Genomic DNA, 115,343 nt, shown 5'->3' on the forward strand with positions numbered 1-115,343 from the left:
TAGTGCTTATTTATAAAATAGAGGGGGACCATAGCTCCATGATCTAAGCTTACTGATTGATCATATTTATTAAGCAAAGAATTTGTAGCCATTACGACAGGTATTCCCTCATTATAAGCTAGCTCATAAATTTTCTTTGTGATATTTTTGTCTATTTTAAGCTTCATGGAAACATTAGGGACTCTAAAATTCTTTAGGTCACCATATATCTCATCCTCATAGCTAATTGCTATGGCATCTTGAAACATAACCCCATGGGGAGTCACCAGTATTATAGTATCTGGAGCATTTTTAGCAATATCTTCTCCTATAAAATGAAAACTTTCTCCAGTTGCACTTATCTTTTGCTCTTCACCTTTTCCTACTTCTGGTAAGGCTATTGGTGGATGAGGCAGCAAATAAAAACCTTTTAAACTCATAGCAATCACCTCTATCATAAATATAAAGATGTACCCCTTCTAAAAACAATTAATTTCTATAGTTACAGGTATAAAAAATATTGTTTATGAATTAGTACATCTCTATATAGTCTTACCAACAAATATTATATTACTCTTCCCAAAATAGGTCGTTTAGAGTTTTATTCAACGCCTTACATATTGATACGCACAAATTAAGAGTTGGATTATATTTACCAGACTCAATTAAACCAATAGTCTGTCTCGTAACTCCTACAGCTTCAGCCAACTGCTCCTGTGACAAATCGCATTCTATTCTGGCTATTTTCATCTTTTTATTCTTCATATATTAATCACCTATTTTACACTTCATTTTCATCGTTATATGAAGCACCACTAATTTGCTCCTCTGCATATTCTTCCGATATATATATATCATGCTTAGCTTTAAAGTAACACACACCTGAATATATAAAGAAAACTATAGCAATACCAATTAACGTATGTTTATCTAATATAGTTCCTTTATATATTTCCATTATTATGTTATACCCTACAAAACATAGTCCTCCTATTAAAGCATTTATCTTTAGATTTCTAAGACTTTTTTCTTCTCGCTTTTTACCTCCAAAGGTAAATAATCCATTTTTAATAGCAGCCTTAGCATAAATATAAGATGGTAAGATATAAATAGCTAAGTAATAGAAGCTCCAGAAATTTACCATGTCAAGAAAAAAAACAGATACAAACACTGCCGCTAAATACACATGAGTACAAATATAGAAACAATGTGCTCTATATTTACTTTGCAACTGTTTTAAGTACTCATCATTAGTCTTAAAAAATGGAATCCCTGATATCAATGATCTTAACATCAAATATCCTATTGAACTTAACAAAGCTAACATGTCAAATGCATAATACTTTATTGTTTTCTCTAAAAATACTAGCTTCAATATCAATAGTATCCCTATCATAACTAGTGTAAGAAGATACATAAGCGCTAAGATTTCATTTTCTTTTTTCTTTATTCTTTCATCTTTAAAAAGACACTTCATCACTATCAATCTCCATTATCTTACTTTTAATACATAATATAAATATAATATATACTATATATAATGTCAAATATATATTGCATTTAGTTTTTTATAATGGCTATGTTTTAGAATAGTGTTGATAATATATAAATTTTTAAGGGGAGTCATTTCACTCCCCTTAATTATAATAATATTTCTGTATTACTACATGGCTATCTTATATTGGACTAATTCTATTATTATTTATATTTTTTATATATTTTTTTAAATGCATTTTGCTCATTTTCAATTTTCATTTTATTTTTAATAATTCTTGCACATTCTTCTGTTGAATTTTCATATGTATTTACCTCTAAATCATAAATAGCATTAAAATCCATATTGCTTAATTGGGCTTTCGCCTGTCCAATGTTCCTATCTCCACGTTCTAATTCTCTTCTTTCAAGTTCATACAAAGGACAATTTACCTTTACAAATGTAACTGGCATATCGTGTAATAATTCTACACATTCTCTTAACCAATTTTCATGATGATTTTCAATAACTGTATCAACTATCACATTTTGCCCACTTTTACATAAAAACACAATAAAATTATGCATTATAGAGGCAACTGAATTTTCAGTATTTACAAAGTCATTATCAAAAAATTTTTCATGTAACATATCACAAAATGTATCAATTTGAACATGATAGAATTTCTCTTCTGAAATTTCCTGTATTTTTATTGCTAATGAACTTTTTCCAGAACTTGATGTGCCATTTAAAAATATAATTTTCCCTTTCCCCATTTTACCCCTCTACTTTCTTATATTAACATATGTTAATTGTAATATTAATGTCAATACAATGTACACAACAAAATGAATATTGGCTCTCTTTCTCTAAAGTTTTTTATCTTTGTATAAGCGTGGGCTACATTACATTGAACCATAACGTTCTTGATTTTTACTACTTCCTTATCATTTTCAAATAATTGTAGCCATTTAAACCAGTACATATAATTACTGATATATTTGGTTGCAACTCCATTAAACCTATTCATCCACTTTTTCAATTTGCTGTGTACAGCATTAATGTGTTGAATATGGTAAATTCCTTCTTTATGTTTACCTCTTTTGCGAGATTTTCTTATCATCTTAGATGGCTTTGTACCTTTATACTTTACTTATATCATATAATAGATGAATTAAATCATTATATGAATTACCATTTAATATCATAATGGTGATTTAACAAAGCCTAAATAAAAAAAGTGCAATAAAGTGAAAACCTTATTGCACCTTCATAATCTATCTAAAAGAAGTCTTCAGAGCTTCCTTTAAAACTTTAGGTTTTTTGTTGTAAGGAGTTACAGGACATATTTTCTTATCCTTAACATTAAATAATGTATATACTGCTATTCTTGCTGCACGAACTGAATATTCTTCAGTGAATACCATATCTTCTGGTATTTCAACAAATTGACTTATCATTGCAAAGTTTGTGGAGCCCTTAGGTACCACCTCAGGGCGGTCTGTTTTCTTACGTGGCTGGAACTGTGCATCTATATATGGCATCATACATGGTATTACATTTACCACATCTTCCATTAACTCTTCAAGGTTATCCTCCATATGAAGATGATGTAAGAGTTCTATCAATAGTTCTTCTCCTGTACACTCTCTCATTGGCTTCTTTACATAATCGCCAACTCTATCTGTATACAATCCATAGCCCCAGAATATTGTAGTATCCAAAGGCTGATTTCTAAAGTGTGGTTGCGCTGCAACAACTATACTCATAAGCCAATTTGAATCCTTAAACGTCATAAGTGCTCCACTACCAGGTACATTAGAAGAAAATCTTTCAATCATCTTAAGAAGCTTATTTCCCTTACAAGTTACAGTAAAACTCTCCCAATTAGTCTCTTCTGGATGATCAAAGAATGACTCAGGATTGCCAAGCCCCCACTTCTTTTTAGCAATCTTACTCCAAAGCTCTCCTGACATAGGCTTTTCAGTTTTATATTCTGGCGCTTTGTGCATATCGCCTAAGGTAGCATTATCAGTCATACATCCATTTATCATGATGCAAACATCTTCATCCTTAAGCTCAATTACCTTTTCACCTTCAACATCTTTAACGTGTATTGCTGTAACTGTAATTTCTTCACCAGGTCTAAAATCTAGATCAGTCACCGTTGCATTTATACTAAAGTCTACTCCATATTTATCTAAATAATTCTTAATTGGTAATATAACTGAATCATATTGATTGTATGGTGTTCTAGTAACCCCTTCAAGAGTCTCAATACGAGAAAATTCAAATATCATCCTATCCATATATCTTTTAAATTCGAATAGACTTGACCATTTCTGAAAAGCAAAAGTAGTTTGCCACATATACCAGAAATTAGTTTCAAAAAAATGTGGAGTATGTTTAAACCATTGCTCTATGGTCATATCATCAAGCTTTTCTTCTGGAGTAGTCAAAAGTTTACCAAGCGCCATTCGATCTGCATTATTAAAGCCCATACTCTTAACATCTTGTATCTTACCATTTCTATCCACTAATCTTGCCTTAGCGTGAGTAGGATGTGAATGATCAAAGTTTAGTATTTCTTCAGTGACACTCATTCCCGGCATATCTATTGAAGGTATAGTTGAAAAAAGTTCCCAAAAGTTCTCATAGGTTTCTTCATTTAGCATTCTTCCGCCTCTACATATAAAACCAGTTTCGGCATCTCCTGCACCATCGTTGCTTCCTCCAAGTACTTTAAGACCTTCAATTATATGAATGTTTTCTCCTTTAAAGTTACAATCTCTTATAAGATAAGCTGCACCGGCTAAGGATGCTAGTCCTCCTCCAATAAAATAAACTTGCCTCTCTTCATCATTTATCTTAGGCAAAGTATTAATTTCTTCCTTTTTACCTCTATCCTTTAACTTCTTAGCACCTATTGCCGCTACAGTTGCTGCCCCAGCAATAGCACCCAGTGCAATCCAAAGATTAGTTTTGTCCTTTTTAGAATTCTTTCCCATACCTTTCCCTCCACGTAACAAATAAAATATTAAGTAAGTTTAAATCCTTTATTTATTTTAATTATAATGCAGTAAGAAAACATTGTAATTATACAGATTATGTCTTTTGTATAGAATGCTCTACATGTATTCATTTTATAAGCTAATCCTTTATAAAGGTATATACATTTTTCATAAAAATATATTATAATATTGATATATTAATATTATTTATAACAACGCTTAATTGACAACTTATGTACATGTTTTATTCCTGAGGTAAATTATCTAGTTAAATAAGAGGTGATTATCAATGAAAGAAAATACAAGCTTAAAAGTACAACCACTATACAATATTGAAAATTTAAAAGTACATGGCAGAACAACAAATTCTCTTTCTCCACTAGTGCTGTTTTGGACAGGTAGTGGTATTGAATTAAATGCCAAAGGTTCTGAGCTTTGGATAGAAGTTGAGGTCGATTACGACATATACGAGCCATGGATCAGTATACTTATAAATTCTGTTCCTGTAAGCAGACAGATGCTAACTGCAGGGAGGTATTGGGTTTGTATATTTAGAGGTATGAATGAAAATGTTATCAAAAACCTTCGTGTAATAAGAGATGTTCAGGCTATGAATGGTGACTCTAGCTGTTCTTTACAAATACATGCATTAAAGTTTGACGGTGAACTTTATCCTGTTGAAGATAAACCTTACAAGCTTGAGTTTATTGGAGATAGCATTACCTCAGGTGAAGGTGCCATAGGCGCTAAAGCTGAAGAGGATTGGATTTCTATGTGGTTTAGTGCAATTAGAAATTATACTTCAATAACAGCAGAAGCCTTGAATGCTGAATATAGAGTTATTTCTCAAAGTGGATGGGGAGTTCTTTCAAGTTGGGATAATAACCCTCATGCTAATATTCCTGAATACTATGAAAAAGTTTGTGGTGTCCTTACTGGAGAAAAAAATCTAGCTTTAGGTGCCTTTAAAGAGAACGATTTTGATTCCTGGCAGCCAGACATCGTAGTGGTTAACTTAGGTACAAATGATGGCGGTGCCTTTAACTCTCCTGAATGGAAGGATATTGTTACAGGAGAAACTTTTAAGCAGAGACTAAATGAAGATGGCTCTTACAATGAAGAAGATCTTAAAGCTTTCGAGAATGCTGTTGAAAGCTTTCTTATAAAGATCAGAAAATATAATAAAACCGCTCATATAGTCTGGGCATATGGAATGCTAGGTTTATCTATGATGCATTCTATAAATAGAGCTGTAGATACTTGTATTAAGAAAACAGGTGATAAAAAAGTTTCTGTTTTCCAGCTTCCAAATACAACAAATGAAACCGTAGGTGCAAGAAGCCATCCTGGTGAATTATCTCATAAAAAGGCAGCTGAAGAATTGGCTGAGTATATACGTCAATTCTTAACTAGCAAGTAAGAAATTTCATTAATATCAATATCATAAATATAGACATACTACTTCAAAACTTGAACTTAAACTAATTCTCCAAGAAGCCTTAGTTTAAAAGATCTTACTAAGAAGTAGTATGTCTATAATTTTATTCCTAATCTTAAGATTTCCTTAAAATCATTAAAATTACATCTTGTGTATTTACTTCCTGTGACTGGTGTACTATCATAATAATACACTAACATAACAATTTCTATTGATTCCTTAGGAGGTGTGATATATTTTGAACTTTAAAGAGAGATCACCTATATACATTCAAATTATTGAAATAATAAAAGCTGATATAGTATCTGGAAAAATTAAGAGTGGTGAAAAACTTCCTTCCGTTAGAGAGTTCTCTGAGAGTTTTCAAGTGAATCCTAATACAGTCCAAAGAGTCTTTCAAGAGCTTGAAAAAGAGAATATAGCCTACTCTCAGCGTGGTATAGGTACCTTCATTGTGGACGGTGCTGATCTGGTTAATAAACTTAAAAACGCCCAGGCTCAGAAATATACCAAAAGGTTTATTAATGAAATGTCATCTCTTGGCATGAATAAAGATGAAATAAACAAATATCTATTAAAAATCTTGGAGGCAAATAATAATGAATATTCTTGAAGCTAATTCTGTAAGTAAAAATTATCTTTCAAAAAGAGCACTGATAGATGTAAATTTGACATTAGAGAAAGGAAAAATATTGGGTCTTCTTGGGCCAAATGGAAGTGGTAAAACAACATTTCTAAAATTGCTTGCAGGATTAATACACCCTTCTAAAGGGAGTATACAAATCTGTGGTACTGAAGTTGGCTATCTTACAAAAGAGATGGTTTCTTACTTACCAGACAGTGATTTCTTATATCCTTGGATGAAAATCTCTAAAGTAAAAAATATATATGCTACATTTTTTAAAGACTTCAACATGGAAAAATTCGATGAACTTCTTACTTTTATGAAGCTTGATCCTAATTCTACTGTGAAATCACTTTCAAAAGGTATGAAAGAAAAGCTGGCTTTAGCTTTAACATTATCTAGGGAAGCTAAGCTTATAGTATTAGATGAACCTCTAAATGGTGTGGATCCTGTTGCTAGAGAAGAAATACTAACAGCCATTATGAAAGGCTTTAATTATGAGAGCTCAATGATAATAACAAGCCACTTAATTAATGAAGTAGAGAGCCTTTTGGATGAGGTATGCTTCTTAAAGCAAGGAAAAGTAATACTAAAAGCTGGGGCTGACCAGCTTAGAGAAGAAAGAAATATGAATCTTGACGAAATCTATAGGGAGGTATTTTCATGTTAATGAATTTAATAAAATATGACTATATGAAAAAATGGAGACATACAAGATTTTTTCTTATAGCGTATATAGTCATAGAAATCTTACTATTGTTATATATAAATACACTTCCCTTGGGTAAGATTGCTAGTAGTGCTTTCTCAGTATCAAATAGCGGAGATACTTCTTTTTCCATAAATCCAGGTAACATTAATTATGGCTATGTTATGGCGTCAGGTTTATTCTTTTTAGTTGCCGGAATTTTCACGCTTTATTCTATTGTTGAGGGCATAATTGTATACAACTGGGATCTATCAGGTAAGCAATCTCCCCTTGAGTTAATGTTACCTTATCCTGGCTGGCAAAAGGTACTTTCCAAGTTAATATCAACAGGTTTTAATATATTAGTCTTCGGTATATTATCTACTATATTTACTTTACTTTTCGTACATCAACTCGGAGATAAGACAGCAATATTCGATCCTTCAGTTAACCTACTTAAGCTTTTATACGAAAAAAGTCCTTCTCCTTTAGGATCTAGCTTTATTTCATTATTGCTAACCCTAATAAACTCTAGTTTGACTTTCCTATTTATTTGCTTTTGCATAACTGTTTCAAGAGCTATAAATAATAAGAATAAAGCTTCTGTGCTAATATCAGTACTTATTTTCATAGTCGGCCTTATAGTAAAACACTATTTAAACTTATTTACAGCGATGTTCCCTATTTATCAATTTGATATATTAGGGAAAATAAATACTCTTTCATACCTATTGCTAAATATAGTATCATTAATAGTTGTTTTCTTCTCATCCTCATGGCTTATCGACAACAAAATAGAAAGCTAATATAAGAAATCGCTAAAGCATACTTTAGCGATTTCTTTGTTTACCTGTATTTCTTTAATATTTAAGTAGACAAATTTCATTTAACTATGTAAAAATATAGTTATGCTTAAAATACACTTGTGTGTTTTAAGATGAATTTATATTGTTAATTACAATTTAATTAAGTAAAATATGTACATAAGTAAAGGTGAAAATAATATGGAAAAGAAAAATACTATAAAAATTGTTAAACCCAAGCTATCAAACAACTTAAACACTTTTGATCTTACAGAGAATAATATACTAGACTACGACACGATAACCGAAGCTCATATAAGTGATTGCTACTTAAGCGGATGTGAAGCAGACAGAATATCCTTTAATGAAGTAGTGTTTGAAAATGGAACTATAAATGGCGCTTCTCTTCAAAAAGCTGATTTGATTGATGTTAGATTTGAAAACTGTGATCTATGCAATATTGATTTTTCTGAAGCTTCTCTTCTTAGAGTAGAATTTATTAACTGCAAAATCGTTGGTATTAACTTTAGTGAAGCTGTTCTAAAAGATGTATTGTTCAATAATTGTAATGGTCAATATGCCTTATTTAGATTTTCAGATTTAAAACAAGTATTATTTCTTGAAAGTCAGCTACGCTTCTCTGACTATCAAGAAAGCAAATTCACAAAAGTGGAATTTAAAAACACCGACCTCACTCAAGCACAATTTTTTAATACCAGGTTAAAGGACATGGATTTTAGGAGCTGTGAAATAGATGGCATTTCAGCAAGAGTTGAAGATGTTGAGGGAATGATCGTTTCCACTGCACAAACTATAACACTTGTGAGTTTGATGGGAATAGTAGTTAGGTAAGTAACATAAATCAAGGCATTATCTTAGCAGTACATCATGAAGACAGTTTAGATATATGAGCCAAGGTAATGCCTCTTAATTCTTAATTTAACTCTATTACTATAGACCTATCACTAAACCTGTACTTCTACATTTTCTACCAGTGTCTTTAAAGTCATAACTCTATCTTCTCCCAAAATTGAGGTTGCTGCATTAAATAAGTACTTATCGTTTGTAGCTAGCACAAGATTTTTATCTGAATAACAGGTATATAAAAGTGATAAATCGTTATGGGATAGTTTATTTTTTTCATCAACATAGGTATTTCCATTCTTAGAATGCTTTATATTAAGCTTAGAATAAAACTCTTTAATTTCTTTTCTATCTGTATCTATGATTAAGAATAGCAATTTACAAAACCTCTCTGATAATACTTCTTGACCTTTATATATACGTCTTTCCTTTACAACAAGCTCTTCACTTACTTCCCTTGATATCTTTATTTTATTATCTTCAATAAGCTTATCAATGACAAAAGGATACTGATTCCAAAGTCCTATAACCACATTTGTATCTAGTAAATATTCAACCATAGTAATTACTCCTTAATATTGATATGTATTTAAACATTGACTATATTTAAGCACTGTGTGTAAATTAAGTAGCCAATCATCCCATCTTTAAAACATATCCTAAAGATAAAAACAGTCCTTATACTCAACCTTTATATAACTTATTATTTATATAATTATAATATTGATACTATTTTTATAAAATTCCTATATTTCTAAATAGAGAAACATCAATTCCTACAATAAAAAAATCACTGAAGCAATCTTCAGTGACTCTTTTGCCCATATGCTTTTCCCAATGTATGTGAAGAAAAGCTAGTAGACTAATATGTTTTTATTTTTACTAATTTTAGTTTTACAGTTCTTAACTATTAGTACTTATAATCATTCCATTGAACCGGAGTGCTTGTACCTTTTTTCCAATCCTCTTTTATAAATCCATAACCTATAGAATCATACTTTCTTCCATCACTACAAACCCATCCTTTTCTATGATGAGCCTCTTTAACGAAGCCACATTTATGAAATACACTTCTCATAGGATAGTTATCTTGTCTAGTATAGCCTTCAATACTTGTCTTATCCGGAAAATTATCAAATATATAATCTACCATCCAATTAACAGCAATTGTTCCAATACCTTTACCTTTATATTTACTGGAAAGCCTTATATCAAAGACTGGTATATCATCTTCCAGGTCATAAATTCTTATAAAGCCAGCTTTAATTGATGAATCTATAATAATCCAAAAAGTCTTACAGTAATCGCTACTATACCCCCCATTCTTATATGCTTCCCTAATATTCTCCGATTTTGGATTCGGCGTGCCGAAAAACTCCCAAGTGTTTGATGTTAAAAAACTTACTAGATCATCTACCTCATCTTTAAATTCTTGAAAAAATACTTTCATACCTACCAACACTTCCCTTTGCTTATTTTATTTTCATTCTTTTCCTTTTAGCTATATCAAATAAAAATGCTAAAATGCCTAAGATAAATGCCAATGCAAATACTCCAGAGATAAACATACTTGTATTCCCATAATGGAGTGCAAGATATGCTGTAATTAATATTTCTACTGTAGCAGCCTTCTTTTGACTTTATATTGTTTAACCCTCCCTATATTTTAAATGCTTATCTTAGAAACTAAATAATTTGTAAAAATAATACCATATATTCAATATAATTTCATCATTCTCAATTTATCCATAATAACTAAGCTGCAAATAATGTCAATATATAGTTACAACATATAGTATAAAATCAGAATTATTGATGCTATACTTTTTATATAAAGATCTAAGTTCTATAATCTAAAAAAGTACTAGAAAGGATTTTAACTATTACCAGCACCTTAATTGATTCATATATTTTACTTTCAACTTGTATATCGACCTAGGGGTTCCGTTGTGAAAACTTAATTTATGCCTGTTGAAAAATTCTGCACCTACTAACTTTAGGCATCCATAACTTAACAATTGAAGTTGGATACCTAAATAATTAAAATTTCACTTAAATGACATGGTTAATTAGGCAATGTAAATATTATAAAAAGGGGCGAGATAATTGAAAAAAAATAATTGGGGAATTTATTTTTTCTATGGAATCGTATTGGTAGGCTACGCAGTATTGAGTAATAAAGTATTAGTATTGGCAAATAAACAGAGAGAAGAAACCTTTCAAATCCTTCCATCAATGTTGTGGGTTACTTTAGTATTTATTGGACTTGGTGTGTTATTGGGACTGGAGAAAATTATATCTGAGAGTAAAAAGAACGGCATCTGGAAAATTAATCTACCAAAGCTTATATTCCTAGGTGTACCATCATTGTATTTCTCTTTAGGTTTATTCCTTTACTACTCTTCAAGCTCATTTATCAGAGAAACCATAGCTTACCCATTAAATTATTTCTTAGATAATAATATTAATGTCTTATCACTATTTCAAGTGATTTTAGGTTATGTTATTATCTCAAGCTTTATCAAGAGTAATGATAATTAAATAATAGTATAAAGTTAAAAGTAAAACACCTTCTTCTATATAAAAAAGGTGTTTTGCTTTCTTACTAACCTAGATAAGGATATATAGATTTACTATTTTCTATATCTAAACTAATTTTCTTTAATACCAACTATCAGATATATCGATTGAATATAGCTCATCTGTATCTGAGTAGAACATTACCTCTACCTTTCTTTTTCTTTCTAACTGAACAGCCATAATTATCATTGGTCTTAACCCTACATAACAACTGCCTTCCAAATATATATTTTTAAAGCTATTAATATTAGAATTAAGTATCTTTTTTTCAAGTATTACGTCTTTAGTTAGCTTAACATAATGCTTTAATTGTTCTTCATCTAGGGTTTCAGTTCTTTTAGATTGTATGGCTCCATATTCAGCCTTGCTTAAACCGTTATAATCCACTCTTACAAACTTATTGCACTGTCCTGTCAGTGCATTTAATATGCACCAGTAAGCTTTTTTATCTTTATCACTCTCTGTATAAAAACTCCATTCATATCCTGAACTAGCTCTCATAAGAGATAACTTCTTTTCAGATATATCCAAGTTTACACCAAATATCTTATAGATTTCTTTAGCAAATATTTTTTTTGCATCCTCTTTTTTTATATTTATCTTAGACTTGACTTCTTGATAAAGTTCTTCTTGCACATTAATATCTATAGGCTCACCTAAAGGACATCTTTCTAAATATTCCTTTGTAGGCGCATCTATTTCTAAATTGTTATCACTTTTTTGTTGGTTATTATTCTGTTTAGTATTTAATTCTAACTTTTTTAGGTTCTTATCACCATAGTTTACCGTAAAACCGCTGGTCGTAGGTTTTTCATCATTCACTTTAGTTTCTAGACTAAATACCTTACCATCTTCACTTTTACTGGCAATGGATATCCCCCTGTCCAGTAGTACCGTGCAAGAAACAACCATAACAGCTGTACCTGCTACTAGTCTTAGTACATTCTTTTTCACCTTATACATTCATAACACCCTCACTTTATATTTTATGAATATATGAGATTTATATTGAAAATCTTTCTTTTCTCTCATATATTCATAATAATTATATAAAAACACTATTATAGACTTATTTTAAAGCTATTACGGAGTTGTAAAAGTTACACTTACTGTTGTTCCCTTACTTAATTCAGAGTGTACTTGTAGCTGGCCATAATGCATGTCCATGATTTGCTTACATAAGGCAAGTCCTAAGCCTGCTCCACCTTCTCCTCTCGCTCTCGCTTTATCAACTCTATAAAAAGCTTCTGTTAAGTGTGTTATATGAGTCTTATCTATTCCTTTTCCATGATCAATTACCTTTATTAAAGCTTTTCCGTTTAAATTTTCTCCAACTAACTCTATGGTCTGCTTATTCTCCGAAGCTTTTATAGCATTATCTAATAAGTTTATTAAAAGACTTTCAATTAGATCCTTATCACCTAAAATATTCTTAATCTGATTTTTTATCGTTATAGATATAGACTTCTTCTTGGCCGCTAAAGCTATGTTTTTTAAAACCGCTTCAAATAATTCATCCATATTAACTTCTTTTATATCAATATCAATATTTTTTTTTATGGTCATATCCAGCAATCTGTTAGCCATATTTTGTAAACGTCTACTTTCTTGCATTATGAAAGCTGTTGCTTCATACTTGTCAACTTCTGATATTGCTGCCTTTTGTATATACTCAGCATATCCATATATAGATGTTAGAGGGGTTCTTAACTCATGAGAAAGATTATCTATAAACTGCTGTTTCATTTCCATATCATTACTTAACTGCTCCATAGTATTACTTATTTTAGCTGACATTTCATTAAACTCTTTTGCAAGTAATGTGAATTCATCGCTACCCTGAATTTCTACTTTGCTACTATAGTCTCCATCCTTTATTCTAACTACGAAGTCGGTAAGCTTCTTTAAAGGCTTGGAACTGCTATTTAGCATAATAGCTAGGACTATAGCTAATAAAGTTGAAATTGAAAAACTAAAATAAATAAAGTTTGTTTTTAGTTTGCTCCATGTCCCCATCATCCTATCTATTCTATAACAATACACTAGACTGAAATTCTTCGAAGACTTATCAAAAGCACTGGATACTAATATGTATTTATCTCTGTTCTCAGATAACAGAGCAACTTTTTCATTACTTTTTACATTTAGTATACTGTCAGGTAAAGTTTTCATATTGTATTGTAGGTTAGAAAATATAATTTTATTATCTTGTAAAAATAGAAAAGAAGTATTTTCTCCACTATAATGACTACTATAGTAATTTATTAAATTCTCTATTGTTAAACTGGAGAGTTTGCCATTACTATCTAGTGTATCTATGTCATTTATCAAGGATTGATTTATAAATGAATACTCGCTTAAAGCTTTTTCTTTTTCGCTTCCAACCATAGCTTCATAGGTAGTATATAGTATATAGCAGATACTACTATTAAAAACTAACAAAAATAGAAGCAGTACACTGAAATAAGTTTTAGTCCAAAACTTCATAGTATCATGCCTCCAACCTATAGCCTAATTTATATACAGTTTTAATCTCGTTCTCTAATCTTAATTTTTTTCTAAGCTTTTGAATATGAACATCTACAGTTCTCGTATCACCTTCATAATCAAAGCCCCAGCCTATCTCTAATAATTTTTCTCTAGACATTGCAATGTTTCGATTCATTATTAAAACTTCAAGTAAGGCATATTCCTGAGGAGTCATCTCCACCTCTTTATTGCTTAAACTCACCTTGCGGCATTTAAAATCCACTTTTATTTCACCTAAAGTAAAATCATCATTTTTATTAGTTCTTCTCAAGATTATATTAACTCTCGCAATTAGTTCTAGTATTTCAAAGGGTTTCACTAGATAATCTTCTGCTCCTGAAGTTAAGCCTTTCAGCTTGTCTTCTAACGAATCCTTCGCTGTAACAAAAATCACTGGAATATCCTTTTTTTCCTTAATAATATCGAATCCTGAATACTTGGGAAGCATAATATCTAATATAATTAAATCAAGCCCTCCTCTAGAAATTCTTCTTAGAGCCTCTTCTCCATCAAATACAGCTTCACAATTGTGACCTATCAACTTCAGGTTTCTCTTTATCAATTCGTTTATGCTTACATCATCCTCAACAATTAAAATATTAGCCATAGCATCACCTCATTTTATTAACATAAAGTTACCATATAGTTGTTATGAAGTTGTAAAAATAAAGCAAATTTCTTTATTAATTTTTCTATAAATCTAACTTAATCATCCTAAATTCAAAAGCTATTTAAAACTCTCTAAACTATTTATCTAAGACTATATGTCTAGAATATGACTATATACTAGCTTTAAAACTACAGCATATGCTGAAAATACTTCCATCTATATTTGCTGTAATATTTCCATCCATTTTTTCTACTAAGCCTCTAGCTATAGCTAAGCCTAAGCCAGTACCTTTTCCTGAACGACTTTTATCTGCCATATAAAATCTATCAAATATATTAGCTATATCCTTTTCACCTAGATTGGTAAAGGTATTGCTTATTGTTATTAATATTTTTTCTTGTTTTTGCTGTAAGGATATATCTATACTATCCTTTGCATACTTAATTGCATTTGTAAGAACATTTTCTATAACTCTATCTATAGACTTTTTCTCAGCAATTATATAATAGTTTTTATCAGGTATATTAATATTAGGAGAAATCTCTCTTTCCATAAAGTCTGAATATCTATCTAACACTATCTGTTGAAGAATTTTACTTATATTTAACCTCTCCATATTCAATTGGTAATCTAGAGACTCAATAAGTGATAATTCATAAAAGTCATTTAATAAAGTTTCCAAAGATTTTGCTCTATGCTCTGCTATATCTAGGAAATCCTTTTTCTCATCTTCATCAATACCATCTACCTTCAAAAGTTGTAAGTAACCGATTATTGCAGTTAAGGGCGTTCTTAAATCATGAGACATGTTAGCTATAGTTTGTCTCAAATCATTTTCCACCTTTATTCTATTAGCTTCACTTTGCTTTCTTATATCAATGTTTTCATTTATTACCTCTGCTAATCGCTCAAGTCTGTTATTAGATAGACCTAAAGTCACCTTTTTATTACCTTTTTCCTTATTAATTTCTAAAAGCTGCTTTATCAAACTTTTTATTTGCTTTTCAACATAAAACATACGATAACTGATAATAATCACTACTATGAAAAGAATAAAAATCAAATATAACATTTAACTCCTGCCCTTCAATTAATTTTCACTAAATATCTGACTTTTCAAAGAAATAATTAGTTATGGAGAAAAATATAGCTATAGTGATTATTCCTATAGCAAATACATGTAGATATTGACTAATAGTAACATTATCTTGAGATATTACTCCAAACTGAGATAGTATAAAATTATCATAGATATTTCTAAAACTTGGAATATGTATGACAACTATGTTCATGGCTCTAAAAATAAAATCAACTCCAATTAAAACTCCTATATTAATATTAGGACTTTTGCTTAAAAATATTACCAATAAACTTATGCTGCAAATGGCTATCTGTGTTATAATACTTGCCAATATTATTGCTAAAAGATTTATAAATTCCCAAAATGTAAAGTTAGAACAATAACCATTCTTCATAGTATTTATCAATGCAAAAATAACTGGACAAGTAAAATTTATGATTATGGAGCCAAAGAAGTAAACTATGGACTTTGCAATTAAAATATCTCTCCTCCTATGACCATAACAAATTAGGTTTTTTATATAACCAGAAATAAACTCGTTACCTATAAAATCTGCTGATAATATTCCAACAAAAATATTACCTCCTAAAGAAGATTGAATATAAAACATATAGGCTAAAGTTTCTTTTCCGCTATGCTGACTCAACTTATCATAAAAAATCCCAACAACCAAACTTTGAGCTACTGATAAAAGTATAAGTATGTAAAATGCCTTAGATTTCTTTAGCTTATAGAATTCTATTTCTAATAAATTAAACATCTTCTTCTCTCCCGATTACCTTTGCAAAATAACTTTCCAAATCCTCTGACTTAGGCATAATCTGTTCCACTATAATTCCGTTTTTAACTAAGGCTTCATTTACTCTTCCAGTGTCATCCACGTAATCGTAAAGATTTATAATATTATCTGGTAAAATATCATAATTTGATGTATTTAGAGCTTTGCTAAGCACCACTGATGCCTTAGCAGAATTATCAACCTTAATATGAACTAATCTTTTACATTTCTCATTTAACTCCTCTATGGTCAATTGCTCTACTAATCTTCCTTTATATAAAATCCCATAATAATTTGCTAGCTGATACAGCTCTCCAAGTATATGGCTAGAAATTAGTATTGTAGTTCCATATTCTCTATTCAGTTTCTTAAATAGTTCTCTAATTTCTATTACTTTCATTGGGTCTAAGCCGTTAATAGGCTCATCTAGTATTAAAAACTCTGGATCTCCAAGCAGTGCCATAGCTATTGCTACCCTTTGCTTGCCACCTATTGATAGTGTTTTTACCTTTTTGTGTTTCAATTCAATTAAGTCTAGAGTAGTGAGTATTCTATTTATTGAACCTTCCCCTGGTATACCTTTCTGGATTCTATTAATATGCATATTTTCATATACAGATTTATTTTCATAAAGTGCTGGCTTTTCTATAATAGCTCCTATTCTTCTTCTTTCTTTCTCAATCTCAGACTTCTCACTTTTTCCAAAAAGCTCAAGTTCTCCGCTATCTTTAATGGATATACCTGTTATAAGCTTTAACAATGTAGTTTTCCCTGCTCCATTAAGTCCTATAAGCCCATAGATTTGTCCTCTTTTTATAGTCATACTTACATCATTAAGCACTTTAATATCTTTATAACTTTTTCTTACATGATTTAACCTTAGTATGATCTCATTCATAATATATTCCTTTTATATAGCTTTTTTATTAATTATAACACAACTTATGACAAAAAATAACAATGACCACATAATCATTACTAAGCCCTGATGTAAACTGTAGTTTCCTCTAATAAAGCCAGTACTAGCTATATAGAAAGGCAGTTCCAGTACTATTTTTCTAATAATCTCATTATTAGTGGATTCCAAAGCATTAGAGAAAAGAGCAAGTATCAAATCAAAATATAATACATAACCAATTACTCCAGTAACGATAAAATTAGAGGTCATAGCTGATATCATAAGAGTAAAGGAGCTTATACCAAAGGAATAAATTATGAAGGTCAATAAGTGTGGTATTATAAGCTTAACCTCAAAGCTACCTGTTATTATTTCAAGAACTTCATAAAAAATGAAGCTTACCAATGAAGTAAAAATTAAGCTTAAAAGCTTGGAAAGTAATACTTCATTTCTGGTAAACACGCCTGTGAAAATCACCTTATCTGTGTGATTTGAAAATTCTTGATTTAAAGAATAGCTGCTTAGCACTAAAATAAGATATGGGATAAGCATAAGGAAATTTCGTGGTATATCCCGTGAGTCTCCAGTCTTTGCTAAATTAACCGTAATAAAATACATTAAGAATGCAAATACTGTAAAGCCAATCATTGAAAAAAATAGATCTCTCATAAACTTCTTTTTCTTTATCTCAAGTATGCTATAATTTAAAACTCTTTCCATAATCTCTTTTATTCTCCTCTACTTAATCTCTCTCTTACTAACAACAATTATAGAAACTAATACGAATCCAATAGCCCATAGTAAATTAATATATATTGACTTAATGTTAAAGTCACCTTGATTTAATAAAACTAAATTATAAAAAGGTGTAATCATATATCCCCATAACTTTTCTTTTAAGGCTGGCTGTCTCTCAATAAGCATTGTCACACCTGCTGTATAGAAGTTGATCATTGCTATAAATACTATATAAAATAGCACAGACTTACTGTCACTAAAACTAAATGCTGCTATCAAAAGCATAAGGCTTCCCATTGTAACAGTAGTAATCACATAAGTTATTAATAACTGCCAGTGAGCATATGCTATAAATCCATTTATCCCAATTCTTGAATATAAAAACAAGGATGCTAATACATTATTTATTTCAGCTACTACATAAAACACTATTCCAAGCATAAATAGAGATATTGCTTTAGAAAACATGATTTCTACTCTGTTAAATATTCCTGTAAAAACTGTCTTCGTAGTATTAAACCTAATATCATCTCTTAAAAGTGAAACAGTCATATATAAAATTATTAAAAAAAACACTCTTCCAAATTCGAAGCTATAGCCAGAAAGATCATATTTAGGAGGATGAACTACAAGAACCCAAAGCATAGAATAGGCAAAGGCTGCAAATAATCCTATAATGAATTCCTTTGACTTGCAAATATTTTTAGTATTTAATAAAGATATCTTAAGCATCCTTTCCATATTACTCACCTCTCATTGTATCTAAATATCTTTGTTCTAGGCTTTCTCTCACTTCATTTACGCTTCTAAGTGGTATATCAGCTTTACTTATTTTTAGAACTAAGTCTTCGATACTAGCTTTGTCCAATTCAACTTGAAGCTCACTATCTGATATTGCTAAATAGCTCATATTTATTTCTTTAAAGAAATTTTCCAACTTATCTATTTTGCTAGTTGTAAAAGCTACCTTGGCTCTCATGCTGTCTTCATTATTCATGCTTTCAAGCCTAATTATCCTTCCATTTTGAATAAAAGCAACCTTGTCACACATAAGCTCTATTTCTGAAAGTATATGACTAGATATAAGAACTGCGGTATTTTTTTCCTTTGCAATTTGCTTTATAAACCTTCTAAACTCAGGAACTATTGCTGGATCTAAGCCGTTAGTAGGCTCATCCAATATCAGCACTGGTGGGTAGGACAACACTGCTTGTGCAACTCCAAGTCTCTGTTTCATACCTAAAGAGTATTGCTTTACTTTTTTATGAATATAACTGTCAATACCTATATTTCTAACTATCTCATCTATGTCCTTCTTATCCCTCATACCAGATATTTCAGCAAAGAATAGTAGGTTTTCATAACCTGTCAAGTTAGGATAAAAGCCAGGAGTTTCAATAACACATCCTACCTTCTTACTATTGCTTGCCTTAGAATTTTTTATATTTTCATCTTTTATGAACACTTCTCCATCATATTTTCTTATAAGCCCAGTAATGATTTTCATAAGTGTAGTTTTTCCAGCTCCATTAGGTCCTACAAGCCCTAATATCTCACCTGGCTCTAAAGATAGATTTACATTCTCCAAAACCTTTTGCTTTCCATAACATTTACTTACTTTTTCCACTTTTAAAATTTCATTCATTATTGATTCCTCCAAGTTTTTATTAATGATGTACCACTTCTATCGAAAATCTATTTTTAAAACTCCTATGTTTTCTGAGAGGAGAATTTGAAAATATAAGTTTATTACAAAGTGGTACTTATAGGTCCATTTCTGCTTTTTTTATTTAGATCAGATTTATAAACCTCTTTATAAGCGGTAAACTCTTAATAGATCTTATGATATTATTGTAAAAAGCAAAATATAAAAAAACTTAAAGGAATCCTTAAGAAAATCTTAAGTTACTCCTTTAAGTTTATATCCCATTCCCCATATTGTCTCAATATATTCCTCACTTGGATTGGCCTTCTGTAATTTATTTCTTAAATTACTCATATGTACATTTATAGTGTTATCATCACATAAATACTCATCTTCCCAAACACTTTCAAAGATATTAGCTTTACTAAACACCTTCTTAGGATGAGTTAAAAGCAATTCTAATATATTAAACTCTCTGGCAGTCAGTATAATATTCTTACCATTAACCTCTACCTCTTTTGTGTCTCTATCTAAAAATATATCCTTAAACACAAGCCTATCATTAGATTCTTCACTGGCACTAAAACTAATATATCGTCTAAGGTTTGCCTCAACTCTTACCGACAGTTCCTCTACATCAAAAGGTTTAGTGATGTAATCATCCGCTCCAAGTTTAAATAACTTAAGCTTAGATTCCTTGTCTATCTTAGCTGAAACTATAATTATAGGCATGGTCTCATTTTTTCTTATTTTTTTTATCAGCTCTTCTCCACTTAGTCCAGGTAGCATCAGATCTAGTATAATCATATGAAACTTTTCTCTATCAATATATAGCAAAGCCTCTGTGCCAGAATAAGCTTGTACCACAGTATAATCGTTTTTCCTCATTACTTTTGAAATAAGATTATTTATACTGTTATCATCTTCTACTATTAAAATTTTTATATCTTTTTTCATCTTTACTCCTTAATTTTTTAGTTTCAAAAATGTAGCTGTAGAGCTATTGTTTTATTATATATCGCACTATAATTATACTATAAATATAAAAACTGGTATAGTTTTACTTAAATTGTATTCTGAAGTAATAAGAAATCTATTTTTATTAAAGGGGTATTTATGCATAAAGATCTAGAAATTACATTCAATAAAGCAGTAAACATATTAAAAGAAAATACTGGTTGTAAAGTAGGCTGGCATTTTAGCTCAGTAGGAAGAGGAACTTCAGATGTTTATATAGTAAAAAGCAACTAAACATAATTTAGTTGCTTTTATTAATATCTAAATAGTCTATATTAAAAACTATTTTTATCTTCTTTTCTTGTTAGCAGAATAGATTATTCTCGCTATAATAACAACACCTATTGCTCCAAATTGACCATTAAGCAATGCCTGAAGAACGCCCACAGCTATTACAAAAATAATAAGATGATAGAATAATCTCTTACTAAATGGAACTAAGTCCAGGACTGTAAACTTTAACTCTTTTATTTTTTTTCTTCTCCAAGAAGCTTATATATCTTCTTTAATTCTCTTTTAAGTAATATACTTGGAGGTTTTCTATGTATAGATATCCTCATTAGCTCTGCTGTTTTAACAAGATACTTTCTTGACGTAGTATTTAAAGGTTTATGTTCTGATATCATCCTAAACATCTGTCCAGCTTTAATAAGCTTGCCTCTATACAAATTACATTTTCCTGTTAGTAACTTTACTTCTATAGTTGTTTTAAAATAATCCTCTATGTAACTACAAATCTTTAAAGCTTCCTTATATCTTTTGTTATCAAACATAGTTTCTGCTTGAAAGTAATGTATTTCTATATCCTTTGGAGATAGTTTAACTGCTTCGTTAAATTTGAGTTTAGCTGTAAAGTTCCTTTTATTTTTTATATAACATTCGCCTTCAAGTGTCTTTAAATATGGATCTTTATCATAAATTGCCTTCGCATTATTAATGCTCATCTCTGCTTCTTCTAAATGTCCTCTTAGCAAGAAATTAAAAGCTCTCTCACGTAATTCAAGATATTTCTCCAAATCAAATTCTTGAACGTTTCTAAAATATCTATAACCTAGTACTCTTTCATTTCCCAATTGCCTGTGGAGATACTTTACGAAGTCTTTTGGATAATAATAAGAAATATATTCTTCCTTCTCATTCCAATTAAAAATGTCGTTAAGAAGCTTCCATATATCTCTAGGCAAGTAACGATGATTAAACAAAAACTCTATCATATTTCTGCTTAACTGCTCTTTATAGTTTAGCTGCCACATAATATCATGGTTCAAAAGCTCTTGCCAACTCTTAATATCAATACGTTTATAAAAGTCATTGTACAAACTCTCTACATCTTCAAAAAATTCATCTATAAGCTCATAATAATCTATAGGTTCCTCAACATAATCATCTACGATACGAATATGTGGAATATTATAATTATTAACTTCCTCTTTGAAGGTTTCAGCTTCGTTAATATCTATTTGATTAAATATTTTTTGCTTAGGAACTCCACTATCTTCTGAAAGAATTTTTGTATTTTCAATAATGCTAGATTTATTGTTTTTTGCATACTTTAACGCATTATCATAAGCTTCTCTGAGTCTCTGGAAGCCTTCTGGATCATCCTCTGGGTGGTATACCTTCAATTTCTTGGCATAGGCTTTCTTTATAACTGAAAGTTCCTCAGTTGGCTCAATCTCTAGAACTTCCCAACTACTCATTAATAATCAGTCCACCCCTCAAGTTGTTCTAATTGCTCCTGTAACTCTTTAGCGGCGATTTTTATCTCTCTATCATTTTGGCGTGCAAGAATGCTTTCAAACTTTTCAAGTAAAAGTCCTATATATTCACGTCTTTCTCCTAAAGCTTCCTGATACAAACGCTCTCCCTTTGCAAGTAGAAGTTTATTTTCCATCTTGTCTCTAGGATGAATCTTTATATCCTTAAGTTCATTTAACCTCTTTTCAATTTCTTCTTTAGTCATACTTCCTTGATTCTTTTCAATTACGACTCTATTTTTCTCTCCAGTACTTACTAATGTAACCTCCACCTCTAGTATCCCATTTATATCATAAGTATAACGAATATCTAGCTGTTCCTTACCTGCTGGTCCTGGTGGAACATTAATATTAAGTTCACCTAACCTTATATTTTCTTCAACCTTACGGTTTTCTCCTTGATATATAGCCAAATTTACTGTAGTCTGGTTGTCACTTATTGTAGATAGTCGCTCAACTCTACTTACAGGAATAGGTGTATTCCTTTCTATTATTGGGAGAAAATAGCCTGACTCATAATGTCCCTTATCAACCCTCTTGGCTATTTCCACTCCTAAAGTATAAGGACATACATCTGTAAGTATTACCTCACTGAGCATTTCATTTCTTTCTTTTAACGCTACTTGTATGGCAGCACCAAGGGCAACTGCTTCATCTGGATTTATGTTGGAATAAGGTAGTTTTCCAAACATTCTGCTTACTACTGATTTTACAAGGGGCATTCTTGTAGCACCACCAATTAGAATTACTGCATCTAAGTCACTTGGCTTTAGAGAGGCATCTCTTAATGCACGTTCTATTGGATGACGTAATCTCAAAATAAGTTGGCTAGACAATTTTTCAAAGTCATTTTTATCTAAAGTCTTCTCTAAAACTCTGCCGTTATAGTTAAAAGTCATCTTTCCAGTACCATTTTCCCCTATAGAACGCTTACACAGCTCTCCTTGTTTATAAATTGCAGAAGCTTCCTTAGAAGTTAAAGCTTTTATATCAATTCCTTCACTTTCTAAGAAATAAGCTACAAATATATTGGTAAAGTCTTCTCCTCCAAGGAAATTATCTCCGGCAATAGACCTTACCTCCATGACGCCTTCAAATAGCTCAAGAATAGATACATCAAAAGTTCCCCCTCCTAAATCAAAAACCATAAACTGAGTTTCAGTTTCCTCTTGATGAAGTCCATATGCTATAGCTGCTGCTGTAGGCTCACTTATTAATCTCTCAACCTTTAAGCCGGCGATCTCAGCTGCACGCTTTGTAGCTTTTCTCTGAGTATCATTAAAATAAGCTGGAACACTGATTACAGCCTCTTCTACTTCTTGTCCAAAAAACGCTTCAGCATCTGCTTTTAAAGCCTTAAGTACAAAAGATGATAGTTCTTCTGGAGTAAAAGAATATTTCCCTATCTTATATAATTTTTCTGTTCCCATATATCTTTTAAAAACTGAAGCTGTCAAATTAGGATGAGTAATGAGACGCTCTTTTGCAACTTCTCCTACTATTATCTCTCCATTGTCATCTACACTAACCACTGATGGTGTTAAATTAGATCCATGAATGTTTGGTATTATCTTTGGCCCCTCTTCAGTCCAATAAGCCACAAGGCTATTAGTCGTACCTAAATCTATACCTATAGTTGGCATAAATTATCCTCCCTTCAAACTTTGATTAATAAAACCTTCTAAATATAATTATCTTTCTATCCTAAAAATCAAGCTATACAAACAAGTTATTTTTTGTTTAAACTTAAAAAGCTCTAGAATTACTACTTTCAGTAACTACCAAGCTAAAGTCAGTGAATAACACTAATAAATTTTACTACTATCCTAATTATATTTCAATTTTATATTGAAGTCTTTTGCAATTCAAAAGTTTTTACTTCTATTATATTACTTTATTATTTGTACATTAATTAAGAGTTGCTTCTATATTTTAAGAAAGCAACTCTTTTACACTTAACTTTTACTATATATAATCTTCTTAATACTATCTATAGAGAGAAAAAATTCTTCTGACAATTCAGATATGGTCTTACCTGCCTTATACTTATTTCGTATTTCAACATTTCTTCCATTTATTTGTTGCCTAGCTCCTGATTTTTCTCCCCATCTCTTTCTATATATGTTGTCTGTAGGAATATATATATACTCCCCTTGTACATACTTTTGAATTTCTTTTAATAGATTTTCTGGTAAAATCGTTTCAGCCTTTACATACCTCATAAAGCTCAGCTCCTTAGATTTATATTAATATCAAGGAGGCAAAGCCTATACAAGTATGACTCTTAAGTGAAGGCGACCTAATATATTAACCTCTGTGCATTTTGTCGCCTTAAGCCATACTTACAGACTTTGCACAGAGTACTCTCAGTTTCACACATTGTTCTAATTCAAATCTCATATTATCATCCCCCTATTGAAGCTTATAACATAAATAATACCAAAGATTCAATTAACTATCAATAACCTCAACGTGATAAAAGTTTTATGTAATTCTACATATATGTTAACCTTATATCACATAATTACTTCTTCAATAAAAAGAGTTAAATTATCCCCATCAAGCAAATTAATAAACTTATAGCTTCCATTAACTTCTGCCGCTAAAACTGGCCTAGTTGTAGATCCCTTATTCTGCATCACTACAACTGCTTTAAGTCCATTATTTAACTTTACCTGCAGTCCATTAGGATAACAATAAACTGATTCTACAAAATCTTTATAGATTTGCTTATCAAATTTACTTATTGCATCTGCAGTTATTTTTTCTATAGCTTCGTGTGGAAGCATTGCCTCCATTTCACTTATATCATTTATGTATTCATCGCATATTCCTAGGATCTTTGCAAACTCATGAACTTTTTCTCCTGATACCCCAAACAAGCCTGAACCATCTTCTCTTTCAAACATATAAAATACTGCCATGTAGGTGGTAGACATAAAAGCAGGATTTCTTTTTATTATTTCTTGAGCCTTCTTTACATGGTCCTTATCATTGGTAAAAAGTTTTCCTATTTCATGAAGCAATGCAGCTGTTCCTAGCTTTGCTAGCTTTTTTTCATCATATCTTTTTCTAATTCCAACCATTAAGGTTAAAACAGCTACATCTAAAGAATGTACCGCTAACTTTGCCAGGTCATCATTGGGAACCAAATTGCTTATCATAGCAGCATTTTCTGACAAGTTCATATTACTCATTATATCTTTAACCAGCTCAGTAACCTTTTTCTCATCTACATATTCCTTCTTCTTTACTTCTTCAAAAATCTGCTTCAAAACTTTTATTGCATTAAGTTTCACAGGAGCCTCAAGAACCTCCTGCAAATTAAAATCATCATTACCGTCCTCTATATAAATCGTTATAATCCCCATTTTCCTTAGTAATGCTATAGCACGGTCAGTTATTTTATTACCTCTATTAACAAACATTGTTCCGCTCTCTGTGTATATTGGATTCCCTAAAATTTGACCTATTAGCTTATCATTAGTTAATACCAACTTCATCTATATCACCTCAATAAATACTATTCCTACATATTAGCATAACATATTGACGCATTATTTTTAATAACTTTTAAATTATTTTTATAGTATAATTTAATTTTTAATTGAAAACTCCAGTTTCAGCCAATAACTCCATAACTTTGTCTAAATAATATCATTATCGATAACATGAGTATATTGGTATAAAGTTAAAAATCCTCCCCTTAAAGCCTCACTTTCTTGAAAAATAGAAAAAGGGCTCCTAAAAAGGAGTCCCCAATTAATCTTTAGTAGATATATTACTGTAATTTGCGATTTTTTATTTCTTTACCTTATAATATAATCTATCATTATTTAATAAAATGCATCATCTATATATATCTAATTATATTAAGCTGCAATAGGAAGATTATTCAAAGGATTTAGCATAGTAAAAGTAGTAGGTTGTGATGTGTACCAAGTGCCATTCTTATACCACATCTCTCCAGTTACATCAAAACCTGCTTGACCTGAACCTGGTAGCTGCTTTGACCCACTATTAAATAAAACTTTAGCTTTAGACCAATCATTGATTGTATATACGTACCATCCATTTCCTTCTGATACCATTGCTACACCAGGCCATGCTGGTCCCTGCTTTACCTTAGTATCATCATAATAGTAAATATTAGGAGTACCCCAGCCTGTTATATTGAAAAAATGAACTTTAATTGATGCAGTAGGATTAATCGTTGGTTTAGTGTTATACCAAACTCCATTCATATACCACTTTTCTCCGGTTACATCAAAGCCTGACTGCTGTGCTGCTGGAATTTGACTAGATCCACTATTAAAAATCACCTTGGCAGACTCCCATTTTTCTATCTTATAACCAAACCAACCGTTTCCTTCATCTGTCATTGCTACACCTGGCCACGCTGGGCCTTGCTTTACCTTAGTATCGTCATAATAATAAATATTAGGATTACTCCATCCACTTGGTTTATAAAAATGAACTGTAGTAGCTGCATTAGGGTCTGCTTTTCTATAGGTATAAGTTTGAGTACTTGTTCCAAAAGTGTTGGATGCTGAAATTTTTAAAGTCTTTGTTTGTCCAAAACTCATTCCACTGCCTATTGTTATCTTAGTACCATCTGTAAAACTAACTGGCGCTCCATTATCTAAAACATAGTTTCCTGATGTAGCCTTATTTAAAGATAAAGTAACATCTATAGTATCAGTATAAAAAGTTTGTGAACCTGGTGCTGCACTAACTACTGGTATATCTCCTAAGGTCTCAATAAGAATTACACCTGCACTTCCAGCTGTAAAGGTAGCAGTTCCGTTATTTACTACTGTTGTTGCACCTGTATAAGCATCCCTAACTTGGGTACCATCACCAAATAGAGATGAAACATTTACAGCTGTAGACCCACTAGCTCCAATAACAACTACCACATTGTCAGCTATTCCATTCTTATTATAGCTTCTGCTAAAGGTATATGGACTATCTGCAATTTTTGTATGAGTACCTGCACCTATTGACAGATGATTATTTCTAAACTGACCAATCTTTTGCCAATGAGATAACACAGCTTGATTTTCTGATGTCCAGTTCATATCTGTACGTGTTTTTTGATCTGCATAGGAGCAATTATCAAAACCCCAAGGTCTTGCAGTTTCATCACCATAATATATCTGTGCTGCTCCTGGCGCCAATAACAGTGCTGTTGCTGCATTGGTCAAATCGTTTCTATTGTACAGTTTAGTGTCATGAGACGAAATATAATTAAGCACACTAAAATGCTGGCTGTTAAAAGCAGATGAATAACTAGAAAAAGTAGAGTCTAAAGTTGACATATTAAAGGTTGCATCTTTATTATCTCTTCCTCCTGGCTGAAAAGAGAAATTAATCATCGAGTCAAACCCATTATCAAAATAAGAATCCCTTGAAACTCCATGTCCCCATGACTCACCTGTCATCCAAAAATCTGAATCATCTATCTTCTTAGTTGGATTTGCTGCTTTCCACTCCCTTAGTGCAGCTACAGCCTGATCTTTTAAATTCTTCCAAGCATCTATATTAACATGCTTAGCAGTATCACATCTAAAGCCATCTACTCCATATTTTCTTACCCAATCAGTAAGCCATTTTACCTGGTAATTTTCTATTCTTCTCTGAAGACCACTCTTTGCAAAAAATGCATCTAAGGATGACTTTTCGCTATCAAGCCTTCCCTCCTTAGTCCACTTATTAACTAAAAGTGGTGGTAAGCCTGGATCAGTAGTGGTTTCTGTTTTAAAGTCAGGAAGCCCTGAAAGACATATTGTCTTATCATCACCACTTTCACTACCATCATATCCTGGAAATGCCTTTGTCTGATTATTACCTAAGTTGGCTGGTGACTTTCTTATCCAAGCAGGCGACCACCACTTTTGCCATGAGTTATAATCACTCATATCCATATATAGAGGATCCTTGCTCCAACTAGCATCACTTGGAGAACCATAGTAATAATCCTTCCAATTGCTTGTAAGTTTACCAAACCCAAATTCATCCATATCCTTTAAGGTTGGATAACCGGCATGATTCATAACCACGTCAAATACAACTCTTATTCCATGACTATGAGCTGTATCTATAAATTGCTGCAAGTCTTGTTCAGAGCCCATATTTTTATCCATAGATGTATAATCTAATGTATAATACCCATGATATGCATAATGTCTAAATCCATCTCCGCCTGTCCATCCATGAATCTGTTCATAAGGTGCTGTAATCCAAATTGCATTTACTCCAAGATTATCAAAATAACCTTCTTGAACCTTCTGGGTCATTCCCTTTAAATCACCGCCATGAAAAGTTGCAGGTTGATCCTTATAACCAGAAACCTCTTTTCCATTTAGATCTAATTCTCGCCCATAAGAATGGTTATTTGAAGAATCTCCATCTAAAAATCTGTCAGTCAATGCAAAATATACTGTTGCATTATCCCAGGAGAATGGCTTTTTCCCACTTTGAACCTCACTATACGTCACCTTAGCCTTTACATTTTCAGCATATACCTTAGTTGTTCCCGCAGCTAGCAGGTTTGCTGTCACTACCAATGCTGTAACTACACTCAATAGCCTTTTTCTTAATCCCATTAATAAAAACCTCCACAAAAAGTATTAAGCTATTGTCCCCATTACTCAGCATAAGAATTTTGTAAAGCTTCTAATTTACTTTACATAGCTTTTCCTATACTAATTTTCCCATAGACCGAAGTTACTTAAATCATTTCTAAATATTGATACAAATCTCTTATTAAACATAGATAAATCAGAACTTACATAACTTATATTAAATTTTTCGACTAAGCTATTCATCTATATTATAAAAATCATATCATTGCCTATTACGGTGTTACATAATCATTTTAATTGGTAATAAATGGTTACAGTTTCATTATAATATGTATCCACTTTCTTTTGCAACCGATTGCACAAATGTAAATCATTGTAATTATTTTTTCGTAACTTCTCACAAAATACAATATATCTAATTGTATAATCTATGATTTTATATTTTAGATTATATTGTCCAAAAATCTATTCAATATTATGATAATGGCTTCTTCTCTTTCCAATATTAAATAGGCATATTTACTTTTTTAAAGCACAAGCTATTATCGTAACAAATGTTTTATTGATGGAGGTGTTTTGACATGGGGATTTTAGGAGGAATTTTTGGAAACGATGAAAACAAAAAGGATACCGATGAAGCGAAACTTAGCCTACGTAAAGAAGAACTTGATGTAGCAAAAAATAGAGTTCAAAAAGGCGAAGTAGAACTTGGTAAAGAAATTGTAGAGGAACATAAAGAAATGGACGTTCCTGTAACTCATGAAGAAGTAGTAATCGAAAGAAAATCCTTAAATAATGAAGTATGTGATACACCTATATCTGATGAGGAAACCATAAGAATTCCTGTCAGTGAAGAAAAAGTTAATGTTGGAAAACATACTGTTGTAACAGGAGAAGTTTCTGCCCACAAACGTTCAGTTGAAGGAACCGAGCATATTGATGAAACTTTGAGAAGAGAAGAAGCAAGAGTTAATAGAATCGGAGATCCTGACGTAGTAGATAGCGAAGTCGATCATTAGTAAAACAAAAACACCTCCAATCTTATATTAAGTTTGAGAGGTGTTTTTTTAAGATAACCGGAGGTAAAGTATGAACGATAACTTACAAGATATAAGTATAAAACTTAAAGAAGAACAACTTGACCTAGCTAAAGAATGGATTAAAACTGGAGATGTTAAAATATATAAAGAACTTCTATCTGAAGAAAAAGTTTTTAGTATCCCTATCCAACTAGAAGTATTGATTATAGAAAAAACATCTGTTGATAATTGTAATAAGAAAAATCATTATAATCCTGAAGACCTAATTTGCATTCCTCTAAGCGAAGAGAGGGTTGATTTCTCAAAACATATGGTAAAACTAGAAGACGTATCGGTATATAAACAACAGTTTGAAGAACTAGTTCATATAGAAGAGACACTAAAACATGAAGAAGCAAAAGTAAAAATCTCAGGCTCTCCAGTTGTAATTGATAATTCTTAGTAAGGTATCTTACTTTGATATATACGAAAAACTCCTCCAAATTGCTTTAGAGGAGTTTTTTTAAGCATAAATTTACTTATATATGAAATCTTATATTATTAATTCGATGAGTTATTATCTTATTACTTCTAGAAGTCATTGAAGCATTAAACTCTCCTCCCATAATAACTATTATAGAAGCTAAAAATAGCCATGTTAGTAAGAACATAACAGCCCCTAGACTTCCATAAATTAAAGAATAGTTAGCAAAGTTGTCCACATAATATGCAAAAATACTAGATACAGCCATCATTCCAATGGTTGAAAATATTGCTCCAGGTATAACTTCCTTCCATTTAAGCTTAGTACTTGGCGCAAAATAATAAAGTAAAGTAAACACTCCTGTGCCTAAAGCAACAACAATAGAATACCTACCAATACTCCATACAGTAGATAGACTATGAAGAAACTCAAACTTTTTATCCACTTCTCTCCATATAATTCTTCCAAAAACAAGTAATAATCCAACTAAAATTATTAAAAATGCCATGCCGATAGTACAAAGCATAGATACAATTCTTACAATTATAAAGGATCTTGTTTCAATTATATCGTAAGCTTTATTCAGGCCCTTTATTACCGAATTAAATGCAGCGGATGCAGTCCACAAGGTGACAATTAAACTAAAGGACATCAATCCACTATTTCTCTTATTAATAATTTCTAATACTGAATTTCTTATAAGATTAAATACATTCTCAGGAAGTATTTTATTAAGTATCATTAATATATCCATTCCATTTAGAGATGTACGTCCTAAAATAGTCATTAAAAAAATAAGAAACGGAAAAAATGAAAGCAACAAATTAAATGCTAACTGTGAGCTTAATGACGGTACATCATCATCATTAAATCTTTTAAATAAATCTAAAATAAGTTCTAACATACTATATACCTTAATCCTTTTCTAATTACAACTATATAATATACCACTAACTTTCTATTATAACAATAAGCCTCTCTTCCTAGCATAGAGATATAACTATTTTTAATAAAATTCATTTTTTTAATTTTTTCCAAAACTGTATTGACATTATATGTAATGCGAGTTATATTATATATATCAGGTTGATATATATCTCCGTTGAATATATCAAAGTTGAATAACAGTAAAGGTGTGATTGATTTGGCAAAGATAAATAAAACTAAATATGCTCTACTAGGAGTATTAAATATTATTTCCGGATCAGGATATGACATAAAAAAATTCTGTGATTCCTCTATAGGATTCTTCTGGAATGAAAATTACGGTCATATCTACCCCGTATTACAAAAGCTCGAAGAAGATGAACTAGTTACCAAACGTGTAGAGCAGACAGAAGGCAAACCTTCAAGAAACGTATACTCTATCACCGAAAAAGGAAGAACTGAATTAGAAGAATGGCTCAAACTTCCTACAGAAAAACAACCAGTTAGATCTGAACTTCTTCTTAAGCTTTTTCTTTCTAGAAACTTACCTGCTGAAGATATAGTTAAGAACATGGAAGAAATAAAACAACAATCCTTGAAGGAGTTAGAACAATATGATCTAATAGAAAATTTAATAATGAGTAGAAAAGATAAGGTTGACGAAAAAACCTTCGCTCTTTGGAAGATAACCTTGCGTAATGGTAGAATAGGCGAAGAAGCCAGGCTGAAATGGTGTGAAGAATCTTTACAAACCTTAAAAGAGATATCTAAGTAATAATTTAATGTAATGAAAAAAAAGATTGGAGGATATATAAATGAAAGTCTTAGCTTTAAATGGAAGTCCACGAGGAAAGTACGGCAATACTGAAGTTCTTTTAGATAAGTTTGTTAACGGCTGCAAAATAGTAGGAGCTGATACTGAAGTAATTTATTTAAAGGAGAAAAATATTGGACATTGCCAAGGATGTTTTTGTTGCTGGACAAAAACTCCTGGTAAGTGTATCCTAAAAGATGATATGGAAGAGTTATTAATAAAGGTATCAGAAGCAGATGTCATTGTTTATGCTACCCCGCTCTATTACTTTACAGTAACAGGTATCATGAAAGACTTTATGGATCGTATGTTACCATTAAACCTAGGGGAAATAGTTGAAAATGATCAAAACTACTCTCATCCTAGACGCTTTAAGAAAACAAATCCTACGAAGACTGTTTTGATTTCAAACTCTGGCTTTCCAGGTAACTATAACTTTTCTGGTCTAGTTGAAACCTTTAAAATTCTAACAAACGGAACCCTTGCTGGTACAATACTCTGCGCTCAAGGTGGTGTGCTCCAAGGTATAAGAAAAAGCGAAACATTAACAGAACTTTATAAGCCATACTTTTCAGCCTTAGAAAACGCTGGACAAGAGATATTAAATTTAGGTTACATCAAACCTGAAACTCAAAAAATTCTTGATACAAATGTTATACCATCAGAAATTTATATAAACAATGCCAATAAAAATTGGCACTAATAGAAAGGAAGATTTATCATGGAAAAATTATCACCTAATTCTACAAATACAAATCCTTCATTAATTAAAGTAGTATTAAATAAAGATTTTGTTATAAGTGCACTTATACCAATAATCATCTTTGTAGGTTTTGATAAGGCAAAGCTAACACTTATAGGAATTATACTTTCAGCCTTATGGAGTATATCTGTTATTGCTTCTGGATTTATAAAGGAGCGTAAAATAAATGCTTTAGCAGCCTTCGCAGGAACCTTTGCTGTAATTGGTCTAGTTGGAACTATAATTTCAAAAAACGAAAAATTTTATTTTATCGCACCTATTATACAAGATGCATTGCTAGCCCTAGTATTCTTCGGTTCTTTATTATTCAATAGATCTTTAGTTCAAGTCATAGCTGAGCAAACCTATATAAAAAATATTCCTGACAAAATAATAAATAATCCAAGATATCAATCAGCTTGGAGAATACTAACTATTGCCTGGGGTACTCTTAATGTTGTTCAAGCAATTATTAGAGCCTTGCTTTTAAACCATATGTCTATGAGCTCGTATTTCGCTGTTAATACAACAATATCTAACATTTCCGACGCTTTACTAATTATATTCTGTATAATGTTCCCTAAATGGTACCTTTTAAGAAAAACAAATACTTCTAACGCAAATTAGATCTTTCCTCACACTATTTTTTCAGCATATTATATAATACTTCTTAGTTTAAATAACTTAATTTCAACACGGTGCATTACCATAACCTAAAAGATAAATTATTTATATAATAGCTGCAAAAAACAAGCTTATCTAAAGTTAGATAAGCTTGTTTTTTATTCTGTCCAATATGACGGACGAATTATATGAGCTGGTAACTTTGTACTTAAATCTCCTTTTGCTGTATTTATCTGTGCTTGAGTTATATATATGGTATTAGTTAAATTTGCCCCTCTAAGATCTGCATCTCTCAAATCTGCACCAATTAAATCAGTACAGTTAAGTTCATTATTTTTAAGGTCTGCAGCCATAAGAAGAGCCCCGCTTAAATCAGCTCCTTTAACATTAATTTTCTTTAGATCCGCACCTATCAGATCAAGTCGTCCTGCAATTCTTCTTTTTTGTTTCACGTTGTTCTCTTTACCCTTAAGTAAATTGTTTCTAACCTCTTTACTTGTCTTTTTAAGTAATGCGTTTACTCTGTCTCTATGTGATTCTAGATCAAGTGACCTTAAGTCATCATCCCTTAAAAACGTCATTTCTTTTGTTTCATTGATTAGAATAGTTATCTTACTTTTAATCTCTTTATCACTACTCTTGTTTAATGCATCTGTAAGATACCACTGCATCTCATGAAGCTGCTTTACAATTAAAAATATATCAAACATGTCTTTAGCTGATTCTGGATGGTTCCTCCAGCTACTTCCCTTATATGTATTCTGAGCTACCTTCTGTCCTGCGCCAAAGCAGTCATAAGAGGTACATCCCTTAAGGCCCTTGCTTCTAAGGTCCTTATGTATCTTACAGCTAAAATCTTCATTCAAATTTAAACATGGTTTACCTGCCTCCTTATCAGAAGGAAATCCTTCAAAGGCAGAAAAGTATAATGCTACACAGCAAAACCCAAAGCACTTCTTACAATCAATCCTTAAGTCCTTATATGAATCTATATCTATTTTTTCTTTACTTTTGTCCATAAGCTAGATCACTCCATAACTTCTATAAAATTGCCTTTTTTAATAGATTAATTGATAAAATCAACTACTATTATATACTGTTTACAAATAAAAGAAAACTTGCCACGGTCTTGTACAAGGCAAGTTTTTATATAGTGCTTTAACAACACCAATTTTCTAAATTGAAAGTTCCAACCCAAAATACCTTTTATTATCATAATCAACAAACTTTATACTACCATTGTAAAGTACTGTTCCAGCATACTTCCCCATGGTTATAACCACATAATTTTTTATATTTCTATCTAAGGATTTTAGGTTAAACTTAAGTTGTGTAAGAGTTTTTCTATACTGCTGAGGATTTAACCTCATTATGCCTAAGGATGAAAGTTCTTTATCCTGCAACATGCCATCTCTATTATCATCTCCAATCAATATTAATGCATTTGATAAGCCTGATGAAACATCACATAGCTTAAGTAGCTTTCCATCTGTTCCAAAGGCACTTAACTGTTTGTTATTATTGGAGCTTCTTTCTATTTCAATGACATTTGCACTTTCACTGAGCATATTTATATCAGTCTTAAAGTCCGCTAATACAATATTATTTTTCTTAGCCTGCACAGTTAACTTATTTAGATAAGAAATAGTAAAGAAAGATCCCATTAGTATAAGTGCAAAAAAGAGAATTTTTATATTAGCAGATTTATTCATTAGTTTCTTTGAGCTATTATTCTTATGTTTATAAGCTAGTAAATTTTTGGTATACATTATTTCACCTATCCTTTAGAAGCTATTTATTGATTTAAGTTTAATATGTGATTATTAATTACATCTTATTCCTATGTAAAGAACAAGTTAAACTTAATAATTATTCAAATTCAATCTTAATATGAATTTAATCAATATTTAATTAGTAATTAACTTCAACCTAGTATGATGATATCATAAGAGAGGTGATATAAATGAAATTTTTTAATATCTGCATTGATATCGACGGTACCATAACTGAACCTTATTACTGGCTAGATAGGTGCAATAAATACTTTAAAACCAACATTACGGAAGATCAAATTACAGAATATTATATACACAAGGTACTAGGAATAGCTCGAAAGGAATATGAAGACTTCTATGAAAATCATAAATTTGAGATTCATTCTAACCAGCCGCTTCGAGATGAGGTTCAAAAAATAATCAAGCTCCTTAGCCTAGAAAGTAATATCTATTTCGTTACCGCTAGGGATAGTAGTCTTAGAATGCTTACCTATAGCTATTTAAAACATAACGAAATACCTTATGATGATTTATTTATTCTTGGAAGCCACTATAAAGTTGATACAGCAATACAATTAAATTGTAATGTATTTATTGAAGATAATTATGATAATGCTATACAGCTTTCCAATGCTGGTTTTAAAGTATTATTGATAGACACAAATTATAATAGAAAGCCTTTAACTGAAGATATTACAAGAGTTTATAGCTGGCAACAAATATATTCAACTATAAAAAAGATGCTATTACAAAGCAAAGCAGTGTAACAGCATCTTTTTTATATTACTTTTATATTCTTATTAGGTTTTATTTCTTGCACTGAGCACTATTTTACAAAAAGTTTGGTAAAAGAATATTATTATCTTTTTCTGCCTGTTCAATATATCTATGTAATTTAGGAATCTCATTCAATCCTATACTTCCATAATACAGCTTTGAATACAAGGTAGGCTCTTTAGTTAAAGCCTCCTTTATATCTATATATCCTTGAAAATATACATAATCTCGAATAAAACCTCCTGATTTACTGGTATCAGACATTCCTATTTTTATTCTTGAAACAACATATATAGCATTGTCTATTCCTATGAAAGGCTCTATTTCTTGTACCATTTCATAAAAAGACATACTCTCCATATTAACTGTACTTATAAATCTTGCAGCATAAATTTTAAGCATGTCAATATTTATCTTTCCTGCCATATCTTCGTTATACAGAGCCAATCCCTCTTCAGTTTTAAGAGAGTTTGAGGTGCCATTTTTAAATATTTCATATTCTCTTTTAGCTCCATTCTCTGATCGAAGTACATGTGTTGACACTTCATGGGCACAAAGCCTTTCCATGTCATTAAGAGAGAATCTTTGATTACCATTTATATAAATTGTCTTATTCCCAGTGCTTACAATTACTTTTCCAGGTATCTCATATGATATTATGACCTTCCAGTCTAATCTATAACTATCTAAGCATTTTTTTAAGTGACAACATAAATCCTCAGCACAATAACTTTTTTCTTCCTTTGTCGCTTCCAGACTTATGGCCTTTCTTGCATTGTCCAAGTACAAAATATTGGGAACTCCATCCATCTTTTTCGAATGAATTGTAATCAAAGCATCATTACCTATACTCTCCATAAGCTTAAGAAAGTTATATTGTATTTCCCTTTCTTCCGAATATATATGTCCTATAACTGTATCTGTAAATGACAAACCATCAAGTTCCATAAAAAGTTTTTTTAAATTTATATTACTCCTATCTCTGTATCTATATATAGGGTTATAAGCCTTCTTTGATAGATAGGCTTCCTTAAACAATTTATTTTCTTCTTGAAAGTTTATCGGTGTTATGTACTTACTAAATCCTACTTGCTGATTTATTTCACTGAATACTTCCTCTGCCTTTTCAATACATTGCTTTTCATCATATATCATAGTACTCTCCTAAACTTCACACATATATTTTCCATAAGTATCACTTATCTATAATTATAGACTTACGAAAACATATTGTAAATTTTTTACTAACACTGATATCAAACTACACTTTTATGATGAACCTTCATTTATAGATATCAACTTCATAATAAAATTTATAATAATATTTCTGTTATATAGTAGAAATATTATTGATATACGTATATATGCTGTATATTTCGGTTAGTGAAACTATTTCTTGTTATAATTAAAGCCTTAATTTCTAACTAATAAAGTGAAAGATGCTATTACAACAAGAACTCGTATAATAGCATCTATTTCATAACCTGTTAATTTCAACAATACCCTTTGGTAAAGCTTATTTTAATATTGTTAAGAATTTATAATCCTCCAGCTAGTTCCTTCCTTTGAGTCAATCAGTTCTACATTGATACCTAGAAGAATATTCCTTATCTCATCCGCTTTAGTCCAATCTTTTTGTTTCCTAGCTTCATTTCTCTCCAATATTAACTGATTAACATAACTTTCATCAATTAAACTGAATTCCTTAATATATTCATTCTTAGTGAGATTTAAAGAAAACACTTTATCAAAGTCTTCAATTAAATATATCTTTTCTTCGTTATTTAATTCTTCACTTTTTATTACCTCATGCAATACTGTAAAGGCATTTGGAGTATTCAAATCATCACATATTTGTGCAGCAAATCTCTGTTGGTATTTTTTCACCTTATCTTTATTTATAATTTCATTTTTAACTCTAGCTTCAATTATGTGTCTAATTTTGCTTCTCAACTTATTAAGAGCTTGTTTCGAATCTTTAAGACTGTCCAAGCTAAATATCAGTTGCTTTCTATATCTTGATTGGAGGCAAAAATATCTATAATCTAATGGACTAAAGCCCATCTCTTCTAATTTATATATGGTTATAAAATCTCCACTTGATTTTGACATCTTACCACTATCATTCACTAGAAACTCGCAATGTATCCAGTAATTTACCCACTTCTTACCTGTAGCACTTTCTGACTGCGCTATCTCATTGGTATGATGTACAGGAATATGATCTATTCCTCCACAATGTATATCTATTCTTTCCCCCAAATACTTCATTGACATAGCGGAACACTCTATATGCCAACCAGGAAAGCCTCTTCCCCAGGGAGATTCCCACTGCATTATTTGATTAGAAAACTTGGAGTTTGTAAACCATAAAACAAAATCTAGAGGATTCTTTTTAAATGGATCTATCTCTACTCTACTACCTGCTTCTAGCTCTTCCATACTAAGATTAGCAAGCTTAGCGTAATCCGGATACTTATCTATTGAAAAATATACATTTCCATTAGCTATATAAGTAAATCCTTTTTCTTCTAACTTCTGAATAAATTTTATCATGTCGTCAATATGCTCTGTAGCTCTGCACACTACAGAAGGTAAAGCAATATTAAGCAAACTACAATCCTTTAGAAATGCCTCTTCGTAGAATCTTGCGATTTCCCATACTGTCTTCTTTTCTCTAAAGGCACCTAAGGCCATCTTATCCTCTCCAGTATCCGAATCTGATTCTAAGTGTCCCACATCAGTTATATTCATTACATGTTTGACTTCAAATCCCACATACTGTAATGACTTTTTAAGAATATCTTCAAAAATGTAAGCCCTCAAATTTCCTATATGAGCATAATTGTACACTGTAGGTCCACAGGTATACATCTTTATCTTTCCCTTTTCTAAGGGTAGTAGCTCTTCTCTTTGCCGAGTAAAACTATTATAAACATAAAACTTCATCGAACCTTCCTCCTTTTAGTGATTCTTTCTTTATTCACTGTGGTTGACATACAAATTTAGAAATTAATTTTTTATCTTTAGATTATTTTTCAATTATGTTAAACAATCTTTTAAATACAATATCCAAAAAATAAAAACTGTAGACAATAAGCCTACAGTTTATAATATTCATAGCTTCATATAGGTTATATCAAAACGCAGACCTGTTGCCATACTATTTTATTAATATAAACTTATTAAATAAACAGCAACAACACATCATTGATTCCCCCTACAATTTAATATACTAATATTATATCCTTAATTATGGAAAAATGATATGACTATTTTAAATATATTGATGTATCATTTCTTATTAAAGTTTAGGTTATGTTTAAGAATACTGTTGCAATTAAGTCGTAAATATGGAGATGCTATATGAGGGTGCAATTAGCTTAAGCTCATTAAGGCCTTGTATGACTGACCACATAATTTCAACATTACACTTTAACACAGCCAAGATTTATAATTTCATGTTAAAAATAATTTCTTCTATCCCACTGTGTAGCTTCCAAACATCGCAACTATGATTAGCTAATGCTATACTTGTGGTATCTATGGATGGATAGTAAGCTAACATAGCTGCAACTCCAGCATTTGCACCTTCTTTAAACATACTTACTAAGTTTTCTCTCTTATCGTACTTAAAATGGAACCCGTACCCATTTATAATCTTACCACCATCATTGCTTCTTTCTATATTAATCTGAGGTTTCATTATTTCACTGGTTAACTTATATGATAAAAGCCTACCTTCTTTCAATTGTCTCATAAAAAGATCTAAATCATCGGCAGTAGTATAGGCTCCCCCATCCGCTGTCCCAATAGGTGGATAAGAATAAATGTTTTTCTTCCAACTAATAGTGTTACTTTCTTTATTAAAAACAGGATAATAACCTTCTGCGATTTTTTCATCACCTTCATCTTTCGATGAAAATCTTGTGTTTCTCATACCGCAAACATTAAATATGTTCTCACTTACATATTCTCTATAACTTTTATTAGTTAATTTCTCTATAGCTAGTCCAAGAAGTACAAAAGCACAATTATTGTACCTTACATTAGTACCTGCTTTAAAATTATGTTTTTTATAAGCAAACTGAGGGATAAAATCACTGCAGTTTCTTATTGAGTAGTTAGGTTTACTTATAAATAAATCCTCATATTTTTCTCCAGCCTCTTCTTCAGCATCATCAGCTATTCCAGATGTGTGTGTAAGTAAGTGAAATATGTTCACATCCTTAGGAATTTCTGTTCCTGTCAAATCGATTATATCAACTATTTTATCTTCTAAACTCAGAAGCTTCTTATCAACTAATTGCAGTATTGCTACAGCAGTAAACAACTTAGTTATGGATGCCGTATCAAACATTGTATCTAAACCATTTTTAATATTAAAACCTCTATGGGCAAAGCCATAACTTTCAGTAAACAAAATCTTGTTTTCTCTCTTTACAAGTACTACTCCTGAAAAGTTTTCTTTTTCAAAGTATCTTTGGCAAATAGTTTCTATCTCAGTTGAAGTATTATCTTTAGAACTGTTCTCTAGATTATTTATAACTTTATCTGCACTACTCATTTTTACTCTCCTATGATTAATATTTAATTCTATTTAATATAACTTACACCAATTTAAAAACAAACCACTTCAAACCTACTACTATATCTAATTTCGGATTGAAGTGGTACAGATTACTATAAATTAATTATATAAGCTTTCATGGATAAAATGTAGGTAGTAAACATTTCTATATCATTCTTAACTTCCAGAACTTTCGTAGTTTTTTATGCCTTTCACCCAAAGTCCATAAGCTAGAATCCATGCAATAACAGCGCATAGCACTGTGGCTACTACTCCATATAAAAAGCTTACTTTTCCCAAAATATATTCTGCTGGTACAAAAGCTGTAAAAGCAAATGGGACTATAAATTGAACAAGTACACTTATCGCCTTAGGATAAATACTAATTGGATACTTAGCAAAAGTACTTATGTTATACACCATAAAAACAAGATTTATTGAATTCTTTATCCAAAAAGCAAAGGATGCAAAAAACAACTTTATTGAGGTATAAATAACAGAACCAGCAAAAACTAATATTATAAAAATAATTATATTAAAAATTGAAATAGTAATATTTATTTTAGGTATAGAAATTGCTAAAATTATTAGTCCTACGATAATTTCACCAAAAGCATCTGGCTGAAATCTTTCAGATATAACTTGAAAAAATGGATTTATAGGTCTCACAAGATATCTATCAAAGGTTCCTTGGATAACCATATCTCTAGCAAAAATCCATATGTTATCCATGATTAGATGATCAATCCCTCTAGGCAGTTGAGAAAAACCATAAATAAATAATATGTCATAATAACTCCATCCATTTAAGCTTGGTATGTTTCTAAAGACTAAATTAATAAAGGCTATCCCTGATGCTTGAATTAAGAAAAATCCAACTAGTCCAAACAAAAAGTCCACCTTGTATTCCATAAGTCCTTTTAGATACTGAATTAAAAATCTTTTATAAAGTTTTATATATCTCATAGCATTAACCTCCTAATATGGTTAATCTCTTCATAGATCTATTCCACATTAAATTGCTTAATAAAGCTAGTAAAACAATCCATACCAGTTGGACTATTAAACTATTTATAAGTTCATGTCCTCTTATCTTACCTAAATATATCATTATTGGTGTATAATTCATTGATGAAAAAGGAACAAACTTAAGTACATTCTGAAACCAGTGAGGGAAAAATACTAATGGTATTAAAGCTCCAGAGCAAAATTCAACAACCGCTGCTTGTATCTGAGAAATTCCCCACAGATTTGTAAAAGAGAACGCAAGTAGCCCTATACAATAATTGAAGAAAAATAATACAAAGTAAGCTAGAATGCAACTTACTAAATATAACACTAAAGTAATTATATCAGGAGGTAATTCTCCCAAGGTTACAAATCTTACAATCAATAGAATTATCCATAATGGCAGTGCCGCAAAGATAATAAAAGCCGCCGTTCCTCCAAAGCTTTGAAAAAGCACCCTTCCCATAAAATTTATAGGCTTAATCAATGTCATTGCAATGGAGCCATCTTTTACTTCACCACCTACTAGATATGTTGCATTATTATCCAAAATTCCTGCTGTTATCTTACTCATAAACACATACAAAGCCATCTCGGTAGCAGTAAATCCATTTAAAACGCTCTGTCCTGAGTTGGCAAATATGGCCTTCCATAGATAGTAAATTACAAAGGTAGCTATTATATTGCCTAGTATGAACATTAAAACATTTACTCTATAAGCTATAAATCTTTGAAGTGAACACTTAAAGAAAGGTATGTATACTTTCATTAAACGTTTCATTAGATATTCACCTCATTCCTATAAATCTTTTTTACTATCTCTTCAACGCTTGTTTCCTTAATTGATACATCAAGAACTTGGCATTCCTTCATAACTACCTGAATTATATCTGATACTATAATCTTATTTTTGTTAAAATTAATCACTATAGAATCTTCAGCAATCTCAGTAAACAAATCTTCTTCAGAAGAATTTAATAAATGATTAATATTAAAATCATTTAAACTTTCACTACTCTTTATCTTTATCTCAAGCTTATTCATATAGCCAAAAGCACTTTTTATTTCATCAATACTTCCATCGTATATCTTTTTACCATTGTCTATAATTATTATCCTATTACATAGTTCCTCTATGTCGTTTAAATCATGAGTAGTTAGTATGACTGTGGTACCAAACTCTTTATTTATCTCTTTTATAGCTTTTCTAACCTTCTCTTTTACCATAACATCAAGGCCAATTGTGGGCTCATCCAAGTACAATATCTTAGGATTATGAAGTAGAGATGCAGCAAGGTCTGCTCTCATTCTTTGTCCTAAAGAAAGACTTCTTACTGGAGTTGCCATAAAGTCATTAAGTCCCAGCACTTCATCTAAGAATTTCATTCTATACTCAAAGTCTTCATTTGATACCTGGTAAATCTCCTTTAGCACAGTAAAGGTTTCTCTAAGTGCCAGATCCCACCACAACTGAGTTCTCTGTCCGAATACAACACCAATGTTCTTTGCATTTTCTGTTCTATTTTCATAAGGAACAATTCCATCTACTGTTACTTTGCCACTAGAAGGTGTCAATATACCAGTCATCATCTTTATAGTCGTAGACTTACCTGCACCATTAGCTCCAATATAACCAACAATCTCCCCTTTACTTATGGTAAAACTCATTTTGTCTACAGCCTTCTTAAGAGTGTACTCTCTAGAAAACAACCCTTTAAAAGCTCCCTTTAGCCCCTCTTGCTTCTTTACCGTTTTAAATTCTTTACATACATCCTCTAAAATTATCAATTTATCTCCCCCTATTAACCTTAGTATTCTTCTAAATACTAAATCAGCTACCTTAAAGTAATATATTCCACAACTTATATGATATCGTTTAAGATAAATCGTCACACTTCGTGCAATCGATTGCACAAAGCAGTATAAAAGTTCTAAAATACTATTTTTCAGTGGGTTTTATTGAATACATAACTTTAAATTATTATTAGTGCCACTTTTTCCAAACTTACTTTGATTACTTTTCATTGTAGTTTGCTTTAATACGATTGTCAATATATGTAACGATTTATGTAAATAAGACCTACTATTTTACGACTTTCCTAAATTAATTTGTTTGTAACTACTAAATTTATTGAATAAATAATGATTTGAATCATTACTAGAATCTAAGAAATTATAAAAATATATTCTTCTATATTACTATATTAAAAATAAAGATTTAAATAATCATATATTCATATAAATATATAGTCCTAATTCGGGTTTTAATAATCTTCCTATAAAAAATCATAACTTATAAAGAAATAAGTTTTATAATTTTCCACGAAAAAGTCAATCCTTTTTACTATACTTTTTCCAGTACTTTAAGTCTCATTATCATTCCTAGTAAATAAAAAATCTCCTGTACTAAAAACAATTGAGCACAGAAGATTTTTCTTCTCTATAAGATTAAATTTATCAAAGGTGACAAGAAAAGTACTAATGAAAGAATCACTATAAATATCACTGTTATCCAAATTATAATATTTTGAATCTTATTGTTAACATGCTCACCCATTAGTTCCTTATTGTTAGTAAGAACCACCATAAATATCAGTATAACTGGACAAAGTATACCAGCTATCTGCTGAGTAACAAGCATTATAGAAACTAAAGATACGTGTGGAATCAAAACTAAAACTGAGCTAAATACTATCATAAAAGTAAAGATTCCATAAAAAGCTGGAGCTTCCTTATATTTATGATTCAATCCACTTTCAAAACCGAAGGATTCACATATAGCATAGGAAGTTGATAGCGGTATAATCATGGTAGCTAATACAGATGCCCCAAAAAGTCCTGCTCCAAAAAGTACAGAAGCATAATTACCTGCTAATGGTTTTAAAGCTGTAGCAGCCTGCTGTGCGCTATCTATTTTAATTCCTGCTTTATAAAGAGTTACTGCAGTACATACTATTATAAAAAAGGAAACCAAATCTCCCCATATAGCACCTAGATAAACATCTAGTTTCTCATACTTGTAATCTTGCAATTTAAGTCCTTTATCAACCACTGAAGACTGAAGGTAAAACTGCATATATGGTGTAATGGTAGTACCTATCATCCCTATAAAAGTTAGTATAAAGGCCTTATCAAACTTTAAAGTAGGAGTGATGGTTTCTTTCATAACTTGATGCCAATCTGGCTTTACTATAAAGCAAGTTATTATATATGAGAAAAATACAAAAGTAAAAGCAAGAAATAGTTTTTCTATCTTTGAGTAAGATCCTTTTGTAATAAGGAACCAAACTAAAAAAGCCATTATAGGAACTGATATATATTTACTTACTCCAAATAGTTCCATGCTCGCAGCTATTCCTGCAAAGTCACCTATGCAAACTCCAAAGTTTGCTATAAATAAAGTAAGCATAGCAAATAATGCAAGCTTTACTCCAAATCTTTCTCTTATTAAATCCGCTAATCCTTTTCCAGTAACAATGGCCATTCTAGCATTCATCTCTTGAATTACTGCTAAACTAAAAGTAATAAGAAGAAGTCCCCAAAGCATCTTATAACCATAAGAAGCTCCTACTGAGGCATAAGTTGCTATACCACCGGCATCATTACCAGCATTTACTGTTATGAGTCCTGGTCCAATAATAGTCATGATAAATAGTATCTTTTTGAATCTGCTGGATGATGCTTCTGTCATAGTGCAACCCTCCTTGCTGGAATGTACTCTCTAACACTGTCATTAAGTGATATTGTACCAACTAGCTCATTACTTTCATCAACTACAGGCATTGAAATAAAGCTGTACTTTTCCATTGCTTCTATCGCTTCTCCTATGGTATCTTCATCCTTAAGGCTCTTTGGTTGAGTAGTCATTATATTGTATAACTTTGTATCTCTATCTGAAGTAATAATATTTAACAATGGTATTACTCCCAAAAGATTATTTTTGCTGTTAGTAACATATATATAATATGCCTCTTCTTCATCTGGAATATTGTTTCTCATCCAACTAACAACCTCATCTACAGTGAGATCCGGTAAAAAGGTTATAAATTCCTTTGACATTATACTTCCTATGGTATCTCTTTCGTATTCCATAAGTTCTCTAATTTCTTCCCGACTCTCTTTATCCATTTGAGTTAACAGCTTTTCTACTCTGGAATCTTCCATTTCCTCAAGAACGTCAGCAACTTCATCTGAAGGCATAATCTCCAAAATATCAGAAGCCTTCTGATCTGACATTGAGTTAATCAAATTAACTTGTACATCTGTTTCTATCTCTTCAAATACTTCTGCTGCTTTCTGGTTGTTAAGACTATTAAATAAAATATGACGACTCTTATTGTCCAGTTCTTCAATTATATCTGCAATATCTGCAGCATGAAGAGTTTCTATTTTATTTGCTGGAGAAGAAAGCTGTAAATTATTACGTCCTGTGGACAAAGGTTGAACCTTATCCCAAATAATTAGCTTATTTCTCATCTGAATATTAAGTGCTCCTGTCAACAGGATAAAGGGATATTCAACCCCAAGTCTTCTTAGCAGCCCTCTAGTTCCTATATCAACGGCTATAAGCTGCCACTTTCCGTTTATATTTCCTAGTCTTACATCATTTACTCTTTCTACTCTTTTACCATTTATATCTACGATTTGTTTATCTAAAAAATCCTTAGCTAAGAATATTACATTTCTACTAGGTAAATCTATCAATAAACTACTAGTATTTACCTTGATAGAGTACCTTTCTTTACTATCCTTAAAAATATCAAATTTATCTAAAGATACATAGTAGGATTTTGGTCCATTCTTAATCTGTACATACATAGCTGTAGGCTTTTCTTGGTTAAAGTCTACGATAAAATCACTTACCTTACCAATTAATTCGCCTGATATATTATATATATCTTTCTTTATTATCTTACTAAAGAAAAAACTAGTTGCTTTATCCATTTGTTTCACCCCTTCTATTTATAGTATCTCGCTGTAATGCAAGATACATTTAAATTACTCTTACATTTCTTGAAACTAATAGGATTCCTAATTCAACTAGTAATTTATACATTATCCAAAACCCTTTATACTAAGTCTTTGAATAAATATAAACTAAGCTTCAGTTTACAAATCCTATGCTTTCATAAGCGAAACGCGAAAATACTTTAGAAAGGGTCGTCAAATAATTAACATCAAAGCCGTGAATAAACTTCTTATATGTCATAACAATAACCTCCTAAAGGCCACTGTTATTCAAAGGGCTGGTTACCCGTAAGAATAACGGTGGATATTTTGTTTTTACTACTGACTATACTATCCGTAGGTCCCTCTTCCACGAGTAACCACCTCCTAATTCTTAAATAATAAAAAAGTCGCTAAAACTATCTTTAGAATAAAAAAATCTCTTCATTTCAACGAATGAAGAGATTTATGTGCTCAACAAAAAAACAACCTTTTCTCCATCCGTTGAGTTTTAGCACTACAAAGCTTTGAGCAATAAGCATTCATTAAAAATGAATGTTGTCAGCTACATTAAGTAAAACCTTAATTCGGCAGTACCTGCTGACCCATTGGCGTCTCTCGACATTTCTGGGCAGTAGCGTATATCTTTGTAGGAACCTCACCTAACGAGATATTTAATTTTACTTCCTTATATATAATATTATTTTTAGTATGATTTGTAAACACATTATTTCACATAATCAATTTTATTTTATATATCTACCTTCTAAGCCGCTTTAGATTGTTTATCTGATCTATCTTTACCTCTTCCAAAGGCTAAAGATAATATAAATCCAAACATAGCAATAGCAAAAGCTAAAAGTACTGCGCTTGAAAAACCTTTCGCTACTGCAACTTCATTAGTTATATTAGTTGAAGCCATTGCCTTTACTTGAACTGAAGACATAACTCCAATAAATAGTGAAGAGCCCACAGCTGCAGAAACCTGTTGTAGTGTATTTACTATTGCAACTCCATGAGGGTAATATTGCTTTGGTAACTGGTTTAGGGAATGAGTCTGAGATGGAGACATAGTTAGCCCTACTCCAATACATACGCATATATAGGTTAATATTATTATTACTAATGAAGTATTACTACCTGATAATGATAATATTAAGGTAAACACTGATACTATCCCTAACCCAACAGGTACCAAAATCTTTACCCCGTATTTGTCATAAATTTTTCCGCCTATTGGAGTAGCTAAACCATTAAAAATTACCGCTGGCAATAAAGAAAGAGCAGCAATAAAGCTTGACTTGCCAAGAGACCCTTCTATAAACATAGGAAGCATTACATTCATAGTAAACATAGTCATCATAGATACCATTACCAATAATACACCTATTACAAACTTAGGATATTTAAAAGGAGATAAATTAAGCATTGGCTCTCCTAATGATAATTGACGCTTTATAAATATTATCATAGAAATTATTCCGATTATAAAGCTTACTAAAGCAATCTTAACATCACTTCCACTAATACTACTTATCCCATAAATTATAGTTCCCAATCCCAAGGTTGAAAGAATTACTGATATATAATCTAATTTTGGCTTTGTTAATTCTGAAACATTCGCTAACACAAAATACCCTGCAAACATAACTAAGATTATTACAGGTATTAACATTATAAATAGAGCATGCCAGCTAAAATATTGAAGCATTATTCCAGAAACTGTTGGCCCAAAAGCAGGTCCTAGAGATATGGCTGAAACACATATTGCCATTGATGCGCCTATCTTCTCTTTAGGTGCAACTAAAAGCACTGTGTTCATCATTATTGGTATCATCATTCCTGTACCAGAGGCCTGAATCATTCTTGATATTAAAAGCATACTAAAAGAACCAGATATGGCAGCTAATATAGTACCAAGCAATAACAAACCTAAGGCGCTTAAAAATAAGCTTTTTGTCTTAAAGGTTTGAATTAAAAATGCTGTAACAGGTACCATTACCGAAGTTACTATCATATAGGCTGTTATTATCCATTGAGCAGTTCCTGCATTTATATTCATTTCTTTCATTATACCTGACAACGCTACATTCAATATAGTTTCATTGAAGGTTGCTATAAAGGCACTTAGTACTAATACTGCTATAATTGCTGTTGAGTTTAATTTTTTCGTAGTTGCTACATTGTTTTTTGTTTCCATTGATTATCCTCCATTCATTAGACCAGTCTACATAATAATTATTTGAAATGTCCTCTTAGTATATTCTAATTGAGGTATCATTGGCTTTGACTTTTGAGAAGCCGTTACACATAAAAAATAGAGTATCCAAAAACTTTTTTATTTAGTTTCTGGATCACTCTGTATTATTATCTAACTATTAATTAACATCGGAATTTGTTTTGCAACACTTCTTAGCGCATCACTATTTTTCCTAGTTAAACTTAATATAATAGCTCCCTCTGTCATAGATAATATAACAGCTGCCAGTTCTCTGGCTCTAATCTCTGTTATACTATATTTAATTAATTTATCAAAGTATATCTGTTCAATTAAGTCAAAGGTTTCCCTACAAGCTTTTCTAAGAACTTCACTACTATCATAGGTTTCTAGTGCAATTAAGCTTATAGACATATCTCTCAGCTTTTTTTCATCATCTAAGATTTCCGCCAAATTTATCGTATTAGCCACTATTGCTTCACCAGGATCTTCAAATCTAGCTAACATATTTTTTAAGTTTGTAGTAATCTTATCGCAGGCAAACTTTATAGACTCTAATGCCAGTTGTTCTTTTCCATTAGGAAAATGATAATAGAATGATCCTTTAGGTGCTCCACTCTCCTTTAGGATTTCGTTAAGTCCAGTAGCATTATACCCCTTTAGTTCGAACAACCTACCTGCAGTCTCTATAAACTTCTCTTTTGCATTTGTACTACTTCCCATAAATCCATCATTTTACACCTTTCAAGCTTATTATGGTGACCGGTCTACTATAATAGTATAAGGCTATTCTTTCTTTATTTCAACTTTTAATTTTATTTAATTAATAAAATTAAATCTTTTATTAAACTTTTCCTTGACAACAGTATTTTATTGATGTATAGTAAGTACATAGATAAGTCGCAAACACAATATCGCGGGGTGGAGCAGTTGGCAGCTCGTCGGGCTCATAACCCGAAGGTCGTAGGTTCAAGTCCTGCCCCCGCAACCATAAAACAGATATACTTAAGTATATCTGTTTTCTTTTTTTGCACATTATATAATAATCTATTTTCTCCTCGCTTCCTTGTAAACATATTAGCCCCTATATGAAACTAACGTTACTATTTACAAAAAAATTTATTTAAAACCAGCAACTAAAGATAGCCTCTCCTACCAATAATAAATCTAAAGTAAAAACTAATTTATCTAAATAAATAGTTATCTTATTATGTATTGATTTTATAAAATGAAGCTTACCAAAACCTTAAATACTTTAGTAGAAAAATTTATGTTTTCTAAAAAGTAATTTTATAGAGCATACTAAAAGGCCCTTATTCAAATTAGATATTAGAATCATAATTTAGATAAAGGCCACTTATAATACTTTATTATCTATTAAAGTTACTTAGTATAGTCCTTCCTCAATATAGCAAGTATAACATCATCTACTAGCTCACCTTTTATCATAGTTCTCTCTCTTAGTATTCCTTCTTGAGTAAATCCAACTTTCTTTAATACTCTCACAGAAGCATCATTACCATAGGTTACAGTGGCTTCTATTCTATTAAGCTTAATCACAGAAAAACAAAACTCCACCATAGTCTTTATAGCTTCAGTTCCATAGCCTTTATTCCATTCATCTCTATTGAAACCATAGCCAATCTCACCTCTTGCTGCATCCTCATCAAAATCTCCTATACAACAATAACCTATTATCTTATCATCACTCTTCTTAGCAATGCCCCAGGTAATTTCTTCTTCTTCTAGAAAGCCATTATTATATCTCTCTATTATCGCAAATGCTTTTTCTTTATCCTTTATTGGCCTAAAGAAATCATACTTGGCTACTTCTGGATCACTGTAGATTTTAAATATTTCTTCCACATCTGCTTTAGTTATCTTTCTAAATATCAATCTTTCTGATTCCAATTCTGGAAAGTTACTAAAACAATCATTACTCATCTCAATATTCTTAGTCAAATTATTATCTATCATAGTTTTCTCCCTAAACTTGAAAATACTTTTTATTATATATTTTGCTTTATATAAAGTTATTTTCAGATATAAATTACGTTAATAAAGAATTTAGTATATTCTTACAAATATATCTTTGTTGTGTTATACTTTATTTTATACTTAATTAGTAAAATACTAAAAGTGTGATTTGAGGTGATATTATGAACAAAATTCTCATGGGCTGCCTAATTGAAATGATTTTACTTTTTATTTCCATGGTATCAAACAACATCTATATATTTCTTAATGGTTCGAAGTTAATTGGCATAGGCTGCTTAGTTATAGCCATGATTATCTCTGGAGTATTTAATAAGGATAATTTACACTCCACTAGATATGAAAGCAGTAATGATCGTGATATTAGACTTCATCATATAAGCACTTTATTATTGTTAGGAGCTCCTAGCCTTCTATCTTTATTTATGTTCTATGTATTTATAAGATAACTAAGCTGAACCTATTTCTAATCTAATATCTTTTCAAAATTAATACTATCTACCCATTGACCACTTAATCTTAATATCTATAAACCTGTACCACATAATCAGTGTTAGGAAGCATTTCTACATGATATCTTTTCCCTTTAACAAAGAAGTTTTTATCTGATATGCTTTTACTCATTACAAATCTTTTCTTACCTAAAGTAAATTTAGTAAATGTAGTAGTACCGATAGAAGTACTCACCTCCATTAACTCTCCATCATATGTTGCATATTCAGAATTTATAATCCTTGAAAGATCTTTATAGTACTTAGGTAAAACAGACACTCCTATATAAGCTGTTAAAAGTAAAAATATTATTCCAACGATCCTGACACTAATTCTAGATGAATACTTATAGCCTTCAGTTTTATGTAGGATACAATAGTATGAGCCTAAACAAAATAAAACTATTGCACTAAAGGAATAAGTCAATACTACTCCAATAAATTTCACCTTAAATCCTCCAAATAGATTCATAACTTTAGCCACTAAAAGACCTAAGGCAAATAATGCAGCAAGAAGTGCAAATGGATTTGTTGATTTAACCTTATTCAATTTATACCAGCTCTTTACTTTCAATACAATCAGCTCCTGTAAATACATTTTAATTGTATAATTACGTTTCCATATATGAACTCTTTATCTATAAATCTCTAGTATAATACTATTAAGTTGAACAGCTTTAAGCTATTTTAAGAACCCATTTAGCTCCTTATTTAGATTCATCACCATTTAGCTGAAAGTAAACAGATTACCTATATTTAATCAATGCTGATAAAATATAATATATAAATGGAGTTACTAAAATAACGCTATCAAACCTATCCAAAATTCCACCGTGTCCAGGTATTATCTTGCCAAAATCTTTTATTCCATTAAATCTTTTTATCAGCGATGCTATTAGATCTCCACATTGGGAAATTATAGAGCCAACGCTTCCTATAAACAAGCAATACAATGGGAAGCTATTAATATTGACGTTGGTTAACCTTACCACTATAATTCCATAAATATATGAAAGTATTGTTGCCCCAACTATTCCTCCAATAAATCCTTCAACAGATTTGTTTGGACTTAATTCTGGAGTCAACTTCCTTTTTCCTATGGTTTTACCTACCGCATATGCAAAAGTATCAGAGCTCCACGCTACTATAAAAATAAGCCAAATAAAAACATATCCTTGAGGTTTTATATTAATTATTTGGCTTATATATGAAAACATATATGTAACATAGAAAAATCCAGCAAAGGTTATTACAATATTCTTTGCATTGTTCTTATTATAAAATACTATGGAGTAAAGTATTAACGATAATAAAAATAAGAATATGAATAAACCAATAGAAGAATTAAAGTTTGGTATTACAAATATGTAGTAAAGAATTGAAAACCCAAAACCAACCAAACTAAAGCTCATGTTATAATTCTCAAATGAATTATAAAACTCTTTTAAACCGATTAAACAAACCACCATGAGAATACTGTTTATTAACAACGTGTTCTTACTCATAATTATACATATTAACATAGGTAATCCTATTACTGAGGTAATCACTCTCTGTTTCATGATTTAATCTCCTTAAAATAAAACTCTAAAGGTTCATCTGACCAAACTTGTACTTCTATGTATCTCTTTGGTCCTTTTGATCCATCATTATTCCACTGTTGCGGTAAACCATATAGTTCTACTACTTCTTCTATTTCTTCTAAGGTATATACTTTCTTAGAGTAGGGTTTATAGTCCTCATATCTCATAGCTGGAAAAATATCTCCATATGTAAAACTTATAGTTTTAGGATTGATTTTTGAAATTGGTATCTTTACCTCTTGACCATTTTTATACCACTGCTTTATCCAGTTGCATTGACCTAAAGTCATTGAAATAGGTACTTGTCTTAGAGGTTGTCCCCCCTTCTCCATAAACATTTTTCTGACCTTTCTCTCAAGCTCTCTTCTAACAATCATATAATCTTTTGATCGTTTGCTGGCATATGTTTCTCCTCTACCTCTTATATGCTCCAATACTTTATCTGCTTCTTCTATTGATAAATCAGATAGTGTTTTGAAAGGCCCCACTTCAGCTTCATAGTAATGGTATAAGTTTGTCGGCATTAAAATCATAGTCTTACACCTCCTAGTTTTGTGTTGATATATAATAGTGATCTTTACCTCTATTTCTATTTACTGTTTCTAAATCTACTAATATATAGTTTGGTAAAGTTAGTCTATAAACAAACGGACTACTTCATTTGAAAGTTTATGTCTTGTTTTCATATACAAATGTGATATATCATTAACTAGAAATTTTAAAATATACCATATACTCTAAAGTAGTCCATTCTAATATACTCAATTACTTTCAAATAATTTTTCAAGATATTTATATACATTATAATTATATAAGATTAAAATAAATACAATATAATCATATAATCAACATTAGAGCTTTATTAAATACTCTTTTGTATTCATATCTATAATTCTAGTTCTTGTGTCTCTTTTTGAAATATATATCGGCTCACCGTTGCTGTTTATACAATAAGAAACAGGTATTGATACACCACAGTTTTTATAGGAACCATCTGCATGACTTGTTCCAATCACCATGGTTTTGTAAGTTTTAGCGATATTCTTTGCTTCATTTATCCATTGTTCAAACTGTTCCTCGCTATACATGCCAACTCCGATTGGATGAGCGATAAAATCAATTTTTCTTTTTACTTTTTTCAAGTCTCTTATACCTTTTAAAATTTCCATACAAAGCAAATAACCGATAGTAGTTTCATTACATTCTACATCTAAAGGTTCATTTAATTCCTGTTCTAATTGAGGAAGTGTTTTAGCTCTTTCTAATATCTTTACTCCATTACTATTGATTATTACTGCTCTATTTTTCGTATCTTTTAGATAAGAAGTAATTATCATGACCTCATACTTTTTTGCAAGCTCGCAAGCACCTTCTAAAGCTTTTTCATCCACTAAATATCCCTCTGGATAAATAACCACATCTACTCCGCTATTTTCTACTATCTCATTGGTTATTTGAGCAATTCCCTTTTCTCTAACAGGCTGGCCAACTAAGATTCTCATATCATTTTCACTTACCTTCTATATTATTTATTACAATATTTATATTCACTTAACTTATTAATTATTAAGCTTGTCCTCTGTTTTAAAAAAGTCTTTACTTTATTTTCTACTACCATCCTTGTTAAAGACTCTTGTCATATGAACTTCTGTGAAAACACAAGCTAGCACAAGTGATATTACAATAATCCAAAAACAATAAACAAAGTTTCTATACCCTTTTATAAGTAAGTTGGCGCCTATAATTACCGATACACCATTGCCTAAAATAAGTATATTGGCGCAATATTTGTTTGCCTCATTCCAAGTATCTAGGTTCTTCATAGAAGATCTTGTTTTATAACCGATACCTGTAATAGATTTCTGCCTAATAATTCTAAGGAGAATACCTCCTATTAAAAACACTATGCTCAATATAAAATAACTCATAATGTACACCTCTTTATTGTTAATGAGAATATATTACCATAAAAACAAAATCAAGTAAAACAGTAAAAATATAACTACCATTCAAATAACAGAGACCATCTATAGAGAATATTTTATTTCTATAGATGGTCTCTGTTATCACATAAAAGCTTTATGTAATATCCTTTTCTATATTGGCACTAAGCAACTGAAGAACTTAACTCTATATTTTTTTCATATAAACCTGTAGAGCATCTAAATTTGGTGTTACTAGGTTTGCTTGATGCTTTAACTTATTTAGTGCTTCCTCTAATACTACCATCTCTCCAACTGCAGACATGGCATGATCGCTGATAGCAAGTTTTCCGATTGGGGTTGCAGTGACAATCTTAAGCATTAAGTAATATAACTTAGACTTTTCACATATTAGCTTTGCTTCCTTCTTAGGAGTGGGTTGATATCCTGCTGCTTCAATTACCTTATATCCCTCAATAGTTGCATTAACTATTTGCTTTAAAAGCTTTTTATTTTTAGCTGCCTTATGCAAATTTCCGTCGCAGGCATAGGCAGCACAGGCTAGAGGCATGATAAGAGCAAGATGACTTTTGTGCCAAGCATCCATATTATCAATGTATGTTAGCTTGTATTTGGTATTTTCAAAGGCTTTATCAATAAGCCCTCTCCAGGATAGCTGTCCATTTAGGCCTCCTAGCTCCATCTGTCCCCTTGCTCTTACGCATATTACTCGTCCATTTTCACGCCTTCCTCCAGTTGCTTGAAATCCAAATGCTATTTTCTTCTCAAATGAACTATTCTTCTGTATATAATTATAAGTTGCCGATCCATCTGTATTATTGCCTACAAAGACAATATGCTGACTATTATTTTCTGCCAATATTGGTAAAACTGCTTGCAATTGAGTACACTGCATTACCACAAATATCAAATCATAAACATCATCTTTTGCTAATTCACCTATAATATTTACCTTATCAACAGTGGTTTTACACTGAACGTAATGACGAATTATAAGCCCATTTTTGCTCAATTCCTCATATCGCTTGCCTCTAGCAAGAACTGTGGTTTCATTTCCTCCTTTAAACAATACATGGGCAAGATAACTCCCCAAAACTCCTGCACCATAAACTAACACTCTCATATAAGTTTTCTCCCCTCCATAAATGAATTTACTTTCTGCCCATCTGCTTTTTCCAATGCATATGAGGAAAATCTGGCAACTAAATAAGCTTTATCTTTTATTACATTCCCTAAAAAACTTGTTATCTCTCAACATTTTTTTTAGGGAATGTAATAAAAAGCTTTATACCGCTGTACAGCTTCAACTCGGAATCTATTTCCCTCTTTGGGTTATTAGCAGAGAATTTGAAAATATAAATGTAATTATAAAATGTTACATTCATACATTCCTATAAATGAAAAAACAAATCTCAATTACCATTAGTAATTGAGATTTGTTTTCATTATACTCCTTATGCCATATTAAGTAAATAAAGTTATTTTTTAATTTTATACATTATAGTACGGGATAATTATGAAAGCATAGAAATTACACTTAAAGCATCTTCAAAAGTTAATCCAATCTCTCCATTTATTTTAACTAAGTGAGCATTTATATTTTCATCTTTAAGTAACAAATCATCTATTACCACATACTTTTCTATATCCTTATTATCCTCAAGCCAAGCAACTATTTCTTTTGCTTTTACATGACTAAAAGTCTTTCTCTCTCTTATTTCATCAGTGCTAAAATCTGGTGTTTTATCATATATTTCTAGCCTATTCTCACGAAAAATATCATATAGCTGCTGTGAGTAAGCTTCTGTAGGCATCATATTATCATCAAACCATAATCTCCACCCAGAAGACATTACTATAAGCGCACCAGTTTTCTTTATTATATATTTTAATATACTTATTTTCCAATAGTCTATGGCTACTCCTGGATTGTCATTAAGGAATCCTTCCGTGTTAAGAACTCCATCCACATCTAAAAATATGATCTTCATTAATGTACCTCATAGTTAGAATATTAGTAGAATTAAGTTTTTCAATTAATCAATGATATTATAAAGCTGACTAAAATCACTTATTATATAATCTGCAACCTGTATATTTATTCCTGCTTCATTAAAATAGCAGCCATAGATACCAGCATTTTTACCAGATAAAATATCTAACTCTCTATCTCCTATCATTATTGCTTCATGCTTTAAAATATTATGTTTTTTTATTAAGTATTCTATAGCTTGAGGGCTTGGCTTTCTTTCAAAGCCACTGCCTTTTGTTATGAAGTCTGTAAAATACTCATATAATCCATACTTTTTTAAAAACCTAATTGATGACTGTCCTCTATGGGTATATAAATAATTCTTTTTACCTGAACTATGTATATATCTGCAAACTTCTTCTATTCCACCATATGGCTTGCAGCCATCCTCCTCAGCCTCTTTTCTTTTCTTAGAGTACTCTTCTAAAAACTTATCATCTATCCCAAACTTTTGATTATAATATTCTACTGCAGTAGACATAGACACCTTCATATATTTAAGTATCTCCTCTAACGAAGCTTCAAAACCATGAGCTTCAAGATTTTCCTTAAAAGTATTTGCCATCACTGCATATGTATCAAAAAGTGTTCCATCAAAATCCCAAATAATATGTTTATACAATTATTATCCCCCTATCATTATTCGTAGACAACTAATCATCATTTTTTTCTAAAATCTCTTTTTGCATCTTTTTACTAAAAGCATTAAAAACAAGGCTGTAGGACATATTTATCATCTGTTTTAATACATCATCTGGTACATCGCCTTCAAAATATATTGAGTTCCAATGTTTCTTGTTCATATGATATCCTGGAACTATATGCTCATATTCTTTTCTTAAAAACTCACCAAACTCTGGCTCGCATTTAACTGAAATTATAGGTTTTTTATATTTATCTCCACCGATCATTAAAAACATCTTATCTCGTATACGATATCTAGTAGCTTCCCATTCCTCTTTATAATCTTTAACAACTCCTTGCTTAGAGAGACAAAACTCATCCAGCCATTGATATTTCATAACTGCACCTCATTTCAAAAAAATTATCTATCCTTCAATACCTAGTTCTATAAATAATTTTAATAACCTATTATTTTCATGGTTAAAAATAATAAAATCTATATTAACGATAAGTACTGCAATAATTTGCATCCTTAAGTATACCAACATACTTACTACAGCTTTCTTATTGCTATGATTATATATTGAACTGAATATAATATCAATTTTTTCTTGCTGAAACACTTTAAGCTCTTTCAATACTTTTCCAGATTCTAGTGATACTAGCTTATCATGATCTAAACTTCTTCCAATTCATAAACATAGATATCATGAAGCATCCCTGCAACAGAGCATAACTCCTTAAGAACAAACTATACTTTACTGAAAATTTTCCTTGCCGAATTTTATCTTTCCTATGATTTTAAGCCAATATATATCACGTAGAAGCCAAAAGTTACATTACTATTCCTTTTGTAGATAATATCCATATAAGTCCAAAAAACATTATAGGAATAGTTATAACCGTCACTAACATTATAAATTTCATATGATATTCAGAGTAATCTTTACTCTTTTTTACTATCCTATTATTTAAAACACATACCAGTATAACTGCTATATACGATATCGCACAAACTATTGTAGCAGTAGTTATGGAGACATTGGTTTTAAGAGTTTTATAATTTATTAAAGCTTGAGCTATTGCAATAAATCCAACTACTATTGAGGAGTTAAAAACTTTATTAGTATTGCTATTTTCATCAACTCCAAGAGCTTTATAGAACTCTTCTCTACCCTTTAAATTATCTTCTTCAAACCTAAATATACTATCAACTATTAGTCCTTTATACACTTTAGAATATAACATTAAGCTCCCATGTACAATACATATTATGCCAAAGGTCAAAAAGGCACTAAATATTGAAAAAGCTACAGTTAACGCTCCTAAGATTATTATTAGTAGTAACACAATAAATCTCTTTGATTTCATAGCTCTACCCTTTCTTAAATTATCATTAAAGTATAACAATCTTTGTCCATATTAAAGTTCTAAGTTAAAATTTAAAACAACCTACTATTAATAATTCATCTCCTGGAAAATAATTGCATACACTTTAAATCTATTTTCCGGTTCATACTATAAAAGTTTATTATAATCTTTAAATATCTACTTACTATTACAAATTCTTATATCTTGATAAACTCTAAACAATATAATGTCCCATTTCTTATCTCTGTTACTTTTACATCTCTAACATTTTCAGGCAATAAATCAACAGGAGCTGTTATGGCTTCCTTTATGTTTTTGAAAGGCCCTCTAAAATATGGTATCTTCTCAAAAAATTTAGCAACCTTTTCTGTTTCATCAGCTATTAAGAGCTTCGAGCCACTCTTAGCTACTCTCACCATTTCTCCTATAGCCCTCTTCTTATCATTAAAGAAATTAATTCCACCTATATGATACACTACATCAAAACTATCATCTGCAAAGGGAAGCATCTCTCCATTTCCCCAAAACAGTTTAATTCCTAAGTCATATTTTTTATTATTCTTTTCACACTGCTTCAGTTGCCCAAGGGATATATCCAATCCATAGTATTCAGCATTTCTTGGTAAGAACTTTATGTTTGCTCCAGTTCCAACGGACACCTCAAGAACCTTATCCCCTTCTCTTACGTCTATAAACTGCAAATAATCTTTTCTAGCTTTTTCTTCTCCTCCTAAGAAAGCATAATAGGCTTTTTGACCAAGCTCATAAAAAGGAGCGAAAGAATTATAAAATTTTGTACTATCATAATTTGTACCGTCAATATCCTCTGATCTTATAAAAGAAGGTATTCCTTCTTTTATAGCAAATCTCTCCCCAGTCCTTGAATCTACCAAGAATTCTTCTATTCCATTAGAATCTATGATTAATTTATTATGAGTGCTTGGATTACAAATCACGTCTAAACACAAATCCTTTACCATAACAACACCTCATATTCCATATTTTTCTTAGTGAAAATTATATCATTATATTTTACTGATTGTAAAATAAATATATAAAATCTTTAATATTCTATATTTTCAATTTATATGTTATAATTTCCATAAAATATATACAGATTTATAAATTTTCCGACTTTTATCCTTAAAGTTGGCATGGTTGTTAGGAGAAGTCAAAATGAGTAATTCACTAAAAGAAGTAATAATCAAATGTTTCTTTGTTTTTTTAATCCTTTATATTTTAGGTATATTTATAAAATGGTTAGCTTTAACTCTACTGAAAGCACTGGCTATTGCCTTGGTTATAGCACTACTTGACGGAGTATATGTTACATTAAAAAATTCTAATAAAAAGATCCGCTAAAGATATGTTGTAAAACTCTCTATAAGTAGTTATAGAGAGATAATAAGTATCTGCAAAATTATAATAGTACAAAACTAAATTCTAATTTTGTTAAATAAATATATTATAGGAGAAATGTCATGAAAGATTATATTATTAAGGAAAGTACTAAGGAAGATTGGACAACCGTTGATGATGGAATTGTTGAGTATAACGCTTCTAAAGTTCCGTATACTCAAGCTCCAACTTTCATACCACTAAATAGAGTTATAAAAAGTTCAGAAGGCGAAACACTAGCAGGCATAAATACTATGCTTTATTGCTGGAACTGCTTATATGTTGATGTATTGTGGGTTAAGGAAGGTTTTAGAGACAAAGGCTATGGCTCTATTTTATTGAAAGAAGTTGAAGATATAGCAAAAGAAAGAGGCTGCAAATTAATACACCTAGACACCTTTGATTTCCAAGCAAAAGATTTTTATCTGAAGCATGGTTATGAAGTGTTTGGTATACTAGAACACTGTCCTGAAGGTCATAACCGTTACTATTTGAAAAAAACTTTATAAATTTCTATCATTTCAACCTTAAATATATTTTCAAGACTCCTCTAGGTTTTGAGATGAGAGTTTTAAAATACAAATTTTGGTATGACGTTATACATCTAAAATTAAATATAAGATGGAGGCAAAATCTACATATAAATCTTGATACCTTTAATCTGCCCAATACTATGTCCTTTAATAGTTATTATAACAAGCTATTTGATCAATAATTTATCTAATAGGAGCTTAGACAATTCAAATTTACTCAAGTCCTTATTGTCTGAAAGTAATACCAGCCACTGGCTCAAGGCCAATAAGCTCTCTTCTAGGCTTTTAATGGTGTTTTTCTTATTAACTTTAATTATAACTTTAGTAAGTATACTTATATTAGGTCCAGATTATTTAGATTTAGAGATTTTTATCTCCTCTACTTTAGTTATAATTTCATCAGTTTTAAGCATGATTATAACTCAAAAGCAGTTTAAAGAAAGATTTGATAAGTACAATTTGAATAACTTGAAAGGAGAAAATTAATAATTATGTTAGCTGAAGTTAAAGAATATAAATTTACTAAAAAGTTTCCTACACCTTTACAGCATATTGTTAATATTGTTTTTATAGTTTTTATATTTTCACCTCCAAAAGTCGCACTTCATACTTCTATCGGGCTAATATATGCAATATCTTTTTCATTAATTTTTCTACTACTCATTGTGAATCAACTATACATAGTATTAACGAAAAAATTTAGACAACCTAGTCTAATTATAGATAAAAATCAAATAACTTTTTCTAAGTATTTCTTAATGAAATATAGATCAATAAGAATAGCTGAAGTTAAAAATATAAATGAACTTAATCAATCATTTGATAATATAATAGTAATTACTTTACTTAATAATAGAAAGATACGTCTTAGCTTACATGGATATAGCGAAGAAAATAAAAAACAAATAAGTTATGCATTTAATGAACTAAAATCTGAAATGACTGTGTAAATAGCCAATTCTATCTTCAATTATAGTCTTAGTTTTTATAGCCTCACCTTTAGCAATGAATCAAACTAAAAGCAAGTGCACTCAAGCTTTATACTTAAGTGCACTTGCTTTTATATTATTGATTATTCTATTTTATTGTCAGCTTAATATCATTAACTATAGTTTATAATCCATATTAATCTGCCCTGGTTCTCCATTATATTCATAATTTAAAGCTTTATATAAGTTAATAGCCCTATGATTTTCTGCATCACAAGCTAAGAAGCTTCTTTTTGCTTTACTTTCTTGTCCCCATATTATAGCTGAATATATTAACTTACGGCCAATTCCCCTCGATTGATATTTAGGTTCAACTGCAAGCTCTCTTATCCAAAGAATTATTCCTTTTTCACTGTCAAAACCGTATAATATACCAAAACAAATACCTACTATGTGGTTGTCCTCTTCAGCTATAAATAATTTGGAGTTTTCCATACTACTCCATTCCTTTATAGTCTCCTCTGACTGCCCAGTAAATCCCCTAGAACAACCAGCACAACTCTTAGTTACTGCTGAAATTTCAACTATATCCTCTAAATTCTCAAAACTTCTAACCTTAATGTTATCATTTACTTGCAAATTTAAAGCGGATAAATCTTTATTCCAGTAGTCTACCCATTCAGATACAGTGCTAAAACCAAAGCTCTCCATATCTTTTACAAATTCAGCTGGGACAAATTCTATATATATTCTCTCTGCTTCAGCTTCCTTTTCTCTAATATAATTTATTGTCTGCTCTAACCCCTCAAAATAGCTTTCTTTAGTATTTGAAGCCCAAAAAACCTGAAAGTTATTTTTGGATTTTATATAAGTTCCTATTTCTTTATCTGTATCCAAACTAATGTATAAGAATAAGCTATTTTCAGTATCAATACATAACTTGGCAGTTTCAATATCTTCTTCCTCAACATACATTAAGGAGCTAAACTTAAAAGCTTCTGCCTTCTTCATTACATTTTTTATATTTAACATATTTACACCTCAAGATTTCATCGTAATTTTTAATTAATCCTACATAATTAGCTTCCAACGCTTTATTATTGCACATGCTACACCATCTCCTTATTATAAATACAACAACTGCTAAAGCACATAATATAAATTAAACAGCTATTCCTATGATACTTTAACTCATATGGTATTTTTTATAATCATTTAATTTAAATAATATTATTAAATAATTATAGTCACCCGCCTTCCATATAAACACTATTATTGAATATTATAACATAAACCAAATAATAATAGCCCACTTATTAGTATTACGTAATTTTAACTCTGTGAATTATTAAAAGAGTTATTAACCTAAAGATTATCTCTTTATATTTGAGGTCTTTGGAGATTTGGAGTCATCTATAAATTAATAGTTTGGTTAGTAAATATATATCCTAAAAAACTAAAAAGTGCTGATACCAAGTATATATCAGCACTTTCTATAACCATATTGTACAATTTATATAATAAATCAATTGCTAGATGTTATTGAACTACGCTACTTTTCTTAAGGCTGATAAGGGTACCACAGTCTTTATCATCATTGTTATTCGAGCATATTCCATACCATAAATCATTAGGATAATCTTTCTTAATAACTCTCTTCTCATAGGTTTTCGGTGATTTTATAAACTTCTCTGGATTTGAATAGGTGTCATACACAGTCATTTCTATACTTTGCCCATTAAACTCTAAGTCATATAATTTATTAACCCAAACTTTCCCACCATCATAAGCATACTTAACTATTCTAATCTTATCTCTTTTTAATTTTTCAACGTTCTCGATAAATTGATCAAGTTTCATAATATTATAAGTTAGAGTATCTTGACTTTTGCCTGGATACTCTACATCAGCTGGAAGTTCTACAACATACCCATTACTTATTGCTTTACTATAGGTTAAAGTGCTATTGTTCAGCTGTTCCTTCTCTTCTGTAATAACTTTACTTTCCATACTTTCAAATAGCTTAATAACACCTAGAGCACCAGAACTCATATTAATCTTTCGTTCAAATATTTCCAGTGTACTTCCTAAAGATACTGCTAATAAAGATGCTATAACTATAGACTTCATCTTTTGTAACCCTCCTCTGACCTACGTTAGTTAAAAAATATAGTATCCTTTTTTATTTCTTTTATGCACGTTTTACAAATAAACATCTATAAAAGTATTTGATAGCACCTTCTTTAGTACAACTTTCATCCACTATTTTTTAAGCACCTAAACTCTTACAATGAGTATTAGTTATCTAAACTATTAAGTTATTCATTCCTAAAGTTCATGATATACCATTTTTCAATATTCATAACTTTAGCTTTCTTAATGGTGTATAGCATCTTACTTTGCAATTATATCCATAACATCTCTTCTCATACTTTTAGGAATTTCTTTAGTAGGCTTACCTATTCTAAATAACATCTGCAGGGTCTCACCTGGAAATGCAAATTCTTTATGAACCTCTACATATTGATCTTTCATCTCAGGATATTCTTCTATTACCTGACTTAAAGGCTGCATAGCAAGTCCCAAAGAATGTGCTGTTAACACCAATCTACTATAGACCATACCACTCTTTACCTGCTCAATTCGTGAATTGCCTTTCGTAGCTACTATTCCATAACAAGGAGTATTTTCAATAGAATTCTTTGTTGAACTAATGTACATATCTTTAGAAGCTTTTTCACTGTTAAGTGAAGGTATTAAGTTTATAGCACCTTCTAGCAAATACATTTTTAATCCTGATATATCTTGTCCCTCAAAGGAATAACCGTATCTAAACTTATTTTTTGTGTATTCATTTGATCTGAATACATTGGCTGACTCTACATTCATCCTATGTATGCCAGCTTCTATTTCCGCTCCCTTCATAGCTAGGGAACCTAATTTTTTCAAATCTTGCTCACCATCTAATATTCTTATATCTATATTATCTTCAGATAAGAGTTTTAATGTAGATATTTGCTCCTCAGTAAGTTTCGTTTTTTCATATGCCTCCCTATTGGTATCTGGATAAAACATATAATTATATAAATGTTCGCTTTCCTCAGTTTTAGATAGGTTTATCTTGGCTACTGGCTTACTATTCATACTATTAATTAAGTCTTTATCGTCATATTCCCCTTTTGGGAAAAGCTCTATATTCACGTCATATCCGAATTTATTACCTGCTACAATTAAGTATTCTAAAAAGGTCCCCTGAGTAATCATAGTCTGTCTTGCCAAAGGATCTACTTCTAGATTCAACAAATGGCTGTCTGCGTATAGATAGAAGCTATTCTTGTCATCATCAAGCTTTATCTTCCACGGCTGCATATTATGTCCACTGGCCGCTAAAATACCATTAGATATTATTTTCACTCTTATATCCTTATAATTCTCAGAATAATTTTTGTTCCATGGCTGAAGATACTTGGACTTAAAAAAACATCCACTAGCTATTACTACAGAAACCACTGCAGCTAGTAATATAGTTAAAGTCACTGAAAATATTATTATCAATTTTCTTCTCCCCTTATATTTCATAAGATAACTTTCCTCCTACTTTTCTATAGTTTTTGTAAGCATCTTAAAAGCTACTTCTAATAATTCATCTTCATTCTTATGATGTACCTCTGCTATATAGTTTTTCTTTTTCTTTAAGGTAGTAAATATTCCAAGAGTAAATGACCATAACAATATTGCTGTACTCTTTATATCTATATCCTCTCGTATCATATTTTCTCTAATGCCCTGCTGCAAAAAGTCACAAAGATATTGAAAAATTCTCTCCCCAAGTTCATAACACTGTTCTCTTGACTTATCTGGTACTCCACTTGAAAAATCTAGTTCTCCATTTTCATAGTTCATTATTGCATAAAAGTAATTTGGATTATTCTTACTAAAGTTATAGAAAACTTCACCTAATTTTCTTATTTTAGCAATCCCATTATCCTTAGAATTGCTAACATATTCACCAATCATTGTAATTAAAAGTTTATAACCTCTTATCATTATTTCAAAATATATCTGCTCCTTACTATTAAAATACACATAGATAGTTCTCTTGCTAAACTCTGCAGTTTTAGCTACATCATCCATAGTGGCCAGATCATAGCCCTTAGAAAAGAACACCTTCTCTGCAGCATCTACAATGTCATTTCGCCTAATTTCTTTTTCCTTTTCCTTACGCTCACTTACTCCCATCTCTTATACCTACTTCTATATAAATTAAGTAAACTATCAGTTTACTTAGTTACATTTTAGTATACATATAAATTAAATTCAATAATTCACCAATATTAATATGTTAAACTTTATTAACATAAATTTACTTTTAAGCTTAGAAAGACTTAGTACCGATAATAGTTTTATATACCTTCATGCTGGTTTATCTATAAAAAATCTATATCTCCATAAGAACATGAAAGTTTCTCCCAATAGGCCTTCTTTTGTACATCTGCCATTTCGAATGCATACGAGGAAAACATGGCTGGCGACATATTTTATCTTTTTTATTCTTTATACAATATGCATTTAAGCCATCTACGCATAGTTATACAAAGCTTTATCTAAAATACAATTTCATAAAGAATAAAATAAGGGAACCTTTTAAAAGTTCCCTTAAAATTTTCATATTATCCACTTATCCTTCTACTATCTAAAAAACTAATTTTAGTACAGCGAAATTTCATATTCTATATCTCATCAACTAAAGAAAGTAGCTTGCTTAAAGTTTTCCAATTTCTAACCGTATCTGTGACCTTAAGTTTAGCAAGGTTAGTAGCCAATTTTGAATTTCTTATGCTTTTTCCAAATAAAAGATATACTTCTCTACCTATTACTTCATATTTATCATGCTCATTTTTATAAGCTTCTAACAATTTTATATTTTCTTCTAAAGGACTCTCGTGCATTAAAGACACATAAAGACTTTCTCCTTCTGAAGTACTTTCAGCCTTTTTTATATCTTCTTCGGAAAAAGGAAGATTTTTAATTATATTATTTAACTCTTCAGAAGATCTCAAAATCATCTTTGTAGAAAAATCAAACCGTTTCTCAAAATTACTTTCAAGCTGTTCTTTAATCTCATTTTCATCAAGATCAGATTTAAAGATCACATTACCACTTTGTATATAAGTCTTCACACTAGTAAAACCCAAGCTTTCGAAAAACTCCTTAAGCTCAGACATCTTTATCCTATTTTTTGTACCAACATTAATCCCTCTTAGTAAAGCTATGTAAACTCTCATAAGTTATCTCCTATTTTATTTTTATTATTTTAATCTATATAGAACTTAGAATTATGTACTTTAAATAAAATTTCTATGGTTTGCATATTAATCGAAATTAGTATATATGAATGTATTTAAAAAATGTTGCTGGTTGTTTTTATATTTACTACAATAGATAATATCATTAGTGATACCCATATCTAATAATCTTATATTAACTAATGGCTCTGTTAAAGTACCGTATTGAAACTAAACATAGCCTAAATAACAAACTTTATCAATATAAAAAATCCTACCAACATTTATCTAATACATAGCCATAGGTATTATCTATATTAAACAAAACTAATATATAACTTCTATTTGTATTTTTTATACAGCTTAATACTTATTATAAGTATTCCGGCAATAAGTACTAAGGTAGTAATAAAACCTCCTTCTGGCCCAAAATCTCCCCCATTAAAGAAACTAGCTGAAGTGTTTTTCAATAAAACACAGCTTTCACCATAATTAGAAAACCCACTTACAGGAAATCCAAATATATTTCCTAGAGTTAGATTCCACATAAAATGCAAGCCCATAACTGTCCATATTCCGTTACAATATATAGCAATAATTGCAAAAAAAGCTCCTGATAAAATTAAATTACTAAAGGATAGCAAAGTAACTCCTGTAGTAAATAGATGTAGTATACCAAAGACAACCGAAGTTATTAAGATAGCTGTAAATGGTGTTTTTCTGTATCCAAGCTTAGGAATGAGCCATCCCCTGATAGCAATCTCTTCTGCAGCACTTTGTATCATCCAAGAAACTACTATAGGAATAAATGATAAAAGCGAGAACCCTTGACTACCACCTATAAAAGTTACTAGCTTGAACAAAAACAAATTAATAGTTATTAAGCAAATAGCTAAAAATCCTATAATCATTCCATTTATATAGCTTTTTATAGGAGCATCAGATTTAAATCCCAATGTTTTAATTTCTCTTTTTTCAAAGAACTTCACCCATATAAAAAATACAAATATCTGTACTCCACATACTAAAATTTTTCTATAGCTTTCAATTAAGTTTCTTTCTACATTTAATTTGTTAATAACAAAACTAGAAAAGCCTTCGTATAAAACTCTACCTAAAAATAATCCTGTTAGCCATAGGATGAAATAAAGCAAGACAATTGTTACAATATTAAGTTTAATTCTATCCTTAGCTGCATCTGAGAAAAAGGTACTCTGCTTTAACTTATAATCTAAACTATCCATAATTACCTCATAATCTAATAAACAATTAAGCTAACAACTTGTAAGTAATGTTTATATTGAAATTATATTACAATTTCTTGACACAAACGGTATTATATTAAAGCTAAAAATAATTAATACTATTATAACTAACTTCTTAGCATAATTCATAACATATAAAAAACACCTCTACTAACAATTTCTATATAGAGGTGCTTTTTTACTATTCATAATAATAAACTTAGACAATCATTTAAGTAAATATCACTTTAACCTAAAAGCAGCCTGAAAACTCACAAAGATTTTTACAATTGACTTCGCAAAAAAAATTGGTCAGTTGTTCGTATAAATACAATTATGTTTCCAGTTTTACTTGAACCTTATATGTTTATGTAGCTCTATGAGTTATTTTTAATATATATTTTTAGAGCCTTTATAAGTAAAAGCATCGTGTATATGCTTATCCCAACAACTGCAAGAATTATCACTAGATAAACAAATTCGAATATACCTACAAACATCATTTTGTAGTCCCCCCTTACCCCCATAATAAGCCAATAGGTATTGTTGACTTATGGTAATTATACCATTATGTTGTAACTTATTCTAACAATTAATTTAGTTTTGTTCTCCAAATTATTTGTCTACTGTGTAGTCGAAAGAATTCATTAGAAATGAGGTAGCCTTCTTGCTTACTTCTGCTTTAGGACAAAGAATATCACCCCCATGATAGCAACTATACTAAGGTCTATATGATTATCTTCCCTATAATTATGGAAATTAAACAAATAATTGTTATTGAGCTAGTCCACTTTATACTCAAATTATTTTAAATAGTCTATACACATAAAGTTTATATAAACTATACATCAGTTCTTCAATATATTTAAACATGTAGCATTTTCTTAGGCCACTTCTTCTTCCTTTATCTGTATAACTCTTTTTACGATAAATTTATAGAAGAAAAAACCAATTGCTGCTCCCAAAGTGTTTAAAATAATATCATCTATGTCGAATGATCTTGCATTGCCAAGAAACGCTGAAAGATATTGAAGAACCTCTATTGATAAAGCTACCATAAAGCCAAGTAAGACCGTTGCCTTAAAGCTTCTAAATCCTTTAAATGTCAAGGGCACAATTACTGCTAAGGGTATTAAAAGCAATAGATTGCCAAATATATTAACAAGCCAAAATTTAATCATGAAAACTTTCATATTTTGTGGAATATTACTTATATCCTTCAACGTATTAAATACAGGGATTAAATTAGCTTCTGGGCTCTTTGATCCATAAAAATTAAATGGTAATAACGTCACTGATACTAGAGCCATCATATAAATAGAAAGTAATATAATTAGAAATTCTCTAATGTATATAAACTTTCTATTATCTATTTTAAACTTTATCCATCTTATTATCTCAATTACTATTAGTAGTGGTATTCCTATAGCAAAAGCAGTTATTCTATCAAACATCATGTATTTAACCTCCATTGCATGATCACATATTTTATATACATCATTTTAAGTTAACTAAACTTTATTTCTATTTTCTTTTTACTAATCCCTCCTTTTATTAATTTAGTTAAATATAAACTTTAAAAACTTCTTATATTTATTATAATGATTATAATTCACACACTTACATGTACTGCTTTAGAGATCTATTTTCATAGTTCCTTCACCCACTAAAAAGCAATTTCGCGAACATAAGTTTTTTTATTGAGCATAACTCTATATAATAATTAACCAAATCATTATAATGCTAATAATTAGACTTTTTCATTGATTCCTCATCAATGAAAATTACTCTTACTGTTATAATAATCAGGCCACAACTCTTTAAGCTTAGATATTATGAACTTACCAGCTATCAAGTAATACCCCTCATGATGTCTCCTCACAAACCAATCGAGTCTGCTTGTACACCAAGTTGCATCTCCACGATCAAAAGGGAAAAATCCATCTATACATAAATCCATAATAAAAGATTCATAAATACCATCGTAGTCCAATTGATATATTCTAGTAACTTTGTTGTTAATTATTTTTATTAATTTCCTAATATTAACATGCTCTTCAAAAATTTCTTTCTTAATACTAACAAATAAGTCCGGATTATTAGCTTCATAAAAACGATGAACTCTCTCTTCAACCTCAATTTTTATATTTTCAGCTCTTTTTCTATCTAATATCTTGCGATAATATAACTGAGGCACATCTACTAAATCTTCTTCGTATATATTAGAAAAATAACTAAAAAAACTATTTTTTTCATTATCACAAATTATATTAACTTTAGCTTTGTCAACACCTGAAAACCCCAATCTTCTATCTATTTTTGCTTTACTACTTAGTTCAATGACTATATTTTTAATCTCTTTTAAATCATGTAGACTATTTAATTCTATACTCTCAATTCTCTGTAGTATAACCTTTAGTATCTCTGCTTTTATAGTCCAAAATGGATTTTTCTCATTATATTGCATATATAACTGCCGTATACTTTCACAATTCCAAGTATTAATTACTTTATAAAGCTCACAAGCTTTCTTATCTATAGTATCAATGCCCTTCCTATAGCTTTTTAAGATATCAATTATATATAATCTACATAAGTTATGGAAGGCTACAACATTACTATTCATGCAATTATTCCTCTCCACTTAAAATTATTTATGAACAGCTTTTCGTATATTGTATTTATCATATTACTATGATATATTAACTAAGTAGTTAGTTAGTATATATTTAGGACATCGGTAACGATATATAGGTATATTATACCAATTAATTGCAAAATATAAAATTAGTTTATGAGAGGCAGTGTTTCTAATTTGGATAAAAACAAAGCGCAGGATACTAAGCAAAAGCTTCTGGATTCCGCTATTGAAGTTTTTTCTGAAAAAGGGTTTGATGGCGCCAGAGTAGATGAAATTGCAGCTAGAGCAAAGGTAAACAAAGCAATGCTTTACTATTATTTTAATAGTAAAGAAAAGTTATTTGAGGAGCTTATAAAACAATATAAGCAAGACTTTAAAGACTTTCGTGAAACCTTGGTAAAAGATACTTATTTAGATGAAGAAAGCTCTTTAGAGTTCTTATTCGAAGAATTGTATAAATTTATATCAAAGAAAAAAGATTTACTTAGAATCATAATAATAGAGTCAATCAAAGCTAATTCAAGCAATGACAGCATATTTAATTCTATACTTCCTTCTGCTGAAATAAAAGTTTCTAGACTTAAAGATAAAGGTATAGAGGTTGAAGATACTGTTAATCTTATGCTTAGCTCCTTCTTTTATATGTTAGTGCCAGCAGCAGCATTTATAATAGTTGGCGATAAGTGGTCGGAGTTTTATGGTTTTGATAAAAAAGAAGTGAAGAAAAAGTTCTTACAGATATATAAGGAAATTCGTAAGAATTATATAAGTCATAAATAACAATCAAAATTTAATATGACTAATTAAGCTAATGATTTATAAGAATATATATGGCAAATATTAAAATGTATTTGCTTTATATTTTAAGATTATTTAACTAAATGGTTAGTTATATATATATTACCTGGATATACTCTAACAATTATTATCCTAATAAAAACAAATAGCTCAATTGAGTTATTATATTTTTGGTTAAAGTTAACTAAACAGTTAGTTATAAACGAACCTATTACAATAGTTTATTATTTTTTATGCAGTATTAACTAAATAGTTAGTTATACATATATCTTTAGAAAGGAAGTGCAAAATGGACAAACATGATGAACGTTATATGTGGCTGTGTTTAGCAGTAATTGTAGTCGGAACCTTTATGGCTATTCTTGACTCCAGTATAGTAAATGTTGCTATACCTAAGATGATGACAATCTTCGGTGCTGCTGAGTCTCAAATTGAATGGGTTTTAACAGGCTACATGCTGACAATGAGTATTGTTATTCCGTTAACTGGTTATCTGACCGATAGGTTTGGAGGAAAAAATATTTATGTCTTCGCACTAATTATATTTACTATAGGCTCTGCGCTCTGTGGCTTAGCTACTAGTACAAATACAATGATAGCAGCTAGAGTTGTGCAAGCTATCGGAGGCGGAATGATAATGCCTGTTGGTATGACCATGCTTTTTCAAAATGTTCCTCTTGAAAAGCGTGGCTTGGCTTTAGGTTTCTGGGGAATTGCCGCTATGGCAGCACCAGCTATAGGGCCAACTTTAAGTGGTTATATTGTGCAGTATATGGATTGGAGATTGATCTTTACAATTAACATTCCAGTAGGAATTATTGGGGTCACTCTAGCAGTACTTCTTTTAAAAGATTCACCAAAAACCATAGGAAAAAAATTCGATATATTTGGTGGAATTACCTCGGCCTTAGGTTTATACACCTTACTTTTGGCCCTTGCTAAGGTTTCAGATAAAGGTTGGACATCCCCTTACACCATAACACTATTGACTGTGGCTTTTCTTTCATTAACAGCCTTTGTGTTTATAGAATTAAATCACTCTGATCCTTTACTTGACCTTAGAGTAACTAAGAATTTTCCTTTTACTTTAAGTTTAATAATAAGCACCATTACTACTATTGCTATGTATGGAGCAATATTTCTGATGCCTATATATATGCAGAATCTTAGAGGTTATAGCGCTATGCAAAGCGGTATGATGATGCTTCCGCAAGCTATTATAACTGGAATAATGATGCCGATTAGCGGAAGGCTCTTTGATAGATATGGAGCTAAATGGCTTACAATAATAGGTTTAATAGTAGTTTCAGGATGTACATATATGCTAAGCAGATTAACCCTAGACACACCATACAATACTGTTATGCTTATCATGGCAGTTAGAGGTTTTGGTAACGGTCTTGCTATGATGCCGATGCAAACTGAAGGTATGAACTCTGTACCACCAGCAATGACTGCAAGAGCTACTGCTCTAAACTCAACTATTCGTCAGGTTGCTGGATCACTAGGTATTGCCATGTTAACAACAGTTTTACAAAGCAGAGAAGCCTTCCATAATGTCATATTCTCACAATCCTTAAATACAAGCTCTCCTGCTTTTACCAAGGCTTCAGCTTTGGTTCAAGGATTAGCTACCACTAAAGGGATTAGCCCCACTGCAGGAAAGAGCCTTATATTCATGCAGATCTATGGAAGTTTAATAAAGTCCGCTACAGTAACTGCTATGAACGATACCTTTATTGTAGCTACTTCAATATCAGTATTTGGAGTATTTATAGCACTATTCATAAGAGGTAAAGCTTCAAAGAAAGTAAAAATATCAGAAGAACAATTAAGTATAGAACTATAATTCTTAAATCATAAGGAGGAAACCCATGGAAAAGTCAGTTAAGTCAAACAAATCAAAGGGAAAAATAATTCTAGCAGTAGGAGCAGTTCTAGTTGTAGCTCTAGGTGGCTTTGGAATCAAATACTATATGGATTCAAAGAACTATGTCACTACAGATGACGCAAAGATAACTGGTGATATTTTAAATGCAAGTTCAAGAATTCCTGGAAAAGTAATAAAGATCAATGTTACTGAAGGTGCAACAGTTAAAAAAGGTGATGTTTTATTTACTCTTGAGGGAGATCAATTACAATACCAATTAAATCAAGCTCAAGCTGCTCTTGATGTAGCTAAGGCTCAACTTACAAAAGTTGAAAGTGGCGCTAGAGCTCAAGAAGTTGCTGGTGCTCAATCAATGGTTGACCAAGCTACCGCTTCTTTAAATGGAGCTAATACTTCTAAGTCAAACTTGCAAAGTTCCCTAAATACTCTTCAATCAGAGTATAATAAATTATTATCACAAATGGATAGTTTTAAAGATCCTTCAACTGGAGATTATGATGCAAGCTATGCCCTTAAACAGCTTGATACAGCAAGAGCAAAAAACTTAGTTACTGAAGCACAGTACACAGTTAAAGCTCAAGCAATCGAACAGCTATTCTCTAGCAAAACTCAGCTTGAAAACCAAATTAGTCAACTTCAAGGGCAAGTTAAAGCCATAGATGCTCAAATATCTGCTGCAAAAGCTGGTTTGGAAGGCGCTAACAGCAAGTTAAGTCTTACGAATTCTGGAGCATCTGATAAGGATGTAGCCATAGTTGAAGCTCAAGTTAGAGCTGCTCAGGCTGCATATGATCTAGCAAAGCTAAACTTTGACAATGCAGAAGTTAAATCCAGCGTTGACGGTACAGTTGTTCAAGTAAACATTCATGAAGGAGATATGATTGCTGCTGGTCAATCAGCTGTTTCAGTAGTAGATTTAGGAAAGCTTGAGGTTACTGCTAACATTTTAGAAAGTGATCTAGAACGTATAAGCAAAGATGAAGCTGTAACAATGTCTGTAGATGCTTATCCAGGTGTTACTTTTAACGGTAAGGTTAAAGAAACTGGCCTAGCTACTGCTTCTGTCTTCAGCTTATTTAGCACAGAAAATGCTTCAGGTAACTTCACAAAAGTTAGCCAAAGAGTTCCTGTAAAAATAAGCTTAGATACTACAGGTAAAACTATTATCCCTGGTATGTCAGTAGAAACTAAGATTAAGGTAACTAAATAATTTAATTTTTATAGCTACTAAGTTTAATAAAAAAGTAAGAACTCATCCCTATAATTGGAATGAGTTCTTACTTTTTGCTGTCTATAAAAATATACTTTTTATTTATTTAGATCAATCTTAACCTTGTATTGATCTAAGATTTCTGGATTTTCTATGGTAGGCAGTGCAATCTTATACTTCTTATTTTTGTCTATAGGAGGAAGCATTATTGATATAATCCTATTATTAACGTCTTCATTTACAGGTGTCTCTCCACTCTCTGGTCTTTCAATATCATTGTAATTCTCATCTAAAATAGTAGCGTCTAACAGATATCTAGAAGAGTACGTTCCATTACCTTCTACTTTAAAAGTTAATTTAGTATATTTATCCGTAACTGAAATATCTTTTATAATAAGATTATTACTACTACTCACTTTTATACTTTGATTAATCAATTTGTCAATACTCACAAATTCTCTTGTTTTATCTATAGTATAAATATTATTAACCTTATCATAAACATAACCACTGGATTTTTCTTCTTTAGTTGCAGGCCTAGACTTAACTATTGTTTCTTGAGGTATATTAAAATCATTTGTATTAATAGTTGCTTGAAGTACTGGTGTTTTTATACCATCAACATCTTTTTCAGCCTCACCATAATCCTTAAATATTGGCACAACAGTTATATATTTAACTTCTTCTAAACTACTGTTAATTTGTATTTTTCCTTCGAATTTTTTTGTATTAGAGTAATCAGGAGCAATATCTGCATCCAGCATCTTACCTTTATCATCAATAACTACAAAGTTAAAAATTCCATTTCTCTGACTTTTATTTTCTTTGTCATATACACCATCGTAGATTATGGTATTACCTAATGGGCTAGTTACAAGCTTACTTAGTTCTAAAGTAGCATTAGGAATTTTTATTGTTTTATTCAATTCAATAGTTTTTGAATTATTATTTTTATAACCCTTTGGTACTGAAAATTTAAAATTCCAAAAGCCCTGAGTATTACCAATCCATAGATACTTCAACTCTATATTCACATTGTCTGTTAATTTCATCTCTGATACATTTGCATAAGTTACTTCTACCATCTTATTATCACTTATTTTTTTAGCCTTATAGCCAAAACTTCTAGGTGCTTGATTATTCAGTAAAATGCCATTCATGTCCCCTTTACGTTCATCAAGATCCTTCCCCTCAATAGTAGATGTTATAGCTAAAGTGTTATCATCTAAGGTTATATCATTTATAGTGACTTTTATCCCCTTGTCTTCTACTGTTTTATTTACACTAGTTGAAAATTTCTCAAACCCAGCCACCAATTGTCCATCTTGAACATGATTTATAATACTAAATATTGATTGCACTCCAGGAATTGCTTTTACTATATTGGGATTGGTTATTCCTATTATGGACATAATTCCAACTATCCCAGCTGCGGTAGCCATTTTTTTATACTTTCTATTTTTTCTATTAACCTTCTCTTTTCTTCCTCGCTCAATTCCCTCTTTAATAGCCAAATCTATGTTCTTGGGTATCTGTATCTGTTCTTTGATTCTATTTAAATTATCATCCATACTAAACAATCTCCTTATCCATAGAAGTTCTAAGTTTAACTAATGCCTTATTTAAATAAGTTTTAATAGTCCCAACTGGACAGCTCATAACTTCTGCTATTTCTGTTATAGTTAAATCCTGAAAATATTTTAATATTATCACTTTTTTCTGTTTCTGTTCTAACTTATCAATAGAACTCAGTATATCTAACTTTGCATCTATACCATATACTCCACTATCCATGAAACCCTTGTCAGTATTATCCACTAAATATAAAACTTTCTTTTCCTTATTAATTAAATCTATAGCATTATTTATAAGAATCTTTGTTATCCAGGTCTTAAAGTATTTTCTATTTTTCAGTTTATTTATAGATATATAAGCCTTATACACGGTTTCTTGAAGTACATCTAGTGCATCTTGCTCATTTTTAACATAAGCATAGGCAGTCCTATAAAGCTCCTCCTTACATATATTTATGAGCTCTTCAAAAGCCTTCTCATCTCCATCTATTGCTAACTGTACATGCTTTTCTGTTATCATCACTTAGCTCCTTAAATCTAAAAATTACGCGTAATTTATATTTTACATCTATTAGACGTTATAAAACATAAAACGGTTTTAATTTTTTGACTCATATTTAATAATTTATAAATAATAGTTTTATACACTGAAATTTATATAGACTTGAGGTAAAGTTAACTACATACTTGTTTTTTTCATTTGTTCTACTTTATACCTGTAGTAATATGATATTATAGATTATTTATGTTTAGAGTAATGTAACTTCTTAAAAGTACCTTGTATATAATTAAATGCTAATCTTCATTCAGTAAAAGTTACAAAACCTAATATCAAACTTGCTTAGAGGTTTAATACTATTGTTGAAATTAAGCGGTTATAAATGAGACGCTATATTATGGAGCAATTATTGTAAGCTCCTTTAAGCATCGGATTACTGAACACTCAATTTCAACAGAGTACCTTAACAGAAATTAATATTAAACCATAAATGATCTTAAAAATTGACTTATTGGATGGTGAGGATATGCTAAGTAAAACTGAAACTTTAGACATAGCAAAGAAACAATTAAGGTTAGATTATAATCTACAGATAACTGATTTCGAAAAAAACACTAATACTATAGTTGAAAAAGGACTTCTTGAAGGAAGAAGAGTTTATGCTCATGATAATTGCTTTCTCAAGGTATTGTGTATGGAAAATAAAGCTTTTATAAGCACAGAATCGATTATTATTCCATGGTTTGAAGAGTTTTATGGGAAAGTTACTGGTGAGTGGTTCTTTAGCTACCCCAATTTAAGAAAAATCGATAATAAGCTAAAGGATTATGGACATGAAATAGCTGATGTTCACCATTATTATCTTCCTACCTTTGATAATATTCCAATTAAAGAACTAGCGCCTGTAAAGTGGTATGAAAAGGAAGATATATTACAGTTCAGAGATGATGATAGATTTGGTGAGGCTTTTGCCTTTAATGATGACTTTCCTGATATGTTAGGGGTAGCTGCCTTTGATGGTGATGAGATAATAGGTATGGCCGGTGCCAGTGCTGATAGTGAAAGCATGTGGCAGATAGGTGTTAATGTTGTGCCAGCTTATACAGGTAAAGGAATAGCAACTTATTTGGTAAGACTGCTGAAAGAGGAAGTATACAAAAGAGGTAAGATACCTTTTTACGGCACTGCAGAATCTCATATTAATTCTCAAAATGTAGCCATTAATTCAGGCTTCTTCCCTGCTTGGGCTGAACTATATACCAGGAAGATTCAATAATTTGATAAAACTAACTGAGCTAAATTATATTATAATAAATTCTACTAATTCATTTCTTTTGAACTAATAGAGTAGATTTCTAATACTGCTCTATTAGTGCAAGCTCCCAGGTAGCCAACAATAATAATATCAACAATAACTCCTATGGTTCCAATTCTTGCAAATACAAAGGTAAATACACTAACAATTGAGAATATTAATCCAAAATATAGTGCCATCTTAATGGACAGAACCAAATTACTAAATAAGAAACTTATCCCCATCTTTAAATGTTGTAAGAAACTCACTTCATCAACTGCAAAGGAATATGGTACATACACAAATATTACATTTATAAATGTAACAATAATAAAAATTTCATTTAAAGCTATCAATATTAGTGGTACAAAACATATTAAGTTCAATAAAAAGAATTTATGCCAATTCTTATTGCCTTTTACAAAAAAGTCTCTTATTCTAATTTTTTCTTCTAAGCTTGTCCCAATCACACTCATATAAACACTACTTATAAAGCTTAATATTAGCAATATTGTTATAGTTAGTGCTACATTAAAGAAACTTATTCTACTTAATAGCCCTGTCAAACCATTACTATCATATTTTAGCAAGGTTGTAGGAAAATCCTCTAATAGATACGTAACACTTGGTGGTGCACTAATAAATCCAATCTTAAATAGAAACATATTTTCAGCAGGTTTATACACACTGTGGTATAGCTTTTCCCTCATAAATAAATTAACTATATCGAGCAATATAGGAATGCTAATGATCCATAGAGCTTTTCCTGTTATAAACTTTAAACCACTCCTAAATCTTTCTGAAATATTCATAGGTTATCTCCTTTTAAACTGAGCCAATATGTAATATAATCAATATTATACCATATATTGGAGGAAGATTATGAAGAAATATTCTATGCTTATCCTTACTTTGCTTATGCTTCTACTTACTACAGTAGTTTATATATACGATAATTCAGGACAAGCTCCACAGATTAAACAGCCTTATATTTCAATTGATACAAAAAAGTTTGGATTAATAAAAAATATAATATGGCCAAATGAATATACAAATATTAAAAATTCTTTAATCCTCTTATCAACTAAAAAAACTACTGAAGGAAATATGTCATATTTGTACAATCTTAATATAGATACTGGAAAATCAATTATGTTGGCAGAATTTCGTTCTCATAAGAATCTAAATAATGTAATTTTGTTTAGTTCTCCTATGGGAGATGGTAGTATTATAGCAGCCTATGATAAAGGTATTGTTAAAGTAAAAACTAACCCAGTAGACTACAGCTCTGATACTGTATCTATGATTGAAGTACCAGGTTTTGAAAATGCAACTAGTATGGATTTTAAAAACAGTTTAATTTATACACGTGAAAATGATAATATACTCTACTCTTCGGATGTAGAATCATCTCAGTTGGGTTTTGCTTTCAATAACCCTAACTATACAAATACCTCAACCTATTATTTAAAGCCATTTTATGTAGCCAATTTAAATTCTTTGGATAGATTAATTACTTATACTTCCTTGAATAGAGATCAAATCAATCTATATGCTTTGAAAGACGGGAAACCTGTAAATACTTTCAATACTCCAGTAATAAAAAATGTGGTAACCGTACGAGGCGTTAAAGACAGCTTTGGCTTCACAGGTATGAATATATTAGATGATAAAACTCAGAATAAGAACCTTAGTATATTTTTGATAAGACATACCATAGATAATTACAATCACGATAACTTTTATAATCTAGACACTATACCTTATAATACAGATCCTTTTGGCGCTGTACCTGCAATAGATTCATATACTTTTAATGAAAAGTTTTCTTTAGTCTATACAGTTTATGATAAAAGCCATAGAGGAACTATTAATATCTGCGGCCTTAATCAAAGTCCTAAGGTTATATTAAAGGGTGAAAATATCTTTGGTCCAGTAAGCATCACTCAATATCCCTTTGATGAAGATGGAAAACTCTATATTCTTTATTTTTCCTTAGAAAATAAAAAAGTAAAAATTAAGATTTGCAATGAAAATGGGGACTTAGTCAAGGATCTCACAGATGTTATAACTGGCGATACTTAAACTTAATAACCCATATTCGGAAAGCACTTGGTTTAACTATTAAAAATCCCATAATCTCTTATTAAATGATAATTTATTTTATGGCGTGCTTAAATGCTATTTATCCTAAAACAGAAAGTACCATCTCTCTTTTGTCTTTGTAGTATTCTTTGCTCTCCTTTGACATTTTATTATAACTTCTGTCAAGCTTAGCCTTAACAAATTCTACTCCCTCTTCAAGACTTAACTTTCTCTGAACGAAAGCTAGATGTAATAAAGAAGTCACTGTATCATAATGAGAAATTGCATCTGCATCAGAAACACAAACTTCTTCTTTTGTTGTTTTTTCTCTAACTACACTTCCTCGATGATTTAATATACATAACTTCACTAGCTCCAGTTTGTCACTTGGATAATCATAAGCTTTTAGTATGTCCTCTGCCATTCTAGCCCCATGGATATGATGTTCCTTATATAAAGCATAATCAGTTATTGAGGCTACATCATGGAGCCAGCCTGCTAGTTCACACACTTCTGCATCTGCTCCATATATCTTAGCAAGTTTTATTGCATTATCCGCAACACTTTCTATATGCGCATAAATCCCAATACCAAAAAAATTATTTGGACTTTCGCATCTTTTTTTAATATCTTCTCTTATTTCGTCAATCATTGCCATATTTATAATCATCTATTCATTCTATATTGTAAAATTGTTACCTCAGCTTTTAATTCATACACGCCTCAAAATTCCAGAAACAATTACCTTCAAACAAGTATAAATTGAATTTCCACATAGGAACCCTATATAGAGTTCCAACTCCAACTATTAAGTTATGCATCCCGCAAAAATCCTCAGAAGCCACGATTTTCGAACATGCATAACTTAAGTTTTAGTAATGTAACCCTATAACTGATGTTCAAACCATGTATACACTAGCCCTTAGCTACTTGTTTTCTATAATCAAAGGCTTCTTTGCATCAATTATCAATGATACCATTCCTAACTCATCAAATGAATTTCGAGTATCAAATCTCAAAGACCTTCCTATAATTCCATCCTTTTCATTCCAGTATGTATAATGAAAATCTCCATTCTCATCGCAATATTCTAGTAAGTTAACTTCAAAACCAGCACTTCCAAATACCTCTTTAAAGCACTTATAATCATAAACAATTTTATGAGTTGCTGCAGGGTGATCTTTGGGACCTGGCCCACCAACCTTCACCATATTCTGGTACCACTGATTTCTAAAATTTGCATCTGGAACTGCGCAACGTATATATCCACCTGGTTTTAGGTACTTAAAACAATTTTTTGCTGCTTCAATTCCTTCTTCATAAGTTAGATGTTCCCATACATGCTCTGCCAGCAAGGCATCTATACTTTCTAAAGAAAATAGTTTATCCCAATGGTCAGTGGAAAGTAAATCTAAATCATCTTCTTGAGTTGGTGTCCATCCTTCTATATTTGTTTTTCCAGCTCCTATTATTACTCTCATTTAATTATCCTCTACTCTCATACTTCTTTATTATCATCTAAATACGCAAATATCTATATTTGCTTTTAGAACTTTGAAAAAACTATATTAAGCATCTCTTTTTAAAGTTTTCACTATGCTATAATAACTTTTACGTTCTGTTAAAGTGATAAGTTAAAATTAGGCATAGCAAACTTTTAAAACCGACTTTTTCATATTCTGAATAAAAATACTCTGTCTATATATATTTATATAATTATAAAATCATATAAATATATAGGTATATCAATGGTTGTAACTCTTCTACTACTTTAAGTTATTAGTCTAAGTGGATTAAGATCTTATCTTCAATAGAATTTTCACTAGAACCATACTCACGTTCTGTAAAAATCAAGTCAATGCCGGACAAATCATCGGGTAATGGTGGTGAAACAACGAAACTATGAGAACTATAATCTTCTCCTCCACAACCACTATCCATTCGACATTCATACTGTGTCTCTATAAACAATTCAAAGTAAGTATGTTTATTATTAATAGAACCATTTTCACCGTTCCAATCTATATTAAGAACTAAAACACTGGCATTTTCGTATTGCTTTATAAAGGTTAAAGTAAAGATACGGTTACCTACCATAATAGACTTAAAAACTGGTACATGCTTTTTGAATCCTTGTGGCTCTACTATAGGTTTATATATGTTTTCGTGATATAATACCTTAAATATTTCCTTCAAAAATTCCTCAGTTACATCAAATTTTTTTGACCACTCAGATATATATTCTAAATGAGGAAAGCCTGAATCTTTATCCGATATTTCTTTACGTTTTTTTATCAATTTACAAATTTCTTCGTCAATCTCTCTTATTGTTTCCTGGTAAAACGTAGTTGGCACTTGAAATGGTAGTCTTTTCATCAAACACTCTCCTTACTTTATTTCATTAAATTAAGAAAGTTAATTATAAATGTATATAATAATTATACTAATTATAACATTAATTAAATTATTATCCATAATGCAAGAAATCACTTTTTAAATTATGTATTACTAAAACACTCTGTGAAACTTAATCCTTTTTATATTTATAAATATTTTTTTAAATAAACATCAAGTTAAATATTGACAAAAAAAGATTTTTATATTATAAATATACTTATAATATATGTACTTATAATAAATACATTTATAAATAGGAGGGTTAAAAATGGAGTTAAGTTTTAAAGTTGGAGTAAATGCTAGGAAGGAGCTTATCTGGCCTTATTATGCAGATCCTAAAAAGAGAAATATTTGGGAGGAAGATTTAGAATACATTAAATTTAATGGCGAAATTGAAACAGGCACTACTGGTGTTATGAAGCTAGAAGGAATGCCAGAAATGCCTTTCACACTAACCAATATAGTTAAAAATGCTTCTTATTGCGACCGAACTGATGTCCCTGGTATTGGAGGCTTGTATTTTGAACATGATATCTTAGAAGCTGACGGCAAGACCTACATAAAGCACACTGTGAGATTAGAAAAAGAAAATCCATCAGAAGAAGACTTCAATTTCATTTGTGGTGTATTCTCTGATGTTCCTAGTTCAGTTATGAAGATTAAAAAGGAGGTTGAAATATAAATTGGATTTTCCATCCACTCGTTTTAAAAACAATGCTGACGGATCTACGGGACTTCTTTTTATTCGAGTATATAACAAGTGGCATTCAACAATTAGCCAAGAACTTAGAATTTTAGGAATTACTCACCCACAGTTCGTTGTACTTACATCACTTAATTTTCTTAGTCAATCAGATGATAATGTTACCCAAGTAAGTATTGCTAAGATGGCAGATATGGATGTTATGTCAGTATCTCAGATAGTCAAAGGCTTAGAAAAGAATGGCTTTATTGAAAGAACTGCAAATCCAAAAGATAGTAGAGCAAAAGCAGTTAAGCTGCTACCAAAAGGATCAGAAATGGTAATTAAAGCCTTACCTATCGTAGAAAAAATAGATGACCAGTTCTTCGGCATATTAAAAGATGACGAGAATGCTTTTAGACAATATCTAAAGATATTGGAATAGTTAAAAGAGTTGTAATCTTACGAGAACAACTCTTTTATTAATCTCTCATTTCTTTTTTCAGTCATAAGTCTTCTTCTGCAAAGTAACTTTATGTATACCAAAAGTTCTTTTTCTGTATTTATTATCTGCTTAGTTTTATTGTTTCTTTTAACCTTAAATATAACTTTTTTACCTTTTTTAATACTATCTAAAGCTTCTCTCAGAACATTTTTTATATATTGGTATAAATTATCATTAAATTCATAATCGTCAATCTTTAAATAAGCCTTTTGAAAATCTTTCAAACAAAGATTATATAGATATCCTTCAAAATCATCATAGATTATAAATTCATTTTCTTCATTTTTTATTTTTCCAAAAACTCTTTCCATTGCCGAATAAGTTGTAATCCATATATCCCCTGCCTGCTTTATCTCGTAGGTTTCAAACTTGCCCCTCTCAATAGCCTTTCTTATGGTAGATCCATCTGAAAACCCCCACTTCTTTGCTGCTTCAGATAAAGTCATCACTTCACTTAGATTGCTGCCGTTTTCTTCATCCTTAATATAATATAAAGCCTTTATATCTTCTTTTTTTAAATATCCATTAAAAGCTTTAAGTTCATCTCCATATTGATCATACTGATTAGATACTACCAAAATACTTCTTTGCTTATACAAAATCTCATATATACTATCTATATCAATAATAGGTATCCTGGCTACATCATCGTAAATATCTGCAGGATACAGTCTTTTATTCTCTGTAGTTATTATATTAATTCCGCTCATAAGTACTTCCCTTCCAAAATATAACTGCTAAATCTAAAGTATTATCTACTACCTCATTTAATGCCTTGTATTAAGTTCTTCTATTTCATTTTTTATGAATTTATTTATATATAAATGTATCTCAATTGGATCCGATAACTATTTTTTAAAGCCCCTGATGTTTTAAGTTTATTGTATATATTTTAAAATAAAGTGTCACATTTATGGATTTGCAGTTCATAAGTACATTCTATAAAATATCCATCTTCTTTAGTATAAATAACACTTCCGACAAACTTTAAAGACTTCTATTTGATAGATTTCATTCTTATCAGGTTTATCGGAAAATGTCCTATAATAAAGAGCTAAATTTATACTTTAGCTTCCTATAACCTCAAACAATCCTTGAGATTCCTTAGAAGTTATATCTACTATCTTATAAAAGAATTCCTTTTGCGTTAAATTACCTTTTTCAAGAGAATCATCAATCTTCCCATCTCTTAAAAATAGAAGTCTCTTAGCATAACTTGCTACCATGGAGTCATGAGTTACCATAACAATAGCTATTCCTTCTTTTTCATTACGCTCTTTCAATATCTTAAGCATATCATGGGAATTCTTAGTATCAAGGTTTCCTGTTGGTTCATCAGCTACTATCATCTTAGGATTTAATACTAAGGCTCTTGCTGCCGCTGCTCTTTGTCTTTGTCCACCAGAACACTCTGAAGGGAACTTATCTAAAAGCTCTGATATATTCAATTTGTCAGCGATCTCTGCCACCCTGTCATTACACTCACTTTTTGATTTATTGGCTAAAGTCAATGGAACTCTAATATTCTCTCCAACGGTTAAAGTATCAATAAGGTTAAAATCTTGAAAAACATACCCAATGTTATCTCTTCTAAACTCTCCTACTTTACTTTCAGACATTTCAAAAATATTTTTACCATTGAATTCTACTGCACCTTGTGTTGGAACATCTATATTGGCTATTATATTTAAAAAAGTAGACTTACCTGAACCAGAAGGCCCCATTATACATATGAAATCACCTTCATTCACATTTAAACTAACATCGTTTAAAGCTTTAGTACTACTTGCCCCCTCATATATTTTCACAAGTCTTTTTACTGCTATTATCTCTTTCATTTTATTACCTCCAATGCTTTGTTAAATAGACAAAACAAGCTTTTTATAAACTCTGTAGGAAATTGGTATCATTAAAAGAAATATTCCTATAAATATTCCAAGAAGTATAGTTGCAAGCTTAATAGAAATTACTCCAAAACTAATGAATTTATAAAGATATATTAAAATATGAATTAGAGGAACTACTATGGCTATAGCATAAATCATGACCACTTCTTCTCTAATTATTTTTTTCATCTGCTTTTTGGTATATCCTATGAGAGACAATTGCCTAAAAATATGCTTTCTATAAGATGCTTCTATAATAAATTTATATAGTATACTTGTACCTAAAGCTATTATGGAGTAAATATATACCAACAGACTCATTAACTCTACTTCATGAGAGTTTTTATTAGTTCCTGTAAGATATATAAGAGTTACTGAAGATAGTGCTAACAGTATAATTAGATAATTTATCTTTCTAAGAGAATAATGAAGATTACTTAAAGATATCAATTTGATCTTATCTTCTGCGTACTTTCCACTTTTTAATTCTAATATCTTCTCAGGAAAGTAAATTCTTAAAAGCTTTTGGATTCCGATTATTGAAATTACTAAAAAGAAAAACAACATAAAATATATAATACTAGAATCCACAAAAATTATGCTAATTGGTATAAAGTAAAGTATAATCGCAACTATTTTACTTGGTTTTACTTCTACTTTACTAATCTTTGGCGGATATAACTGCTTCCATTCACTAGGCAGTTCCGGCAATGAAAATTTCTTTGCTCTTGGTGTGAACACCTTACTTTCTCCATAAATCATTTCCTTTACTGGCTTATTGATTATATAAGAAAAGTCTCCAATTATTACATAAGGTATTATTATAAAGACAGTTATAATAATTGTAGTCACTAAGCTTTCCATAGAAAATGCTTGAATACCGCCCTTCACACCTAGTAATCCATTGGTCGCTAAGGATAGCACTGGTGTTGTAATTATTCCAATTATTATTCCTATAAGTCCACCTACTATTCCAACCACTATATTTTGAAAACAAAGCATACCTACTAGCCTATATGAGCAGACTCCGCCAAGTTCTGCAAGAGCATACTCCTTAGATTTGCCTGTGATAAAGTAAGAATTTGAGAAAAAAACTATAAATATTGACAATAAGGTTAAAAACATCAACAGTATTTGAAGCATCTGCCAATTACTCCCGTTACGAGGAATCTGCGAATTACTGTCCATTATATTATAGCCATAAAATAAAACTAAAGTGGAAAATACTACAGAAGTTATATAAAGAAATGTCTGTCTTACGTCTGTCTTAAGCATTTTTGCTGCATACTTTAAGGTTCCCATTTTTAGCCTCCTATTTATTTTTAGTATACTAGTAATAATTTATATACGTTTTATTAGTCACTATATCGTGACAACATCATTGTACGTCTAATAATATCTTTCTACAAACTTCAAATATGGCCATTATAGCAGGTTTAATCACGTTTTATGTAATCATTTACCATTTCACTATATCGAGAATAGAATTGCTTTAATTTGCTAAATAATAAAACACCGTAAGTTCGGATAATTTCCGAAATATACAGTGCTTATAATTAATATATTGCATTTACTTCATTACAAGTATCAAACTTATAAAACTGATTTCACTTCAAATCAATACAATTATAACTTATCTACCATTTATGAATTACCTCTGGCTTTTCAAAAATTTCATCCACCCTTTTTAAGAAAGGGATTATTGAACTAAAATCAACTGCCCTATGATCAAAAGCTAGACACATAGGAAGTATTTTTCTTATACCAATTTCTTTGCTTTTATTTTCCTTTGTATACACACCAGGCCTCTCTTGTACAGAACCTATACCAACTGCAAAAACCTGTGGTGGTATAATCTCCAGTAATGCAAAGAAGCCTCTTTGCTCCTTATATAAGGAGCCAATATTAGATACCGTCACAGTACCTGACATAATATCCTCTTCTGTCAAGCGCTCACTTTCTGCTGTTTTATAATACTCCTCTTTTTCCTTCCCCTTAAGCCCTTTTACTCCATATCTTGTAACTTTAGAGGCAAGAATTCTTTGTATCACAGTAAAATTGAATTTTTTTAATTCTCCAATGGTATCAGCTACTACTGCCTTATACAGCATTTCTTCAACATTGGTATTTTCGATTCTTTTAGAAAGCTTTATCATATAATCTGCAATCTCCTCTAAACTCATTTTATCAGCATCAGGTATTATGGGAGTAATCATCTTACCATCACTTAGAAGCCAAGGTATTGAAACATTTATTCTTTCTAAAATCTCAGTAGAACCTTCTGATTTTTTATGATTATACTTAATATGCGCGTTTAAATCTGGAGCTGCTAACAGCCCTTCAACTATGACCTTAATCATTATGGTATTAAAGGTAATTTTATAATCTTTACTTTTTTTATACCTTACTAGCTTACTAAATTCTTCGAAGAAATCCGTAATATCAGGCTCATATATATAGGATACATGGGGGATATTCTTCCATGAAGTTGAGGTCATATGGGATACTACTCTTCTTTGCAAGTCAAATCTTTGAGATCTTCCACTTTTATTATTTATCTCTTTCATAAATCTCTTCACCTATCTCTTTAACCATATTGAGCCAAAACTCATTTTCCTTAATTATGCATCTAAGTTACACTATAATTGTTATGAAAATCATCAATACAAAATAACTTTTATGACTATAAGTCATAAATTTTAATTAGAACTTTATTTGTGCATTAATAAAAAAATACTCCTCTCAAACATAGTAGATTAACAAATTCTTTCTGTTTATGAGGAGTATTTATATAATGATTTCTTTTAATAAGTATTTACTACTTTGATCTCAAAGCTATACTCTAACAATTGATATTTATTTAGTTATTTAATAAAAAGAATTCTTCCTCTAAAATTGAATATTCATAAGAATCATGCCATATTGGCTTTCCATCCTTAGATCTCTTAAAGAAAACCGGTTTTCTAAAATGTCCTTCTCTTCTCATAGATAGACGTTCTAGTAACCTCCAGGAAGATGTATTCTCAGGATTACATTGACCTATGATTCTATGTGCTCCTAATTCTTCAAAGCCATATTTCATAACTTTTTTACAAGCTTCTGTAGCATATCCTTGTCCATAATAATCCGGATTAAAAACATAGCCTATTTCCCAAGTTAAGAAATCCTTAGGCTCTTGCTGCTGAAAATAAACATTTCCTATTAATTTGTTGTTTTCTTTTAAACATACTGCAAAAAACGAATCACTTTTTGAACGATAACCAGCTTCTTCAATACTAGACTTTTCATCATAAACATCATATGGTTCATATCTAACAACAGATTCTTGAGAAAGATACTCAAATAAATCCTTCCAATCATCCTTTTGAAATCTTCTTATAATAAGTCTTTCTGTTTCCATTAATATCATCTAATAATCTCTCCTTTTCATTTTTGGAGGAATAGATGAATGTTTTTTCTTATTCCCCCACTTTAATTAAAATAGCACCTCATAATTTTGCTCATACAACACCACTCCTTATTTCTTTATAGATATCTATCATATTAATACAGCTATCTATCATAATATTACAACCTTTAGGCATATTTTACAACGACTTTATTCTAAGCATAGGAGCTATAAAATAGATATTTTTATATGATAAACAATTCCTACCTTACATAAATCTTTAATATGTCTTTAATTTGAATGATTACTATTAATATGCTATTTAATGGCGACAACCTCAAAAGCTTTTGAGACATAGATGTTTCCACTTAAGTCAGTAAGTTTATATATGCTTTTATTTACTTCAACATTTGAAAATAAATCTAGCAAAGCCCTTAGTTCTCTCTTGTTAGTATAGTGGTGAGGTATACCTTCTTCACCCTGCCTTGAACCAATAAAGGTATTGTTCTCTATTTCTACCCCAACTCCATAGGACTCATCCTTATCTGACAGTATATCAAAGATGAAGTATCCCTGTGGTTTTAATATCCTATAAACTTCAATAATAGCTCTTTTTATATCGTATACCTTAGCATGATGTATGGTAGAAGTACATATTACTACATCAAAAAAACCGTCACTATATGGTATATCTACGAAACTATGCTCGCAAATACTTACATTAGTTATATCCAAGGCATTCACATGTTTATGGATATTGTGGCAGTTGATATCTGATGCATAAACTTCGAATCCTTCCTTATTAAAGTATATGCTATGTCTTCCATCACCACAGCCCAAATCCAATATGGTTTTATAACCACATTTCAAGAGATGATTCTTCATGTTAACAATGAACTTTGAGATAGATATTTGATTAAAGCCATATTCTGAAGTGACATATTGGTCGTATTGCTTCCACTCTTCATTAATCTTAAATTTATTAGTCATATTCCTACACTTCTTTCTTGTTAATTTACTTTATTTAAGATATAGAGATTTACTTGCCAAGCCCCTTTAGATTTTTAGGAAAGCATTTGAGAATATAATTTAATTTGGAAGTAGTTCATACACATATAGACATACCACTTCCTAATTAAATATATCAAAATCAAGCTCTTAGATTCATAAAAAGCTTCATTTTCATTATAGGGATCTAAGTAGTATATCTACATATAAAAATGTACCACTTCAATCAGAAAATTATTTTCAAAATCCCTCTCAGTACATAGTGAGTCTTTTAAAAATATACATTTCATCTAAAAGTGGTACATCTATTTATTACATTTTTTATTATAAAAAATGTAATTCTTATATATTAGTAACTTTATACAAATAATACGATTTAAGGATTATTATACGAAATTAAATAAGTATGCATCTTTTTATATATTAAACTTACTTAAAACACAATTGTTTAATTAAAAAAACTAATTTATACTATAGAGCTCTTGTTTCCTCGAACACCCCAAAGAATCATGCCAATAGCAAAACCACAAAGCGCTGGAAGTATCCATCCAAATCCATAGTTAAATCCTGGCAGATAAGTAGCTGCAAAGCTCACAAGATTAGTAACTACACTTCCTTGAAGAGATTCTGGTAATGCCTTTAGGAAATCAAATATGGCAGCTATAACAGTCAACCCTGTTGTCCATTTGTAAACATAACTTTGTTTTTTAATAAACGGTGCCAATATTGACAAAAGGATCAATGTAATTACTAATGGATAAAGAAACATAAGTACAGGTATAGAGAACTTTATTAGGTTGCTTAATCCAAAGTTTGCTATTACAAAGGAAAATAGTGTGAAGGCAATAGCATATTTTTTATAGGATATTGATTTTGGAAACATTTCACTGAACATTTCTGAGCAGGAAGTAATTAAGCCGATAGCAGTTTTTACACAGGCAACTATTACAATCGCAGCTAATAATACTTTTCCTACAACACCAAAATAATGATTACTCACCATCGACAGTATGCTTCCACCATTATCCGCACGACTTACACTTCCTAGGCTTGTTGCTCCCATGTAAGCTAATGATGCATAAATGATAGCCATTCCTGCAACACTTACTAACCCTGATTTAGTAGTTTCTACTGCAATAAGACGAGGATCAGTAACTCCTAACTTTTGAATATTTGAAATAATTATTATAGCAAAGGCTACTGAAGCTAAAGCATCCATGGTATTGTAACCATCTAACAAACCTGTAAATAATGGCTTTGCAACATAATTACCTTGAGCTGCATAGTCACTTACATGCCCCATTGGGTTTACAAAGGTTGCAATCAACAAGACTGATAACAATACTAGAAATATAGGTGTAAGATATCTACCAACCCAATCTAATATTTGCCCTGGTTTCAACGAAAAGTATATTGTGACAACGAAAAATAATAATGAGAAAATAATAAGTCCTAGCTTTAAATTTCCATCAGATATAAATGGATGAATTCCAACTTCAAAGGCTACTGTTGCAGTACGAGGTATTGCAAATAGAGGTCCTATTGTTAAATATAGCAGACAGGTAAATATAGTTGAGTATTTTGATCCTACTGGTCTTGCCATATCAAATAGACTTTCACTTCTTGAAAGAGCTGATGCAATAATGCCAAGTATAGGAAGACCCACCCCTGTAACTAAAAATCCTATAGTAGCAGCAAATGTGTGATTGCCAGCCTGCTGCCCCATCTGTACTGGAAATATCAAGTTACCAGCACCAAAAAATAGTCCAAATAATAATGAACCTATTAGCAAGTTTTGATTAAAACTTAGCTTTTTCTTCATAAGTTATCCCCCTTCAAATGTTAATACTATCAAAAACTAGCAACATAAGTGCATTTTAGCTATTGCTTTTTTGATAACATTGTGATCTATTTTTCTTATTATAATATACTTATTTAAATTAGTAAAACTTATTTTATCAATATTACAATAAATTTCAGCTTAACTGAAGAAGATAGCAAATATTAGTTCATTTTATTGATCAATTAATATACATTAAATGAGTCTATATAATCTTTTGCTTCTTTTAGACCAACACCAGTTGCCACTCTATATACTTTTATAGCTTTTATCTTTTTGCCTTCTAAAATAAGTTTTCTTATCTCATCATTTAAGTCATTATTCACGCTTTCAGAATTAGGTGCTTCACTTTTTATATTCATATTATCTACACTAGTTGTGCCAAGCTTCCTTTCTAGCATCTCTAATGTATACTTAATACTTGACACATCACTTCTCAGCTTTCCAATAGCAGTAATCAGACCTATTAATATAATTGCACCGATTACAAGTATGATCGTAGTCATATCATTCATATACTCTTCCTCCTAATTTTCAAATTACTTGCTAATACCTTCCTATTGTATCCAATTTCATGCATTAATTTATGCATCACCGATACCCCATAGAAGTCAGCATTATCTAACATGTATAACTAAACTTTCATAAAGAATATCTATATAAAACAGCCAGATAACACCAACCTAAATTTTACCACAAATTCCTTTTCTATAACAGAGCAAATGTACAGAACATTTTATTAGCATATGTTTTTTCCTTGAAATACTATCAGATATGAACTTCACCTAAATATATGTGAACTTTTGAGAAAAATGATATAATATATCCATAGTTAGACTTATTTTTTAATGTTAGGAGAAAAATTATGAAAAAATCAACAATACTTTTAGCTTTAATTCTTTCTTTTGGCTTGGTTGGTTGCGGTAATACTGATAAAGGTAGCACCACTACAACTCAAAGCAATCCTAGTGATACTAATTCCAGTTCAAATACAACTGCTAAGGATGATAATATAATAAAAGCTGAGAAGAGCATAGAAAAACTAAGTTCACTGGTTGATGAGAAAAAATATGATGAGGCTAAAGCACTAATACAAGATCTAAGCAAACAAAAACTTGATGATTCTCAAAGAGAGAGTGTAAATAAATTAAAGAACAGAATAGATACAGAATTATCTAAGGCAGCTACTGATAAAAATCAAACTACCTCTACTAGCAAGAAGCAGCAGTATAAAGAAAAGCTAGATAACTTAGAGTTAAGCTTAAAGCCTGCGGAAACTAAATTACAAAATGGTGCTACAACAAAAGATATGAGAGAAGCTGCAGGAGACATATATAAGGCTTGGGACAACGCTTTAAATGAAATTTATGGAGTCCTAAAAGAACAACTATCTGCTAGTGATATGAAAAACCTACAAACTGAAGAAGTTCAGTGGATAGCAAAAAGAGATGCCAAGGCTAAAGAGGCTTCTTCCTCAGTAAAAGGTGGAACTTTAGAACCTGTAATCTATACAGATTCCTTGGGACGAACAACTAAGGATAGATGTTATGAGTTGGTCGAGAAATATATGAAGTAAGTTTCTTAAACAATTTTATTAGTTTTCACATCTATTACTAATTAGCTATTCTAGCAATTTACTCCACTTTGCTTATTGGCAAATATAAATAGCCTCTAAATATAAAGTGGAGTTTTTTATCCTCTAGTTTAGAACCATTTAGATATATTATTGGCAATAAATTTTTCTTGAATAATATAAAAAAATTAAAGCTTTAGTAGCCAGATTAAGACCATTATAAAAATTTATTAACCTACGAAATAAACTTTTCATACTATGTCACCTAAAAATATATTGTGTGAGAAAATAAAACTTTTTAAAGGAGATTATATATGAGTAATAAAATAAGACAAGCAATTGAAAGCGATTATTTTGAACTAAATGAATTAGTAAAGGAAGTACATAAACTTCATTTTAGAAACAGACCAGATGTTTATGTTGATTCAGATACCCCTTTTGACAGAGAAAACTTTATACAACTACTAAAAGATAAAACTACCAGAGTATTTGTAGTAGAAGCTTCCTCATCTAACCACTTGTTAGCCTATAGTATAGTTACTATAATGCCTCCAAGAAGCATTCCAATTCTTAAAGCATCCTCTTTTGCTTATATTGATGCCTTTTCCGTTAAGAAAACTAACCAAAGAAATGGTCTTGGCACTTTACTTTTTAATCATATATTAAGTTATTCAAAAGCTGAAGGAGCTTCCTCTATTCAGTTGATAGTATGGGAGTTCAATAAGGATGCAATTGAGTTTTATGAAAAGATGGGATTAACAACTAGGAACCGAAGAATGGAACTAGTCATATAAGCTTTAAAACATATTTATCCTAATTGTTTTTTCAGAAATTTTTATTTATCTATTATGAAATGAATATTTTAACTGCTATTTACAAATCCTATATTATGTAAACATTTGTATACTATATAAATACAAATGCCCTTACTACAATACTTTCCATTATACCTAACCAGTTTTATAAATATTTTATAGAAGCAGTTTTAAACTGCTTCTATAAAATAAAACTAATTATTCTTTTTATTAAACTATTAATCTATATTAATTAAATATACTTATGCATTTTTCACATTTAATTATATACTTCATGTTGTATGTTGATCCATTCTTCAATTATTTATGCTTTCTAAAATGCAACTCATATTTGTATTGATTTCAATTAAAATATAAAATCAGAATTTAATTATAATAAATTTATTAAAGTAAAAAAGTCGCTGAAGCGACCTATAACTTTATACTTTCTTCCAAGAAAGTATAAACAGCCTATGAAGTTAAAAACTTTATAGGCTGTTTTTATTAATAAATATTCATTGTTGTCCTAACTTTTAAAACGAAGAAATAGATTTAATCTTATAAACTTAGGCTAGCTTTAAATTAGAAACCAATTTCTTTATAGTCAAAATAATCTTCACCATTAGCTTTAGCAAGGCATATCCAACAAGGCTTCCGATAATAGCTGACATAACATCATCTATATCAGCTACTCCTAGTTTTGTAATATGTTGAAGTACTTCTGTAAATATAGCAAAAGCCAGTGATACAAGTGCAATACTATTAGCATTTTTTATTTTATTAACAATAACCGGGATAAGAAATCCAAATGGAATGAATGCAATAACTGGTCCAAAAAGTGCACTAAACCATGTGGAGTTGTTAATATGATTAAAGTTAGTCAAGTAAAAATATATGGATTTGAATGGAACCAGATTTATTGTATCAAAAGTTACCTCGCCCTTATACCTTAGAAACGACACTTGTATAAACATTAACATATACATCGTAAATAATATGGCTGCTAGTATACTTGTAGTTCTAGAAAAAGTATTGTATGTATTGGCATAATTCTTTTTTATCTTTTTAATCTCTCCGAAGTTTTTAATCGCCATTTCAACTGCTTCGCTTTCAGAAAAACCTTGGCTTATAAACTCTTGTTTTAACATATTTAGATGATCTTCTATTTCATCTGCAATGTCTTTCTTGCTACTTGAATCAGTAAGTATATCCTTCAATATGTCATTAATATAATCTCTAAAACCATTCATACTTAATCCTCCATTTAAATTTTTATTATTTCGGTTGTTATTTCACGTTTTAATCTCTCAACCATTAACTATAATTTTTTAGAACCGTTGATTAAATAATTTATTAATTTTCCTGATCATTAATCCCTTATTTACAACCTTATTTCATTGATATATACATTGTATCACTATGTACATTGTTAATCAATATATTTTATTGTAATTATATCCAATAAACACTTATCTATCCACTTAACTATTTCTAAAATAACACTAAAGAATTCCTATATTTCAACCTAAACTTTACTTGAACAAAACTTATTTTTATATCTTTATACCAAGGTTTAATTAATCCTTGAATATTTGACTGAGAAAGCTATACTATGATATATTTTACATATTATCAAGTATTTAGCCACTATATAAATATTAATCCATCGATTGTTCCTCAACTCTAATATATCCTTAATTTCCACTATATCAATTATTCTTATGATACCTCGAGCTTCCAAGAGTAAAAGTTCGCCCCCCCTCAATATAACTATATATTTATATAATTTTATAAATATTTGATTCTAGTCTACATGAAGTTTTAATTGCAAATTAACTGTTTACATAAATATAAGTGTGGTTGACTTTCATATTTATATTACTGTTTCCATAAGGTAGAGACTTAAACTATAAAATTTTCACATTGGAGAGAGGTTTTCAATATGAACTACTTAGAAATCTTTGACGATATTACTAGCATAATGCATACAGATTATTCAGGGTGCAACGATAAAAAAGGCTGGGATGCTCCTGAAATATTTAGAAATCAGCTTATATCTCTTGAAAAGGACAATAATTTAGATGTTATTACTTTTAAAGAAATAGTATCAGAATATTTATTGGATTTTAGAGATGGTCATGTGTCTTTAACATTATCAGGAAATAATATCTCTAAGCCTTACGATAATGGCTTTAAATGTAGAAGATATAAAGATAAATTATATATAACACAGGTTGGTAAAGAAACAAGACTTAAAAAAGGAATGGCTATTATAGCTATAGACGACATATCTATAGCAGATCTTGGCAATAAATACAAGAAGAATATTCAAGTCCTTGGTTCTCATGCTGAACGAGAAAATTGGTCTTCTGTATTACTCAAACATAAACAATGTGTTATTGAAACAAAGTCTGGCGAAGCTTTTGAAATGCTTTTAGAAAAGTATGAAAAAGAAAAATATATTCCTGAATACTCCATAAAGCCAATGGAAAATGATACCCTATTAATTAAAATAACAGATTTTAATGATGACGATGCTATTAGTAAACTTATAGAAAATAATAAAACTGCATTGGATACAGCTAAATATTTAATAATTGACGTAAGAGTAAATTATGGTGGAAGTGATTCTGCTTATATGAAATTGCTTGACTATATATTCCCTAGAGAAATATCCTTTGATCAGTTACATATTGATCTAGCCCAATACAATATGACTGAGAGAAATTATACTTTGAGAGCAACTCAACTTAAGCAATATATTACTCAAGTTGAAGACCAAAATACTAAAAAAGTTCTTCAAGATTATCTTAATACAATGGATAAATACAGAAATAAAGGTTTCGTAGAATTCGATATAAACGATTCTGTGCTAAATGTAAAAATCAATGGAAGAAAAGTTCCTGAAAAGATAGTTGTTCTTCAGGATGTATATTGCGGTAGCTCTGGTGATTCTTTCGTAGTAATCGCAGGTCAGTCAGAAAAGGTAACCTTAATAGGCCGTGGCACCGCTGGTATCACTGATTATAGTAATGTAGCAGTGCAGCCGTATGAAAATGGACTTATGTTATGGTACCCAACTTCTAGAGATGCTAACATAGATAATGGTAAAGGCTTGACTGGATTTGGCGTTGCCCCAGATATTTATATTCCATGGACCCCTGAACATATAAAAAAAGACATAGATTTGGAAAAAGCAATTGAATTTTTAACAAAATAATATTTACTATATAGAAAAAGGTTAATAGAAGCCAGTTCTGTCTCCTATTAACCTTTTTATGTAGCTATATTTTAAATACGCCTTTGCAATAATTACTGAATTCTAATTAATATTTTTTTAGCCATTCTGAAGCCAATTCAAACCAGTGTTCACAATGTGGATTGATATGATTCTTCTCAGAGGCAGTATATTCATTACTTAAGGATAATCCATGCACTCCGCTTTCAAAAACATGAAGTTCATATGGAATCTTATTCTTACTTAGCTCATAAGCCATCTTTAATGAGTTAGCTGCATATACTAGACCATCATCTGCGGTATGCCAGATGAATGTTGGTGGTGTATTCTTAGTGACATAGTTAGTAGGGCTAAGCTTTGCTAGTTCCTCGTCAGTCTGCACATCTGTTCCAAATATAGCTTTATTAGATACTTTCCAAAAGTCAACAAGCCATCTGTTTTCGCTTGCTGCCACTTCTTCCTTCATAATATTATAGTCTATCAGTGGATATCCTAAAATAACAGCATTTGACTTGAAATAACTACTGTCTACTCCAAACTTTTCTGTCAGTAAAGAATCCTGCCAATGAACACCCATACTTGCAGCCAAATGTGCTCCAGCTGAGAATCCACATAAGCTTATCCTTTCACTATCTAAAAACCACTGCTCTGCATTTTCTTTTATAATCATCATGGCTTTAGCAAGATCAAATAGTGGTCCAGGATAAACTGCTCTTTCATTGAATTCTGGTAGATCATCAAAGTCAATCTCCATCTTGTTAAAGCTAGTACTGTACCTCAATACAAAAGTATGGTACCCTTGAGATGCAAATTTCATAGCCATTGGTTCAGCTTCTCTATCTGAGGTTCCAAGATAGCCTCCTCCAGGTATAACGATTACAGCAGGTCTCTTATTATTAGTTTGAAATTCTAAGGAATTGTCCAAAATATAGGTAAAAAGATTAACCTCTTCATTATCTTCCCATAGCTGAATTTTCTTAATTAACATTATAAACTCCCCCTACCCTTGTTGTTTGTATTTATAATTAATATTTATACATTCTGCCCAACAAAAAATCTAGAATATTTATTCTTCTTAACAATTATACTAATTCCAACTTTATAGTTAAAATAGTGTTTTCTTCGAGCCTTTTAAACTCTATTTTAAAGAGCTCACTATAAATTAAAATATCTAAATATATACTATATTCCACTGGGATTTTTTACTAGTATGCACCATAGTAATTGTTAGCCAGTAAGTACAAACTACTACTAAATTATACCTCTTTGCTTTTAATACTTAAAGTATTAATTTAATTTGAACTTTTTTTATAATTCTACGTTTAATATGTACGAGGTGAATAAAATGAACGCAATAAAGATAGAAAATCTTAATAAATCTTATGATGGCAGCACTAATGCTTTAACTGACATAAGTTTATCCATACCAAGAGGCGAAATATTTGGTTTTCTCGGGCCCAATGGTTCTGGTAAAACTACCACTGTTAGAATCCTAAATGGAATTCTTGCTCCAACCTCTGGACATGCTGAGATCTTAGGGATACCTGTAAGAGACAATCCTATTGAGATTCATAGGTTATGTGGAGTTATGACTGAAAGTTCTTCCTGCTATGAGAGTCTTACCCCAGAGCAAAATCTAATGTTTTTTGGAAGAATGCATGGACTTGAGGAAAAGCCTCTAAAAAAACGGACTAACTCTATTTTAGAAAGACTAGAACTAATAGATGTTAAGGATAAAAAGGTAAAATCATTTAGTACTGGAATGAGGAAAAGAGTTTCCTTGGCTGTGGCCTTAATTCATAAGCCTCAAATTCTATTTCTTGATGAACCTACTTCTGGTTTAGATCCTGAAAACGCTCTTAATGTTACAAAGCTTATTAAGGAACTATCTGAAGAAAGTGATGTTACTATATTTCTTTGTACACATCAACTGAAATATGCTGAGGATATTTGTACCTTATATGGCTTCATAAATAATGGCAGCATCCTTGGCTTAGGTACCTTCAATGAACTTGCTTCAAAGAAAAATGCAACACTTAGACTTCAGGTTAGAGGAAGAAATATTCCTGATAAACTTGGATTTATTCATGAAGATAAAGATTTATATAGTAAATCCATTTTAGGAGATACAGAGGTAAATAGTTTGATTCAAGGTATACTGACAAGTGGTGGAGAGATTTACGAGGCTGTACAGCAAAAATGGTCCTTAGAAGAACTTTATTTTAAATATATAAAGAATTTCTGATTGAAAAACAAAAATTATAAGTCTGGAGTGATTATAACATGAATAGAAGTGAAAAAACATTGATATATAAAGATATAAATGAAATCACCAGTTCAAAGCAGGTTATTCTTCCAATGACCATTGTACCTCTTATCATGATTGTGCTGATTCCAATAGCTGTATTGATAGGAGCTAAATATGCTGGTAGCGATACTAGTTTGCTTACCAAGCTTGGACCTCTTCTAAAAAAATTGCCAGCTGAGTATACTTCCTACTCTCCAGCCCAGCTTTTAATAAAGGTAACTATAAACTTCATGTTTCCATCCTACTTCCTTATAATTCCTATAATGTGCTCAGGTGTCCTTGGTGCCAGTAGCTTTGTTGGAGAAAAGGAACATAAAACTCTTGAAACTTTACTCTACACTCCTATTTCAATGGAACAGTTGCTTAGGGCTAAGATATTGGGAGTTTTTATTCCATCGTATATTGTAACTTTGATATCCTTTATATTACTTGGCATTATATTCAACGTAGGCGGTTATATTTATTTTGGAGCATTAATCTTCCCAAATATTCAATGGCTCATTATAATATTTTGGATAACTCCTGCAGTTAATTTTTTATCTTTGACTTTTACTGTTATGGTTTCAGCAAAGTCACAGACCTTTCAAGAAGCACAGCAAGTAAGTGGACTTCTTGTACTTCCTGTAGCTCTTCTAATAGTTGGTCAGATGACAGGTATGCTTTTACTTAATAATCTTATTATGTTCCTAGGTGGAGCTGTTATATTGATAATAGATTATTTATTAATTAAGAGAATCTCTGCTAAGTTTACTGCAGAGAAATTAGTCTGAGTATATAATTATAATTTTCTTGCTGATTTAATCTCAGAAAAATTCAATAGAGTTAATTTGTTCATGTGTCTTTTGTAATTAATAAGCCATTGCTAAATAGTCTTACTATTCATCAATGGCTTTACAATAATCAAGCAAAAAATATTCCTTATAGTGGATTTTATATTATTAAAATGTTTTATCTTATATCTTTTAATGGCTTTTCTTAATGGTATAGTAAAAAATCTTATTAATCCTCTTTCTCAACAATTCTTTCAATAGAAGAAGGAAGTTTTTCAAGCTTGTCTTTTAAAAACTTAGGGTATAATTCTTCATTATTTATGATTTTCACATCTACCCACCTAAATTCGAATTTATTTTTCCCTTCAGTAACGTAGAATAAATCTCCTTTATCCATAAGTAAACTATCTTCACATTCAATCAGATAATAATAGCATATTTCATGGCATTTATTATCATTAAAAGTATAAAAATCCTCACAAATCCAAAGTAGTCTATTAACACTAACCTCAATACCTAATTCTTCCTTCATTTCTCTTACTATTGTATCTTCGGTACTTTCAAACATTTCCAGTCTGCCTCCTGGCAAAGCATAAAAATCATCATTTATTCCCCTATGTATAAGAATTTTATCTTTGTTAAACAAAAGCCCTGCTACACGGAAATTAAAAGTTCCTTCCTCATTCTTAAAATTAATCATAACTACTCTCCCCCCCATACTCTTTACAACATTAAATTACAATAAGCTTTAGTGCTATACGTATAATTTCACATGAGGATTATTATACCATAAATTCAAATAACATATATATTAATAATTGGTTTTCTCTAATAAAACCACAATACCTTAGATTGAAAATTGAATAGTTATATCTTATGAAATTGTGAGAATGTCGCAAATTATTATATAAAATAACCCTCACTGCATATGGAAAGAATATTAAAAAAAGTTAATTGTTATACATATAAAAATTTGTTATAATAACTACTACTCAAAATAAAAGCATAAATTAAATAAAAATTTAAAATAATTGGGGGACAAAAATGAATAGACTAAAATTGATTTTACCTACACCAGATTACAAAGAAATGATACTTGATTACAAAAGAGAATTTATTAAAAATGGAGATAGCATGGATGGAACCGCTGGCCTAGCCAATTCTGAAACTTTTGAAGAATGGTATAGTGCACTTTGTGACAACTTAAAGGAAGAAACTGTGCGTAAAGGGTTGGTTCCAGCAACTACATATTTAGCACTATCTAGGGATGACAATCACCTAATAGGTATGATAGATATTAGACATCGCTTAAATGATTATTTACTTAACTTCGGTGGACATATAGGTTATAGTGTTAGAAAATCTGAAAGACAGAAAGGTTATGCTACTGAAATGCTATCATTAGCACTAAAAGAATGTTTGAAATTAGATATTAAAAAGGTTCTAATTACTTGTGACAATGATAATATAGCCTCTGCTAAGACTATAATTAACAACGGCGGAAAGTTAGAAAATGAAGTAGAAAATGATGGCCCAGTTACACAAAGGTACTGGATAACCTTAGAGTTATAGTATTAAATAAAATTTTTTTTTATTGATCATCCTAACTAGCTGTGTCAAATCTTTCATTTCACTAGATTTAGCTATAAAAAATTTTATACGTTCTTACTAAAAAGAAAAGCTTTTTCACTATACCTTTTCCATGGCTTTAGATTTAATTACGGATACCTAGACAGTAAAAATAGTGCTTTGCAAAGTTAGCAAGCTGTTTAAGCATATTCATAACCCCTAAAACAGCTTGCTAATAAATTAATTACCATATAAATAGGGTTCTGAAATGCTCATAACTTTAATTTCATTATCGAATATAGCAGTTAAACAGTTGCTGGTTTCATATTTGGGCCAGTTGACGCCTTCTATCTGTGGTGTCCCATATCTAATAAATGAAATCCACAACTTGTGCATGTTATCAGCTAACAATCTATTTTTTTCTGACTCTATTTGGAAAGCTTTTAGATTATTGAATACAAAAGGTATTTCTAACCCATTAACAGCTTTTGATGCGAAATAATGTTCAGTGACGGTATAATCAAACCTATACTTAAATGTTTCTACTACAATAGGTTTCATAATTTCTCCCTCCATAGCTTTTTTATTTATTTGAGAATTTAATAAGTAATCTTTCAAAGTTCTTTTCTGCATTTTTAAGTGTAATAAAAAGTATAAAGCCTAATACACCAGAAAAAGCACAAGACCCTATTATTTCAAGTGCGTTCAATTCTAATAGTTTAGTTGAAATATAGATTATATATATATTTATAGGCAGAAATATAATGGCAGTCACTAGGCCAGGAACATAGTTTTTAAAATTTAAAGATAGTTTAAAATGTGCTGTAATAAAATGCGCTGTTACAGTAAACAAAAATCCATACCAAATATAATAATTATTAAAAATAATTGAAACTAAGGTAACAATAGAAAGTATAAAAAATAATATTTCAACTCCGATAGAAAATTCATCAGTACTCCTAAAGTCCTCATAGGGCTTCTTTTTCATTGTGCAAGCTTCAAGACTTGACTGATACCTTTCTCTCCAAACCTTTATAAATACTATCTCTTCAAAATCATGAAGCATAAAAATAATTGGCAATAGCCATGCAATAGAATTCATACTATTCATACAAATCAACTCCTTAATATAATATGTCACACATGAGACATCTACTTCCAAATATAGTATAATACTTTTAATAGCAATATCAATACTATTTGAATAAGTGCTACATATATGATAAAACGTGACACTTTAGGAGGTTATAAAATTGAAAAAAACAAATCCAATTGCTGAGCAATCAAAAAGATGGTTAGTAAAAGCGTTAATTGAATTAATGCAAGAAAAGCCTTACTCTAGTATTTCAGTAAAAGAAATTGCTGATAAGGCACAACTATCTCGAAGAACTTTTTATAGAAATTTTAATATAAAAGAAGATTTGTTAACCGAATATGCTAACTATTTATTTAAAGAATACATGGATGCATTAAAAGAACTAACAAATTTAAATATTTCAGATCTCTTTATTGTGTATTTTAAGTTTTGGAATAATCATCTAAAAGAGTTAAAGCTATTTAAGAAAAACCATTTATTTTACTCTCTTATGGAGCAAATAAATTTATTTATCTCTCACTTTAATACCATTCCTAATGTAAAGTGGCACGATTATGATAACCAGGCAGAAGAAGAATATATAAGTTTTTATAATATAGGTGGTCTATGGAATGTATTATCAAATTGGATAGACCATGAAGATAGAGAATCTCCAGAAGAAATGTCTAAGATATTGACCAAAGCAATTAGCAATTTTTCCAAGGGGCTTTAGGGTCAATGGTTTGCATGAACAAAAAAGAAAGCAGCTTCTTCAAGCTGTACCCTCTACTAAGTTATTTATAAGCGTATAGATGTCACACTTCACCTTATTTGTAGCACTTGCGTTAAAGCTATTGATTTGTATAATTGCAAATATTATACTAAAAACCATAAAGTGTCACAAGTGAGTCACTTATTTTAAATTAGTGGAGGTAATATTTATGAGAACCTTATTTACTATGATTTGGCTTTTTCCTATACTATTCATGCTTCATGACTTTGAAGAAATCTTAATGATCACTGCTTGGCAAGAGAAAAACAAGCAATATATAGCCGGTAGACCTGGTAAATTCATCCCTTATAATTTTAAAGGATCTACAGCTTCTATAGCCTTCGGAGTTGCTATAGAATTTCTTATCATATCTATACTTACTATTATCGCTTATCTATCTAACAGCTTTATTGGCTGGTTTGGCTTATTTACTGCCTTTGTCATTCATCTAGTGCTCCATATCATAATGAGTATAAACTTCAAAAGATATGTACCAGGAGTATTCACCAGCGTCCTCTTCCTTCCTCTTTGTATTTTTATTGAATACAAAATTAAACTTCATATTTTATCCAACCTCAGCATATATACTCAAATAATTGCAGTGCTTGTAGGTACAGCCTTAATGATAGGAATTATATATACTCTTCATAAATTGATAGAAATTTTTAGCTTATGGTTAGAAAAGTACAAAGTTAATACTCCATAGAAAATTTCTATTACAATAAATAAGACTGTTTCAAAATCACCAATTAATTTTGAAGCAGTCTTATTTGTTTTGTTAGTTATCTTTTCTTAAACTTAATTTTCTATTACTTATTTTCGTTACAATAGTTTTTATTATAACCACTGATAAAAATATAAAACTCCAATTTAGAAAAGCATCTCTATATGCAGTTTTAGAAAGCTCTCCCCAAAATCCAATTCCCCATACAGCTATAAATATAACTACTATAGATATAAAATACTGGACTAAAAGTTTTACGTATGAATTCTTAATATTTATACAGGAAAATATTCCATACACTCCTACTCCTACAAATGTAAATAATGCTCTTATCAATATATGAGCATTTGTATCAGTAGGTTGTCCAATAAAAAGTTGGTAACTGGAACTGATTAACGTTACCAGTGTAAAAATTGCGGTAAACATTATAGCTAAGTTAGTTATCTTTTTCATAAATTCTCCCCTTATAATATGTAATAATTAATTATAATAACTTTAACAGCATTAGTTCCATTATACACCATTTTATCCATTTTATTTACTCTTTTTATTATTTACTAAAGCAAATTAGTTTCACCTATACTAACAAAACTAAATATATGCTGCTTTGTATAAATATATCTAAATAATTATGGGGAGAATAAGTCTTTACTGTGTATAACTAAACCAGCGCTAATCCATAGAATATTACGCTGGCTTGATTGCTCTATTTGACTTATAGGACTCCTATAAAGAATTCTTATATGGAAAATTAATTTTCTTCATAACATATTATAGGAGTTCCAGGCTCTATATTTTCAAAAATAGTCTTTGCCAAATATAACGGGGCATTTACACAACCATGGGTTCCATCATTCTTATAAATATCTCCTCCAAAGGAATATCTCCAACTAGCATCATGTATCCCTATATTACCGTTGAAGGGCATCCAATATGTCACATCTGATTCGTAGTTTTCTCCTCTTAAGGTAGATCCTTTTTGTTTATAATTAAGCATGTATATTCCAAGACTTGTTGCATTTCCCCTGTTAGGATTGCCAGTTACTACATCCCCTTGGGTTATTAGCTTTCCGTCTTTATAAAACCAAAGATATTGCCTTGTTATATTTATTTCTACATAGGTGTCTCCTATATCATTTTCACCTCTTGTCACAGCCTTTTGTGTATATATAGGCTCACGCTCTAATTTTTTACCAACTTTTATACTGTTTATAATTTCCTTTACTTCAGCAGCTTTATTAATCTTCCAACCATAGAATCCACCACCTACGTTTAAAGTCTTACCTATAGAGCTCTTAAACTTTCTTGGTATTCCTACAGTATCGTATTTTTTACTTAGACTGTTCACATATTCATTTACAGCTTTCTCGTCTAGTTTGGCATCTAGATCATCTCTCACTGAAAGCCATTGGTTTATGGTACCCCCATCCAAAGTTTCAATCTTATCTCCTAATAAATAAGTAATTTTTGCAGACACGTAGGTATCAAGCAGTTTTTTAGTTTTATCGGTTTTCTCTGATTTCAAAGTATACTTTGGGTTTTCATAGCATGGACACTTATTTAATTCAATATTTTTAATTCCTTCCATTATGCTACTTTCTACTGATTTATGAAATTTGGCTCTATCTATCTTGTTTCCTTCAACTTCTTTAATTAACTCATAGGCACCATCTACATATTTAAAAGCAACATTCTTAGGTTCTATTACATCCTTATTTAGGCAGTTTAATTGATTTATCCTATTGTCTAAGCTTAATTTATCATACACAAACAGATCATCTACCAGATACTTTTGCTCTTTAAAAATCGAAATTCCCCACTTAAATGAATTCTTACTGCGGTAAATGTTAGTTAAACTATTTTTCTCATTATATTTTAACCCTATAGCTCGTCCATCTATTTCTTCTGTTCCCCCATCTCTTTCAATAAGCTTAAGCTTATAATCCTTAACACTATTTTTTATTATATCCTTAACCTGATCATGAGACTTTAAAGACACATCTACCCCATTTAGTGTGGTATTAAAAAAGAAATGTCCAGCAAAATATATGGAAACTAGCAAATATATTAATATAACCACTGATATGCAAATTATTATATTTCCTGTTAGCTTCCTTTTAAAAAATTCCTGTATGTTTAGCTTCCTAATATCGATTTTCCTCATACCCTTTATATCCTTCATCAAAAATACTTTTTATTAATCCAGCTATTACTTTTTCCTAAAATCCCTATGTTTATCATAGCAAACTTTGAAACTATAAATTTCCTTTTAAAGCAGCATATTAAAAACTGCACCGTTGGGTAATATACATTTTTAAGAATAAGCGACTAATATTTTAGTAACACTTTATAATATGTTTGTATTTTTGATTTTAAACCTACTTCATGCATATCTATACTATAATTTTTCAGGCTACACTCTAACCCTAAGTTAAAGTATAGCCTGAACATAAAGATATATAAGATTTTACTACTACAATACGGAGTCTATTTTGAAAACTCCTTTTTATTCTAATAGGATAATTTGAGGATATATAAATTATTTGTTAATAAAAGAAGCCCCATATGCTAAATAGACTGCTGTGCCCGTAGCAAAATAATTACATTTTTATCTATCCTAGATAAGCCTCTCTAACCATATCACTTTTTAATAGCTCCTCTCCTGTGCCCTCTAGTATTATAGAGCCTGTTTGAAGCACATAGCCTCTACTTGCAATCTTCAGAGCTTTATTTGCATTTTGTTCTACGAGAAGTATAGTCATACCATTTGAATTCAACTTTTTTATTATGTCGAATATCAGTTCCACCATTAATGGTGCCAATCCCATAGAAGGTTCATCCATTATAAGAATAGACGGTTCGGACATAAGAGAGCGACCTATAGCTAGCATTTGCTGCTCTCCTCCACTTAGAGTACCGCCTTTTTGCTTTTCCCTTTCCTTTAATCTTGGGAATATCTCATATACACCTTCTATGCTCTTCTTTATCTTATTATTGTCTTTGAACCTAAAAGCACCCATCTCTAGGTTTTCTTCAACAGTCATTCTTGGAAATATCTTTCTCCCCTCTGGAACATGAGCTATACCAAGTGCAGAAATCTTGTGAGCTGGAAGAGTATTTATTATTTTATCTTCAAAATAAATTTCTCCAGTTCTTGGTTTTATTATGGATGAAATTGTTCTTAGAGTTGTACTTTTTCCAGCACCATTACTTCCTATTAGGGTAACAATCTCACCCTTTTTCACTTCAAAGGAAACATCCTTGAGAGCATGAATACTTCCATAATAAGTATTCACGTCTTTTAATCGTAGAACCACCTCATCTTTGGCCATATTTCTCACCCCTTATGCTATTACCTCTTCTTTTTCCTCACCAAGGTAAGCCTTTATCACTTCTTTATTATTTTTTATAGCTTCTGGCTTGCCTTCTGCAATTTTCACCCCATAATTAATAACTGCTATCTTATCCGACAGCCCCATTACAAGCTTCATATCATGCTCAATAAGTAAAATAGAACAGCCAAAATCCTTTCTTACTTTCAATATAAAATGCTTCATTTCCTCTGTTTCCTTTGGATTTAAACCTGCTGCAGGTTCATCTAGCAGTATTAATTTAGGTTTTATTGCAAGAGCCCTTGCTATTTCTAACCTTCTTTGATCACCATAGGGAAGACTTTTTGCTAGTTCCTTCTCTTTCCCATTAAGCCCAACATACTCCAATAGCTTTAAGGCTTCTGAGTAAGCCTTCCCCTCTTCATTTTTCAATCTTCTAGTTTTAAATATTACATCTATTATCTTATAAGGTATATTGATATTCATTCCAACCATTATATTTTCAACGGTCAGCATCTCTGGAAAAAGCCTTATATTCTGAAAGGTTCTAGAAATCCTAAGACTAGCAACCTTCTCAGGAGTAAGTTTATTAATCTTTTTGCCATCAAATATTATATCTCCTCCATCTGGAATATATAGACCACTTATCATATTAAAAAAAGTAGTTTTTCCAGCACCATTTGGACCAATCACACTTACAATTTGTCCTTTTTCTATTTCCAAATCAACAGCATCCACCGCTATTAATCCTCCAAAATGCTTACTTAGGCCTTTTATCTCTAATAATGACATACACTACACCTCCTTTATACTAATGGTTGTTTTTCTTTCTTAACGATACCGAATATCTTTTTGCCTGCAAGATGTAGCTTTCTCTTGGCAGGTAATATTCCCTTAGGTCTGAGTATACACATAACTATAAGAATCAAACCAAAAACTAGTTTCTCATATTTTGCAGGATCCAATTGTGATGGAAGATTGATAATACCTGCATTAGATAAGTCACCTAAATAACCAGACAGTGATTTTAATATTTGAAGCTGCAATACCACTACCGCTGTAGCTCCTGTTATTACGCCAGCTATACTACCCATACCACCTAAAAGTATCATTGCAAGTATACCTATCGATTCCATAAATCCAAAGCTAGATGGATCGATAAAGTTTTGTTTTGCAGCAAATATAACACCCATCATACCTGCAAAAGCAGCTCCACAAGCAAAAGCAAATAACTTCATCTTTACAAGAGGAATCCCCATAGTTCTTGCAGCCAATTCATCTTCTCTTATTGCAGTCCAAGCTCTTCCGATCTTAGAATTATTCAGCCTATTCACTATCACTATGGTTAGCATCAAGACTACAAGTACAATGAAGTAAAAATGAATAGGTTTATTTAAGGTAATTCCAAATAATTTTGGCGGTGAAATAGGCACTATTCCCTTTGGTCCATTTGTTATATTTAGCGGTTTATCCATATTATTAAGAAGAATTCTTATTATTTCTCCAAAACCTAAGGTCACGATGGCTAGATAATCACCCTTTAATCTTAATACTGGAAGCCCTAGCAGAACTCCTACAATAGCTGCTACAATCATTCCTATTATTAGGAATAGCCAAAAATAGTTACCTGAAATTGGGCTCCAAGACTTACCCATAAAGCCACTAGCTTGAGTTGATGCAAAGATAGCATAAACATAGGCACCAGTAGCGTAAAATCCAACATAACCTAGATCTAAAAGCCCTGCAAAGCCAACAACTATATTAAGTCCAACGGCTAGTACTGAATAAATTCCTACCTCTGTTAGTACATCCAAATAATAAGTATTGCTATGTCCCATAACAGGAATTACTATAAGAAGATTAGCGGCTGCTATAGCTAGCTTTATTGGAAGCTTCAAATCACATTTGTATAAAACAAATAGTGAAACTAAATATAGTAAAAATATAATTGTGGAGTTGCTAAAAACAAGAAAAAGTATTGGTGCTGCAATAATAACTGGAATTTGTAATTTGCTTAATAATTTTCTCATCAACTACACCTTCTCTCCAACAGTTTGACCTAGCAGTCCACCAGGTTTAAATAGAAGTAAAATTATAAGTATTACAAAAGCAAAAATATCCTTATACTCTGCACCTAATACACCATGAGTTAATGCACCTAGAGAGGCAGAGGCAAAGGTTTCTATAACTCCAAGTAAAACACCACCAAGCATGGCACCAGGTATATTTCCAATTCCTCCTAATACTGCTGCTGTAAATGCCTTCATTCCTAATATAAATCCGATATAAGGATCTACTAGAGAATACTGAACTGCGAACATTGTACCTGCTGCCCCACCTAGTGCTGCTCCAATTAAAAAAGTTAAAGAAATTACTTTATCAACATTAATACTCATAAGACTTGAGGTAGATTGATCCTGAGCAACTGCTCTCATAGCCTTTCCCCATTTTGTTTTAGATATAAAGAGATTTAAACCTACCATAATCGCTACTGCAATTATTGCTATATAAAATACTTTAACGGGTATGTTAAGACCATTTGATATCTTTATGTTTGAACTAAATATGGTAGGGGTTGTTAGATAAAAAGCATTTCTTGCCAAGCCTTCTATTAATCTCACAAAGTCTTGGAGAAAGAATGAAACTCCAATTGCTGAAATAAATGGAATAAGCTTTGGTGCATTACGAATGGGTTTGTAAGCCACTCTCTCAATAAAAACACCTAAGGTTCCGCTAATAAGCATAGCAATTAACAACGCTATTATTAACGCAAGAGGAGCTGGTATAGAGCCTAATATTCCAGCACTTTGGGCAAATAGCAACACCTCTGTTCCAGCAAAAGCTCCAACCATAAATATTTCACTGTGAGCAAAGTTTATAAACTCTAATATTCCATATACCATGGTGTAACCTAAGGCAACTATTGCATAAACTAAACCTAAGGTTAAACCATCTACTAAAAGTTGAGGAATCATTTTTAACATACTCTCCATTTTTTCACTTCCTTTCAAATTACTTAAAAATGGATTACTATCTATTCAAATAAGTTGTTTTTATAAAGATGTACCACTACTGACTGGCATAATTCCATAATTAAGAAGCGAATTGTAACTAGTAGTTTAGATATTAAGTGGTACATCCTTGTATAATAATCAATATTTATTATCTCATTTGAAAACTTTATTTCAGATAATCTTTTGCAGTTATAGTCTTTATTACTGTAGGTGGATATTTAGCTTCCTTAAATTGAGATATAAACATAACTGCATCTTCATTGTCTCCTTTAGAATTAAAGGTAACTGTTGTTGCAACTCCTTTGAAACCCTTTATTGCTCTAACTGCTTTTGTAACTTGATCTTGAGTTGGCTTCTTGTTTCCGTTGTCTTGTACAGCTTTCTTTAGCCCATCTAAAAGAACATTCATAGCATCATAACCATATATTGCATAGTTTTCAGGTTGATTTCCGAACTGTTTCTTGTACTTTTCTGCCCAAGCTCTTCCTTGTTCTGTTAATGATACATCTGCAGCCATTGTTGTATAGTAAATCCCCTTTGAACTATCGCCTGCAATTTTAACTACTTCCGCAGAGTCCATTCCATCAGGCCCTATAAACTTGGCAGTAATGTTCTTTTCCTTCATCTGCTTTATTATTAATGAACCTTCTGGGTACATACCTCCAAAATAAACAACATCTGGCTTGACTTGAGCCACTTTATTTAACACACCACTGAAGTCAGACTCACCAGCTGTTATACCTTCATATCCAGCAACAGTTCCTCCTTTGTCCGCAAATCTCTTTTTAAACTCATCAGCAACTCCTTGCCCATAAGTAGTTTTATCATGAATTACAAAGGCTGTCTTTGCTGATAAATCACTTAAGGCAAAATCTGCAGCAACTGGACCTTGAACATCATCTCTTGTACATATACGGTTGACATCATCATAACCTCTCTCAGTAACTGCAACAGCAGTATTAGCTGGAGAAACCATTGCTAAATTTACATTCTTATATATTTCTGATGAAGGAATAGCAACACCAGAATTGTAATGACCTACAACCCCTAAAACATCTTTATCTGCTATAAGCTTTTGTGCTACTGAAACTCCTACCTTTGGATCTGCCTGATCATCTTGAGGACTAAACTGAAGATTAATATTAAGTTTTTTAAACTCGTCGCTTCTCTCGGTTAAAGCTAGTTTGGCTCCATTTTTTATAGATTCACCTATTGCTGCTTGTGAACCTGACAAAGGCGAAACACTTGCTATCTTTACAGTAGCCCCATTACTGCTAGAATTAGCACCCTTTGTACACCCTGCCATTGCTATTGTGGTCGTGAGCATAGTTGCCATTGATAAAAACAATAATTTCTTTTTCATTTTGTATCCCCCTATTTATTTATTTTTATATTGTCTATCCTAATATGCTGTTATTAACCTTTGATATTGCTAAGACTAGCTAATAGAAATTTTATAATTGGCCTAGACAGTAAAAAAAGCAACAGAGCATCAGAAATAAACTCTGAAGCCCCATCGCTTTCATTTTATGCTAGCCTTACTAGCATTACAGATATGTAATTTTCCAAATCTTGAAGCTCTGCAAAAAACATTTCATCAATTGTCTGATAATTAACTATATTTAAAATGTTAATATATTTCCAATTATTACACAAATCGTTTTCTCGCCGATTTATTGACATTTTATCACAAAGTAAACGCTATCAACTATATTTTCCTTAATTTTTATACGTATTTTGTATTAATTGCATTTTCTTTAAAATTGTTAATATAAATCAAAAACCTGAGGTTTTTCCTCAGGTTTTCATTACTATATGAATGTTTTAAATAAATGTTGTTCATCGTTATAAACTTATTAATTTAATCTCTAATCTCAATTTTTCTATATACTCTTCTCTTTCTAAATAAAGCTTCTCTGCCTCTTTAAGAGTTATTTTCTTAAAGCTAACATTATCCGATGGCTTTAGTTGAACCAACTTCGAAAGATCTACTGAGGCTACATGACATATTTTAGGGTATCCTCCTGCAGTGGCTCTATCCGCAAGAAGTATTATGGGATCACCATCTGGTGGCACTTGAATTGTTCCAAAAGAAACCTCTTCCGATATCATTTCTAGGCTCTTCTTTAACTCTATCTTAGGTCCATTTAATCTATAGCCCATTCTATCAGACTTAGTATTTACAGTAAACTCCTGGCTAAAGAAATCATTAATACTTTTTTCACTGATGCCTTTAAATTGTCTATCCTCAAAAACCCTCACTATCTCTTGCCCTGTTCCTTCATAGATAGCTTTATGCAGATACCAGCTTGGATAAATAAAATTATTCTTCTTATGAGATATTTCTAGCTTTTTTATTATATTTAACGAAAGACTGCTTTTACTTCCAACTTCCAATATATCATCTTTCCTAAGCGCTCTTCCATCTTTCCCCCCTAAATTACCTCTCAAATAAGTGCTTTTACTATTCATAACAGTTGGTAACTTAAAGCCTCCAGCAATTGATAGATATGCTCTGCAGCCACTTATACACCTTCCAAACTTTAATATAGAGTCTTCCTTTATGAAAATAGGTCTTCCCATGGGAACTTTTTCATCATTGATAGTAGGTGAAAGATTAGATCCAGTTATTGAAATCAAATTATTTTTCTCTATCTTTAAAGAAGGGCCAACTAAAGTTATTTCAAGTACCCCTTCACTAGGCTTATTTCCCACAGCAATATTACCCAGTTTCATAGAATACATATCCATTGCACCACTAACAATGACTCCATGTTTTTGATACCCAAATCTCCCATCATCTTGGACTGTAGTCAAAAGGCCTGGCTCTAATACAGTTATTCTCATTATTCATTCCCCTTTAATCGTTTATATTCATCATAGGAAATGGAATAAAATTTTGCTATATCACCACATTTCAAAAGTGTCTTTTCATCACTATTTAAATCAAATAACTTTAATGGAGTCCTGCCAATTATCTGCCATCCCCCAGGAGTTTCTATTGGATAAACACCAGTCTGACTTCCAGCTATTCCAACTGAACCTGCTGGGATAACCGTTCTTGGAGTGCTTCGTCTTTCCGTATGGATCTTTTCTGACAGCCCTCCCAAATAAGGAAAGCCTGGTGCAAAGCCAATCATATAAACTATATACTCACCATTTGAATGAATTTCTACTACTTCCTCTATGGTTAGATTGTTTGCTTTTGCCACATACTCTAAATCTGGGGCAAATTCCTTTTCATAGCAGACAGGGATTTCAACGATGTGCTCTTCATACTGGACCTTGAAATCAATTTTTGATATTATATCCTCTAATATTGATTTCACAGCCTCAAAAGGTTCACTACTTCCAATAGCCAAAGGATTGTAAACCACAGAGACAGAAGTGAAATACGGCACATATTCTATGAATCCATAAAAGGAGCTTTTATCTAGGTATTTGCAAAATAACCTTATCTTTTTATTTATCTCTTTATCAATTTTAACACCAAACTCAATTAAAGCTGAAGTTTCGGTTATTTGAGAAATATTGATATTATCTTCACCCATGCTTACCACCTACATTAGCATTTTATCGCTTTAAATTACTTACTTAGCTATGAATTATCTTATCTGCATAGAAAGAATTACTAAAGAATGCTCCTTAAGAGACCTTTTACTAAACATTATAAATTCTTTCTACCCTGTTTCCTATTGCACATACAAATTCATAATTAAAACTTCCTGACAAGTTGGCTAATTCCTCAACACTAATATAATTATTACCATCTTGTCCAACTAAAGTCATTTCATCTTCAATTTTACCATCCTCTATAGGGGTAACGTCAACCATCATTTGATCCATTCATATTCTTGCGATTATGTATGCATATTATCCATAGATTAATACACTTCCTCATTAAACACGTCCACGTTTATCCCCATCTATTTGCTATCTTAGTCTTCCTTCTCAATACTAAGTTTAAATATATCAAAATTAAACTTAGTATTTTTATCCAAAGCTCCTTATGAGTCCAATAGTTGAATTAGTAAATCTTTA

Annotated in this window: 117 protein-coding genes, 1 tRNA gene, 1 pseudogene and 1 riboswitch (1 of these 120 cut by a window edge); of the genes and pseudogenes, 33 read left to right on the forward strand and 86 right to left on the reverse strand. The window is 30.7% G+C overall.

What is annotated here, in order from left to right:
* The 6 genes and pseudogenes from amrA to GXK57_RS04305 form a co-directional block, all read right to left on the reverse strand.
* Positions 1-419, reverse strand: the 5' end (the start) of a protein-coding gene (amrA, locus tag GXK57_RS04280; RefSeq protein WP_160672680.1) for an AmmeMemoRadiSam system protein A. The gene continues 988 nt to the left of window position 1, outside the view; 419 of the gene's 1,407 nt are visible here — the first part of the coding sequence; the start codon lies at positions 417-419; the stop codon falls past the left edge of the window.
* 130 nt (positions 420-549) lie between these two features.
* On the reverse strand, positions 550-744 hold the full coding sequence (locus GXK57_RS04285) for a helix-turn-helix transcriptional regulator (RefSeq protein WP_160671968.1): 195 nt from the start codon (positions 742-744) through the stop codon (positions 550-552).
* 16 nt (positions 745-760) lie between these two features.
* Entirely contained in the window at positions 761-1,456 is a 696-nt protein-coding gene (locus tag GXK57_RS04290) for a DUF6773 family protein (protein WP_160671971.1), read from the reverse strand.
* A gap of 221 nt (positions 1,457-1,677) precedes the next feature.
* Positions 1,678-2,229, reverse strand: a complete 552-nt coding sequence (locus tag GXK57_RS04295; RefSeq protein ID WP_160671974.1) for an AAA family ATPase — start codon at positions 2,227-2,229, stop codon at positions 1,678-1,680.
* Between the two features lie 50 nt (positions 2,230-2,279).
* Positions 2,280-2,558 (reverse strand): annotated as a pseudogene (locus GXK57_RS04300) (IS1595 family transposase); the annotation flags it as partial.
* Positions 2,559-2,730: 172 nt separating this feature from the next.
* Positions 2,731-4,461 carry an oleate hydratase gene (locus GXK57_RS04305; RefSeq protein WP_160671977.1) on the reverse strand — a complete coding sequence of 577 codons (1,731 nt, stop codon included), beginning with the start codon at positions 4,459-4,461 and terminating at the stop codon, positions 2,731-2,733.
* Positions 4,462-4,753: 292 nt separating this feature from the next.
* On the opposite strand from GXK57_RS04305, the gene GXK57_RS04310 reads away from it, so the two are divergent.
* The 5 genes from GXK57_RS04310 to GXK57_RS04330 all read left to right on the forward strand — a co-directional run bounded on the left by GXK57_RS04310 (position 4,754) and on the right by GXK57_RS04330 (position 8,870).
* Positions 4,754-5,884: an SGNH/GDSL hydrolase family protein gene (locus GXK57_RS04310; protein ID WP_160671980.1), complete on the forward strand. Its 1,131-nt coding sequence runs from the start codon at positions 4,754-4,756 to the stop codon at positions 5,882-5,884.
* A 256-nt stretch (positions 5,885-6,140) separates the two neighbouring features.
* The gene (locus tag GXK57_RS04315) at positions 6,141-6,515 is read left to right on the forward strand and encodes a GntR family transcriptional regulator (RefSeq protein WP_347709078.1); all 375 of its coding nucleotides are present in this window, start codon (positions 6,141-6,143) and stop codon (positions 6,513-6,515) included.
* Positions 6,499-7,197 carry an ABC transporter ATP-binding protein gene (locus tag GXK57_RS04320; protein WP_160672686.1) on the forward strand — a complete coding sequence of 233 codons (699 nt, stop codon included), beginning with the start codon at positions 6,499-6,501 and terminating at the stop codon, positions 7,195-7,197. The genes GXK57_RS04315 and GXK57_RS04320 overlap by 17 nt, the downstream gene beginning before the upstream one ends.
* Entirely contained in the window at positions 7,191-8,021 is an 831-nt protein-coding gene (locus GXK57_RS04325) for a hypothetical protein (protein ID WP_160671983.1), read from the forward strand. Before GXK57_RS04320 ends, GXK57_RS04325 begins: the two co-directional genes overlap by 7 nt.
* 198 nt (positions 8,022-8,219) lie before the next feature.
* The gene (locus GXK57_RS04330; protein WP_160671986.1) at positions 8,220-8,870 is read left to right on the forward strand and encodes a pentapeptide repeat-containing protein; all 651 of its coding nucleotides are present in this window, start codon (positions 8,220-8,222) and stop codon (positions 8,868-8,870) included.
* 113 nt (positions 8,871-8,983) lie between these two features.
* Here GXK57_RS04330 and GXK57_RS04335 read toward each other — a convergent pair whose 3' ends face one another.
* On the reverse strand, positions 8,984-9,442 hold the full coding sequence (locus GXK57_RS04335; protein ID WP_160671989.1) for a hypothetical protein: 459 nt from the start codon (positions 9,440-9,442) through the stop codon (positions 8,984-8,986).
* Between the two features lie 350 nt (positions 9,443-9,792).
* On the reverse strand, positions 9,793-10,332 hold the full coding sequence (locus tag GXK57_RS04340; protein ID WP_160671992.1) for a GNAT family N-acetyltransferase: 540 nt from the start codon (positions 10,330-10,332) through the stop codon (positions 9,793-9,795).
* Positions 10,333-10,988: 656 nt separating this feature from the next.
* On the opposite strand from GXK57_RS04340, the gene GXK57_RS04345 reads away from it, so the two are divergent.
* Positions 10,989-11,423, forward strand: a complete 435-nt coding sequence (locus tag GXK57_RS04345) for a hypothetical protein (RefSeq protein ID WP_160671995.1) — start codon at positions 10,989-10,991, stop codon at positions 11,421-11,423.
* Between the two features lie 120 nt (positions 11,424-11,543).
* Here the strand turns inward: GXK57_RS04345 and GXK57_RS04350 are convergent, their stop codons facing one another.
* The 10 genes from GXK57_RS04350 to GXK57_RS04395 all read right to left on the reverse strand — a co-directional run bounded on the left by GXK57_RS04350 (position 11,544) and on the right by GXK57_RS04395 (position 20,698).
* The gene (locus GXK57_RS04350) at positions 11,544-12,425 is read right to left on the reverse strand and encodes a hypothetical protein (protein ID WP_160671998.1); all 882 of its coding nucleotides are present in this window, start codon (positions 12,423-12,425) and stop codon (positions 11,544-11,546) included.
* Between the two features lie 120 nt (positions 12,426-12,545).
* Positions 12,546-13,949 (reverse strand): HAMP domain-containing sensor histidine kinase, encoded by a 1,404-nt coding sequence (locus GXK57_RS04355; RefSeq protein ID WP_160672001.1) that lies wholly within the window; start codon positions 13,947-13,949, stop codon positions 12,546-12,548.
* A 4-nt stretch (positions 13,950-13,953) separates the two neighbouring features.
* Positions 13,954-14,598 (reverse strand): response regulator transcription factor, encoded by a 645-nt coding sequence (locus tag GXK57_RS04360; RefSeq protein WP_160672004.1) that lies wholly within the window; start codon positions 14,596-14,598, stop codon positions 13,954-13,956.
* 172 nt (positions 14,599-14,770) lie between these two features.
* Complete coding sequence (locus GXK57_RS04365) at positions 14,771-15,673, reverse strand: HAMP domain-containing sensor histidine kinase (protein WP_160672007.1); 903 nt, start codon at positions 15,671-15,673, stop codon at positions 14,771-14,773.
* 28 nt (positions 15,674-15,701) lie between these two features.
* Positions 15,702-16,442 carry an ABC transporter permease gene (locus tag GXK57_RS04370; RefSeq protein WP_160672010.1) on the reverse strand — a complete coding sequence of 247 codons (741 nt, stop codon included), beginning with the start codon at positions 16,440-16,442 and terminating at the stop codon, positions 15,702-15,704.
* Entirely contained in the window at positions 16,435-17,358 is a 924-nt protein-coding gene (locus GXK57_RS04375) for an ABC transporter ATP-binding protein (RefSeq protein ID WP_160672013.1), read from the reverse strand. Before GXK57_RS04375 ends, GXK57_RS04370 begins: the two co-directional genes overlap by 8 nt.
* Before the next feature lie 12 nt (positions 17,359-17,370).
* Positions 17,371-18,078 carry an ABC transporter permease gene (locus GXK57_RS04380; protein ID WP_160672016.1) on the reverse strand — a complete coding sequence of 236 codons (708 nt, stop codon included), beginning with the start codon at positions 18,076-18,078 and terminating at the stop codon, positions 17,371-17,373.
* 18 nt (positions 18,079-18,096) lie between these two features.
* On the reverse strand, positions 18,097-18,837 hold the full coding sequence (locus tag GXK57_RS04385) for a hypothetical protein (RefSeq protein ID WP_160672019.1): 741 nt from the start codon (positions 18,835-18,837) through the stop codon (positions 18,097-18,099).
* A 1-nt stretch (position 18,838) separates the two neighbouring features.
* Positions 18,839-19,741, reverse strand: a complete 903-nt coding sequence (locus GXK57_RS04390) for an ABC transporter ATP-binding protein (RefSeq protein WP_160672022.1) — start codon at positions 19,739-19,741, stop codon at positions 18,839-18,841.
* Positions 19,742-19,996: 255 nt separating this feature from the next.
* Positions 19,997-20,698: a response regulator transcription factor gene (locus tag GXK57_RS04395; protein WP_160672025.1), complete on the reverse strand. Its 702-nt coding sequence runs from the start codon at positions 20,696-20,698 to the stop codon at positions 19,997-19,999.
* A gap of 159 nt (positions 20,699-20,857) precedes the next feature.
* Between GXK57_RS04395 and GXK57_RS26820 the strand changes: the two genes are divergently transcribed.
* Complete coding sequence (locus GXK57_RS26820; protein ID WP_279285476.1) at positions 20,858-20,992, forward strand: hypothetical protein; 135 nt, start codon at positions 20,858-20,860, stop codon at positions 20,990-20,992.
* A gap of 233 nt (positions 20,993-21,225) precedes the next feature.
* Here GXK57_RS26820 and GXK57_RS04400 read toward each other — a convergent pair whose 3' ends face one another.
* From GXK57_RS04400 to GXK57_RS04420, 5 genes are all read right to left on the reverse strand, one after another.
* On the reverse strand, positions 21,226-22,458 hold the full coding sequence (locus GXK57_RS04400; protein ID WP_160672028.1) for a hypothetical protein: 1,233 nt from the start codon (positions 22,456-22,458) through the stop codon (positions 21,226-21,228).
* Positions 22,458-24,158, reverse strand: a complete 1,701-nt coding sequence (locus tag GXK57_RS04405) for a molecular chaperone HscC (protein ID WP_160672031.1) — start codon at positions 24,156-24,158, stop codon at positions 22,458-22,460. The genes GXK57_RS04400 and GXK57_RS04405 overlap by 1 nt, the downstream gene beginning before the upstream one ends.
* Positions 24,159-24,470: 312 nt before the next feature.
* Positions 24,471-24,737 (reverse strand): CD3324 family protein, encoded by a 267-nt coding sequence (locus GXK57_RS04410; RefSeq protein WP_160672034.1) that lies wholly within the window; start codon positions 24,735-24,737, stop codon positions 24,471-24,473.
* A gap of 294 nt (positions 24,738-25,031) precedes the next feature.
* Positions 25,032-26,018, reverse strand: a complete 987-nt coding sequence (locus tag GXK57_RS04415; protein WP_160672037.1) for an HD domain-containing protein — start codon at positions 26,016-26,018, stop codon at positions 25,032-25,034.
* Between the two features lie 369 nt (positions 26,019-26,387).
* Entirely contained in the window at positions 26,388-29,123 is a 2,736-nt protein-coding gene (locus tag GXK57_RS04420) for a starch-binding protein (RefSeq protein WP_160672040.1), read from the reverse strand.
* A 560-nt stretch (positions 29,124-29,683) separates the two neighbouring features.
* Here GXK57_RS04420 and GXK57_RS04425 point away from each other — a divergent pair.
* Both GXK57_RS04425 and GXK57_RS04430 read left to right on the forward strand, forming a co-directional pair.
* Positions 29,684-30,121: a YsnF/AvaK domain-containing protein gene (locus GXK57_RS04425; RefSeq protein WP_160672043.1), complete on the forward strand. Its 438-nt coding sequence runs from the start codon at positions 29,684-29,686 to the stop codon at positions 30,119-30,121.
* 70 nt (positions 30,122-30,191) lie between these two features.
* Entirely contained in the window at positions 30,192-30,584 is a 393-nt protein-coding gene (locus tag GXK57_RS04430) for a YsnF/AvaK domain-containing protein (RefSeq protein ID WP_160672046.1), read from the forward strand.
* Positions 30,585-30,660: 76 nt separating this feature from the next.
* Here GXK57_RS04430 and GXK57_RS04435 read toward each other — a convergent pair whose 3' ends face one another.
* Entirely contained in the window at positions 30,661-31,509 is an 849-nt protein-coding gene (locus tag GXK57_RS04435) for a YihY/virulence factor BrkB family protein (protein ID WP_160672049.1), read from the reverse strand.
* A 240-nt stretch (positions 31,510-31,749) separates the two neighbouring features.
* On the opposite strand from GXK57_RS04435, the gene GXK57_RS04440 reads away from it, so the two are divergent.
* Genes GXK57_RS04440 through GXK57_RS04450 form a run of 3 tightly spaced genes read left to right on the forward strand, consistent with a single transcriptional unit; the run spans position 31,750 to position 33,715 of the window.
* Positions 31,750-32,307, forward strand: coding sequence for a PadR family transcriptional regulator (locus GXK57_RS04440; RefSeq protein ID WP_160672052.1), 558 nt, complete (start codon positions 31,750-31,752; stop codon positions 32,305-32,307).
* A 40-nt stretch (positions 32,308-32,347) separates the two neighbouring features.
* Positions 32,348-33,049, forward strand: coding sequence for a flavodoxin family protein (locus tag GXK57_RS04445; protein WP_160672055.1), 702 nt, complete (start codon positions 32,348-32,350; stop codon positions 33,047-33,049).
* An 18-nt stretch (positions 33,050-33,067) separates the two neighbouring features.
* Complete coding sequence (locus GXK57_RS04450; RefSeq protein ID WP_160672058.1) at positions 33,068-33,715, forward strand: VC0807 family protein; 648 nt, start codon at positions 33,068-33,070, stop codon at positions 33,713-33,715.
* A gap of 155 nt (positions 33,716-33,870) precedes the next feature.
* On the opposite strand, the gene GXK57_RS04455 is transcribed toward GXK57_RS04450, so the two are convergent.
* A complete protein-coding gene (locus tag GXK57_RS04455) occupies positions 33,871-34,731 on the reverse strand; it encodes a pentapeptide repeat-containing protein (RefSeq protein WP_160672061.1) in 861 nt (286 codons plus the stop codon).
* 156 nt (positions 34,732-34,887) lie between these two features.
* Positions 34,888-35,481 (reverse strand): hypothetical protein, encoded by a 594-nt coding sequence (locus GXK57_RS04460; protein WP_160672064.1) that lies wholly within the window; start codon positions 35,479-35,481, stop codon positions 34,888-34,890.
* 194 nt (positions 35,482-35,675) lie between these two features.
* Between GXK57_RS04460 and GXK57_RS04465 the strand changes: the two genes are divergently transcribed.
* Positions 35,676-36,254, forward strand: coding sequence for a hypothetical protein (locus GXK57_RS04465; RefSeq protein WP_160672067.1), 579 nt, complete (start codon positions 35,676-35,678; stop codon positions 36,252-36,254).
* 64 nt (positions 36,255-36,318) lie between these two features.
* Here the strand turns inward: GXK57_RS04465 and GXK57_RS04470 are convergent, their stop codons facing one another.
* From GXK57_RS04470 to GXK57_RS04515, 10 genes are all read right to left on the reverse strand, one after another.
* Positions 36,319-37,419 (reverse strand): tyrosine/phenylalanine carboxypeptidase domain-containing protein, encoded by a 1,101-nt coding sequence (locus GXK57_RS04470; RefSeq protein WP_160672070.1) that lies wholly within the window; start codon positions 37,417-37,419, stop codon positions 36,319-36,321.
* A 375-nt stretch (positions 37,420-37,794) separates the two neighbouring features.
* Positions 37,795-39,213 carry a cysteine--tRNA ligase gene (gene cysS, locus GXK57_RS04475; RefSeq protein WP_160672073.1) on the reverse strand — a complete coding sequence of 473 codons (1,419 nt, stop codon included), beginning with the start codon at positions 39,211-39,213 and terminating at the stop codon, positions 37,795-37,797.
* Positions 39,214-39,715: 502 nt separating this feature from the next.
* Positions 39,716-40,831, reverse strand: a complete 1,116-nt coding sequence (locus GXK57_RS04480; RefSeq protein ID WP_160672076.1) for a serine hydrolase domain-containing protein — start codon at positions 40,829-40,831, stop codon at positions 39,716-39,718.
* 180 nt (positions 40,832-41,011) lie between these two features.
* Positions 41,012-41,800: an ABC-2 family transporter protein gene (locus GXK57_RS04485; RefSeq protein ID WP_160672079.1), complete on the reverse strand. Its 789-nt coding sequence runs from the start codon at positions 41,798-41,800 to the stop codon at positions 41,012-41,014.
* Positions 41,801-41,804: 4 nt separating this feature from the next.
* Entirely contained in the window at positions 41,805-42,623 is an 819-nt protein-coding gene (locus tag GXK57_RS04490; RefSeq protein WP_160672082.1) for an ABC-2 family transporter protein, read from the reverse strand.
* Complete coding sequence (locus GXK57_RS04495) at positions 42,623-43,630, reverse strand: ATP-binding cassette domain-containing protein (protein ID WP_160672085.1); 1,008 nt, start codon at positions 43,628-43,630, stop codon at positions 42,623-42,625. Before GXK57_RS04495 ends, GXK57_RS04490 begins: the two co-directional genes overlap by 1 nt.
* A gap of 652 nt (positions 43,631-44,282) precedes the next feature.
* Positions 44,283-45,533: an Nramp family divalent metal transporter gene (locus GXK57_RS04500; RefSeq protein ID WP_160672088.1), complete on the reverse strand. Its 1,251-nt coding sequence runs from the start codon at positions 45,531-45,533 to the stop codon at positions 44,283-44,285.
* Entirely contained in the window at positions 45,530-46,786 is a 1,257-nt protein-coding gene (locus GXK57_RS04505; RefSeq protein ID WP_160672092.1) for a CBS domain-containing protein, read from the reverse strand. Before GXK57_RS04505 ends, GXK57_RS04500 begins: the two co-directional genes overlap by 4 nt.
* 491 nt (positions 46,787-47,277) lie before the next feature.
* A riboswitch (M-box (ykoK) riboswitch) is annotated at positions 47,278-47,466 on the reverse strand.
* An 89-nt stretch (positions 47,467-47,555) separates the two neighbouring features.
* On the reverse strand, positions 47,556-48,989 hold the full coding sequence (locus GXK57_RS04510; RefSeq protein WP_160672095.1) for a DHA2 family efflux MFS transporter permease subunit: 1,434 nt from the start codon (positions 48,987-48,989) through the stop codon (positions 47,556-47,558).
* Between the two features lie 171 nt (positions 48,990-49,160).
* Positions 49,161-49,730: a TetR/AcrR family transcriptional regulator gene (locus GXK57_RS04515; RefSeq protein ID WP_160672098.1), complete on the reverse strand. Its 570-nt coding sequence runs from the start codon at positions 49,728-49,730 to the stop codon at positions 49,161-49,163.
* Between the two features lie 192 nt (positions 49,731-49,922).
* Here GXK57_RS04515 and GXK57_RS04520 point away from each other — a divergent pair.
* A tRNA-Met gene (locus GXK57_RS04520) sits at positions 49,923-49,998 on the forward strand.
* 392 nt (positions 49,999-50,390) lie between these two features.
* Here the strand turns inward: GXK57_RS04520 and GXK57_RS04525 are convergent.
* A complete protein-coding gene (locus GXK57_RS04525) occupies positions 50,391-50,984 on the reverse strand; it encodes a GNAT family protein (RefSeq protein ID WP_160672101.1) in 594 nt (197 codons plus the stop codon).
* 182 nt (positions 50,985-51,166) lie between these two features.
* Between GXK57_RS04525 and GXK57_RS04530 the strand changes: the two genes are divergently transcribed.
* A complete protein-coding gene (locus GXK57_RS04530) occupies positions 51,167-51,451 on the forward strand; it encodes a DUF5316 family protein (RefSeq protein ID WP_160672104.1) in 285 nt (94 codons plus the stop codon).
* Positions 51,452-51,521: 70 nt separating this feature from the next.
* On the opposite strand, the gene GXK57_RS04535 is transcribed toward GXK57_RS04530, so the two are convergent.
* From GXK57_RS04535 to GXK57_RS04585, 11 genes are all read right to left on the reverse strand, one after another.
* Positions 51,522-52,067: a hypothetical protein gene (locus GXK57_RS04535; protein ID WP_160672107.1), complete on the reverse strand. Its 546-nt coding sequence runs from the start codon at positions 52,065-52,067 to the stop codon at positions 51,522-51,524.
* Between the two features lie 172 nt (positions 52,068-52,239).
* Positions 52,240-53,055, reverse strand: coding sequence for a phosphatidate cytidylyltransferase (locus GXK57_RS04540; RefSeq protein WP_160672110.1), 816 nt, complete (start codon positions 53,053-53,055; stop codon positions 52,240-52,242).
* Positions 53,052-53,609 (reverse strand): hypothetical protein, encoded by a 558-nt coding sequence (locus GXK57_RS04545; protein ID WP_243156364.1) that lies wholly within the window; start codon positions 53,607-53,609, stop codon positions 53,052-53,054. Before GXK57_RS04545 ends, GXK57_RS04540 begins: the two co-directional genes overlap by 4 nt.
* Positions 53,610-53,927: 318 nt before the next feature.
* A complete protein-coding gene (locus GXK57_RS04550; RefSeq protein ID WP_160672113.1) occupies positions 53,928-54,578 on the reverse strand; it encodes a hypothetical protein in 651 nt (216 codons plus the stop codon).
* Between the two features lie 99 nt (positions 54,579-54,677).
* Positions 54,678-55,004: an SdpI family protein gene (locus GXK57_RS04555; RefSeq protein ID WP_160672116.1), complete on the reverse strand. Its 327-nt coding sequence runs from the start codon at positions 55,002-55,004 to the stop codon at positions 54,678-54,680.
* A 202-nt stretch (positions 55,005-55,206) separates the two neighbouring features.
* Positions 55,207-56,142, reverse strand: coding sequence for a 2-dehydropantoate 2-reductase N-terminal domain-containing protein (locus GXK57_RS04560; RefSeq protein WP_160672119.1), 936 nt, complete (start codon positions 56,140-56,142; stop codon positions 55,207-55,209).
* A gap of 391 nt (positions 56,143-56,533) precedes the next feature.
* Positions 56,534-57,010: an HAD domain-containing protein gene (locus GXK57_RS04565; RefSeq protein ID WP_160672122.1), complete on the reverse strand. Its 477-nt coding sequence runs from the start codon at positions 57,008-57,010 to the stop codon at positions 56,534-56,536.
* 45 nt (positions 57,011-57,055) lie between these two features.
* Entirely contained in the window at positions 57,056-57,673 is a 618-nt protein-coding gene (locus GXK57_RS04570; protein ID WP_160672125.1) for an HAD-IA family hydrolase, read from the reverse strand.
* Between the two features lie 31 nt (positions 57,674-57,704).
* Positions 57,705-58,073: an MmcQ/YjbR family DNA-binding protein gene (locus GXK57_RS04575; RefSeq protein ID WP_160672128.1), complete on the reverse strand. Its 369-nt coding sequence runs from the start codon at positions 58,071-58,073 to the stop codon at positions 57,705-57,707.
* 436 nt (positions 58,074-58,509) lie between these two features.
* The gene (locus GXK57_RS04580) at positions 58,510-59,046 is read right to left on the reverse strand and encodes a hypothetical protein (protein WP_160672131.1); all 537 of its coding nucleotides are present in this window, start codon (positions 59,044-59,046) and stop codon (positions 58,510-58,512) included.
* Positions 59,047-59,243: 197 nt separating this feature from the next.
* Positions 59,244-60,026: a class I SAM-dependent methyltransferase gene (locus GXK57_RS04585; RefSeq protein WP_160672134.1), complete on the reverse strand. Its 783-nt coding sequence runs from the start codon at positions 60,024-60,026 to the stop codon at positions 59,244-59,246.
* Between the two features lie 196 nt (positions 60,027-60,222).
* On the opposite strand from GXK57_RS04585, the gene GXK57_RS04590 reads away from it, so the two are divergent.
* From GXK57_RS04590 to GXK57_RS04600, 3 genes are all read left to right on the forward strand, one after another.
* Positions 60,223-60,408 carry a hypothetical protein gene (locus GXK57_RS04590; RefSeq protein WP_160672137.1) on the forward strand — a complete coding sequence of 62 codons (186 nt, stop codon included), beginning with the start codon at positions 60,223-60,225 and terminating at the stop codon, positions 60,406-60,408.
* Positions 60,409-60,527: 119 nt separating this feature from the next.
* Complete coding sequence (locus tag GXK57_RS04595; protein ID WP_160672140.1) at positions 60,528-60,953, forward strand: GNAT family N-acetyltransferase; 426 nt, start codon at positions 60,528-60,530, stop codon at positions 60,951-60,953.
* Between the two features lie 515 nt (positions 60,954-61,468).
* The gene (locus GXK57_RS04600) at positions 61,469-61,927 is read left to right on the forward strand and encodes a hypothetical protein (protein WP_160672143.1); all 459 of its coding nucleotides are present in this window, start codon (positions 61,469-61,471) and stop codon (positions 61,925-61,927) included.
* A gap of 156 nt (positions 61,928-62,083) precedes the next feature.
* Here the strand turns inward: GXK57_RS04600 and GXK57_RS04605 are convergent, their stop codons facing one another.
* From GXK57_RS04605 to GXK57_RS04640, 9 genes are all read right to left on the reverse strand, one after another.
* Entirely contained in the window at positions 62,084-62,938 is an 855-nt protein-coding gene (locus GXK57_RS04605) for a GNAT family N-acetyltransferase (protein ID WP_160672146.1), read from the reverse strand.
* 507 nt (positions 62,939-63,445) lie between these two features.
* Positions 63,446-64,036 carry a DUF4362 domain-containing protein gene (locus tag GXK57_RS04610; protein ID WP_160672149.1) on the reverse strand — a complete coding sequence of 197 codons (591 nt, stop codon included), beginning with the start codon at positions 64,034-64,036 and terminating at the stop codon, positions 63,446-63,448.
* 264 nt (positions 64,037-64,300) lie between these two features.
* On the reverse strand, positions 64,301-65,485 hold the full coding sequence (locus GXK57_RS04615; RefSeq protein ID WP_160672152.1) for a nitroreductase family protein: 1,185 nt from the start codon (positions 65,483-65,485) through the stop codon (positions 64,301-64,303).
* A gap of 15 nt (positions 65,486-65,500) precedes the next feature.
* Positions 65,501-66,145, reverse strand: coding sequence for a TetR/AcrR family transcriptional regulator (locus GXK57_RS04620; RefSeq protein ID WP_160672155.1), 645 nt, complete (start codon positions 66,143-66,145; stop codon positions 65,501-65,503).
* Positions 66,146-66,636: 491 nt separating this feature from the next.
* The gene (locus GXK57_RS04625; RefSeq protein WP_160672158.1) at positions 66,637-67,191 is read right to left on the reverse strand and encodes a DUF1697 domain-containing protein; all 555 of its coding nucleotides are present in this window, start codon (positions 67,189-67,191) and stop codon (positions 66,637-66,639) included.
* Between the two features lie 341 nt (positions 67,192-67,532).
* Positions 67,533-68,435 carry a type II CAAX endopeptidase family protein gene (locus GXK57_RS04630; RefSeq protein WP_160672160.1) on the reverse strand — a complete coding sequence of 301 codons (903 nt, stop codon included), beginning with the start codon at positions 68,433-68,435 and terminating at the stop codon, positions 67,533-67,535.
* A 377-nt stretch (positions 68,436-68,812) separates the two neighbouring features.
* Complete coding sequence (locus tag GXK57_RS26825; RefSeq protein ID WP_279285477.1) at positions 68,813-68,938, reverse strand: hypothetical protein; 126 nt, start codon at positions 68,936-68,938, stop codon at positions 68,813-68,815.
* 381 nt (positions 68,939-69,319) lie between these two features.
* Positions 69,320-69,892: a VanZ family protein gene (locus GXK57_RS04635; RefSeq protein WP_160672163.1), complete on the reverse strand. Its 573-nt coding sequence runs from the start codon at positions 69,890-69,892 to the stop codon at positions 69,320-69,322.
* A gap of 317 nt (positions 69,893-70,209) precedes the next feature.
* Positions 70,210-71,061 carry a hypothetical protein gene (locus GXK57_RS04640; protein ID WP_160672166.1) on the reverse strand — a complete coding sequence of 284 codons (852 nt, stop codon included), beginning with the start codon at positions 71,059-71,061 and terminating at the stop codon, positions 70,210-70,212.
* A gap of 189 nt (positions 71,062-71,250) precedes the next feature.
* Between GXK57_RS04640 and GXK57_RS04645 the strand changes: the two genes are divergently transcribed.
* The 3 genes from GXK57_RS04645 to GXK57_RS04655 all read left to right on the forward strand — a co-directional run bounded on the left by GXK57_RS04645 (position 71,251) and on the right by GXK57_RS04655 (position 74,975).
* On the forward strand, positions 71,251-71,856 hold the full coding sequence (locus GXK57_RS04645; RefSeq protein ID WP_160672169.1) for a TetR/AcrR family transcriptional regulator: 606 nt from the start codon (positions 71,251-71,253) through the stop codon (positions 71,854-71,856).
* A gap of 307 nt (positions 71,857-72,163) precedes the next feature.
* Positions 72,164-73,723 carry a DHA2 family efflux MFS transporter permease subunit gene (locus tag GXK57_RS04650; protein ID WP_160672172.1) on the forward strand — a complete coding sequence of 520 codons (1,560 nt, stop codon included), beginning with the start codon at positions 72,164-72,166 and terminating at the stop codon, positions 73,721-73,723.
* Positions 73,724-73,748: 25 nt separating this feature from the next.
* Complete coding sequence (locus GXK57_RS04655) at positions 73,749-74,975, forward strand: HlyD family secretion protein (protein ID WP_160672175.1); 1,227 nt, start codon at positions 73,749-73,751, stop codon at positions 74,973-74,975.
* 98 nt (positions 74,976-75,073) lie between these two features.
* Here the strand turns inward: GXK57_RS04655 and GXK57_RS04660 are convergent, their stop codons facing one another.
* Both GXK57_RS04660 and GXK57_RS04665 read right to left on the reverse strand, forming a co-directional pair.
* The gene (locus GXK57_RS04660) at positions 75,074-76,546 is read right to left on the reverse strand and encodes a DUF4179 domain-containing protein (protein WP_160672178.1); all 1,473 of its coding nucleotides are present in this window, start codon (positions 76,544-76,546) and stop codon (positions 75,074-75,076) included.
* A 1-nt stretch (position 76,547) separates the two neighbouring features.
* A complete protein-coding gene (locus GXK57_RS04665; protein WP_160672181.1) occupies positions 76,548-77,069 on the reverse strand; it encodes a sigma-70 family RNA polymerase sigma factor in 522 nt (173 codons plus the stop codon).
* 505 nt (positions 77,070-77,574) lie between these two features.
* Here GXK57_RS04665 and GXK57_RS04670 point away from each other — a divergent pair.
* Positions 77,575-78,324, forward strand: a complete 750-nt coding sequence (locus GXK57_RS04670; protein ID WP_160672184.1) for a GNAT family N-acetyltransferase — start codon at positions 77,575-77,577, stop codon at positions 78,322-78,324.
* A 44-nt stretch (positions 78,325-78,368) separates the two neighbouring features.
* Here the strand turns inward: GXK57_RS04670 and GXK57_RS04675 are convergent, their stop codons facing one another.
* Positions 78,369-79,154 carry a hypothetical protein gene (locus GXK57_RS04675; protein WP_160672187.1) on the reverse strand — a complete coding sequence of 262 codons (786 nt, stop codon included), beginning with the start codon at positions 79,152-79,154 and terminating at the stop codon, positions 78,369-78,371.
* A gap of 70 nt (positions 79,155-79,224) precedes the next feature.
* On the opposite strand from GXK57_RS04675, the gene GXK57_RS04680 reads away from it, so the two are divergent.
* A complete protein-coding gene (locus tag GXK57_RS04680) occupies positions 79,225-80,427 on the forward strand; it encodes a hypothetical protein (RefSeq protein ID WP_160672190.1) in 1,203 nt (400 codons plus the stop codon).
* Between the two features lie 100 nt (positions 80,428-80,527).
* Here GXK57_RS04680 and GXK57_RS04685 read toward each other — a convergent pair whose 3' ends face one another.
* From GXK57_RS04685 to GXK57_RS04695, 3 genes are all read right to left on the reverse strand, one after another.
* Complete coding sequence (locus tag GXK57_RS04685; protein ID WP_243156365.1) at positions 80,528-81,097, reverse strand: HD domain-containing protein; 570 nt, start codon at positions 81,095-81,097, stop codon at positions 80,528-80,530.
* A 256-nt stretch (positions 81,098-81,353) separates the two neighbouring features.
* Positions 81,354-81,908 carry a hypothetical protein gene (locus GXK57_RS04690; protein WP_160672193.1) on the reverse strand — a complete coding sequence of 185 codons (555 nt, stop codon included), beginning with the start codon at positions 81,906-81,908 and terminating at the stop codon, positions 81,354-81,356.
* Positions 81,909-82,206: 298 nt separating this feature from the next.
* Entirely contained in the window at positions 82,207-82,803 is a 597-nt protein-coding gene (locus tag GXK57_RS04695; protein ID WP_160672196.1) for a chorismate mutase, read from the reverse strand.
* Positions 82,804-83,092: 289 nt separating this feature from the next.
* Here GXK57_RS04695 and GXK57_RS04700 point away from each other — a divergent pair, with 289 nt between their 5' ends.
* Together GXK57_RS04700 and GXK57_RS04705 are read left to right on the forward strand one after the other, a co-directional pair.
* Positions 83,093-83,506 carry a polyketide cyclase gene (locus tag GXK57_RS04700; protein WP_160672199.1) on the forward strand — a complete coding sequence of 138 codons (414 nt, stop codon included), beginning with the start codon at positions 83,093-83,095 and terminating at the stop codon, positions 83,504-83,506.
* Positions 83,496-83,951: a MarR family transcriptional regulator gene (locus tag GXK57_RS04705; protein ID WP_243156366.1), complete on the forward strand. Its 456-nt coding sequence runs from the start codon at positions 83,496-83,498 to the stop codon at positions 83,949-83,951. The genes GXK57_RS04700 and GXK57_RS04705 overlap by 11 nt, the downstream gene beginning before the upstream one ends.
* Before the next feature lie 17 nt (positions 83,952-83,968).
* Here the strand turns inward: GXK57_RS04705 and GXK57_RS04710 are convergent, their stop codons facing one another.
* The 8 genes from GXK57_RS04710 to GXK57_RS04745 form a co-directional block, all read right to left on the reverse strand.
* Positions 83,969-84,721 carry a helix-turn-helix domain-containing protein gene (locus tag GXK57_RS04710; protein ID WP_160672202.1) on the reverse strand — a complete coding sequence of 251 codons (753 nt, stop codon included), beginning with the start codon at positions 84,719-84,721 and terminating at the stop codon, positions 83,969-83,971.
* Positions 84,722-85,078: 357 nt separating this feature from the next.
* Positions 85,079-85,849 carry an ABC transporter ATP-binding protein gene (locus GXK57_RS04715; protein ID WP_160672205.1) on the reverse strand — a complete coding sequence of 257 codons (771 nt, stop codon included), beginning with the start codon at positions 85,847-85,849 and terminating at the stop codon, positions 85,079-85,081.
* Positions 85,850-85,870: 21 nt separating this feature from the next.
* Positions 85,871-87,199, reverse strand: coding sequence for a hypothetical protein (locus tag GXK57_RS04720; protein ID WP_160672208.1), 1,329 nt, complete (start codon positions 87,197-87,199; stop codon positions 85,871-85,873).
* 335 nt (positions 87,200-87,534) lie between these two features.
* Entirely contained in the window at positions 87,535-88,464 is a 930-nt protein-coding gene (locus GXK57_RS04725; RefSeq protein WP_160672211.1) for a 2-oxo acid dehydrogenase subunit E2, read from the reverse strand.
* A gap of 293 nt (positions 88,465-88,757) precedes the next feature.
* Entirely contained in the window at positions 88,758-89,306 is a 549-nt protein-coding gene (locus GXK57_RS04730) for a GNAT family protein (protein WP_202127672.1), read from the reverse strand.
* Positions 89,307-89,603: 297 nt separating this feature from the next.
* Positions 89,604-90,275: a class I SAM-dependent methyltransferase gene (locus GXK57_RS04735; RefSeq protein ID WP_160672214.1), complete on the reverse strand. Its 672-nt coding sequence runs from the start codon at positions 90,273-90,275 to the stop codon at positions 89,604-89,606.
* Positions 90,276-90,759: 484 nt separating this feature from the next.
* On the reverse strand, positions 90,760-92,115 hold the full coding sequence (gene brnQ / locus GXK57_RS04740) for a branched-chain amino acid transport system II carrier protein (protein WP_160672217.1): 1,356 nt from the start codon (positions 92,113-92,115) through the stop codon (positions 90,760-90,762).
* Positions 92,116-92,318: 203 nt separating this feature from the next.
* A complete protein-coding gene (locus GXK57_RS04745) occupies positions 92,319-92,648 on the reverse strand; it encodes a ribosomal protein L7/L12 (protein ID WP_243156367.1) in 330 nt (109 codons plus the stop codon).
* Positions 92,649-92,998: 350 nt separating this feature from the next.
* Here GXK57_RS04745 and GXK57_RS04750 point away from each other — a divergent pair, with 350 nt between their 5' ends.
* Positions 92,999-93,709: a lysozyme inhibitor LprI family protein gene (locus GXK57_RS04750; protein ID WP_160672220.1), complete on the forward strand. Its 711-nt coding sequence runs from the start codon at positions 92,999-93,001 to the stop codon at positions 93,707-93,709.
* A 311-nt stretch (positions 93,710-94,020) separates the two neighbouring features.
* On the forward strand, positions 94,021-94,500 hold the full coding sequence (locus GXK57_RS04755; protein ID WP_160672223.1) for an N-acetyltransferase: 480 nt from the start codon (positions 94,021-94,023) through the stop codon (positions 94,498-94,500).
* A gap of 566 nt (positions 94,501-95,066) precedes the next feature.
* On the opposite strand, the gene GXK57_RS04760 is transcribed toward GXK57_RS04755, so the two are convergent.
* Complete coding sequence (locus GXK57_RS04760; protein WP_160672226.1) at positions 95,067-95,750, reverse strand: VanZ family protein; 684 nt, start codon at positions 95,748-95,750, stop codon at positions 95,067-95,069.
* A gap of 692 nt (positions 95,751-96,442) precedes the next feature.
* Between GXK57_RS04760 and GXK57_RS04765 the strand changes: the two genes are divergently transcribed.
* Complete coding sequence (locus tag GXK57_RS04765) at positions 96,443-97,720, forward strand: S41 family peptidase (RefSeq protein ID WP_160672228.1); 1,278 nt, start codon at positions 96,443-96,445, stop codon at positions 97,718-97,720.
* Between the two features lie 106 nt (positions 97,721-97,826).
* Here GXK57_RS04765 and GXK57_RS04770 read toward each other — a convergent pair whose 3' ends face one another.
* On the reverse strand, positions 97,827-98,726 hold the full coding sequence (locus GXK57_RS04770) for an alpha/beta hydrolase (RefSeq protein ID WP_160672231.1): 900 nt from the start codon (positions 98,724-98,726) through the stop codon (positions 97,827-97,829).
* 357 nt (positions 98,727-99,083) lie between these two features.
* Here GXK57_RS04770 and GXK57_RS04775 point away from each other — a divergent pair, with 357 nt between their 5' ends.
* Together GXK57_RS04775 and GXK57_RS04780 are read left to right on the forward strand one after the other, a co-directional pair.
* Positions 99,084-99,983, forward strand: a complete 900-nt coding sequence (locus GXK57_RS04775) for an ABC transporter ATP-binding protein (protein ID WP_160672234.1) — start codon at positions 99,084-99,086, stop codon at positions 99,981-99,983.
* Between the two features lie 38 nt (positions 99,984-100,021).
* The gene (locus tag GXK57_RS04780) at positions 100,022-100,816 is read left to right on the forward strand and encodes an ABC transporter permease subunit (RefSeq protein ID WP_160672237.1); all 795 of its coding nucleotides are present in this window, start codon (positions 100,022-100,024) and stop codon (positions 100,814-100,816) included.
* A 229-nt stretch (positions 100,817-101,045) separates the two neighbouring features.
* On the opposite strand, the gene GXK57_RS04785 is transcribed toward GXK57_RS04780, so the two are convergent.
* Positions 101,046-101,516 (reverse strand): NUDIX hydrolase, encoded by a 471-nt coding sequence (locus GXK57_RS04785; protein WP_160672240.1) that lies wholly within the window; start codon positions 101,514-101,516, stop codon positions 101,046-101,048.
* A gap of 344 nt (positions 101,517-101,860) precedes the next feature.
* Between GXK57_RS04785 and GXK57_RS04790 the strand changes: the two genes are divergently transcribed.
* A complete protein-coding gene (locus tag GXK57_RS04790; protein WP_160672243.1) occupies positions 101,861-102,388 on the forward strand; it encodes a GNAT family N-acetyltransferase in 528 nt (175 codons plus the stop codon).
* Between the two features lie 237 nt (positions 102,389-102,625).
* Here GXK57_RS04790 and GXK57_RS04795 read toward each other — a convergent pair whose 3' ends face one another.
* Complete coding sequence (locus GXK57_RS04795) at positions 102,626-102,946, reverse strand: carboxylesterase family protein (protein WP_160672246.1); 321 nt, start codon at positions 102,944-102,946, stop codon at positions 102,626-102,628.
* Between the two features lie 22 nt (positions 102,947-102,968).
* Entirely contained in the window at positions 102,969-103,496 is a 528-nt protein-coding gene (locus GXK57_RS04800) for an HXXEE domain-containing protein (RefSeq protein ID WP_160672249.1), read from the reverse strand.
* Between the two features lie 142 nt (positions 103,497-103,638).
* Between GXK57_RS04800 and GXK57_RS04805 the strand changes: the two genes are divergently transcribed.
* Positions 103,639-104,193: a TetR/AcrR family transcriptional regulator gene (locus tag GXK57_RS04805; RefSeq protein WP_243156368.1), complete on the forward strand. Its 555-nt coding sequence runs from the start codon at positions 103,639-103,641 to the stop codon at positions 104,191-104,193.
* 208 nt (positions 104,194-104,401) lie between these two features.
* Complete coding sequence (locus GXK57_RS04810; protein WP_160672252.1) at positions 104,402-104,938, forward strand: HXXEE domain-containing protein; 537 nt, start codon at positions 104,402-104,404, stop codon at positions 104,936-104,938.
* 72 nt (positions 104,939-105,010) lie between these two features.
* Here GXK57_RS04810 and GXK57_RS04815 read toward each other — a convergent pair whose 3' ends face one another.
* From GXK57_RS04815 to GXK57_RS04860, 10 genes are all read right to left on the reverse strand, one after another.
* Positions 105,011-105,409 carry a DUF6608 family protein gene (locus GXK57_RS04815; protein ID WP_160672255.1) on the reverse strand — a complete coding sequence of 133 codons (399 nt, stop codon included), beginning with the start codon at positions 105,407-105,409 and terminating at the stop codon, positions 105,011-105,013.
* A 298-nt stretch (positions 105,410-105,707) separates the two neighbouring features.
* Positions 105,708-107,120, reverse strand: a complete 1,413-nt coding sequence (locus GXK57_RS04820) for a peptidoglycan binding domain-containing protein (RefSeq protein WP_347709079.1) — start codon at positions 107,118-107,120, stop codon at positions 105,708-105,710.
* Positions 107,121-107,568: 448 nt separating this feature from the next.
* Positions 107,569-108,288, reverse strand: coding sequence for an ABC transporter ATP-binding protein (locus GXK57_RS04825; protein ID WP_160672258.1), 720 nt, complete (start codon positions 108,286-108,288; stop codon positions 107,569-107,571).
* Between the two features lie 12 nt (positions 108,289-108,300).
* On the reverse strand, positions 108,301-109,080 hold the full coding sequence (locus tag GXK57_RS04830) for an ABC transporter ATP-binding protein (RefSeq protein WP_160672261.1): 780 nt from the start codon (positions 109,078-109,080) through the stop codon (positions 108,301-108,303).
* A gap of 14 nt (positions 109,081-109,094) precedes the next feature.
* Positions 109,095-110,318, reverse strand: coding sequence for a branched-chain amino acid ABC transporter permease (locus GXK57_RS04835; RefSeq protein ID WP_160672264.1), 1,224 nt, complete (start codon positions 110,316-110,318; stop codon positions 109,095-109,097).
* Positions 110,319-110,321: 3 nt separating this feature from the next.
* Positions 110,322-111,281 carry a branched-chain amino acid ABC transporter permease gene (locus GXK57_RS04840; RefSeq protein WP_243156369.1) on the reverse strand — a complete coding sequence of 320 codons (960 nt, stop codon included), beginning with the start codon at positions 111,279-111,281 and terminating at the stop codon, positions 110,322-110,324.
* A 187-nt stretch (positions 111,282-111,468) separates the two neighbouring features.
* Positions 111,469-112,665 (reverse strand): branched-chain amino acid ABC transporter substrate-binding protein, encoded by a 1,197-nt coding sequence (locus GXK57_RS04845; RefSeq protein WP_160672267.1) that lies wholly within the window; start codon positions 112,663-112,665, stop codon positions 111,469-111,471.
* A gap of 482 nt (positions 112,666-113,147) precedes the next feature.
* The gene (locus GXK57_RS04850) at positions 113,148-114,149 is read right to left on the reverse strand and encodes a biotin-dependent carboxyltransferase family protein (RefSeq protein ID WP_160672270.1); all 1,002 of its coding nucleotides are present in this window, start codon (positions 114,147-114,149) and stop codon (positions 113,148-113,150) included.
* Positions 114,149-114,853 (reverse strand): 5-oxoprolinase subunit PxpB, encoded by a 705-nt coding sequence (gene pxpB / locus GXK57_RS04855; RefSeq protein WP_160672273.1) that lies wholly within the window; start codon positions 114,851-114,853, stop codon positions 114,149-114,151. Before pxpB ends, GXK57_RS04850 begins: the two co-directional genes overlap by 1 nt.
* Before the next feature lie 109 nt (positions 114,854-114,962).
* Entirely contained in the window at positions 114,963-115,148 is a 186-nt protein-coding gene (locus GXK57_RS04860) for an alanine racemase C-terminal domain-containing protein (protein ID WP_160672276.1), read from the reverse strand.
* Between the last annotated feature and the right edge of the window lie 195 nt (positions 115,149-115,343).

The sequence above is a fragment of the Clostridium sp. C8-1-8 genome (assembly GCF_009928445.1).
In the GTDB taxonomy this organism is placed as follows: Bacteria; Bacillota; Clostridia; order Clostridiales; family Clostridiaceae; genus Clostridium_AR.

Excerpts from the sequence above, each read along its gene's own strand:
- GXK57_RS04285 (WP_160671968.1), bottom strand. The coding sequence starts at position 744 with ATGAAGAATAAAAAGATGAAAATAGCCAGAATAGAATGCGATTTGTCA.
- GXK57_RS04290 (WP_160671971.1), bottom strand. The coding sequence starts at position 1,456 with ATGAAGTGTCTTTTTAAAGATGAAAGAATAAAGAAAAAAGAAAATGAA.
- GXK57_RS04295 (WP_160671974.1), bottom strand. The coding sequence starts at position 2,229 with ATGGGGAAAGGGAAAATTATATTTTTAAATGGCACATCAAGTTCTGGA.
- GXK57_RS04305 (WP_160671977.1), bottom strand. The coding sequence starts at position 4,461 with ATGGGAAAGAATTCTAAAAAGGACAAAACTAATCTTTGGATTGCACTG.
- GXK57_RS04310 (WP_160671980.1), top strand. The coding sequence starts at position 4,754 with ATGAAAGAAAATACAAGCTTAAAAGTACAACCACTATACAATATTGAA.
- GXK57_RS04325 (WP_160671983.1), top strand. The coding sequence starts at position 7,191 with ATGTTAATGAATTTAATAAAATATGACTATATGAAAAAATGGAGACAT.
- GXK57_RS04330 (WP_160671986.1), top strand. The coding sequence starts at position 8,220 with ATGGAAAAGAAAAATACTATAAAAATTGTTAAACCCAAGCTATCAAAC.
- GXK57_RS04335 (WP_160671989.1), bottom strand. The coding sequence starts at position 9,442 with ATGGTTGAATATTTACTAGATACAAATGTGGTTATAGGACTTTGGAAT.
- GXK57_RS04340 (WP_160671992.1), bottom strand. The coding sequence starts at position 10,332 with ATGAAAGTATTTTTTCAAGAATTTAAAGATGAGGTAGATGATCTAGTA.
- GXK57_RS04350 (WP_160671998.1), bottom strand. The coding sequence starts at position 12,425 with ATGTATAAGGTGAAAAAGAATGTACTAAGACTAGTAGCAGGTACAGCT.
- GXK57_RS04355 (WP_160672001.1), bottom strand. The coding sequence starts at position 13,949 with ATGAAGTTTTGGACTAAAACTTATTTCAGTGTACTGCTTCTATTTTTG.
- GXK57_RS04360 (WP_160672004.1), bottom strand. The coding sequence starts at position 14,598 with ATGGCTAATATTTTAATTGTTGAGGATGATGTAAGCATAAACGAATTG.
- GXK57_RS04365 (WP_160672007.1), bottom strand. The coding sequence starts at position 15,673 with ATGTTATATTTGATTTTTATTCTTTTCATAGTAGTGATTATTATCAGT.
- GXK57_RS04370 (WP_160672010.1), bottom strand. The coding sequence starts at position 16,442 with ATGTTTAATTTATTAGAAATAGAATTCTATAAGCTAAAGAAATCTAAG.
- GXK57_RS04375 (WP_160672013.1), bottom strand. The coding sequence starts at position 17,358 with ATGAATGAGATCATACTAAGGTTAAATCATGTAAGAAAAAGTTATAAA.
- GXK57_RS04380 (WP_160672016.1), bottom strand. The coding sequence starts at position 18,078 with ATGGAAAGAGTTTTAAATTATAGCATACTTGAGATAAAGAAAAAGAAG.
- GXK57_RS04385 (WP_160672019.1), bottom strand. The coding sequence starts at position 18,837 with ATGGAAAGGATGCTTAAGATATCTTTATTAAATACTAAAAATATTTGC.
- GXK57_RS04390 (WP_160672022.1), bottom strand. The coding sequence starts at position 19,741 with ATGAATGAAATTTTAAAAGTGGAAAAAGTAAGTAAATGTTATGGAAAG.
- GXK57_RS04395 (WP_160672025.1), bottom strand. The coding sequence starts at position 20,698 with ATGAAAAAAGATATAAAAATTTTAATAGTAGAAGATGATAACAGTATA.
- GXK57_RS26820 (WP_279285476.1), top strand. The coding sequence starts at position 20,858 with ATGCATAAAGATCTAGAAATTACATTCAATAAAGCAGTAAACATATTA.
- GXK57_RS04400 (WP_160672028.1), bottom strand. The coding sequence starts at position 22,458 with ATGAGTAGTTGGGAAGTTCTAGAGATTGAGCCAACTGAGGAACTTTCA.
- GXK57_RS04405 (WP_160672031.1), bottom strand. The coding sequence starts at position 24,158 with ATGCCAACTATAGGTATAGATTTAGGTACGACTAATAGCCTTGTGGCT.
- GXK57_RS04410 (WP_160672034.1), bottom strand. The coding sequence starts at position 24,737 with ATGAGGTATGTAAAGGCTGAAACGATTTTACCAGAAAATCTATTAAAA.
- GXK57_RS04415 (WP_160672037.1), bottom strand. The coding sequence starts at position 26,018 with ATGAAGTTGGTATTAACTAATGATAAGCTAATAGGTCAAATTTTAGGG.
- GXK57_RS04420 (WP_160672040.1), bottom strand. The coding sequence starts at position 29,123 with ATGGGATTAAGAAAAAGGCTATTGAGTGTAGTTACAGCATTGGTAGTG.
- GXK57_RS04425 (WP_160672043.1), top strand. The coding sequence starts at position 29,684 with ATGGGGATTTTAGGAGGAATTTTTGGAAACGATGAAAACAAAAAGGAT.
- GXK57_RS04430 (WP_160672046.1), top strand. The coding sequence starts at position 30,192 with ATGAACGATAACTTACAAGATATAAGTATAAAACTTAAAGAAGAACAA.
- GXK57_RS04435 (WP_160672049.1), bottom strand. The coding sequence starts at position 31,509 with ATGTTAGAACTTATTTTAGATTTATTTAAAAGATTTAATGATGATGAT.
- GXK57_RS04445 (WP_160672055.1), top strand. The coding sequence starts at position 32,348 with ATGAAAGTCTTAGCTTTAAATGGAAGTCCACGAGGAAAGTACGGCAAT.
- GXK57_RS04450 (WP_160672058.1), top strand. The coding sequence starts at position 33,068 with ATGGAAAAATTATCACCTAATTCTACAAATACAAATCCTTCATTAATT.
- GXK57_RS04455 (WP_160672061.1), bottom strand. The coding sequence starts at position 34,731 with ATGGACAAAAGTAAAGAAAAAATAGATATAGATTCATATAAGGACTTA.
- GXK57_RS04460 (WP_160672064.1), bottom strand. The coding sequence starts at position 35,481 with ATGTATACCAAAAATTTACTAGCTTATAAACATAAGAATAATAGCTCA.
- GXK57_RS04465 (WP_160672067.1), top strand. The coding sequence starts at position 35,676 with ATGAAATTTTTTAATATCTGCATTGATATCGACGGTACCATAACTGAA.
- GXK57_RS04470 (WP_160672070.1), bottom strand. The coding sequence starts at position 37,419 with ATGATATATGATGAAAAGCAATGTATTGAAAAGGCAGAGGAAGTATTC.
- cysS (WP_160672073.1), bottom strand. The coding sequence starts at position 39,213 with ATGAAGTTTTATGTTTATAATAGTTTTACTCGGCAAAGAGAAGAGCTA.
- GXK57_RS04480 (WP_160672076.1), bottom strand. The coding sequence starts at position 40,831 with ATGAGTAGTGCAGATAAAGTTATAAATAATCTAGAGAACAGTTCTAAA.
- GXK57_RS04485 (WP_160672079.1), bottom strand. The coding sequence starts at position 41,800 with ATGAGATATATAAAACTTTATAAAAGATTTTTAATTCAGTATCTAAAA.
- GXK57_RS04490 (WP_160672082.1), bottom strand. The coding sequence starts at position 42,623 with ATGAAACGTTTAATGAAAGTATACATACCTTTCTTTAAGTGTTCACTT.
- GXK57_RS04500 (WP_160672088.1), bottom strand. The coding sequence starts at position 45,533 with ATGACAGAAGCATCATCCAGCAGATTCAAAAAGATACTATTTATCATG.
- GXK57_RS04505 (WP_160672092.1), bottom strand. The coding sequence starts at position 46,786 with ATGGATAAAGCAACTAGTTTTTTCTTTAGTAAGATAATAAAGAAAGAT.
- GXK57_RS04510 (WP_160672095.1), bottom strand. The coding sequence starts at position 48,989 with ATGGAAACAAAAAACAATGTAGCAACTACGAAAAAATTAAACTCAACA.
- GXK57_RS04515 (WP_160672098.1), bottom strand. The coding sequence starts at position 49,730 with ATGGGAAGTAGTACAAATGCAAAAGAGAAGTTTATAGAGACTGCAGGT.
- GXK57_RS04525 (WP_160672101.1), bottom strand. The coding sequence starts at position 50,984 with ATGATAGATAATAATTTGACTAAGAATATTGAGATGAGTAATGATTGT.
- GXK57_RS04530 (WP_160672104.1), top strand. The coding sequence starts at position 51,167 with ATGAACAAAATTCTCATGGGCTGCCTAATTGAAATGATTTTACTTTTT.
- GXK57_RS04540 (WP_160672110.1), bottom strand. The coding sequence starts at position 53,055 with ATGAAACAGAGAGTGATTACCTCAGTAATAGGATTACCTATGTTAATA.
- GXK57_RS04545 (WP_243156364.1), bottom strand. The coding sequence starts at position 53,609 with ATGATTTTAATGCCGACAAACTTATACCATTACTATGAAGCTGAAGTG.
- GXK57_RS04550 (WP_160672113.1), bottom strand. The coding sequence starts at position 54,578 with ATGAGAATCTTAGTTGGCCAGCCTGTTAGAGAAAAGGGAATTGCTCAA.
- GXK57_RS04555 (WP_160672116.1), bottom strand. The coding sequence starts at position 55,004 with ATGAGTTATTTTATATTGAGCATAGTGTTTTTAATAGGAGGTATTCTC.
- GXK57_RS04560 (WP_160672119.1), bottom strand. The coding sequence starts at position 56,142 with ATGAGAGTGTTAGTTTATGGTGCAGGAGTTTTGGGGAGTTATCTTGCC.
- GXK57_RS04565 (WP_160672122.1), bottom strand. The coding sequence starts at position 57,010 with ATGAAGATCATATTTTTAGATGTGGATGGAGTTCTTAACACGGAAGGA.
- GXK57_RS04575 (WP_160672128.1), bottom strand. The coding sequence starts at position 58,073 with ATGAAATATCAATGGCTGGATGAGTTTTGTCTCTCTAAGCAAGGAGTT.
- GXK57_RS04580 (WP_160672131.1), bottom strand. The coding sequence starts at position 59,046 with ATGAAATCAAAGAGATTTATTGTGTTACTACTAATAATAATCTTAGGA.
- GXK57_RS04585 (WP_160672134.1), bottom strand. The coding sequence starts at position 60,026 with ATGGTAAAGGATTTGTGTTTAGACGTGATTTGTAATCCAAGCACTCAT.
- GXK57_RS04590 (WP_160672137.1), top strand. The coding sequence starts at position 60,223 with ATGAGTAATTCACTAAAAGAAGTAATAATCAAATGTTTCTTTGTTTTT.
- GXK57_RS04595 (WP_160672140.1), top strand. The coding sequence starts at position 60,528 with ATGAAAGATTATATTATTAAGGAAAGTACTAAGGAAGATTGGACAACC.
- GXK57_RS04600 (WP_160672143.1), top strand. The coding sequence starts at position 61,469 with ATGTTAGCTGAAGTTAAAGAATATAAATTTACTAAAAAGTTTCCTACA.
- GXK57_RS04605 (WP_160672146.1), bottom strand. The coding sequence starts at position 62,938 with ATGTTAAATATAAAAAATGTAATGAAGAAGGCAGAAGCTTTTAAGTTT.
- GXK57_RS04610 (WP_160672149.1), bottom strand. The coding sequence starts at position 64,036 with ATGAAGTCTATAGTTATAGCATCTTTATTAGCAGTATCTTTAGGAAGT.
- GXK57_RS04615 (WP_160672152.1), bottom strand. The coding sequence starts at position 65,485 with ATGAAATATAAGGGGAGAAGAAAATTGATAATAATATTTTCAGTGACT.
- GXK57_RS04620 (WP_160672155.1), bottom strand. The coding sequence starts at position 66,145 with ATGGGAGTAAGTGAGCGTAAGGAAAAGGAAAAAGAAATTAGGCGAAAT.
- GXK57_RS04625 (WP_160672158.1), bottom strand. The coding sequence starts at position 67,191 with ATGAGAGTTTACATAGCTTTACTAAGAGGGATTAATGTTGGTACAAAA.
- GXK57_RS04630 (WP_160672160.1), bottom strand. The coding sequence starts at position 68,435 with ATGGATAGTTTAGATTATAAGTTAAAGCAGAGTACCTTTTTCTCAGAT.
- GXK57_RS26825 (WP_279285477.1), bottom strand. The coding sequence starts at position 68,938 with ATGATGTTTGTAGGTATATTCGAATTTGTTTATCTAGTGATAATTCTT.
- GXK57_RS04635 (WP_160672163.1), bottom strand. The coding sequence starts at position 69,892 with ATGATGTTTGATAGAATAACTGCTTTTGCTATAGGAATACCACTACTA.
- GXK57_RS04640 (WP_160672166.1), bottom strand. The coding sequence starts at position 71,061 with ATGAATAGTAATGTTGTAGCCTTCCATAACTTATGTAGATTATATATA.
- GXK57_RS04650 (WP_160672172.1), top strand. The coding sequence starts at position 72,164 with ATGGACAAACATGATGAACGTTATATGTGGCTGTGTTTAGCAGTAATT.
- GXK57_RS04655 (WP_160672175.1), top strand. The coding sequence starts at position 73,749 with ATGGAAAAGTCAGTTAAGTCAAACAAATCAAAGGGAAAAATAATTCTA.
- GXK57_RS04660 (WP_160672178.1), bottom strand. The coding sequence starts at position 76,546 with ATGGATGATAATTTAAATAGAATCAAAGAACAGATACAGATACCCAAG.
- GXK57_RS04665 (WP_160672181.1), bottom strand. The coding sequence starts at position 77,069 with ATGATAACAGAAAAGCATGTACAGTTAGCAATAGATGGAGATGAGAAG.
- GXK57_RS04670 (WP_160672184.1), top strand. The coding sequence starts at position 77,575 with ATGCTAAGTAAAACTGAAACTTTAGACATAGCAAAGAAACAATTAAGG.
- GXK57_RS04675 (WP_160672187.1), bottom strand. The coding sequence starts at position 79,154 with ATGAATATTTCAGAAAGATTTAGGAGTGGTTTAAAGTTTATAACAGGA.
- GXK57_RS04680 (WP_160672190.1), top strand. The coding sequence starts at position 79,225 with ATGAAGAAATATTCTATGCTTATCCTTACTTTGCTTATGCTTCTACTT.
- GXK57_RS04685 (WP_243156365.1), bottom strand. The coding sequence starts at position 81,097 with ATGATTATAAATATGGCAATGATTGACGAAATAAGAGAAGATATTAAA.
- GXK57_RS04690 (WP_160672193.1), bottom strand. The coding sequence starts at position 81,908 with ATGAGAGTAATAATAGGAGCTGGAAAAACAAATATAGAAGGATGGACA.
- GXK57_RS04695 (WP_160672196.1), bottom strand. The coding sequence starts at position 82,803 with ATGAAAAGACTACCATTTCAAGTGCCAACTACGTTTTACCAGGAAACA.
- GXK57_RS04700 (WP_160672199.1), top strand. The coding sequence starts at position 83,093 with ATGGAGTTAAGTTTTAAAGTTGGAGTAAATGCTAGGAAGGAGCTTATC.
- GXK57_RS04710 (WP_160672202.1), bottom strand. The coding sequence starts at position 84,721 with ATGAGCGGAATTAATATAATAACTACAGAGAATAAAAGACTGTATCCT.
- GXK57_RS04715 (WP_160672205.1), bottom strand. The coding sequence starts at position 85,849 with ATGAAAGAGATAATAGCAGTAAAAAGACTTGTGAAAATATATGAGGGG.
- GXK57_RS04720 (WP_160672208.1), bottom strand. The coding sequence starts at position 87,199 with ATGGGAACCTTAAAGTATGCAGCAAAAATGCTTAAGACAGACGTAAGA.
- GXK57_RS04725 (WP_160672211.1), bottom strand. The coding sequence starts at position 88,464 with ATGAAAGAGATAAATAATAAAAGTGGAAGATCTCAAAGATTTGACTTG.
- GXK57_RS04730 (WP_202127672.1), bottom strand. The coding sequence starts at position 89,306 with ATGATATTAATGGAAACAGAAAGACTTATTATAAGAAGATTTCAAAAG.
- GXK57_RS04735 (WP_160672214.1), bottom strand. The coding sequence starts at position 90,275 with ATGACTAATAAATTTAAGATTAATGAAGAGTGGAAGCAATACGACCAA.
- brnQ (WP_160672217.1), bottom strand. The coding sequence starts at position 92,115 with ATGAAGAAAAAGCTAAGTTTTAATCAAAACTTGCTAATAGGTTCATTA.
- GXK57_RS04745 (WP_243156367.1), bottom strand. The coding sequence starts at position 92,648 with ATGAATGATATGACTACGATCATACTTGTAATCGGTGCAATTATATTA.
- GXK57_RS04750 (WP_160672220.1), top strand. The coding sequence starts at position 92,999 with ATGAAAAAATCAACAATACTTTTAGCTTTAATTCTTTCTTTTGGCTTG.
- GXK57_RS04755 (WP_160672223.1), top strand. The coding sequence starts at position 94,021 with ATGAGTAATAAAATAAGACAAGCAATTGAAAGCGATTATTTTGAACTA.
- GXK57_RS04760 (WP_160672226.1), bottom strand. The coding sequence starts at position 95,750 with ATGAATGGTTTTAGAGATTATATTAATGACATATTGAAGGATATACTT.
- GXK57_RS04765 (WP_160672228.1), top strand. The coding sequence starts at position 96,443 with ATGAACTACTTAGAAATCTTTGACGATATTACTAGCATAATGCATACA.
- GXK57_RS04770 (WP_160672231.1), bottom strand. The coding sequence starts at position 98,726 with ATGTTAATTAAGAAAATTCAGCTATGGGAAGATAATGAAGAGGTTAAT.
- GXK57_RS04775 (WP_160672234.1), top strand. The coding sequence starts at position 99,084 with ATGAACGCAATAAAGATAGAAAATCTTAATAAATCTTATGATGGCAGC.
- GXK57_RS04780 (WP_160672237.1), top strand. The coding sequence starts at position 100,022 with ATGAATAGAAGTGAAAAAACATTGATATATAAAGATATAAATGAAATC.
- GXK57_RS04785 (WP_160672240.1), bottom strand. The coding sequence starts at position 101,516 with ATGATTAATTTTAAGAATGAGGAAGGAACTTTTAATTTCCGTGTAGCA.
- GXK57_RS04790 (WP_160672243.1), top strand. The coding sequence starts at position 101,861 with ATGAATAGACTAAAATTGATTTTACCTACACCAGATTACAAAGAAATG.
- GXK57_RS04795 (WP_160672246.1), bottom strand. The coding sequence starts at position 102,946 with ATGAAACCTATTGTAGTAGAAACATTTAAGTATAGGTTTGATTATACC.
- GXK57_RS04800 (WP_160672249.1), bottom strand. The coding sequence starts at position 103,496 with ATGAATAGTATGAATTCTATTGCATGGCTATTGCCAATTATTTTTATG.
- GXK57_RS04810 (WP_160672252.1), top strand. The coding sequence starts at position 104,402 with ATGAGAACCTTATTTACTATGATTTGGCTTTTTCCTATACTATTCATG.
- GXK57_RS04815 (WP_160672255.1), bottom strand. The coding sequence starts at position 105,409 with ATGAAAAAGATAACTAACTTAGCTATAATGTTTACCGCAATTTTTACA.
- GXK57_RS04820 (WP_347709079.1), bottom strand. The coding sequence starts at position 107,120 with ATGAGGAAAATCGATATTAGGAAGCTAAACATACAGGAATTTTTTAAA.
- GXK57_RS04825 (WP_160672258.1), bottom strand. The coding sequence starts at position 108,288 with ATGGCCAAAGATGAGGTGGTTCTACGATTAAAAGACGTGAATACTTAT.
- GXK57_RS04830 (WP_160672261.1), bottom strand. The coding sequence starts at position 109,080 with ATGTCATTATTAGAGATAAAAGGCCTAAGTAAGCATTTTGGAGGATTA.
- GXK57_RS04835 (WP_160672264.1), bottom strand. The coding sequence starts at position 110,318 with ATGAGAAAATTATTAAGCAAATTACAAATTCCAGTTATTATTGCAGCA.
- GXK57_RS04840 (WP_243156369.1), bottom strand. The coding sequence starts at position 111,281 with ATGGAGAGTATGTTAAAAATGATTCCTCAACTTTTAGTAGATGGTTTA.
- GXK57_RS04845 (WP_160672267.1), bottom strand. The coding sequence starts at position 112,665 with ATGAAAAAGAAATTATTGTTTTTATCAATGGCAACTATGCTCACGACC.
- GXK57_RS04850 (WP_160672270.1), bottom strand. The coding sequence starts at position 114,149 with ATGAGAATAACTGTATTAGAGCCAGGCCTTTTGACTACAGTCCAAGAT.
- pxpB (WP_160672273.1), bottom strand. The coding sequence starts at position 114,853 with ATGGGTGAAGATAATATCAATATTTCTCAAATAACCGAAACTTCAGCT.
- GXK57_RS04860 (WP_160672276.1), bottom strand. The coding sequence starts at position 115,148 with ATGGATCAAATGATGGTTGACGTTACCCCTATAGAGGATGGTAAAATT.